This window comes from Mycobacterium sp. DL440, assembly GCF_011745145.1.
In the GTDB taxonomy this organism is placed as follows: domain Bacteria; phylum Actinomycetota; class Actinomycetes; order Mycobacteriales; family Mycobacteriaceae; genus Mycobacterium.
On sequence record NZ_CP050191.1, the window covers coordinates 1,379,061 to 1,492,927 of the forward strand.

General features: G+C 66.1%; 109 protein-coding genes (2 of these 109 cut by a window edge). 77 read left to right on the top strand and 32 right to left on the bottom strand.

The window, feature by feature from the left end:
* Nucleotides 1-412 carry the 3' portion of a uracil-DNA glycosylase gene (locus HBE63_RS06850; protein ID WP_166909468.1) on the top strand. 287 nt of this gene lie to the left of the window's left edge, so only the last 412 of its 699 coding nucleotides appear in the window; the start codon falls outside the window, past its left edge; the stop codon is at nt 410-412.
* A gap of 5 nt (nt 413-417) precedes the next feature.
* Here the strand turns inward: HBE63_RS06850 and HBE63_RS06855 are convergent, their stop codons facing one another.
* Both HBE63_RS06855 and rpmB read right to left on the bottom strand, forming a co-directional pair.
* Nucleotides 418-774, bottom strand: coding sequence for a hypothetical protein (locus HBE63_RS06855; RefSeq protein ID WP_166904083.1), 357 nt, complete (start codon nt 772-774; stop codon nt 418-420).
* Between the two features lie 69 nt (nt 775-843).
* Nucleotides 844-1,038, bottom strand: coding sequence for a 50S ribosomal protein L28 (rpmB, locus tag HBE63_RS06860; RefSeq protein ID WP_135453593.1), 195 nt, complete (start codon nt 1,036-1,038; stop codon nt 844-846).
* Between the two features lie 247 nt (nt 1,039-1,285).
* On the opposite strand from rpmB, the gene HBE63_RS06865 reads away from it, so the two are divergent.
* From HBE63_RS06865 to HBE63_RS06875, 3 genes are read left to right on the top strand one after another with little or no spacing between them, the layout of a single operon-like run.
* Nucleotides 1,286-2,911 carry a DAK2 domain-containing protein gene (locus HBE63_RS06865; protein WP_166904084.1) on the top strand — a complete coding sequence of 542 codons (1,626 nt, stop codon included), beginning with the start codon at nt 1,286-1,288 and terminating at the stop codon, nt 2,909-2,911.
* Nucleotides 2,911-5,133, top strand: a complete 2,223-nt coding sequence (gene recG / locus HBE63_RS06870; RefSeq protein WP_166904085.1) for an ATP-dependent DNA helicase RecG — start codon at nt 2,911-2,913, stop codon at nt 5,131-5,133. The genes HBE63_RS06865 and recG overlap by 1 nt, the downstream gene beginning before the upstream one ends.
* 11 nt (nt 5,134-5,144) lie before the next feature.
* Entirely contained in the window at nt 5,145-5,837 is a 693-nt protein-coding gene (locus tag HBE63_RS06875; RefSeq protein WP_166909470.1) for an HNH endonuclease family protein, read from the top strand.
* A 17-nt stretch (nt 5,838-5,854) separates the two neighbouring features.
* Here the strand turns inward: HBE63_RS06875 and HBE63_RS06880 are convergent, their stop codons facing one another.
* Nucleotides 5,855-6,700 (bottom strand): aldo/keto reductase, encoded by an 846-nt coding sequence (locus HBE63_RS06880; RefSeq protein WP_166904086.1) that lies wholly within the window; start codon nt 6,698-6,700, stop codon nt 5,855-5,857.
* A 5-nt stretch (nt 6,701-6,705) separates the two neighbouring features.
* A complete protein-coding gene (locus tag HBE63_RS06885) occupies nt 6,706-7,533 on the bottom strand; it encodes an aldo/keto reductase (protein WP_166909472.1) in 828 nt (275 codons plus the stop codon).
* Between the two features lie 13 nt (nt 7,534-7,546).
* Here HBE63_RS06885 and HBE63_RS06890 point away from each other — a divergent pair, with 13 nt between their 5' ends.
* The 10 genes from HBE63_RS06890 to mutM all read left to right on the top strand — a co-directional run bounded on the left by HBE63_RS06890 (nt 7,547) and on the right by mutM (nt 17,885).
* Nucleotides 7,547-8,683, top strand: a complete 1,137-nt coding sequence (locus HBE63_RS06890; RefSeq protein WP_166904087.1) for an alpha/beta hydrolase — start codon at nt 7,547-7,549, stop codon at nt 8,681-8,683.
* A 27-nt stretch (nt 8,684-8,710) separates the two neighbouring features.
* Nucleotides 8,711-9,547 carry a DsbA family protein gene (locus HBE63_RS06895; protein ID WP_166904088.1) on the top strand — a complete coding sequence of 279 codons (837 nt, stop codon included), beginning with the start codon at nt 8,711-8,713 and terminating at the stop codon, nt 9,545-9,547.
* Nucleotides 9,544-10,179, top strand: coding sequence for a vitamin K epoxide reductase family protein (locus tag HBE63_RS06900; RefSeq protein WP_166904089.1), 636 nt, complete (start codon nt 9,544-9,546; stop codon nt 10,177-10,179). The genes HBE63_RS06895 and HBE63_RS06900 overlap by 4 nt, the downstream gene beginning before the upstream one ends.
* 34 nt (nt 10,180-10,213) lie before the next feature.
* Nucleotides 10,214-13,636: a pyruvate carboxylase gene (locus HBE63_RS06905; protein WP_166904090.1), complete on the top strand. Its 3,423-nt coding sequence runs from the start codon at nt 10,214-10,216 to the stop codon at nt 13,634-13,636.
* Nucleotides 13,633-14,199, top strand: coding sequence for a 16S rRNA (guanine(966)-N(2))-methyltransferase RsmD (gene rsmD / locus HBE63_RS06910; protein WP_166909474.1), 567 nt, complete (start codon nt 13,633-13,635; stop codon nt 14,197-14,199). Before HBE63_RS06905 ends, rsmD begins: the two co-directional genes overlap by 4 nt.
* A 38-nt stretch (nt 14,200-14,237) precedes the next feature.
* Nucleotides 14,238-14,714, top strand: a complete 477-nt coding sequence (gene coaD, locus HBE63_RS06915) for a pantetheine-phosphate adenylyltransferase (protein ID WP_166904091.1) — start codon at nt 14,238-14,240, stop codon at nt 14,712-14,714.
* A 189-nt stretch (nt 14,715-14,903) separates the two neighbouring features.
* On the top strand, nt 14,904-15,641 hold the full coding sequence (sepIVA, locus tag HBE63_RS06920) for a cell division protein SepIVA (RefSeq protein ID WP_166904092.1): 738 nt from the start codon (nt 14,904-14,906) through the stop codon (nt 15,639-15,641).
* A 64-nt stretch (nt 15,642-15,705) separates the two neighbouring features.
* Complete coding sequence (locus HBE63_RS06925) at nt 15,706-16,323, top strand: DUF177 domain-containing protein (RefSeq protein WP_166904093.1); 618 nt, start codon at nt 15,706-15,708, stop codon at nt 16,321-16,323.
* Nucleotides 16,320-17,012, top strand: a complete 693-nt coding sequence (gene rnc / locus HBE63_RS06930) for a ribonuclease III (protein ID WP_166904094.1) — start codon at nt 16,320-16,322, stop codon at nt 17,010-17,012. The genes HBE63_RS06925 and rnc overlap by 4 nt, the downstream gene beginning before the upstream one ends.
* 6 nt (nt 17,013-17,018) lie before the next feature.
* Nucleotides 17,019-17,885 carry a bifunctional DNA-formamidopyrimidine glycosylase/DNA-(apurinic or apyrimidinic site) lyase gene (gene mutM, locus HBE63_RS06935; protein ID WP_166904095.1) on the top strand — a complete coding sequence of 289 codons (867 nt, stop codon included), beginning with the start codon at nt 17,019-17,021 and terminating at the stop codon, nt 17,883-17,885.
* A 22-nt stretch (nt 17,886-17,907) separates the two neighbouring features.
* On the opposite strand, the gene HBE63_RS06940 is transcribed toward mutM, so the two are convergent.
* On the bottom strand, nt 17,908-18,708 hold the full coding sequence (locus HBE63_RS06940; protein ID WP_166904096.1) for a hypothetical protein: 801 nt from the start codon (nt 18,706-18,708) through the stop codon (nt 17,908-17,910).
* 138 nt (nt 18,709-18,846) lie between these two features.
* Here HBE63_RS06940 and HBE63_RS06945 point away from each other — a divergent pair, with 138 nt between their 5' ends.
* From HBE63_RS06945 to smc, 3 genes are read left to right on the top strand one after another with little or no spacing between them, the layout of a single operon-like run.
* The gene (locus HBE63_RS06945) at nt 18,847-19,254 is read left to right on the top strand and encodes an OsmC family protein (RefSeq protein ID WP_166904097.1); all 408 of its coding nucleotides are present in this window, start codon (nt 18,847-18,849) and stop codon (nt 19,252-19,254) included.
* Nucleotides 19,251-19,559 carry an acylphosphatase gene (locus tag HBE63_RS06950; protein WP_166904098.1) on the top strand — a complete coding sequence of 103 codons (309 nt, stop codon included), beginning with the start codon at nt 19,251-19,253 and terminating at the stop codon, nt 19,557-19,559. The genes HBE63_RS06945 and HBE63_RS06950 overlap by 4 nt, the downstream gene beginning before the upstream one ends.
* A 26-nt stretch (nt 19,560-19,585) precedes the next feature.
* On the top strand, nt 19,586-23,173 hold the full coding sequence (gene smc, locus HBE63_RS06955) for a chromosome segregation protein SMC (protein WP_166904099.1): 3,588 nt from the start codon (nt 19,586-19,588) through the stop codon (nt 23,171-23,173).
* 63 nt (nt 23,174-23,236) lie between these two features.
* Here smc and HBE63_RS06960 read toward each other — a convergent pair whose 3' ends face one another.
* Nucleotides 23,237-24,715, bottom strand: coding sequence for a PE-PPE domain-containing protein (locus HBE63_RS06960; protein WP_166904100.1), 1,479 nt, complete (start codon nt 24,713-24,715; stop codon nt 23,237-23,239).
* Nucleotides 24,716-25,114: 399 nt separating this feature from the next.
* Here HBE63_RS06960 and ftsY point away from each other — a divergent pair, with 399 nt between their 5' ends.
* The 6 genes from ftsY to HBE63_RS06990 all read left to right on the top strand — a co-directional run bounded on the left by ftsY (nt 25,115) and on the right by HBE63_RS06990 (nt 33,656).
* Nucleotides 25,115-26,512: a signal recognition particle-docking protein FtsY gene (ftsY, locus tag HBE63_RS06965; protein ID WP_371814934.1), complete on the top strand. Its 1,398-nt coding sequence runs from the start codon at nt 25,115-25,117 to the stop codon at nt 26,510-26,512.
* A gap of 170 nt (nt 26,513-26,682) precedes the next feature.
* The gene (locus tag HBE63_RS06970; protein ID WP_166904101.1) at nt 26,683-28,038 is read left to right on the top strand and encodes an ammonium transporter; all 1,356 of its coding nucleotides are present in this window, start codon (nt 26,683-26,685) and stop codon (nt 28,036-28,038) included.
* A 6-nt stretch (nt 28,039-28,044) separates the two neighbouring features.
* On the top strand, nt 28,045-28,383 hold the full coding sequence (locus HBE63_RS06975; protein ID WP_003881099.1) for a P-II family nitrogen regulator: 339 nt from the start codon (nt 28,045-28,047) through the stop codon (nt 28,381-28,383).
* An 80-nt stretch (nt 28,384-28,463) separates the two neighbouring features.
* Nucleotides 28,464-30,962: a [protein-PII] uridylyltransferase gene (locus tag HBE63_RS06980; RefSeq protein ID WP_166904102.1), complete on the top strand. Its 2,499-nt coding sequence runs from the start codon at nt 28,464-28,466 to the stop codon at nt 30,960-30,962.
* A gap of 56 nt (nt 30,963-31,018) precedes the next feature.
* Complete coding sequence (gene ffh / locus HBE63_RS06985; protein WP_166904103.1) at nt 31,019-32,584, top strand: signal recognition particle protein; 1,566 nt, start codon at nt 31,019-31,021, stop codon at nt 32,582-32,584.
* Between the two features lie 4 nt (nt 32,585-32,588).
* Complete coding sequence (locus HBE63_RS06990) at nt 32,589-33,656, top strand: amidohydrolase family protein (protein WP_166904104.1); 1,068 nt, start codon at nt 32,589-32,591, stop codon at nt 33,654-33,656.
* A gap of 80 nt (nt 33,657-33,736) precedes the next feature.
* On the opposite strand, the gene HBE63_RS06995 is transcribed toward HBE63_RS06990, so the two are convergent.
* The 3 genes from HBE63_RS06995 to HBE63_RS07005 form a co-directional block, all read right to left on the bottom strand.
* On the bottom strand, nt 33,737-35,239 hold the full coding sequence (locus tag HBE63_RS06995; RefSeq protein WP_243858693.1) for a sulfite reductase flavoprotein subunit alpha: 1,503 nt from the start codon (nt 35,237-35,239) through the stop codon (nt 33,737-33,739).
* A gap of 143 nt (nt 35,240-35,382) precedes the next feature.
* The gene (locus HBE63_RS07000) at nt 35,383-36,198 is read right to left on the bottom strand and encodes a D-alanyl-D-alanine carboxypeptidase (RefSeq protein WP_166904106.1); all 816 of its coding nucleotides are present in this window, start codon (nt 36,196-36,198) and stop codon (nt 35,383-35,385) included.
* A 92-nt stretch (nt 36,199-36,290) separates the two neighbouring features.
* Nucleotides 36,291-37,187 (bottom strand): D-alanyl-D-alanine carboxypeptidase family protein, encoded by an 897-nt coding sequence (locus tag HBE63_RS07005; RefSeq protein WP_166904107.1) that lies wholly within the window; start codon nt 37,185-37,187, stop codon nt 36,291-36,293.
* A 96-nt stretch (nt 37,188-37,283) separates the two neighbouring features.
* Here HBE63_RS07005 and HBE63_RS07010 point away from each other — a divergent pair, with 96 nt between their 5' ends.
* The 6 genes from HBE63_RS07010 (at nt 37,284) to trmD (ending at nt 41,112) form a co-directional block, all read left to right on the top strand.
* Nucleotides 37,284-38,501, top strand: a complete 1,218-nt coding sequence (locus HBE63_RS07010) for an osmoprotectant NAGGN system M42 family peptidase (protein ID WP_371815013.1) — start codon at nt 37,284-37,286, stop codon at nt 38,499-38,501.
* Between the two features lie 45 nt (nt 38,502-38,546).
* Complete coding sequence (locus HBE63_RS07015) at nt 38,547-38,966, top strand: nuclear transport factor 2 family protein (RefSeq protein ID WP_166909478.1); 420 nt, start codon at nt 38,547-38,549, stop codon at nt 38,964-38,966.
* A 195-nt stretch (nt 38,967-39,161) separates the two neighbouring features.
* The gene (gene rpsP / locus HBE63_RS07020) at nt 39,162-39,626 is read left to right on the top strand and encodes a 30S ribosomal protein S16 (protein ID WP_166904109.1); all 465 of its coding nucleotides are present in this window, start codon (nt 39,162-39,164) and stop codon (nt 39,624-39,626) included.
* 8 nt (nt 39,627-39,634) lie between these two features.
* Nucleotides 39,635-39,877, top strand: a complete 243-nt coding sequence (locus tag HBE63_RS07025; protein ID WP_166904110.1) for an RNA-binding protein — start codon at nt 39,635-39,637, stop codon at nt 39,875-39,877.
* A 10-nt stretch (nt 39,878-39,887) separates the two neighbouring features.
* Nucleotides 39,888-40,415 carry a ribosome maturation factor RimM gene (gene rimM, locus HBE63_RS07030; RefSeq protein WP_166904111.1) on the top strand — a complete coding sequence of 176 codons (528 nt, stop codon included), beginning with the start codon at nt 39,888-39,890 and terminating at the stop codon, nt 40,413-40,415.
* Between the two features lie 13 nt (nt 40,416-40,428).
* Nucleotides 40,429-41,112 carry a tRNA (guanosine(37)-N1)-methyltransferase TrmD gene (gene trmD / locus HBE63_RS07035; RefSeq protein ID WP_166904112.1) on the top strand — a complete coding sequence of 228 codons (684 nt, stop codon included), beginning with the start codon at nt 40,429-40,431 and terminating at the stop codon, nt 41,110-41,112.
* Here trmD and HBE63_RS07040 read toward each other — a convergent pair.
* Nucleotides 41,109-42,065: a serine hydrolase gene (locus tag HBE63_RS07040; protein ID WP_166904113.1), complete on the bottom strand. Its 957-nt coding sequence runs from the start codon at nt 42,063-42,065 to the stop codon at nt 41,109-41,111. The genes trmD and HBE63_RS07040 overlap by 4 nt on opposite strands.
* 326 nt (nt 42,066-42,391) lie before the next feature.
* Between HBE63_RS07040 and rplS the strand changes: the two genes are divergently transcribed.
* From rplS to HBE63_RS07065, 5 genes are all read left to right on the top strand, one after another.
* Nucleotides 42,392-42,733, top strand: a complete 342-nt coding sequence (gene rplS, locus HBE63_RS07045; RefSeq protein WP_166904114.1) for a 50S ribosomal protein L19 — start codon at nt 42,392-42,394, stop codon at nt 42,731-42,733.
* Nucleotides 42,734-42,800: 67 nt separating this feature from the next.
* A complete protein-coding gene (gene lepB, locus HBE63_RS07050; RefSeq protein ID WP_208301317.1) occupies nt 42,801-43,676 on the top strand; it encodes a signal peptidase I in 876 nt (291 codons plus the stop codon).
* 22 nt (nt 43,677-43,698) lie between these two features.
* Nucleotides 43,699-44,484, top strand: a complete 786-nt coding sequence (locus HBE63_RS07055; protein ID WP_166909480.1) for a ribonuclease HII — start codon at nt 43,699-43,701, stop codon at nt 44,482-44,484.
* The gene (locus tag HBE63_RS07060; protein WP_003881082.1) at nt 44,481-44,786 is read left to right on the top strand and encodes a DUF2469 domain-containing protein; all 306 of its coding nucleotides are present in this window, start codon (nt 44,481-44,483) and stop codon (nt 44,784-44,786) included. Before HBE63_RS07055 ends, HBE63_RS07060 begins: the two co-directional genes overlap by 4 nt.
* A 68-nt stretch (nt 44,787-44,854) precedes the next feature.
* Nucleotides 44,855-46,057 (top strand): amidohydrolase, encoded by a 1,203-nt coding sequence (locus tag HBE63_RS07065; protein ID WP_166909482.1) that lies wholly within the window; start codon nt 44,855-44,857, stop codon nt 46,055-46,057.
* On the opposite strand, the gene HBE63_RS07070 is transcribed toward HBE63_RS07065, so the two are convergent.
* Genes HBE63_RS07070 through HBE63_RS07085 form a run of 4 tightly spaced genes read right to left on the bottom strand, consistent with a single transcriptional unit; the run spans nt 46,044 to nt 50,289 of the window.
* Entirely contained in the window at nt 46,044-46,748 is a 705-nt protein-coding gene (locus tag HBE63_RS07070) for a dienelactone hydrolase family protein (protein ID WP_166904116.1), read from the bottom strand. The two genes, HBE63_RS07065 and HBE63_RS07070, sit on opposite strands and share 14 nt — an antisense overlap.
* A 28-nt stretch (nt 46,749-46,776) precedes the next feature.
* Nucleotides 46,777-48,252, bottom strand: coding sequence for a YdiU family protein (locus HBE63_RS07075; protein ID WP_166904117.1), 1,476 nt, complete (start codon nt 48,250-48,252; stop codon nt 46,777-46,779).
* A 19-nt stretch (nt 48,253-48,271) separates the two neighbouring features.
* A complete protein-coding gene (locus HBE63_RS07080; RefSeq protein WP_166904118.1) occupies nt 48,272-48,658 on the bottom strand; it encodes a DUF2237 family protein in 387 nt (128 codons plus the stop codon).
* A gap of 26 nt (nt 48,659-48,684) precedes the next feature.
* A complete protein-coding gene (locus HBE63_RS07085; RefSeq protein WP_166904119.1) occupies nt 48,685-50,289 on the bottom strand; it encodes a PucR family transcriptional regulator in 1,605 nt (534 codons plus the stop codon).
* A gap of 113 nt (nt 50,290-50,402) precedes the next feature.
* Here HBE63_RS07085 and HBE63_RS07090 point away from each other — a divergent pair, with 113 nt between their 5' ends.
* Nucleotides 50,403-51,905 (top strand): CoA-acylating methylmalonate-semialdehyde dehydrogenase, encoded by a 1,503-nt coding sequence (locus tag HBE63_RS07090; protein ID WP_166904120.1) that lies wholly within the window; start codon nt 50,403-50,405, stop codon nt 51,903-51,905.
* Nucleotides 51,906-51,918: 13 nt separating this feature from the next.
* Nucleotides 51,919-53,304, top strand: coding sequence for an aspartate aminotransferase family protein (locus HBE63_RS07095; RefSeq protein WP_166904121.1), 1,386 nt, complete (start codon nt 51,919-51,921; stop codon nt 53,302-53,304).
* Nucleotides 53,305-53,359: 55 nt separating this feature from the next.
* On the opposite strand, the gene HBE63_RS07100 is transcribed toward HBE63_RS07095, so the two are convergent.
* Nucleotides 53,360-53,617 carry a hypothetical protein gene (locus HBE63_RS07100; RefSeq protein WP_166904122.1) on the bottom strand — a complete coding sequence of 86 codons (258 nt, stop codon included), beginning with the start codon at nt 53,615-53,617 and terminating at the stop codon, nt 53,360-53,362.
* A 106-nt stretch (nt 53,618-53,723) separates the two neighbouring features.
* Between HBE63_RS07100 and HBE63_RS07105 the strand changes: the two genes are divergently transcribed.
* From HBE63_RS07105 to HBE63_RS07120, 4 genes are read left to right on the top strand one after another with little or no spacing between them, the layout of a single operon-like run.
* A complete protein-coding gene (locus tag HBE63_RS07105) occupies nt 53,724-54,497 on the top strand; it encodes an HAD-IIA family hydrolase (protein WP_166904123.1) in 774 nt (257 codons plus the stop codon).
* Between the two features lies 1 nt (nt 54,498).
* Nucleotides 54,499-56,652, top strand: coding sequence for a thiamine pyrophosphate-dependent enzyme (locus tag HBE63_RS07110; RefSeq protein ID WP_166904124.1), 2,154 nt, complete (start codon nt 54,499-54,501; stop codon nt 56,650-56,652).
* 13 nt (nt 56,653-56,665) lie between these two features.
* On the top strand, nt 56,666-57,895 hold the full coding sequence (locus tag HBE63_RS07115; protein ID WP_166904125.1) for a CoA transferase: 1,230 nt from the start codon (nt 56,666-56,668) through the stop codon (nt 57,893-57,895).
* Nucleotides 57,892-58,698 (top strand): acyl-CoA thioesterase II, encoded by an 807-nt coding sequence (locus HBE63_RS07120; protein ID WP_166904126.1) that lies wholly within the window; start codon nt 57,892-57,894, stop codon nt 58,696-58,698. The genes HBE63_RS07115 and HBE63_RS07120 overlap by 4 nt, the downstream gene beginning before the upstream one ends.
* A gap of 3 nt (nt 58,699-58,701) precedes the next feature.
* On the opposite strand, the gene HBE63_RS07125 is transcribed toward HBE63_RS07120, so the two are convergent.
* Both HBE63_RS07125 and HBE63_RS07130 read right to left on the bottom strand, forming a co-directional pair.
* Entirely contained in the window at nt 58,702-59,568 is an 867-nt protein-coding gene (locus HBE63_RS07125) for a hypothetical protein (protein WP_166904127.1), read from the bottom strand.
* Nucleotides 59,565-60,563: a hypothetical protein gene (locus tag HBE63_RS07130; protein WP_166904128.1), complete on the bottom strand. Its 999-nt coding sequence runs from the start codon at nt 60,561-60,563 to the stop codon at nt 59,565-59,567. The genes HBE63_RS07125 and HBE63_RS07130 overlap by 4 nt, the downstream gene beginning before the upstream one ends.
* A 187-nt stretch (nt 60,564-60,750) precedes the next feature.
* On the opposite strand from HBE63_RS07130, the gene HBE63_RS07135 reads away from it, so the two are divergent.
* The 10 genes from HBE63_RS07135 to HBE63_RS07180 all read left to right on the top strand — a co-directional run bounded on the left by HBE63_RS07135 (nt 60,751) and on the right by HBE63_RS07180 (nt 72,852).
* Nucleotides 60,751-61,527, top strand: a complete 777-nt coding sequence (locus HBE63_RS07135; protein ID WP_243858545.1) for a FadR/GntR family transcriptional regulator — start codon at nt 60,751-60,753, stop codon at nt 61,525-61,527.
* Between the two features lie 141 nt (nt 61,528-61,668).
* Nucleotides 61,669-62,778, top strand: coding sequence for an ABC transporter substrate-binding protein (locus HBE63_RS07140; RefSeq protein WP_243858546.1), 1,110 nt, complete (start codon nt 61,669-61,671; stop codon nt 62,776-62,778).
* Nucleotides 62,779-63,165: 387 nt separating this feature from the next.
* Nucleotides 63,166-64,323 (top strand): MCE family protein, encoded by a 1,158-nt coding sequence (locus tag HBE63_RS07145; protein ID WP_243858695.1) that lies wholly within the window; start codon nt 63,166-63,168, stop codon nt 64,321-64,323.
* Entirely contained in the window at nt 64,320-65,348 is a 1,029-nt protein-coding gene (locus tag HBE63_RS07150) for an MCE family protein (protein ID WP_166904131.1), read from the top strand. The genes HBE63_RS07145 and HBE63_RS07150 overlap by 4 nt, the downstream gene beginning before the upstream one ends.
* On the top strand, nt 65,348-66,445 hold the full coding sequence (locus tag HBE63_RS07155) for an MCE family protein (protein WP_166904132.1): 1,098 nt from the start codon (nt 65,348-65,350) through the stop codon (nt 66,443-66,445). The genes HBE63_RS07150 and HBE63_RS07155 overlap by 1 nt, the downstream gene beginning before the upstream one ends.
* Complete coding sequence (locus HBE63_RS07160) at nt 66,442-67,785, top strand: MCE family protein (protein ID WP_166904133.1); 1,344 nt, start codon at nt 66,442-66,444, stop codon at nt 67,783-67,785. The genes HBE63_RS07155 and HBE63_RS07160 overlap by 4 nt, the downstream gene beginning before the upstream one ends.
* Nucleotides 67,782-69,050, top strand: a complete 1,269-nt coding sequence (locus HBE63_RS07165) for an MCE family protein (protein ID WP_166904134.1) — start codon at nt 67,782-67,784, stop codon at nt 69,048-69,050. Before HBE63_RS07160 ends, HBE63_RS07165 begins: the two co-directional genes overlap by 4 nt.
* Entirely contained in the window at nt 69,051-70,610 is a 1,560-nt protein-coding gene (locus HBE63_RS07170) for an MCE family protein (RefSeq protein WP_166904135.1), read from the top strand.
* The gene (locus HBE63_RS07175; protein WP_166904136.1) at nt 70,607-71,155 is read left to right on the top strand and encodes a hypothetical protein; all 549 of its coding nucleotides are present in this window, start codon (nt 70,607-70,609) and stop codon (nt 71,153-71,155) included. Before HBE63_RS07170 ends, HBE63_RS07175 begins: the two co-directional genes overlap by 4 nt.
* 50 nt (nt 71,156-71,205) lie before the next feature.
* Nucleotides 71,206-72,852 carry a GMC family oxidoreductase gene (locus HBE63_RS07180; protein ID WP_166904137.1) on the top strand — a complete coding sequence of 549 codons (1,647 nt, stop codon included), beginning with the start codon at nt 71,206-71,208 and terminating at the stop codon, nt 72,850-72,852.
* Between the two features lie 89 nt (nt 72,853-72,941).
* On the opposite strand, the gene HBE63_RS07185 is transcribed toward HBE63_RS07180, so the two are convergent.
* Complete coding sequence (locus HBE63_RS07185) at nt 72,942-74,069, bottom strand: spirocyclase AveC family protein (RefSeq protein WP_166904138.1); 1,128 nt, start codon at nt 74,067-74,069, stop codon at nt 72,942-72,944.
* Between the two features lie 140 nt (nt 74,070-74,209).
* Here HBE63_RS07185 and HBE63_RS07190 point away from each other — a divergent pair, with 140 nt between their 5' ends.
* Nucleotides 74,210-74,695: a MarR family winged helix-turn-helix transcriptional regulator gene (locus HBE63_RS07190; RefSeq protein WP_166904139.1), complete on the top strand. Its 486-nt coding sequence runs from the start codon at nt 74,210-74,212 to the stop codon at nt 74,693-74,695.
* Nucleotides 74,696-75,011: 316 nt separating this feature from the next.
* On the opposite strand, the gene HBE63_RS07195 is transcribed toward HBE63_RS07190, so the two are convergent.
* Entirely contained in the window at nt 75,012-75,611 is a 600-nt protein-coding gene (locus HBE63_RS07195) for a TetR/AcrR family transcriptional regulator (RefSeq protein WP_166904140.1), read from the bottom strand.
* A 102-nt stretch (nt 75,612-75,713) separates the two neighbouring features.
* Between HBE63_RS07195 and HBE63_RS07200 the strand changes: the two genes are divergently transcribed.
* Nucleotides 75,714-77,015 carry an NAD(P)/FAD-dependent oxidoreductase gene (locus tag HBE63_RS07200; RefSeq protein WP_166904141.1) on the top strand — a complete coding sequence of 434 codons (1,302 nt, stop codon included), beginning with the start codon at nt 75,714-75,716 and terminating at the stop codon, nt 77,013-77,015.
* Between the two features lie 25 nt (nt 77,016-77,040).
* Here HBE63_RS07200 and HBE63_RS07205 read toward each other — a convergent pair whose 3' ends face one another.
* Genes HBE63_RS07205 through HBE63_RS07220 form a run of 4 tightly spaced genes read right to left on the bottom strand, consistent with a single transcriptional unit; the run spans nt 77,041 to nt 79,885 of the window.
* Nucleotides 77,041-77,595 carry a nuclear transport factor 2 family protein gene (locus tag HBE63_RS07205; protein ID WP_166904142.1) on the bottom strand — a complete coding sequence of 185 codons (555 nt, stop codon included), beginning with the start codon at nt 77,593-77,595 and terminating at the stop codon, nt 77,041-77,043.
* Entirely contained in the window at nt 77,585-78,466 is an 882-nt protein-coding gene (locus HBE63_RS07210; RefSeq protein WP_166904143.1) for an SDR family NAD(P)-dependent oxidoreductase, read from the bottom strand. Before HBE63_RS07210 ends, HBE63_RS07205 begins: the two co-directional genes overlap by 11 nt.
* Nucleotides 78,463-79,029 (bottom strand): nuclear transport factor 2 family protein, encoded by a 567-nt coding sequence (locus HBE63_RS07215; RefSeq protein WP_166904144.1) that lies wholly within the window; start codon nt 79,027-79,029, stop codon nt 78,463-78,465. Before HBE63_RS07215 ends, HBE63_RS07210 begins: the two co-directional genes overlap by 4 nt.
* A 1-nt stretch (nt 79,030) precedes the next feature.
* Nucleotides 79,031-79,885, bottom strand: coding sequence for a TauD/TfdA family dioxygenase (locus HBE63_RS07220; RefSeq protein ID WP_166904145.1), 855 nt, complete (start codon nt 79,883-79,885; stop codon nt 79,031-79,033).
* 172 nt (nt 79,886-80,057) lie between these two features.
* Here HBE63_RS07220 and HBE63_RS07225 point away from each other — a divergent pair, with 172 nt between their 5' ends.
* The 11 genes from HBE63_RS07225 to HBE63_RS07275 all read left to right on the top strand — a co-directional run bounded on the left by HBE63_RS07225 (nt 80,058) and on the right by HBE63_RS07275 (nt 91,623).
* Nucleotides 80,058-80,642, top strand: coding sequence for a TetR/AcrR family transcriptional regulator (locus HBE63_RS07225; RefSeq protein ID WP_166904146.1), 585 nt, complete (start codon nt 80,058-80,060; stop codon nt 80,640-80,642).
* Between the two features lie 155 nt (nt 80,643-80,797).
* A complete protein-coding gene (locus HBE63_RS07230; RefSeq protein WP_166904147.1) occupies nt 80,798-81,166 on the top strand; it encodes a YraN family protein in 369 nt (122 codons plus the stop codon).
* 1 nt (nt 81,167) lies between these two features.
* A complete protein-coding gene (locus HBE63_RS07235) occupies nt 81,168-82,679 on the top strand; it encodes a YifB family Mg chelatase-like AAA ATPase (RefSeq protein WP_166904148.1) in 1,512 nt (503 codons plus the stop codon).
* A complete protein-coding gene (gene dprA / locus HBE63_RS07240) occupies nt 82,679-83,806 on the top strand; it encodes a DNA-processing protein DprA (protein ID WP_166904149.1) in 1,128 nt (375 codons plus the stop codon). The genes HBE63_RS07235 and dprA overlap by 1 nt, the downstream gene beginning before the upstream one ends.
* An 81-nt stretch (nt 83,807-83,887) precedes the next feature.
* The gene (locus HBE63_RS07245) at nt 83,888-84,751 is read left to right on the top strand and encodes a siderophore-interacting protein (protein WP_166904150.1); all 864 of its coding nucleotides are present in this window, start codon (nt 83,888-83,890) and stop codon (nt 84,749-84,751) included.
* 37 nt (nt 84,752-84,788) lie between these two features.
* The gene (locus HBE63_RS07250; protein WP_166904151.1) at nt 84,789-85,949 is read left to right on the top strand and encodes an alpha-hydroxy-acid oxidizing protein; all 1,161 of its coding nucleotides are present in this window, start codon (nt 84,789-84,791) and stop codon (nt 85,947-85,949) included.
* A gap of 170 nt (nt 85,950-86,119) precedes the next feature.
* Nucleotides 86,120-86,743: a TetR/AcrR family transcriptional regulator gene (locus HBE63_RS07255; protein WP_166904152.1), complete on the top strand. Its 624-nt coding sequence runs from the start codon at nt 86,120-86,122 to the stop codon at nt 86,741-86,743.
* Nucleotides 86,744-86,766: 23 nt separating this feature from the next.
* Nucleotides 86,767-87,813, top strand: a complete 1,047-nt coding sequence (locus HBE63_RS07260) for an oxygenase MpaB family protein (RefSeq protein ID WP_166904153.1) — start codon at nt 86,767-86,769, stop codon at nt 87,811-87,813.
* Entirely contained in the window at nt 87,810-89,756 is a 1,947-nt protein-coding gene (locus HBE63_RS07265; RefSeq protein WP_166904154.1) for an acyl-CoA dehydrogenase family protein, read from the top strand. The genes HBE63_RS07260 and HBE63_RS07265 overlap by 4 nt, the downstream gene beginning before the upstream one ends.
* Nucleotides 89,757-89,824: 68 nt before the next feature.
* Nucleotides 89,825-90,721: a tyrosine recombinase XerC gene (locus tag HBE63_RS07270; protein WP_166904155.1), complete on the top strand. Its 897-nt coding sequence runs from the start codon at nt 89,825-89,827 to the stop codon at nt 90,719-90,721.
* Between the two features lie 98 nt (nt 90,722-90,819).
* A complete protein-coding gene (locus tag HBE63_RS07275) occupies nt 90,820-91,623 on the top strand; it encodes an alpha/beta fold hydrolase (RefSeq protein ID WP_243858548.1) in 804 nt (267 codons plus the stop codon).
* Here the strand turns inward: HBE63_RS07275 and HBE63_RS07280 are convergent.
* Nucleotides 91,607-92,086, bottom strand: coding sequence for a M23 family metallopeptidase (locus tag HBE63_RS07280; RefSeq protein WP_166909488.1), 480 nt, complete (start codon nt 92,084-92,086; stop codon nt 91,607-91,609). The genes HBE63_RS07275 and HBE63_RS07280 overlap by 17 nt on opposite strands.
* 315 nt (nt 92,087-92,401) lie before the next feature.
* On the opposite strand from HBE63_RS07280, the gene rpsB reads away from it, so the two are divergent.
* From rpsB to HBE63_RS07315, 7 genes are all read left to right on the top strand, one after another.
* Nucleotides 92,402-93,235 (top strand): 30S ribosomal protein S2, encoded by an 834-nt coding sequence (gene rpsB / locus HBE63_RS07285; protein ID WP_166904156.1) that lies wholly within the window; start codon nt 92,402-92,404, stop codon nt 93,233-93,235.
* A gap of 19 nt (nt 93,236-93,254) precedes the next feature.
* On the top strand, nt 93,255-94,082 hold the full coding sequence (gene tsf / locus HBE63_RS07290) for a translation elongation factor Ts (protein WP_166904157.1): 828 nt from the start codon (nt 93,255-93,257) through the stop codon (nt 94,080-94,082).
* A gap of 213 nt (nt 94,083-94,295) precedes the next feature.
* Nucleotides 94,296-95,150 carry an LLM class F420-dependent oxidoreductase gene (locus HBE63_RS07295; RefSeq protein WP_166904158.1) on the top strand — a complete coding sequence of 285 codons (855 nt, stop codon included), beginning with the start codon at nt 94,296-94,298 and terminating at the stop codon, nt 95,148-95,150.
* Between the two features lie 37 nt (nt 95,151-95,187).
* Complete coding sequence (locus HBE63_RS07300; protein ID WP_166904159.1) at nt 95,188-96,639, top strand: amidase; 1,452 nt, start codon at nt 95,188-95,190, stop codon at nt 96,637-96,639.
* A 135-nt stretch (nt 96,640-96,774) separates the two neighbouring features.
* Complete coding sequence (locus tag HBE63_RS07305) at nt 96,775-97,329, top strand: hypothetical protein (RefSeq protein ID WP_166904160.1); 555 nt, start codon at nt 96,775-96,777, stop codon at nt 97,327-97,329.
* Nucleotides 97,330-98,493, top strand: a complete 1,164-nt coding sequence (locus HBE63_RS07310; RefSeq protein ID WP_166904161.1) for a glutathionylspermidine synthase family protein — start codon at nt 97,330-97,332, stop codon at nt 98,491-98,493.
* 17 nt (nt 98,494-98,510) lie between these two features.
* Nucleotides 98,511-98,966 carry a DUF350 domain-containing protein gene (locus HBE63_RS07315; protein ID WP_166904162.1) on the top strand — a complete coding sequence of 152 codons (456 nt, stop codon included), beginning with the start codon at nt 98,511-98,513 and terminating at the stop codon, nt 98,964-98,966.
* Nucleotides 98,967-98,981: 15 nt separating this feature from the next.
* Here the strand turns inward: HBE63_RS07315 and HBE63_RS07320 are convergent, their stop codons facing one another.
* Both HBE63_RS07320 and HBE63_RS07325 read right to left on the bottom strand, forming a co-directional pair.
* Entirely contained in the window at nt 98,982-100,103 is a 1,122-nt protein-coding gene (locus HBE63_RS07320) for a glycerate kinase (protein ID WP_166904163.1), read from the bottom strand.
* 56 nt (nt 100,104-100,159) lie between these two features.
* Complete coding sequence (locus HBE63_RS07325) at nt 100,160-100,591, bottom strand: MarR family winged helix-turn-helix transcriptional regulator (RefSeq protein WP_166904164.1); 432 nt, start codon at nt 100,589-100,591, stop codon at nt 100,160-100,162.
* Between the two features lie 45 nt (nt 100,592-100,636).
* Here HBE63_RS07325 and HBE63_RS07330 point away from each other — a divergent pair, with 45 nt between their 5' ends.
* From HBE63_RS07330 to HBE63_RS07345, 4 genes are all read left to right on the top strand, one after another.
* Complete coding sequence (locus HBE63_RS07330; protein ID WP_166904165.1) at nt 100,637-101,329, top strand: class I SAM-dependent methyltransferase; 693 nt, start codon at nt 100,637-100,639, stop codon at nt 101,327-101,329.
* Between the two features lie 145 nt (nt 101,330-101,474).
* Nucleotides 101,475-102,227 (top strand): UMP kinase, encoded by a 753-nt coding sequence (gene pyrH / locus HBE63_RS07335; protein WP_166904166.1) that lies wholly within the window; start codon nt 101,475-101,477, stop codon nt 102,225-102,227.
* A gap of 42 nt (nt 102,228-102,269) precedes the next feature.
* A complete protein-coding gene (gene frr, locus HBE63_RS07340) occupies nt 102,270-102,827 on the top strand; it encodes a ribosome recycling factor (protein WP_166904167.1) in 558 nt (185 codons plus the stop codon).
* 23 nt (nt 102,828-102,850) lie between these two features.
* On the top strand, nt 102,851-103,696 hold the full coding sequence (locus HBE63_RS07345; RefSeq protein ID WP_166904168.1) for a phosphatidate cytidylyltransferase: 846 nt from the start codon (nt 102,851-102,853) through the stop codon (nt 103,694-103,696).
* On the opposite strand, the gene HBE63_RS07350 is transcribed toward HBE63_RS07345, so the two are convergent.
* Nucleotides 103,607-104,557 carry a DMT family transporter gene (locus HBE63_RS07350; protein WP_166909490.1) on the bottom strand — a complete coding sequence of 317 codons (951 nt, stop codon included), beginning with the start codon at nt 104,555-104,557 and terminating at the stop codon, nt 103,607-103,609. The two genes, HBE63_RS07345 and HBE63_RS07350, sit on opposite strands and share 90 nt — an antisense overlap.
* A 170-nt stretch (nt 104,558-104,727) precedes the next feature.
* On the opposite strand from HBE63_RS07350, the gene HBE63_RS07355 reads away from it, so the two are divergent.
* The gene (locus tag HBE63_RS07355) at nt 104,728-105,579 is read left to right on the top strand and encodes a LysR family transcriptional regulator (RefSeq protein ID WP_166904169.1); all 852 of its coding nucleotides are present in this window, start codon (nt 104,728-104,730) and stop codon (nt 105,577-105,579) included.
* Nucleotides 105,580-105,592: 13 nt separating this feature from the next.
* A complete protein-coding gene (gene rlmN / locus HBE63_RS07360; RefSeq protein ID WP_166904170.1) occupies nt 105,593-106,684 on the top strand; it encodes a 23S rRNA (adenine(2503)-C(2))-methyltransferase RlmN in 1,092 nt (363 codons plus the stop codon).
* An 85-nt stretch (nt 106,685-106,769) separates the two neighbouring features.
* On the opposite strand, the gene HBE63_RS07365 is transcribed toward rlmN, so the two are convergent.
* From HBE63_RS07365 to HBE63_RS07380, 4 genes are all read right to left on the bottom strand, one after another.
* Nucleotides 106,770-107,180: a nuclear transport factor 2 family protein gene (locus HBE63_RS07365; protein WP_166904171.1), complete on the bottom strand. Its 411-nt coding sequence runs from the start codon at nt 107,178-107,180 to the stop codon at nt 106,770-106,772.
* Nucleotides 107,177-108,661 carry an aldehyde dehydrogenase family protein gene (locus HBE63_RS07370; protein WP_166904172.1) on the bottom strand — a complete coding sequence of 495 codons (1,485 nt, stop codon included), beginning with the start codon at nt 108,659-108,661 and terminating at the stop codon, nt 107,177-107,179. Before HBE63_RS07370 ends, HBE63_RS07365 begins: the two co-directional genes overlap by 4 nt.
* Before the next feature lie 142 nt (nt 108,662-108,803).
* The gene (locus HBE63_RS07375) at nt 108,804-109,361 is read right to left on the bottom strand and encodes a TetR/AcrR family transcriptional regulator (RefSeq protein ID WP_166904173.1); all 558 of its coding nucleotides are present in this window, start codon (nt 109,359-109,361) and stop codon (nt 108,804-108,806) included.
* A 43-nt stretch (nt 109,362-109,404) separates the two neighbouring features.
* Nucleotides 109,405-110,553 (bottom strand): phosphotransferase, encoded by a 1,149-nt coding sequence (locus HBE63_RS07380; RefSeq protein WP_166904174.1) that lies wholly within the window; start codon nt 110,551-110,553, stop codon nt 109,405-109,407.
* Nucleotides 110,554-110,609: 56 nt separating this feature from the next.
* Between HBE63_RS07380 and HBE63_RS07385 the strand changes: the two genes are divergently transcribed.
* Entirely contained in the window at nt 110,610-111,791 is a 1,182-nt protein-coding gene (locus HBE63_RS07385; protein ID WP_166904175.1) for a CaiB/BaiF CoA-transferase family protein, read from the top strand.
* Here the strand turns inward: HBE63_RS07385 and HBE63_RS07390 are convergent.
* Nucleotides 111,779-113,867 carry the 3' portion of a glycoside hydrolase family 3 C-terminal domain-containing protein gene (locus HBE63_RS07390; protein WP_166904176.1) on the bottom strand. It continues 119 nt past the right edge of the window, so 2,089 of the gene's 2,208 nt are visible here — the last part of the coding sequence; the start codon falls outside the window, past its right edge; its stop codon occupies nt 111,779-111,781. The genes HBE63_RS07385 and HBE63_RS07390 overlap by 13 nt on opposite strands.

A 113,867-nucleotide genomic window follows, 5' to 3' on the forward strand; every position in this document is an offset into this window, starting at 1 on the left:
GCGCAGCCTGTCGAACATCTTCAACGAGTACACCGTGGATCTGGGCTACCCGCAGCCGGCCAACGGTGATCTCACCCCGTGGGCACAACAGGGCGTGATGCTGCTCAACCGGGTGCTCACGGTGTCGCCGGGTACGCCGGCCTCACACCGCGGTAAGGGTTGGGAAGCGGTGACGGAGTGCGCGATCCGGGCGCTCGTCGGGCGCGATCAGCCGATGGTGGCAGTGCTGTGGGGCCGTGACGCGTCGACCCTCAAACCGCTACTGGCCGAAGGTGACTGCGCGACGATCGAATCACCGCACCCGTCACCGTTGTCGGCGTCGCGGGGTTTCTTCGGGTCGCGCCCGTTCAGCCGCGCCAACGAACTGCTACAGCAGAAGGGCGCCGACCCGATCGACTGGCGGCTGCCCTGAGGCGATCAGGGCATGGGAATCGCCGGCGGCGCGGGGATCGCGGGCGGTGCGGGGATCGGCGGGGGCGAGGGGATACCCGGTGAGGGAATCTGAATCGTCATGTCCCCGCCGCCGTCGCCGGGAGGAGCGGGCATCTCAGCCGACGGTGACGCAGGTGCGGGCGATACCGGAGTTTCGATGACGGTGGTCTCGGTGTGGGTCACCGGACCTTCCGAGGTCACCGGAGCCTCCGTCGTCGTGGGAGTCTCCGAGGTGGTGTTGCCATCGGAACTGGTGCCGCCGCATGCGGACAGCACAAAACCGGCCGCGACAGCGGCCGCAAATGCATAGATCGGTGTCTGTGGTGCACGACATGAGGTCATGACGACAGGAGATACCCTGCCGTGTCCTCAGGCAAACAGGAGTGCCGCGCACCGATCAGGCGTGCGACACTAGCCGCGCGAAACCTTGCCGGCCTTGATGCAGGAGGTGCAGGCGTTCACGCGCTGCTTGTTGCCACCTGGACGCGCCACGGTACGCACCGACTGGATGTTCGGATCCCAGCGCCGGCTGGTCCGCCGATGCGAGTGCGACACCGACTTGCCGAAGCCCGGCGCCTTTCCGCAGATATCGCACACGGCAGCCATATCAACAACTCCTCGAAATCAGTACTTGGGGGGCCTGGGCCCACTCGCCGCAAACGGCGGGGCTCGACCCGACAACCTGATCAGAATACCGGGAGGCCAGAAGATCGCCAAAACGGCTCGTGAACACGACCTCAGGTTGTCCACAGCCAGTGGTGCTCTGATCGGGTTTGTCGCTGTCACTGGATAGGCTGGCGACACGGCGATGACCGCGCCGCACGGGGGATTCTGATGGGGATTGGGAGGTCCGATGTCGGCTCGGCGGCTGGATGCTCCCGCTCTGCGGGCCTGGGCCCATGCCGCTGTCGACGAACTGATTGTCCACACCGACGAGATCAACCGGCTCAACGTGTTCCCGGTGGCTGATGCCGATACCGGGACAAACATGCTGTTCACGATGCGTTCGGCGTGGGCGCACGTCGACGCCGAGCCGGTCGGCGCCGACATCACGGCGGTGGCGAGCGCGTTGGCGGCCGGAGCGTTGCAGGGCGCCCGCGGCAACTCCGGGGTGATCCTGTCCCAGATTCTGCTCGGCCTGGCCGAGGTCATCACCACCGCAGCCGCCCGGCGTGACGGTGACCTGTCCGCGGTGGACGGCACGCTGTTCGGTACGGCGCTGCGCCACGCCGCCGTCCTGGCCGTCACCTCGATGGGGGAGCCCGTGCCGGGGACGATCGTGTCCGTGCTGCAGGCGGCCGCCGAGGCCGCCGAACAGTGCGCGGCCACCGGCGGTGACGTCGCCGAGGTGGCGGCCGCTGCCGGCGAGGCGGCATCGGCCGCGCTGGACCGCACACCGGAGCAGCTCGACGTGCTGGCCAAGGCCGGGGTGGTCGATTCCGGCGGCCGTGGCCTGCTCGTCCTTCTCGACGCCATGACGGCCACTCTGGTCGGCCACGCGCCCCGCCGTCCGATCTACACCCCGGCCTCACCGCAGGCCGCACTGGCGGCCTCGGCGGCACCGCCGCAGTTCGAGGTCATGTACCTGCTGAGCGGGTGCGGTGCCCCTGCCGTCGAGGGGCTGCGGGCAGCGCTGGAGCAGATGGGTGAGTCGGTGGCGATCGCCGCCTCGGGCAGCGATCACTACTCGGTGCACGTCCATCTCGACGACGCCGGCGCGGCGGTCGAGGCCGGGCTGGCGGTGGGGTCGCTGAACCGCATTCAGATCACCGCACTGACCGTCGCCGCGGGCGTCAGGCCTGCCGGTGGATGGGCTCGCGAGCGGGCCGTGCTGGCTGTGGTCGATGGGGACGGCGGCGTCGAGCTGTTCGCCGGTGAGGGTGCGCAGGTGTTGCGGCCCGAAGCGAGCGAGCCGATCAATGCGCAGCAGTTGTTGCGCGCCCTGGTCGATGTGGGTGCGGCCCAGGTGATGGTGTTGCCCAACGGGTATGTCGCCGCCGAGGAACTCGTGGCGGGCTGCACTGCCGCGATCGGTTGGGGAATCGACGTGGTGCCGGTGCCGGCCGGTTCGATGGTGCAGGGGTTGGCGGCGCTGGCGGTCCACGACGAGGGACGGCAAGCCGTCGACGACGGGTACACCATGGCGCGCGCCGCTGCGGGGGCGCGCCACGGTGCGGTGCGGATCGCCACCGAGGAGGCGTTGACGTGGGCGGGCACCTGCAAGCCGGGTGACGGGCTCGGCATCGCCGGCGACGAGGTCCTGATCGTCGGGTCTGATCTCACCGCCGCGGCCGCAGGGTTGATCGATCTGATGATGGTGGCCGGTGGTGAGCTGATCACGGTGCTGACCGGCGACGGTGTGGACGATGAGGTCGGGAAGGCGCTGCAGGCCCACGTCCACCGCGCGCACCTCGGCGCAGAGTTGGTGACGTACCACACGGGCCACCGCGGTGACGCCCTGCTGATCGGAGTGGAGTAGTGGCGGACCTCGGCGATCGGCTCGACTTCGTCCTCGGCAAGAAGGGCGCCGACAAGCTCTTCGACAATTTCGGCCTGCGCACCGTCAACGACTTGCTGCGCCACTATCCGCGCAAGTACAGCGAAGGCATGTCGGTCCGCGGCGAAGACGATGCGCTGGACCTCGAGGAAGGCGAACACGTCACGTTCGTCGACGAGGTGACCGAGACCAAAGACGGGTTGATGCGCGCTCAGCCCGGCAAACGCGCCCGCAAATGGCTGCGCGTCACTCTGGGAGAACACCGGCCCAAGGTGACCGCGACGTTCTTCAACGCCGGCTGGATGATCGACCAACTGCCCACCGGCACCCGCATCATGTTGTCGGGTGAGGTCGGATTCTTCAAGGGCGCAATGCAATTGACGCATCCGGCTTACCTGGTGCTGGATTCGCCCACCGGAAAGACCCCTGGCAGCAAGGCGATGAAGGCGATCGCCACCAGCTCAGGGGCCACCGGCGATGAGTTACTGGCGGCCTTCGAGCGCGACTTCTTCCCGATCTATCCCGCCAGCGCCAAGATGCAGAGCTGGGACATCTATGCCTGCGTGCGTCAGGTGCTCGCCGTGCTGGACCCCGTCACCGATCCACTTCCGGAATCATTTGTGCGCGAGCGGGATCTGATGAGCGAGGACGAGGCGCTACGGGCGATCCACCTGGCCGAGAACTCGGCCGACCGTGATCGGGCCATCGAGCGGCTGACCTACGACGAGGCCATCGGTCTGCAGTGGGGGCTGGTGGGCCGGCGCTACGGCGAGCTCAGCGAATCCGGGCCCGTTGCGCCGCGCAGGGCCGACGGGCTTGCCGCCGAGATGGCGACCCGCCTGCCGTTCGCGCTCACGCAGGGCCAGGTCGAGGTGCTCGACGTGATCTCGGATGAACTGGCCTCGACCCGGCCGATGAACCGGATGCTGCAGGGTGAGGTCGGGTCGGGCAAGACGATCGTCTCGGTGTTGGCCATGCTGCAGATGGTCGATGCGGGCTACCAGTGTGCCTTGCTGGCGCCGACGGAAGTGCTTGCCGCCCAACATGCCCGGTCGGTTCGCGACGTCCTGGGTCCGCTGGCCATGGCAGGCCAGCTCGGTGGCGCCGAGCACGGTACCCGGGTGGCGCTGCTGACGGGCTCGATGACGCCGCAGCAGAAGCGTGAGGCTCGCGGCGAAGTGGCCTCCGGCGCGGCCGGCGTCGTCATCGGCACCCACGCGCTGCTGCAGGATGTGGTGGAGTTCCACAACCTCGGGATGGTCGTGGTCGACGAGCAGCACCGGTTCGGGGTGGAGCAGCGGGATACCTTGCGCGCCAAGGCACGTGACGGGGTGACCCCCCATCTGCTGGTGATGACCGCGACGCCGATTCCGCGCACGGTGGCACTGACCGTCTACGGTGACCTCGAAACCTCGACGTTGCGTGAGCTTCCGCGCGGGCGCCAGCCCATCACCACCAACACCATCTTCGTCACGCAGAAGCCGACATGGCTGGACCGGGCCTGGGCCCGGATCCGGGAGGAAGTCGGCGCCGGACGTCAGGGCTACGTGGTGGCCTCACGCATCGACGAATCCGACAAGGAGAACGGCGAAGCCGGACCTACACCGGTCACGGTCCTCGAACTGTTCGACCGACTCGGCGCAGGACCTTTGGCGGGGTTGCGTCTCGGCCTCATGCACGGCCGGCTGTCCGGTGACGAGAAGGACGCGGTGATGGGCGCGTTCCGGGCCGGCGAGATCGATGTGCTGGTGTGTACCACGGTGATTGAGGTCGGTGTCGACGTCCCCAATGCCACCGTCATGGTGGTGATGGATTCCGACCGTTTCGGGATCAGTCAGCTCCATCAGCTGCGCGGCCGGATCGGTCGTGGTCAGCATCCCAGCCTGTGCCTGCTCGCCACCCGGCTGCCGGAGACCTCGAAGGCGGGTGAACGGATCAAAGCCGTCGCCGCCACGCTCGACGGGTTCGCCCTGGCCGATCTCGATCTGCAGGAGCGTCGCGAGGGGGATGTGCTGGGGCTCAACCAATCCGGGCGCACCATCAACCTGCGCTTCCTGTCGCTGGCCGACCACCTGGGTGTGATCACCGATGCCCGAGAGTTCTGCGAGTCGGTGTATGAGAAGCGGCCTGATGATCCCGGGATGGCACTGCTGGCAGCGCAATTCGTCGACACCGATCGCGTCGAGTACCTGGACAAGGCGTGACCCGCCGCCGGATGTGGTGGCTGGCCGCAGCCGTGGCACTCGCAGTGGTCGTCGCCGTCCAGGTGACGTGGTCGACGCAACGTCCTGACCGGTTCGCCGCCCAGGCGCAACCGCCCATCGTCGCGCGCGGAGTTGATCTGCTGGCCGGGGTTCCCGAGGTGCCGGTACGGATGCGCGGAAACGACTATCGCCGCGCGGCGTTCGGTGAGTCCTGGGACGACGACAACAGCGCGCCCGGTGGACACAACGGCTGTGACACCCGCAATGACATCCTCAACCGTGACCTCGTCAACAAGACGTTCGTCGCGATCAAGCGGTGTCCGACCGCCGTGGCGACCGGCACCCTGCACGACCCCTATACGAATGCGGTGGTGTCGTTCGTGCGCGGCAATCAGACCGGTGCCTCGGTGCAGATCGACCACATCGTGCCGCTGGCGTTGGCCTGGGACCTGGGCGCGCGGGACTGGCCCGACGATCTGCGGCTACGGTTCGCCAACGACCCGGCCAACCTGCTGGCGGTCGCCGGTAAGCCCAATCAGGACAAGAGCGATCAGGAGCCTGCGAGCTGGATGCCGCCCAACCGGGCGTTCCGGTGCCAGTACGCGGTGCAGTTCGTCGCGGTGCTGCGGGGCTATGCGCTTCCGGTCGACGCGTCCTCGGCACCGGTGCTGCGTGAAGCCGCCGGCACCTGCCCGACGGGTTGAGTCACCCTCGCCGAGGTTCAGGATCCCGTGTAGGTCGCCGGGTCGGGTCGGAACCGGGTGCCATTATCGAGACTGTCGAGAGCCGCGATCTCGTCGGTGGTCAGCTCGAAGCCGAACACGTCGAGATTGGAGGCGATGCGTTCCGGGTTGGTCGACCGGTAGATCACGGTGTTGCCCAACTGGATGCTCCAGCGGATCAAGACCTGCGCCGGGGTCTTGCCGTGGGCCTCGGCGATGGCCGTGACGGCCGCGTTGTCGAGCAGGTTGCCGACGCCGAGCGGGCTGTAGGCCTGCGTGACGACGTTGTACTGGGCGTTGGCGGCGCGCCAGGCACTCTGATTGAGCAAGGGGTGCAGCTCGATCTGGTTGACCGCAGGAGCGACGAACGTCAGGTCGACGATCGTGGACAGGTTCTCGGGGCTGAAGTTGGATACGCCGGTGGAGCGGGCCATGCCCGCCTGCTTGAGCGCCATCAGTCCACCCCAGCTGTCGACGTACTTGCCGATGTCGTTGCCGGGCCAATGAATCAGGTACAGGTCCACATAGTCGAGGCCGAGCCGCTCCAGGCTGGCCCGCCCGGCATCCTGGGATGACGTGAACCCCTGATCAGCGATGTCCAGTTTCGTGGTGACCGAGATTTCCTCGCGCGGGATGCCCGATGCCGCGATGGCACGGCCGACGCCGGCCTCGTTGCCATAGGCGGCCGCAGTGTCGATCAAGCGGTGACCGGCTTCAAGAGCCGCCGATACCACGCGCTCCGCCTCGGAATCCGAGAGTCCGCCGACGCCCAGGCCGACGACCGGAATCGTACGGTCGTCGTTGAGCGTGACGGTGGGAATCGCAGCCCCGTCCGAGGAGGTCATGGCACCTATCCTGTGAAGTTGAAGGTTCGGGGGTCGGGTCCCAGGCGGGTGTCCGTCTCCAACGAGGCGATGGCCGACATATCCGATGCGTCCAGATCGAAATCGAACACGTCGAAATTGCTGACAATCCGCTCGGGGTTCACCGACTTGGGGATGACGATATTACCCAGATGTATATGCCACCTAATCAGTACCTGTGCGGGGGTTTTACCGTGCCGTTCGGCGATGCCGGTGATCACCGGATCGGTGAGCAGCGAGCCCTGGCCCAGCGGGCTCCACGCCTCGGTGGCGATGCCCAATCTGGCGTGTACCTCGCGAAGCTCGTGTTGCGGTAGCAGCGGGTGCAATTCGATCTGATTGACCGCAGGCACGATGCCGGTGACGTCGATCAGCACGGTCAGGTGTTCGGGCGCGAAGTTGCTCACGCCGATGGACCGGACCCGGCCCTGATCCCGCAGATGCGCGAAGGCCTTGAACGTGTCGACGTAGGTGTTGTTGGCCGGCATCGGCCAGTGGATGAGATACAGGTCGAGGTAGTCGACGCCGAGCCGGTCCAGGCTCGCGTCGAACGCGGCCAGCGTCGAGTCGTAACCCTGATCGCTGTTCCACAGCTTGGTCACCAGGAACACGTCTTCGCGGGGGACGCCGGAGTTGACCAGGCCGCGGCCGGTTTCGGCCTCGTTGCGGTACGCGGCGGCGGTGTCGAGGTGCCGATAGCCTGCCTGCAGTGCCGCGGTCACCGCGCGTTCGGTCTCCTCGGCAGGGGTCTGCCAAACCCCCAACCCGACTTGCGGTATCGAATTACCGTCGTTCAGCGTGACACGAGGACTCACAGAGGGAGCAGCCATGACTGAAAGTCTGCCAGGCGGGCAGGTCCGGGGCAGACCTGGTCGCCACAGTCGGGACCCGGTCAAGCAGGCGGTGCTCGAGCGGGCAACCAAGTTCACCCTGTCCGCGATTCCACGGATCTCCGACCGGACCAAGCGTCTGCTGCTGGGCGGGCGTTCGGTGGTCGTCGACGGCAACACCCTGGACACCACGCTGCAATTCACCCTGGCCGCCCAACGCACGGCCGGAGTCGGGGGCCTGGTCGCCGATTACAGCCCGGAGTCCGGCGCCACCGTTTCGCGAGCCGCGCTGCGGGCCACCGCGGCCATGATGAAGGTCCGTATCCGCGCGGACGTGACCGAGATTTCGATTCCCGGTCCGGCCGGTCCCATGCCGGCGCGCCGCTACGTCCCGGACGGCACCGCATCCCCGGCCACCTCGGCGCTGTTGTTGTACTTCCACGGCGGCGGCTTCGTGATCGGTGACCTCGACACCCACGACAGCCTGTGCCGACTGATCTGCCGGGACGGCGGAATTCAGGTGATCTCCGTCGACTACCGGCTCGCGCCCGAGCACAAGGCGCCGGCCGCCATCGACGACGCCTATGCCGCCTACCGCTGGGCGCTCGATCACGCTGCCGGCCTGGGCGCCACACGCATCGTGGTCGGGGGAGACAGCGCTGGCGGCAACCTCGCCGCCGTGGTGGCTCAGCAGGCCCGCGACTCCGAGCTACCGCTGCCCGCCCTGCAGCTGTTGCTGTACCCGGTCACCGACTGGTCGAGCGAGACGCGATCCAAGACGTTGTTCTCCGAGGGCTACTTCCTGAGTAGGCGCGACATGGACTGGTTCGCCGCGCACTATCTCGACGGCGCCGAGGTGTCCGCCGAGGACCCGGCGGTGTCACCGCTACTGAGCGAGGATCTGTCCGGGTTGCCGCCTGCGCTGGTGGTCACCGCAGGGTTCGATCCCTTGCGCGACGAGGGCAACCGGTACGCGCGGGCCATGCGGGACGCCGGGGTGGTCGTGGACCTGCGGGAAGAACGGTCGATGATTCACGCGTTCGCCAACTTCTTCCCGCTGGGAGGCGGCAGTGCCACCGCGACGAGCGCAATGATCTCGGCCCTGCGCGCACATCTCAGCCACGCCGAAAGCTGACCTGGCAGCGCCGGTACGCTTGTCGACGTGGCCAAACCGAAGAAGACCGCGAAGTACGACCTCAAAGCGGCTGACCGCAAGCGCAACCTGTGGGTTCAGATCGGGCTGACAGCCGTGGTGGTGCTGTTCGCCGTCGGCCTGGTGCTCTACATCGTGACGACCGGCCACAAGCGGCCTGCCACCGGGGAGGCCCGGGCCGTCCACGTGGCCGCGCCCAGTGTGATCACCAAAGAGGGCACATCTGAGCCCAAGGTGACGCTGAGCCTCTTCGAGGATTTCCTGTGCCCCGCGTGCGGCCATCTGGAACAGCAGTTCGGCCCGACCATCAACAAGCTGATCGACGCCGGTGCCGTGGCCGCCGACTATCACATGGTGGCGATTCTGGACAAGGCCGGCAACGGTTACTCGTCGCGGGCCGGTGGCGCTGCCTACTGCGTCGCCGATGAGTCCATCGATGCGTTCCGCCGATTCCACTCCGCGCTCTTCACACCCGGAATCCAGCCGGAGGAGGGGAGCGGTGTCTACCCGGACAACGCCCGGATCATCGAACTCGCCCGCCAGGCCGGTGCCGCCGGCGAGGTGCCCGACTGCATCACCAAGGCTCGCTACGTGGAGATGGTGCAGGGCATGGCCGCGGCCACTGAAATCCACTCGACGCCGACCATCAAGTTCAACGGTGAGGACTACAGCCCGACCACGCCCGACGCGCTGATCGCGAAGGTCAAGGAGATCGTCGGCGACGTGCCGGCGTTGAACGGCCCCGCTCCCGGCCCTGCCGCTCCTGCGCCTGCGCCCGGCGCACCGGCGGCACCCGCCCCGGCTGCTCCACCCGCACCCGCTACACCCGCGCCGGCCCACCCATGAGTGACACCGCAGCGTCCGAGCTCGACGAACTCGGCGATTCAGGGACCGAAAAGGCCCCGGGAGTCGCCGTCGGCAAGGTCGGTGCGGTGTGGATACTGATCGCCGGTGTCCTCGGGCTGGCGGCGGCGTTGGCGCTGACGGTCGAGAAGATCGAGCTCCTGATCGATCCGAGTTACGTACCGTCCTGCAGCATCAACCCGGTGATCTCCTGTGGCTCGGTGATGTCCACCTGGCAGGCAGCGGTCTTCGGGTTCCCCAACTCGCTGATCGGGGTGGTCGCGTTCACGGTCACGCTGGTCACCGGTGTGCTGGCCGTGGCCGGCGTTCGATTGCCCCGGTGGTACTGGGCCGGCCTGGCGGCGGGAAGCCTGCTCGGGGCCGTCATGGTGCACTGGCTGATCTTCCAGAGCCTCTACCGCATCGGTGCCCTGTGCCCGTACTGCATGGTGGTGTGGTCGGTCACCATCCCGCTGCTGGTGGTGACGAGCTCCATCGCGTTCCGGCCGCTGCACACCAACGTGGTCGCCAGGACTGTCTACGAGTGGCGGTGGTCGCTCGTGGCGCTCTGGTTCACCTCACTCGTGCTGTTGATCTTGGTGCGTTTCTGGGAATACTGGTCAACGCTCCTGTAACACTTCCGCAATAACTTGTCGGTTAGGTCTACCCGTGATTTCCAAACTGTTAGTCGCCAACCGCGGCGAGATTGCGATCCGTGCGTTTCGTGCTGCTTATGAGATGGGCATCGCGACGGTAGCGGTGTATCCGTATGAGGATCGCAATTCGTTGCATCGGCTGAAGGCTGATGAGTCGTATCAGATCGGTGAGGTCGGTCATCCGGTACGGGCGTATCTGTCGGTGGACGAGATCATCAGGGTCGCCCAGCATTCCGGCGCGGACGCGGTGTATCCGGGCTATGGATTCCTGTCCGAGAATCCCGAATTGGCGTCGGCCTGCGCGGAGGCGGGCATCACCTTCGTGGGTCCCTCGGCGCAGGTTCTGGAATTGACCGGCAACAAGGCGCGGGCGATTGCGGCCGCGAAGGCGGCGGGCCTGCCGGTCCTGGCATCGTCGGCGCCGTCGTCGTCGGTGGACGAATTGGTCGCTGCGGCAGGGGATATGGCGTTCCCGTTGTTCGTGAAGGCGGTGTCCGGCGGCGGTGGGCGCGGAATGCGCCGGGTGACCGACGCCGAGGCGCTACCCGAGGCGGTGGAGGCGGCGTCGCGTGAGGCGGAGTCGGCGTTCGGCGATCCCGAGGTGTACCTGGAGCAGGCCGTCATCAACCCGCGTCACATCGAGGTGCAGATCCTTGCCGATACGCAGGGCAATGTGATGCACCTGTTCGAGCGGGACTGCAGTGTGCAGCGACGGCACCAGAAGGTGATCGAGCTGGCGCCGGCGCCGAACCTGGATCCTGATTTGCGCGAACAGATTTGCGCGGATGCGGTGGCCCTGGCTCGCCAGATCGGTTACAGCTGTGCGGGCACCATCGAGTTCCTCCTCGACGAACGCGGTCATCACGTCTTCATCGAGTGCAATCCGCGGATCCAGGTGGAGCACACGGTGACCGAGGAGATCACCGATGTGGACCTGGTCGGCTCACAGTTGCGGATCGCCGCCGGGGAGAGCCTGGCCGATCTGGGTTTGAGCCAGGACAAGTTGACGGTGCGTGGTGCTGCTTTGCAGTGCCGGATCACCACCGAGGATCCGGCCAACGGATTCCGCCCGGACACCGGGCGGATCACTGCCTACCGGTCACCCGGCGGTGCGGGTGTTCGCCTGGACGGCGGCACCAATGTCGGGGCCGAGGTGTTGGCGCATTTCGACTCCATGCTGGTCAAGCTGACCTGTCGCGGGCGTGACTTCTCAACGGCGGTTTCGCGGGCCCGCCGGGCGCTGGCGGAGTTCCGCATCCGCGGGGTGTCGACGAACATCCCGTTCCTGCAGGCCGTGATCGAAGATCCGGACTTCCGTGCCGGACGGGTCACCACCTCGTTCATCGACGAGCGCCCGCAGCTGCTGACCGCGCACACGCCTGCCGACCGCGGCACCAAGATCTTGAATTACCTGGCCGATGTCACGGTGAACAAGCCCAACGGTGAGCGGCCGACAGGGGTGTACCCGCAGGACAAGTTGCCGGCGTTGGATCTGTCGACGGTGCCGGCGGCCGGTTCCAAGCAGCGGCTGGTCGAGTTGGGGCCCGAGGGGTTCGCGCGGTGGATGCGGGACAGCAAGGCCCTCGGGGTCACCGATACGACGTTCCGCGATGCACATCAGTCGTTGTTGGCCACCCGGCTGCGTTCCACCGGCCTGCTCAAGGTGGCGCCGTATGTGGCCCGGACGATGCCGCAGTTGTTGTCCATCGAGTGCTGGGGTGGGGCGACTTACGATGTGGCGCTTCGGTTTCTGAAGGAAGACCCGTGGGAGCGGCTGGCCGCCCTGCGCGAGGCAGTGCCCAATATCTGTCTGCAGATGTTGCTGCGGGGCCGAAACACGGTGGGATACACGCCGTATCCGGAGTTGGTGACGTCGGCCTTCGTGCAGGAAGCCACGGCAACGGGGATAGATATCTTCCGGATCTTCGATGCGCTCAACAATGTCGAGTCGATGCGTCCGGCGATCGATGCGGTGCGGGAGACCGGTACGGCGATCGCTGAAGTGGCGATGTCCTACACCGGTGACCTGTCTGACCCCGGCGAAAACCTCTATACGCTCGATTACTACCTGAAGCTGGCCGATCAGATTGTCGATGCCGGCGCGCACGTGTTGGCGATCAAGGACATGGCCGGGTTGTTGCGTCCGCATTCTGCACACCTTCTGGTGAGTGCGCTGCGGTCACGCTTTGATCTACCGGTGCATGTGCACACCCATGACACCCCGGGTGGGCAGCTGGCGACATATCTGGCGGCCTGGCAGGCCGGGGCGTCGGCAGTGGATGGTGCGGCCGCGCCGTTGGCGGGCACCACAAGTCAGCCGGCACTGTCCTCCATCGTGGCCGCGGCCGCGCACACGTCGTTCGACACCGGTTTGTCACTCGGTGCGGTGTGTGATCTGGAGCCGTATTGGGAGGCGTTGCGCAAGGTGTACGCCCCGTTCGAGTCGGGGCTTCCGGCGCCGACGGGACGGGTGTACACCCATGAGATCCCCGGCGGGCAGTTGAGCAATCTGCGCCAGCAGGCCATCGCGCTGGGGCTGGGAGATCGGTTCGAGGAGATCGAGACTGCCTACGCTGCGGCCGACAGGGTGCTGGGCCGGTTGGTGAAGGTGACCCCGTCGAGCAAGGTGGTGGGGGATCTGGCGTTGGCGTTGGTGGGTGCCGGGGTCAGTGCGCAGGAGTTTGCCGCCGATCCGGCGCGCTACGACATTCCTGACAGTGTGATCGGGTTCCTGCGTGGCGAACTGGGAGACCCACCGGGCGGGTGGCCGGAGCCGTTGCGTACCAAGGCCCTTGAGGGCCGGGGGCCGGCCAAGCCGATCCAGGAGCTCTCGGTCGAGGATGAGGCGCTGCTGGCTGCGCCCGGCCCCAAACGTCAGGCGGCGTTGAACCGGTTGCTGTTCCCGGCGCCGACCAAGGAATTCGAGGCGCACCGCGAAACCTACGGTGACACCTCCGGCCTCAGCGCCAATCAGTTCTTCTACGGGCTGCGCTACGGCGAGGAGCATCGTGTCGAGCTCGAGCGCGGCGTGCAGTTGCTGATCGGCCTGGAGGCGATCTCCGATGCCGACGAGCGGGGGATGCGCACGGTGATGTGCATCCTCAACGGGCAACTGCGTCCGATCACCGTGCGAGATCGCAGCATCGCCAGCGAGGTCCCGGCCGCGGAGAAGGCCGACCGCAACAACCCGGATCATGTGGCGGCCCCGTTCGCCGGTGTGGTCACCGTCGGTGTTGGGTTGGGAGACAAGGTCGAAGCGGGGGAGACCATCGCCACCATCGAGGCGATGAAGATGGAAGCCGCGATCACGGCCCCCAAAGCCGGCACCGTCGAACGTGTCGCCGTGGCTGCCACGGCACAGGTCGAGGGCGGCGACCTGTTGGTCGTGGTGACCGGTTCGGCGGGCAGGAGCGAAGCGACCGGGGGATCGACCTGACCCGCATCGTCGCTGGGGCACTCGGTGGCCGCCGGCTGCGGGTGCCCCAGCACCGGTCGGGCCTGGGTACCCGCCCCACCTCTGACAGGGTCAGGGAGGCCGTGTTCAACGCCTTGGCGGCACGGCTGGATTTCACCGGATTGTCGGTGCTGGATTTGTATGCCGGTTCGGGAGCGCTTGGCCTGGAAGCGCTTTCGCGTGGTGCCACTTCGGCCACCTTCGTCGAGTCGGATGCGCGTGCGGCCGCCGTCATCGCCGAGAACATCACTGCGCTGGGCGTGCGCAACGCCGCAGTACGCCGGGGCACGGTGGACTCGGTGTTGGCCGGGGGTGCCACGCGGCCGGTCGATCTGGTGTTCGCCGACCCGCCATACGACCTCGGTGACGCCGCGGTCGATGCGATGCTGACGGTGTTGGCCGCTGCCGGCTGGGTGGCCGTGGGCACCCTCGTCCTGGTGGAGCGGCGGTCGTCGAGTCAGCCGGTGAGCTGGCCGGAAGGCTGGGAAGTGTTGAGCGCCCGGCGCTACGGTGACACCCGCGTCGAACTCGCCGAAGTGGGTTAGCGGATAGCCGTCCGGCGCGGCCTGTAGCGTCGTCATCCATGAGTGGCGCGGTATGTCCCGGCTCCTTCGACCCGGTAACCCTTGGCCATATCGACGTTTTCGAGCGTGCGGCGGCGCAGTTCGATGAGGTCGTGGTGGCGATCCTGGTGAATCCCAACAAAAAGGGCATGTTCGATCTTGACGAGCGGATGGCGATGATCGCCGAATCAACCTCGCATCTGCCCAATCTCCGAGTCGAGGCCGGCCAGGGTCTTGTCGTCGACTTCGTCAAGACGCGTGGTCTGACCGCGATCGTCAAGGGCCTGCGCACCGGCACGGACTTCGAGTACGAGCTGCAGATGGCTCAGATGAACAAGCATGTGGCCGGTGTCGACACGTTCTTCGTGGCCACGAGACCGCAGTACTCGTTCGTGTCGTCGTCTTTGGCCAAGGAGGTCGCCTCCCTGGGTGGCGATGTCTCGGCGTTGCTGCCCGAGCCGGTCAACCGCCGGTTGCAGGAGAAGCTCAACAGTTAGCCTGCGTCGAATGTTGGGCTCCATGCGAGTTTGCCCGGCGGGATTTCGCACATATGCCAACGGTGGGCGGTAGGCAACGGCAAACACGGGCGAACAAGCCCGACGGCGACACACCGATTGTGCTCCCGAGTCACAGGCGTAACACCAGGCACACTAGTCACTGACAACGACGACCTGGAGGGTTTTGCCGTGTACCGAGTTTTTGAAGCGCTCGACGAGCTCGGCGCGATTGTCGAAGAAGCGCGTGGCGTGCCCATGACAGCCGGCTGCGTGGTACCCCGCGGTGATGTGCTCGAGCTGATCGACGACATCAAGGACGCGATCCCCGGTGAGCTCGACGACGCACAGGACGTGCTGGATGCGCGTGACTCGCTGTTGCGCGAAGCCAAGGAACACTGCGAGTCGGTGATGGGCAAGTCGAACGCCGATGCCGACGGCATGCTCAATCACGCCAGGGGTGAGGCTGACCGGTTGCTGGCCGACGCGAAGGCGCAGGCCGACCGGATGGTTGCCGAGGCCCGTCAGCACAGCGAGCGCATGGTCGGGGAGTCGCGCGAAGAGGCGGCGCGGCTCGCGGCCGCGGCGAAGCGGGAGTACGACGCGAGCACTGGCCGGGCCAAGGCCGAGGCTGATCGCCTGACCGAGAACGGCAACATCTCGTACGAGAAGGCCGTGCAAGAGGGCATCAAGGAACAGCAACGCCTGGTGTCGCAGACCGAGATCGTCTCGACGGCGACGGCCGAGGCCACGCGGCTCATCGACGCGGCCCACGCCGAAGCCGACCGGTTGCGCGGTGAATGCGACATCTATGTGGACAGCAAACTGGCCGAGTTCGAGGACTTCCTCAACGGCACGCTGCGCTCCGTCGGCCGCGGACGTCACCAGCTACGCACCACCGCGGGAACGCACGACTACGCCACCCGCTGACGACCATGGTGACGGTCGGTGCACTGCGTCGTGGTGTGTTCTGACGCCGCCGTAGGATCGATGCATGGCGACGCATGCGAGATCGGCTGGGCGGGGAGGGCCTGAAAGGCGCAGTGGTCCCCGATCGCCGCTGGCGATCGATGTCACCCGGCTGGGCCGGCGGCCGGGTTCGTTCCTGCCCCACCAGGAGACGGTGCCCAGTCCGGTGCGGATCGGGGCCGAACTGGTGGCCATCGAGAAGGGTGCGCCACTCGAACTCGACTTGCAGCTGCAGTCGGTGTCGGAGGGGGTGCTGGTCAGCGGGACCGTATCGGCTCCCACTGTCGGTGAATGTGCGCGCTGCCTGACTGCACTCACGGGCGACGTCGAGATCGACCTCACCGAGTTGTACGCCTATCCGGACAGCACCACCGACGAGACCACCGAGGCCGACGAGATGGGCCGGGTGGGCGCCTCTGGTCATGCTGACACCGTCGACCTGGAACAACCGATCATCGACGCCGTCGGGTTGGCGTTGCCGTTCTCCCCGTTGTGCCGTCCGGACTGCCCGGGCCTGTGCCCTGACTGCGGTGCCGCGCTGGCCACGGCAGAGCCGGGCCATCACCACGACAAGATCGATCCCCGCTGGGCCAAGCTGGCCGCGATGCTGCCCGACGACGAGCGGCCCGGGGGCGAGGAGTGACCGATTCGCACGCGGCGCTGCTGGAGGCGCTTGGCGTCGACCTTCCCGCCGAACTACTCACTATCGCGTTGACGCATCGCAGCTACTCCTACGAGAACGGTGGCCTGCCCACCAACGAGCGGTTGGAATTCCTCGGTGATGCCGTGTTGGGGTTGACCATCACCGAGGAGCTTTACCGTCGCCACCCCGAACGCTCCGAGGGTGATCTGGCCAAGCTTCGCGCCAGTATCGTCAACACCCAGGCGCTGGCCGACGTCGGCCGTGGGCTCACCGAGGGCGGCCTCGGCAGCCATCTGTTTCTCGGCAAGGGCGAAGAGAACTCCGGTGGCGCCGACAAGTCCAGCATTCTCGCCGACGGCGTCGAATCCCTGCTCGGCGCAATCTATCTGGAACACGGCCTGACCACAGCTCGTGAGGTCATCCTGCGGTTGTTCGGCGAGCTGCTCGACACCGCGCCGACGCTGGGTGCGGGGCTGGACTGGAAGAGCAGCCTGCAGGAGTTGACTGCCTCCCGCGGGCTTGGTGCTCCCAGCTACGTGGTGACCTCCACCGGGCCTGATCACGACAAGGAATTCTCAGCGACCGTGGTGGTGGGCGATGTCGAATACGGCAGCGGCGTGGGGCGTAACAAGAAAGAGGCCGAGCTCAAGGCTGCGGCTGCGGCCTGGACCGCACTCGACAATGCGTGAGCACCGATGCCTGAACTGCCCGAGGTAGAGGTAGTCCGTCGCGGACTACAGGAACATGTTGCGGGCAAATCGATTTCGGCGGTACGCGTGCATCATCCGCGTGCGGTACGCCGTCACGAGGCCGGCCCCGGCGACCTGACCGCTCGCCTGTTGGGGGCCCGCATCACCGGAACTGGACGCCGCGGCAAGTACCTCTGGTTGACCCTGGCAGACGACGGCGGCCAGGACGAGACGGAAGCGTTGGTAGTGCATCTGGGGATGAGCGGCCAGATGCTGCTGGGGCCGATCCGTGACGACCGGCATCTGCGGATCGCCGCCGTGCTCGATGACGGCACGGCCCTGAGCTTCGTCGACCAACGTACGTTCGGAGGCTGGCAGCTGGCCGAATTGGTGACGGTGGACGGTACCGCCGTGCCCCAACCGGTCGCGCACGTGGCACGCGATCCGCTCGACCCTCTCTTCGATCGCGACCACGTGGTTGCGGTGCTGCGGCGCAAGCACTCTGAGATCAAACGTCAGCTGCTCGACCAGACCGTGGTGTCCGGTATCGGCAACATCTACGCCGATGAGGCGCTGTGGCGAACCAAGATCAACGGCGCCAGGACGGCCGCACTGCTGCCGCGCCGCCGATTGGGCGAGGTGCTCGACGCCGCCGCTGCGGTGATGACCGATGCGTTGAGTCAGGGCGGCACGTCGTTCGATTCGCTGTATGTGAACGTCAACGGCGAATCCGGTTACTTCGAACGGTCTTTGGACGCCTACGGCCGCGAAGGTGAACCGTGCCGGCGGTGTGGCGCGGTCATGCGCCGTGACAAGTTCATGAACCGGTCATCGTTCTACTGCCCGCGGTGTCAGCCCCGCCCCCGGGGCTGACACGCGCTTTACCCGACGCAGATCACGGCATGCTGGGCATGCCCGGCATGTCGGACATGCAGATCTTCCAGGATCCACTTTCCTTGCGCAGGTACAACTTGCCCGGGCCCGCGCTGCTCGAGATGTCGACGACGGCCTTGCTGCCGTTCACCGTGATCTTGGTGATCTCAGCCGACCCACTGGAGTCGGTGGTCTTCGGGATGTCGATCGCATCCAGGCCGCCGATCTTGTCGAACAGGTCGCGATCCGCCTGGCAGAAGTAGGGCAGGGCCTCGTTGAGGTCACTGGAACTGGACATCACCTCGTCGAGGAAATCCCGTACCTCCTTCTCGGCATCGCTGGAGCCGGACGACTGGGACGAGCCCGCGCTGCTGCGGCCCCCACTCGAACCCGAATCGCCCTTCAACGTGAAGATCAGGACGCCGCCGACGATGACCACCACCGCCAGCACGACGCCGCCGATCGCCAACCACTTACCGTTGCCGCCACCCGACGGCTGCGGGGTGGGGTATCCGTACGGCGACTGCGGTGCGCCGTAGGGCTGCTGGGCTCCGTAGGGCGAGCCGAATGGCTGCTGGGGTGCTCCGTACGGCGTGCCATATGGCTGCTGGGGCGCCCCGTAAGGCTGTTGCGGCGCTCCATATGGCGAGCCGTACGGCTGTTGCGGCTGCTGAGGTGCCCCGTAGGGGGAGCCGTACGGCTGCTCGGGGTTTCCGGCAGTGTTCGGATATCCCTCGGGCCCGCCTGGCTGCTGGTACGGCTGTTGCCACGGCCCGGGCGCTCCCGACGGCGGGGTGGGCGGATTGCTCGGCGGATAGGTCACGGTGCTCCTCAGCGATGTCGGTGTGCCGAGTCTATCGTCGCTGCCTGGGTCGCCGCCGTGTCCAACGGGGGGCGTTGACCGATCCCGCCGGCGATTACCCCTGGAATAACCGCGTGTCGCGACGTGTAGAAATACCGCATGACCGAACTTTGGGTTGACCGCACCGGTGTCCGCAGGTATGTCGGACGCAGTTCGCGCGGTGCAGAGGTGCTGGTGGGCAGTGAGGACGTCGAGGGCGTGTTCACCCCGGGCGAGCTGATGAAGATCGCGCTCGCGGCGTGCAGCGGAATGTCCAGCGATCAGCCCCTCCGGCGGCGTCTGGGCGACGACTATCCGGCGACGATCCGGGTGTCTGGACCGGCGGACCGGGAGCAGGAGCGCTACCCGCTGCTGGAGGAGAAACTCGAAATCGACGTGGCGGGCCTCTCGGAGGCCGAGGTGGCCCGGGTGTTGACCGTCGTCGAGCGCGCGATCGACCAGGTCTGCACGGTGGGCCGCACCCTCAAATCCGGCACCGAGGTGAAGTTCGAGGTCGCCACTTCGTGACGGACCCGCAGCCACCTGAAGCCTGGGCCGATGCAGAGGTGCGGCTGAGCGCCTGGGTGCATGGTCAGGTGCAGGGCGTGGGGTTCCGATGGTGGACCCGATCGCGCGCGCTGGAGCTTGGTCTGACCGGGTTTGCTTCGAATCGGCCCGACGGCCGGGTACATGTGGTGGCCCAAGGGCCACGCGGGAAATGTCAGCGATTGCTTGAGCTGCTGCAGAGCGGGGAAACCCCGGGGTCCGTGGATCACGTCGTCGCAGATTGGGCGGATGTCGACGCCCCGATGGCGGGGTTCACCGAACGGTAGCCGAGTCGGCGGTAGGGTAAATCGCCGTGCACCTCAAGAGTCTGACGCTGAAGGGCTTCAAGTCCTTCGCCTCGCCGACGACTCTGCGCTTCGAGCCCGGGATCACCTGTGTCGTCGGCCCCAACGGCTCGGGCAAGTCGAACGTGGTCGACGCCCTGACCTGGGTGATGGGCGAGCAGGGCGCCAAGACCCTGCGCGGCGGCAAGATGGAGGACGTCATCTTCGCCGGCACGTCCTCGCGGGCGCCGCTGGGCCGCGCCGAGGTGACACTGACCATCGACAACTCCGACAACGCGTTGCCGATCGAGTACTCCGAGGTGTCGATTACCCGCCGCGTGTTCCGTGACGGCGCCGGCGAATACGAGATCAACGGCAGCAGCTGCCGGTTGATGGACGTGCAGGAACTGCTCAGTGACTCCGGCATCGGCCGCGAGATGCACGTCATCGTCGGGCAGGGCAAGCTCTCCGAGATCCTGGAATCGCGTCCCGAGGATCGCCGCGCCTTCATCGAGGAGGCCGCCGGGGTCCTCAAGCATCGCAAGCGGAAAGAAAAAGCGGTCCGCAAGCTCGACTCGATGGCCGCGAACCTTGCCCGCCTGACCGATCTGACCACCGAGTTGCGCCGCCAGCTCAAGCCGCTGGGACGCCAGGCCGAGATGGCGCGGCGGGCGGCGACGATTCAGGCCGATCTGCGTGACGCGCGGCTGCGCCTGGCCGCCGACGACCTGGTCAGAAGACAGGTCGAGTTCCACAACACCAATCAGGCCGAGACCACGCTGCGCCGCGAGCATGACGAGGCGACCGTCCGGCTGGAATCCTCCACCGTCGAACTGCAGGCACACGAGGCCGCGGTCGCGGAGCTGACCCGCCGCGCCGAGGCCGCCCAGCAGACCTGGTTCCGGGCCTCGGCGCTGGCCGAACGGGTGAGCGCCACCGTGCGGATCGCGACCGACCGGGCACAGCTGTTCGAGTCCGAGACGGAGGTCTCCACCGGGCAGGATCCGGAGGCCCTGGAGGCGGAGGCCAACGAGGTTGCCGAGCTGGAGATGGAGCTGCTCGGCGAGCTCGAGGAGTCGCGCATCGTTCTGGAGAGCGCCCGTGCCGAGCTGGCCGAACGTGAGCAGCTCGCCGCCGAGGCCGAGCGGGCGCACATGGCCGCGGCCCGGGCCGAGGCCGACCGGCGTGAAGGGCTGGCACGGTTGGCCGGGCAGGTCGACACGATGCGTACCCGGGTCGAGTCGATCGACGACGGCGTCATGCGGATGTCGGTCAACATAGAGGAAGCTGCGGCCAAAGCCGAACTGACACAGGCCGAATTCGAGACTGTTCAGAGTCGCGTCAGCGAACTGGATGCCGGTGAAACCGGTCTGGACGAGCAGCACGACCGTTCGGTGGCAGCGCTGAGGCTGGCCGACGAACGCGTGGCCGAACTGCAGTCCGCCGAGCGTGCCGCCGAACGGCAGGTCGCCTCGCTGCGGGCCCGGATCGAGGCTCTATCGGTCAGCCTGGACCGGCGCGACGGCGCCGCCTGGTTGCAGAAGAACCACCGTGGCACAGGGCTTTTCGGCACCATCGGGGAATACTTGAAGGTGCAGCCGGGGCACGAGGTGGCGGTGGCCACGGTCCTGGGCGCGGCGGCCGACGCGTTGGCCGCCGAGGATTTCGGTGTCGCCGCTGCCGCCGTCGCCGCGCTCAAGGAATCCGACGGTGGCCGGGCCGCCCTGCTGTTGGGGGATTGGAATGTCAACGGCTCGGCCCCGGCGGGCGTGCTTCCCGACGGGGCGATCTGGGCCAACGACGTGGTCACGGTCCCGGACCGCCTGCGGGGGGCGATCACGGCGATGCTGGCCGGGGTGGCGGTGGTGACCGATCTGCCCGCTGGGGTGCAACTGGTCTCGGCGCGCCCGGACCTGCGTGCGGTGACCGCGGACGGTGATCTGGTCGGTGCCGGCTGGATCAGCGGTGGCTCCGACCGCAAGCCCTCCACACTCGAGATCAGTTCCGAGATCGACAAGGCTCGCCACGGACTGGAGACCGCTGAGCGGCAGACCGGCGAGTTGGCGGCCGCATTGTCGGGTGCGCTGGCCGAGCAGGCGGACCGTCGGGAGGCGGCCGAAGAGGCGATGGCCGCGCTGAACGAATCCGACGCGGCGATCGCGGCGATCTATGAGCAACTGGGCCGTCTGGGACAGGATGCTCGCGGCGCCGGGGACGAGTGGCAGCGGTTGATCCGCCAACGCGACGAGCTCGAGGCCGGACGCACCAAGACGGTCGAGGAACTCACCGAACTTGAGTCGCGGCTGCACAACGCCGAACAGCTTCCGATGTTCGAGGCCGAGCCGGTGGACCGTCAGACCTCGACGGCCGCCGCCGAGGCGGCGCGTTCGGTCGAGGTGGAGGCCCGTCTATCGGTGCGCACCGCCGAGGAGCGCGCGAATGCCGTTCGCGGACGTGCCGATTCACTGCGCAGGGCCGCGGCCGCCGAGCGCGAGGCCCGGGTGCGCGCGCAACGGGCCCGCGAGGCCCGCGCACATGCCGCACAAGTGGCCGCCGCCGTGTCGGAGTCGGGACGCATTGTGGCCCAACGGTTGAGTGCGGTGGTGTCGGTGGCCTCGCGGATGCGTGACGAGCTGGCCACCGAGCGTCAGCTGCGCGGCACGGCACTGTCCCAGGTGCGCGAGGTGGTCACCGAACTCAACGCGAGGATCACCGCGCTCACGGATTCCCTGCACCGTGACGAGATGGCCAAAGCGCAAGCGTCACTTCGGATCGAGCAACTCGAGGCGCAGGTGCTGGAGCAGTTCGGGATGCCCGCGGCGGACCTGATCGCCGAGTACGGTCCGCAGGTTACGCTGCCGCCGAGCGACTTGGAGATGGCGGAATACGAGCAGGCGCGTGAGCGGGGTGAGCAGGTGATGGCGCCGGCGCCGATGCCGTTCGACAGGCCGACCCAGGAGCGCCGGGCCAAGAAGGCCGAACGTGAGCTGTCGGAGTTGGGCCGGGTGAATCCGCTTGCACTGGAAGAGTTTGCGGCACTGGAAGAACGCTACAACTTCCTGTCGACACAACTTGAGGACGTCAAGGCTGCGCGCACCGACCTGCTGGACGTGATCGCCGATGTCGATACCCGGATTCTGCAGGTGTTCACCGAGGCCTATGTCGATGTGGAGCGCGAATTCGAGCAGGTGTTCTCCACGCTGTTCCCGGGTGGTGAGGGCCGGCTGCTGCTCACCAATCCTGCCGACATGCTCACCACGGGAATTGAAGTCGAGGCCAGGCCGCCGGGCAAGAAGATCAAGCGACTCTCGTTGTTGTCGGGTGGCGAGAAGTCGTTGACCGCGGTGGCCATGCTGGTGGCGATCTTCCGGGCCCGCCCGTCCCCGTTCTACGTGATGGACGAGGTCGAGGCCGCGCTCGATGATGTGAACCTGCGCAGGCTGATCAGCCTGTTCGAGCAGCTGCGCGAGAAGTCCCAGCTGATCGTGATCACCCACCAGAAGGCCACCATGGAGGTCGCCGACGCGCTCTACGGTGTGACCATGCGCGGTGACGGCATCACGACCGTGATCTCGCAGCGGATGCGGGGTCAGGAACTGGCCGCCAGCCCGGGCTGAATCCCGGGCAGGCGTAGTGGACTACTCGAATGTCCCGACGCGGCCGGGAAGGTTGTGCCGCGCCTACGCCGCATCCGAGTGTCCGGAACGGTGGTTGTGGCGCGGTTTCTGTTTGGTGTCGCCGGCTTTCGTGTCCGTGGTGCCGGATTTCGACTGGGCCGAATTGCTTTGGCCGGCGTGACGTTGCGGCGAGCGATGTGGGCGCGGGTTGTCTTGTGACGCGGCGGCATCTGCATCGGTTGCATCGTCGGACAGCGTCTTGGGTGAGAATGCCTGTCGGAGCGGCTGCCGGATGCGTTCTGCTCCCGGCTTTGTCTGCCGTTGTCGTTTCTGCTGAGGTGTTGTGTTGGACCGGGTCTCGGTGTCAGCTTCAGCTTCGGTGCCGGTCAGGTGCGCCCGGGTGCGGTCCGACTGCGGTCCCGCCGTGACCGGGGTATCGAGCTTCACCTTTTCTGGATCCGACTTATCCAGTGCGGCAACGCTTTCTGTGTGGCGATCACTGGTGTGGCCGGTGTCGATGCCCAAGTCGGCGAGTGCATTGCGCACGCCCTCCTTGGCTGCGGCCCGCAGGTCCGATGCCAGTTTGTCGAGATCGATGTGGGGTATCAGCCCGGCGCGGGTGGGAACCCCCATGTTGGCCGGCGTGCGGTCATAGCCGAGTTCGATCAGTACCCGCAGGGTCGGCTCGACCAGGTCGAGCGCCGGCGTCAGGATTCCGATGTTGCGCAATGGCTGAAGCAACGGCAGGTGTTCGGTGTGCACGAGGTAGTAGGTGGTGTTGCCGGAGGTGTAGGACTGGTACGTACTCGGGTCGTTCAGGTCGACCACCGATGACCCGTAGTTCGGATGCAGGTAGATGTAGCCCATCAGGGCGTTGAGATCGGCCAGCACGTTGAGTGGGTATTTGGGAAAGTCGGCGATCAGGTCGTACTGCCGGGCGACGTCGATCGTCTGGTATTCGTCGTCCGGGGTGGCGCCGTCGAAGCTGACTCCGAGGATCGGTATGTAGAGACCTTCAAAGCGGGCGAGGATTCCCCCGTTGGGCCGGTTGGGGTTGGCCACGAACACGAAGGACAGCTCGTCAGCCGAAGGGACCGTGGCGCCTTGCGCGCGAAGCTCGGCGAGATTGCGCTTCTCCCGGGTGGCGATGTTGGCGCTCTGTGAGTAGCCGACGACGACTTTTTCTCCCGAAGTGTTCAGCAGGGCGTTGTTGAGGCTCAGGACCCCGCGGGCGACCGAGGTGTCGAAGGTGATGTCGGTCAGGCTGGTCGCGGGCCAGAACTGCTCTGGTGTCGACACCCATTTCAAGTCGTCTTCATCGAGGTGCCGGTCAGACAGATAGGTGTTGTTGACCTGGTCCACGTAGCTACCCGTACCCCACTGGTGCGGATCTCCCAGCACCTTCATCCCGGTTCCACCCATGATGAGTGCGGTGGCCGCCAGCTGAACCAGCGTGGACATACTCGCCGTCACGACCAGCCCGACGGTGCCGATCAGAGCGACCAGCGTCAGTGCTACCCCCCGAAGCACACGAATGTGCATTCTTGTCCTCCCTTTCGAAAAATCCCATGGGAAGGACCACCTGCTGACCAGACGCTGAAGCCATTCCCGACCCATCTGGATCGTGAACCACCTCGAGCCCTGCTGTCAGCGAATTCAGATAAATTGCTGAAAAAATATAAAGACCCAGTTGAGAACTGAATTAGAGTGGATTTAACCCTCACGACAGCTAAGCCGTAGGCGAATTCTACGGCTCGCGTGGGCAGGTTCTTCAGATGGTGTGGTGAACGGAATATACCGCCTCGGTACGTTTGTGTACCACGATTTTCGGCAATCGCGTACGTCGATGTTCCGGCTCACTCGTATGCGGGCCATGCGGGGGAGCGAAGCGGCGGAACGGGGCCGATCGTTCGCGGGTGGCCGCCCTGCGACAATGGCGGCGTGACAGAAGGTGCGTTGTTGGGTCTGTGGATCGCCATTGCGGTCGTCGCTGTACTGGTCGTCGTCGCCCTCGCGGTGGGGGTGGTGCGTTACCGGCGGCGGCGGATCAGCCTGTCGGAACGAGACGACTCGAAACCGATCGACCGCTCTGGCGGCTATACGGCGTCCTCGGGCATCACGTTCAGCAAGTCGGATACGCCGACGCTCGAGCGCATCGACACCAGCGGACTGCCTGCGGTCGGCGATGACGCCACCATTCCGCGGGACGCGCCCAAACGCACCATCTCCGACGTTCAACTGCCAGAACCGCCGGTCGAGGCAGTCACACCCGATGCGCCGCCGGCGCCCGAGGCACCTGCAGACTCGGCGCCCGCCCCGGTAATCCCCGATGAGCCGGCCGCGCCGGAAGTGGCTGCCGAGCCCACCGAGTTGCCGGCCGAGGCTTCCGACGCCGTGGCCGCTGCCGTGGAGGACATCGCCCCGGCCGAAGGGCGCATGGACCGCTTGCGGGGCCGCCTCGCCAAGTCCCAGAACGCGTTGGGGCGCAGCATGCTCGGGCTGCTCGGCGGAGGTGATCTCGACGAGGACTCGTGGGAGGCCGTCGAGGACACCCTGCTGATCGCCGACCTGGGCCCGGTGGTCACCGAGTCCGTTGTCGCGGCATTGCGTGAGCGGATGGCCAGCAAGGGTGTGCGCAGTGAGGCCGACGCGCGCGCGGTGCTGCGCGAGGTACTGATGTCGGAGCTGCGGCCCGAATTGGACCGTTCGATCAAGGCACTGCCACACGCCGATAAGCCGTCGGTGCTGTTGGTCGTCGGTGTGAACGGCACCGGCAAGACCACCACAGTGGGCAAGCTGGCGCGGGTTCTGGTCGCCGACGGGCGTCGCGTCGTGCTCGGCGCGGCCGACACATTCCGCGCCGCGGCCGCCGATCAGTTACAGACCTGGGGCGCGCGCGTCGGCGCGGAAGTGGTGCGGGGGCCTGAAGGTGCGGATCCGGCATCGGTCGCGTTCGACGCCGTCGACGAGGGCATCAAGGCCGGCGCTGATGTCGTCGTCATCGACACGGCGGGCCGCCTACACACCAAGACCGGTCTGATGGACGAACTCGGCAAGGTCAAGCGGGTGGTGGAGAAGCGCGCCGCCGTCGACGAGGTGCTGTTGGTGCTCGACGCCACCATCGGCCAGAACAGCCTGCCGCAGGCCAAGGTGTTTGCCGAGGTCGTGGACATCACCGGGGTGGTGCTGACCAAGCTTGACGGCACTGCCAAGGGCGGCATCGTGTTCCGGGTTCAGCAGGAACTCGGCGTACCGGTCAAGCTCGTCGGACTCGGTGAAGGGCCCGACGACCTGGCACCGTTTGAGCCCGCGGCGTTCGTCGACGCCCTGCTGGGCTAGAAAAACCAGGGAATCGCACGGTGTAACACCGGCGAAACGTCGCCTGCCCATCCGTTCACACGAGCGAAACGTGGCGGCGTCGTAGCTGAAACATCCACTCAGCATTGTCTTGACCAGGTCAATGGCTGCAAATCCTTGCGGCCGTGGTGTGGTGAAGGAGGAAACTGCGAGTGGAGCAATTCCCGATAATGGGTGCACCGGATACCGGTGACACGGCATGGATGCTGGCCGCGGCCGCACTTGTGCTGTTGATGACGCCGGGTCTGGCCTTCTTCTACGGCGGCATGGTGCGCGCCAAGGGCGTGCTCAACATGATCATGATGAGCGTCAGTGCGATGGGTGTCGTCACGGTCCTGTGGGCGTTGTACGGCTACTCGGTTGCGTTCGGTGACAACACCGCAGGCGTGATCGGCGACCCCGGGCAGTTCTTTGGTCTCAAGGGTCTGATCGGAGCGAACGGCTCACCCGATGCGCCCATCGCGTTGGTCGGCACGATCCCGGCCACCGTGTTCGTGGGTTTCCAGCTGATGTTCGCGATCATCACGGTCGCCCTGATCTCCGGTGCCGTCGCCGACCGCATCAAGTTCGGCGGCTGGCTGCTGTTCGCCGCGCTGTGGGCGACCGTTGTCTACTTCCCCGTCGCGCACTGGGTATTCGATTTCGACGTCAAGGGGTCCGACGGTGAGACCGTGATCCACCACGGCGGCTGGATCGCCAACCAGCTCAAGGCCATTGACTTCGCCGGCGGCACCGCGGTGCACATCAACGCCGGCACCGCGGGCCTGGTCCTGGCCATCATCCTCGGTAAGCGGCTCGGTTGGCCCGGTACGCCGATGCGCCCGCACAACCTACCCTTCGTGATGCTCGGCGCCGGCCTGCTGTGGTTCGGCTGGTACGGCTTCAACGCCGGTTCTGCGGTGTCGGCCAACGGAATTGCCGGTTCGACCTTCGTCACGACCACGGTGGCCACCGCGGCGGCCATGTTGGCCTGGCTGCTCACCGAGCGCATCCGCGACGGGCACGCCACTTCACTGGGAGCCGCATCGGGAATCGTTGCCGGACTGGTGGCCATCACCCCGTCCTGCTCATCGGTGAATGTCGTGGGCGCGCTCGTCATCGGTGTTACCGCGGGCGCCCTGTGCGCCCTGGCGGTCGGCTTGAAGTTCAGGTTCGGTTTCGACGATTCGCTCGACGTGGTGGGCGTCCACCTGGTGGGCGGCATCGTCGGCACGTTGCTGGTCGGCCTGGTGGCGACGAAGGAAGCACCTGCAGGTGTGGCCGGTCTGTTCTACGGTGGCGGGTTCGATCAACTGTGGCGACAGGCGGTCGGGGCCGGTGCTGTTCTGCTCTATTCGGCGGTGGGTACCGCTATCTTGGCGTTGATTGTCAAATACACCGTGGGCCTGCGCCTGGACAAAGAAGAGGAGGCATCCGGTATCGACGAGTCCGAGCACGCTGAGAGCGCTTACGACTTCGTCGCTGTCGGAACCGGTTCTGTTCTTGGTCGTCACGGCGGGGAGGAATAAGGGAATATGAAGCTGATCACTGCGATCGTCAAGCCGTTCACGCTGGAGGATGTCAAGACCGGCCTGGAGCAGACGGGCATCCTGGGGATGACGGTCAGCGAGGTACAGGGCTACGGCCGGCAGAAGGGCCACACCGAGGTCTACCGCGGTGCCGAGTACTCGGTGGACTTCGTGCCCAAGGTCCGGGTGGAGGTGGTCGTCGACGATTCCGCGGTCGACAAGGTCGTGGACGTCATCGTGCAGGCCGCCCGCACCGGCAAGATCGGCGACGGGAAGGTCTGGGTCAGCCCGGTCGACACCGTTGTCCGTGTCCGCACCGGTGAGCGAGGAGCTGACGCCCTGTAGCCGGAGCGTCTGTCGAGACGTCTTCTCCCGGCCGGGAATCGCGTGAGCACTACCCGGGATTGGCCGGGGGAGGAGTCGAAATGACAGAGGACAAACCAGAATCCGCCGGAGCCTCTCCGCAGGAGGCTTCGGCGGGTTTGTCTCGGCCCGCCACCGATCTGGTGGCGGCCACCCAGCAGTTGCTGTCCGGCGGATCTCGTCAGCTGGATGCGGCCGGTCTGCGGGAGGCATTACTCGATCTGCACGAATTCTGGCTCACCACAAAGGCTGCCGAGATCGGGATCACGGCCACCAGTGGGTTCGCCATCGTGGCCACCGGTGGTCTGGGCCGCGGCGAGATGTTGCCGTACTCCGACCTCGACCTCATGTTGCTGCATGACAACATGCCTGTCGAGCTGGTCTCTGAGGTGGCCGAAAAACTCTGGTATCCCTTGTGGGACGCCAATATCCGCATCGATCACAGTGTGCGCACCGTGCCCGAAGCCCTGAAGGTGGCGGGTGAGGACATCGCGGTGGGTCTGGCGATGCTCGACGCCCGTCATATGGCCGGTGACGCCGATCTGTCGGCACTACTGGTCGGCGGGGCGCGCCGGCAGTGGCGGATCGGAATCGCCTCGCGATTCGACGGGCTCGTCGAGCACGCGCAGGCGCGGTGGCAGCGCAGCGGCCAGATCGCGCACCGCGCCGAGCCTGACCTGAAGTCGGGCCGCGGCGGTCTACGGGACGTACAACTGCTCAACGCGCTCGCGATAGCGCAACTGGCCGACGTGTATCCGAGTCGGGCCCTGGCTTCGCCGACCGGAACGCTCGGCGGTGCCCACCTGTCCTTGCTGAATATGCGCACCGAACTGCACCGCGCCTCCGGCCGTGGCCGGGAACTGTTGTTGGCCCAGCATGCCGATGAAATCGGCGCGGCTCTGCGGATCGGAGACCGGTTCGATCTGGCCCGCACTCTGTCGGACGCGGCCCGGACCGTGAGCTACTACGTCGACTCCGGTATCCGCACCGCCGCCAACGCCTTACCCCGGCGCGGTTTCGCCGCGCTTCGCCGCCCGGTGCGCCGCCCGCTCGACGAAGGAGTGATCGAATTCGCCGGTGAGGTGATCCTGGCCCGCGACGCGCGGCCGGAACGCGATCCGGGTCTGATCCTGCGGGTCGCGGCGGCGTCGGCCGGTACCGGGCTGCCGATGGCGGTATCCACGCTGAGCAGGCTGGCCGAGACCGCACCCGAACTGCGTACCCCGTGGCCGCGTCAGGCCCTCAAGGACCTTCTGGTGTTGCTCGCGTCGGGCCCCGCAGCGGTGGCCACCATTGAAGCCCTGGACCGCACCGGTCTGTGGGGCCGGCTGTTCCCGGAGTGGGGTGCGGTGCGGGACCTGCCGCCGCGGGACGTCGTGCACACCTGGACAGTTGACCGGCACCTGGTCGAAACTGTCTCGCGAGCAAGTGCTTTCACCACCCGGGTGTCACGCCCTGATCTGCTGCTGCTGGGTGCACTGTGCCACGACATCGGCAAGGGTCGCGGCGGCGACCACAGCGTGATCGGTGCCGAGTTGGCCACCCAGATCGGCACCCGGCTGGGTCTGTGGCCATCGGACATCGAGGTGCTGTCGAAGATCGTCCGGTACCACCTGCTGCTGCCAGACACCGCGACGCGACGAGATCTGCAGGACCCCAAGACCATTGATGCGGTGACCGATGCGCTCGGTGGGGACATGGTGCTGCTGGAGCTGCTCCATGTCCTGGCCGAGGCCGACTCACTGGCCACCGGTCCCGGGGTATGGGGGGACTGGAAGGCATCGCTGATCGGTGACCTGGTGCGACGCTGCCGGTTGGTGATGGCCGGTGAACCGTTGCCGGAACCCGATCCAATCGACCCGCGGTTCATGGTGTTGGCTGCTGACGCCGGCGTCCACGTCGAGCTCACCCCGGGCGACAGCCCACACATCTACAACGTGACGATGATCGGCGCGGACCGGCGCGGCCTGCTGTCCAAGGCGGCCGGCGTGCTGGCGCTGAACTCCCTGCGGGTCCACTCGGCGTCGGTCAACAGCCACGAGGGTTCGGCGATCAACACCTTCGCGGTGTCTCCGCACTTCGGTGCGCCACCACCTGCCCAACTGCTGCGCCAGCAGTTCATCCTCGCGCTCGACGGCGAACTGGACGTGATCGGTGCGCTGGAACGCCGCGACCACGAGGCCGCCCAGCATCCGACAACCCGCGCCGGCGAGATCCTGGCCTCGGTGCCGGCCAACCACGTGCCCGCCCCGCCACGCATCCTGTGGTCGCCAGGCACGGCTCCCGAAGACCTGATCGTCCAGATCCGTACGATCGACCGGTCGGGTCTGTTGGCACGGCTGACTGCGGTATTCGAGCGCGACGGTGTGGATGTTGCCTGGGCGAAGGTGACCACGCTGGGGTCTTCGGTGGTCGATGTCTTCTGTATCACGGCGTCGGCGCTGGCCGGCGGCGAAGCGCGACGGGCCGCGATTCGCGAGGAGTTGGAGCGCGACATGCTGGCGATCCTGCCTGCGCCGCCTCCGGCCAAGCCGGCGAAGCCGGCCGAGCACGCCAGCTGATCCGCGGCCCGCGGCGCGCGGCCACGTCTCAAATCCCGGGCCGCTAGGCTTACCACGTGTTTGAGAGCCTGTCTGACCGGTTGACCGGAGCCCTGCAAGGCCTACGCGGCAAGGGGCGGTTGACCGACGCCGATATCGACGCCACGGCGCGCGAGATCCGGTTGGCCCTGCTTGAGGCCGACGTCTCGCTGCCCGTGGTGCGTGCCTTCGTCGCGCGCATCAAGGATCGTGCCAAGGGTGCCGAGGTCTCTGCCGCACTGAATCCCGCGCAGCAGGTGGTCAAGATCGTCAACGAGGAGCTGATCGGCATCCTCGGCGGCGAGACCCGTCAGCTGGCCTTTGCGAAAAACCCGCCGACGGTGATCATGCTCGCCGGTCTGCAAGGTGCGGGTAAGACCACGCTTGCCGGCAAGCTGGCGAAATGGCTTAAGGGACTGGGCCACACCCCGTTGCTCGTGGCGTGTGACCTGCAGCGGCCCGGTGCTGTCAACCAGCTGCAGATCGTGGCCGAGCGCGCCGGGGTGGCCTCCTTCGCCCCGCATCCGGGCACCTCACCGGGTGGCCTCGGGATCGGTGGCCACGGCGACCCGGTGGCCGTCGCGTCGGCCGGTATGGCCGAGGCCCGAGCCAAGCACTACGACGTCGTCATCGTCGACACCGCGGGCCGGCTGGGTATCGACGACGAGCTGATGGGCCAGGCCGCGGCCATTCGCGCCGCCGTCAACCCCGACGAAGTCCTGTTCGTGCTCGACGCGATGATCGGTCAGGACGCCGTCGCCACCGCCGAGGCATTCCGCGAGGGCGTCGGCTTTACCGGTGTCGTACTGACCAAGCTCGACGGCGACGCTCGTGGTGGCGCGGCCTTGTCGGTCCGTGAGATCACTGGTGTGCCGATTCTGTTCGCCTCCGCAGGGGAGAAGCTCGAAGACTTCGATGTCTTCCACCCCGACCGGATGGCCAGCCGCATCCTGGGCATGGGCGACGTGCTCACCCTCATCGAGCAGGCCGAGCAGGTCTTCGATCAGCAGAAGGCCGAGGAGGCCGCGGCCAAGATCGGCTCCGGAGAGCTGACGCTGGAGGACTTCCTCGAGCAGATGCTGGCGATCCGCAAGATGGGCCCGATCGGAAACCTGCTGGGCATGCTGCCCGGGGCGGGGCAGATGAAGGACGCGCTTGCCGCGGTCGACGACAAGCAGCTGGACCGGGTGCAGGCCATCATCCGCGGCATGACCCCGGCCGAGCGGGCCGATCCCAAGATCATCAACGCCTCCCGCCGGCTGCGCATCGCCAACGGTTCCGGTGTCGCGGTGTCGGAGGTCAACTCGCTCGTCGACCGGTTCTTCGACGCCCGCAAGATGATGTCCTCGATGGCCGGCCAGATGGGCATGCCGTTCGGCCGCAAGAACGCGCCGCGCAAGGCCGGCAAGGGCAAGAACAAGCAGGCCGGTAAGGGTAAGGGCAAGGGTCGCGGCCCGACACAGCCGAAGAACCCGTTTGGCGCAGCCGGGGCGATGCCTGCTGGTTTCCCGGACTTGTCGAACATGCCCAAGGGCCTGGACGAACTGCCGCCCGGCCTGGCCGATTTCGACCTGTCGAAGCTGAAGTTCCCCGGCCAGAAGTAGTCCGGTGCTCCACGCGCTGCACCTCCGGGGACGCGGCCTACCCGACGGCGAAGAAGTGCAGTGGTGGATCCACCAGGGTGTGCTGTCAGCGGAGCCCGTCGCCAACGCCGAGACCGTCTTCGACGGTGGCTGGATCATTCCTGGCCTGGTCGACGCACACTGCCATGTCGGTCTGGGCCCGGGCGGGGCAGTCGACATCGACGAGGCGGTCACCCAGGCGGAGACCGAACGGGACGCCGGTGCGCTTCTGCTGCGTGATGCCGGATCGCCGGTGGACACCCGCAGCTTCGACGACCGTGAGGACCTGCCGCGGATCATCCGGGCCGGACGGCACCTCGCGCGCCCCAAGCGCTATTCGCCGGGGTTGCCGATCGACATCGAGGACGAGTCGCAACTGCCCGCGGCCGTGGCCGAGCAGGCCCGGTGGGGCGACGGCTGGGTGAAGCTGGTTGGTGACTGGATCGACCGGGGGGTCGGGGACCTGGCACCGCTGTGGTCCGACGAGATCCTCAAAGCCGCGATCGACGCGGCCCACGACGAGGGGGCGCGGGTCACCGCGCACGTATTCGGTGAGGACGCGCTGCCCGGACTCATCAAGGCCGGAATCGACTGCATCGAGCACGGTACCGGGATCACCGATGACGCCATCGAACTGATGCTCGACCACGGCACAGCATTGGTGCCCACCCTGATCAACATCGACAATTTCCCCGGCATCGCCGATGCGGCCGGCAAGTACCCGGCGTACGCCAAGCACATGCGTGACCTGTACGCGTCCTGCCGCACCCGGGTCGGCGCGGCCTACGAGGCCGGGGTGCCGATTTTCGCGGGCACCGACGCCGGCGGCATGATCGCCCACGGCCGTATCGCCGACGAGATCGACGCGCTCAAGGGCATCGGGATGAGCCCAACCGCCGCTCTGGGGGCGGCCAGCTGGGATGCGCGGGCCTGGCTGGGCCGGCCGGGGCTGGAGCACGGGGCATCGGCCGACCTGGTCTGCTACACCGAGGATCCGCGGCACGGTGGTGTCAGCCACCCCGACCTGGTGATCCTGCGCGGTCGGGTGTTCTGATCTTTCGGCGAGCAGACGCTTAGGTACCCGAAATCCAAGCGCGTTCTCGGGTATCTACGCGTCTGCTCGCGGGGTGGGGCTCAGTACACGTCGCGCAGATAGCGGTGGGTTTTGATCAGGTCGTTGACGTAGGCGTGCGCCGCATCGGCATCCATCGAGCCGTTGTCGGCGATGATCTCATGCAGGGCGGCGTCGACGTCCTTGGCCATGCGGTCGGCATCACCGCACACGTAGAGGTATGCGCCGTCCTGGAGCCACGCGAACAACTCGGCTGAGTTCTCCCGCATGCGTTGCTGCACATATACTTTCGTATCCTGATCGCGGGAGAAGGCCGTGTCCAGCCGGGTGAGCGTGCCCGACTCGACGAATTCGGTCAGCTCGTCACCGTAAAGGAAATCGGTGGCGCGGCGCCGGTCCCCGAAGAACAGCCAGGACCGGCCCGGTGCGGCGGCGGCCTGTCGCTCCTGCAGGAACGCCCGGAACGGCGCGATACCGGTACCCGGCCCGATCATGATGATCGGCACATCGTCGGCGGGCAGCCGGAAATGATGGTTGGGGCGCAGGTGAACCCGAACTGTCTGCGTGCGCTCGGCCAGATAGGTCGTGGCCACGCCGCCGTGTTGGCGGTCGGCGGCGGAGTAGCGCACGGTGGCTACGGTCAGATGGATGTGATCGGGATGTACCAGTGGGCTCGAGGCGATCGAGTAATCGCGGAACTGCAACGGGCGCAACGTTTCTACGACCTCATCGACCGTCAGGTCGGCACGCCGGATGAGGTCGAGGACATCCTCGCCATAGGCGGCGGTCCCGGCCAGGTCCTGCAGTGCTCGCGAGGGCGTCCGGATTTCCAGGTGCTCGGTGAGCAGGACACCCAAGGTCTCGTCCGCGTCGGCGATCCGGTGTTCGGGGCCCACCTTGAATTCGGCCAGGATCGCCGCCACCAGGCCGGGATCGTTGTTCGCGTGGACGGCCAGTGAATCGCCGGCCTGGTAAGTGATCCCGGCACCGGTGAGGTCGAGCTCGTAGTGGCGTACCTCCTTGTCGGATTCTGCCGCGGTGAGCAGTCGATTGACTGTCAGGGCGGCCAAGAAGGGGCGGTTGCGTTCCTGCGGGCGAAGTGGGGGATCGGCCGGGGCGGTCTCTACGACGGCGACGGGCGCGGCTGGGCCGGCCTGGGCTGCGGTGAGCTGTTTGACGAGGTCGGTGGTCCAGGCCGCGGCAGGTTCCTCGTAGTACCCGTCGACGTCGATCCGGTCGGCGATCCTGCTGGCGCCCAGCTCCTCGAGTCGCGCATCAAGGAGTTTGCCTGCGTTGCAGAACAATTCGTAGGACGTGTCGCCCAGGGCGAGGATTGCGAAGCTCATGTGTTCCAGCCGCTCGGTGGAGGCACTGATCGCCTCCCAGAACAACGTGGCGGTATCGGGGAACTCGCCGTCGCCGAACGTTGATGTGACCACGATGAAATGCGTTGCGGTACTGAGCTGGCCGAGTTCCACCTGGTTGAGTTCGACGGCTTCGGCAGGAATTCCGGCGGCGGTGGTGGCCTCGGCGAACGACATCGCAGCGTCTTCGGCGTTGCCCATGTCGGTGCCGTACGCGACCACCAACGAGAACTCACGGTCGGACACATCGGCTCCCCTCGTCGCGCGCGGGCACTGCACACGAATTTAGGGTGACCTTAGTTTGATGCGAGTCCCGATGGGGCCCTACCTTTTACCATCGATGGTCAGTGTGAGAAACCGTAGTCGAACAAATCGATCGCCTGACCGTACAGATCGCCGGTGCCGTACATCTGCACGACCACCAGGCGCCGGTTACCGCGTTGGGCAGCACCGATATACGTCTTGCGGGCCAGGTCCGTGTATCCGGTTTTGCCGGCGAGGTCACCGGGATAGCGTGCGAGCAGTTCGTTCTGGTTGGTCAGGGTCTTGCCGGGGAACTGGGCCGAGGGCTGGCGCATGATCTGCGCGATCAGCGGGTAGGTCAGCGCCGCGCGGAGGATCACCGCGAGGTCGTGCGGCGTGGTGACGGTTTCCCAGCCGGGGCCGTCGAGGCCGGACGGTGAGGAGGCCCGGGTGTTTCGGGCGCCGACGCTGGCCGCTTTGCGGGTCATCGCCGCGACCGTGGCGGGCTGACCACCGAGCATGTCCGCGAGCATGTTCGCCGCATCGTTGCCCGACACCATGAGCAGCGCTTCGAGCAGTTGGCGGGTGGTGTAGGGCTGTCCAGGGGTGAGGCCCACGCACGAGCATTCGACCTTGGTGTGGGACTGGTTCGCCCTGGCGAAATTGTCGGGCCGGAGGTGGTCCAGCACCACCATCGCCAGCAGTGGCTTGATGGTGCTCGCCGGGGCGTACGAGCCGTTCGGGTCCTTGGATGCCAGGACTTGGCCGGTGTCCATGTCGGCGACCAGCCAGGCCTTGGCCGGCCCGTCGGGCATCTGGGCGCCGGCGGGCTGAACGCTTGGCTGCGCGTTCGCGGCGGGCGCGACCGAGAGCACCGCGCCGAGGGCGAGCGCGGTCGCCGCGAACAGTCTTCGCACGGAAGGTGACGCTACGGAGCACAGGACTCGCTCAGCGCGCGATCAGGTTTCCGAATGGTTGCGATGGTTGCGACCATGAGTTGCCGACAGGGCTACAGCGTGCTGATGCCGGCCGAGCGGTCTTGGGCGAAACCCCAGTCCAACAGGCTGGTGGCCTGATCCCAGTAGGTCGGTCCGCCTTCCTTGACCAGTCCGTACATCATCGCGATCACCAACCGGCGGCCGTCGCGTTGCGCAGCGCCGACGAACGTCTTGCGCGCCACATCGGTGAAGCCGGTCTTACCGCCGAGCATGCCCGGATAGCGGCCGAGCATCTCGTCCTGGTTGACCAACGTGACCGGGCCAGTGGCACCGGGGAACGACGCCGACGGCGACGAGGTGATCGCGGCGAACACCGGATTGGCCAGTGCGGCGCGGAAGATCACGGCCAGGTCCCGCGGCGTGGTGGCCCCGTCGATGCCGGGCCCGTTCAGGCCCGACGGAGACCCGGCATGGGTGGCGTTCGCGCCGAGCGCGACGGCCTTGGCATTCATCTTGGCGACGGCGGCGACTTTGCCGCCGAGCATGTGCGCCAAGGTGTCGGCGGCGTCGTTGCCGGAGACAAGCAGCAAGGCGTCGAGCAGTTGTTGCATGGTGTAGGTGCGGCCGGCTTTGATCCCGACACAGGTGCACTCCACTTTCCCGTCGGCTTCGTCGGCGACGACGGTGGCGTCCAGCGGAAGTTCGTCGAGGGCTACCAACGCCAGCAGCGTCTTGATGGTGCTGGCAGGTGCGTGCGGAACGTACTGGTCCCTACCGGCCAGGATCTGGCCGGTATCCATGTCGGCGACGATCCAGGCCGGGGCGGGCCCGTCCGGGATGGGCGCCGCGCCGACCTGCTGCACGCCGGCGTCGGCCGAGGCGGTGGGGGAGCCGACCACAGCCCCGACTACAACTGAGGGAAGGAGCGTTGCGAGACAGAACGAGATTGCGCCGACGAGCCTGACCATGTGCACTGACCCTAAAGCGTGCATGTACCTCGCGCATAGGCGCCCGAGGAAGATTCGACGAATTCGAAGGGAGACCCCGTGGCTGAACCCGCCACCATGCCCGAGGCAGAACGCAAGTGGATGGTCGACACCTTGCTGGCGTTGCTACAGACCCCCAGCCCGTCGGGACGCACCGACGCCGTGATGCAGTTGATCGGCGATACTCTCAACGATCTCGGCGTGCCGTTCACCTTGACCCGGCGCGGTGCGTTGACCGCCGAGCTGCCGGGTGAGTCGCCAACCATCGACCGGGCACTGGTGGTGCACTCCGACACCATCGGGTGCATGGTCCGGGATCTGAAGGACAACGGCCGCCTCGAATTGGTTCCGGTCGGCACGTTCTCCGCGCGGTTCGCTGCAGGCGCCCGGGTGCGGATCTTCTCCGACGACCCCGACGAGTTCTTCACGGGCACGATCATGCCGCTCAAGGCCAGCGGGCACGCCTACGGCGACGAGATCGACACCCAGCCCACCGACTGGGATCACGTGGAGGTCCGAGTGGATCGCAACGTGTCGACGCGTGCGGATCTGGAGCGTCTGGGTCTGAACGTGGGCGACTTCGTCGCGCTGATCGCCAGCCCTGAACTCACCGAGGACGGATTCGTGGTGTCCCGGCACCTCGACGGGAAAGCGGGGGTGGCGGTTGCGTTGGCCCTGGCCAAGTCCATCGCCGAGCAGAAGATCGTGCTGCCGCACCGCGCGACGCTCATGGTGACCATCACCGAGGAGGTGGGGCACGGTGCCAGTCACGGGCTTCCACCCGATGTGGCCGAGTTGGTCTCGGTGGACAACGCGGTCTGCGCCCCCGGGCAGCACTCGATCGAGCATGGTGTGACGATCCCGATGGCCGATCTGCACGGCCCGTTCGACTATCACCTGACCCGCAAGCTCTGCCGCCTGGCCGAGGGGCAGGGCATCCCGTTCGCGCGTGATGTGTTCCGTTACTACCGGTCCGACGCGGCAGCTGCCATCGAGGCAGGCGCAGGTACCCGGGCGGCGCTGGTGGGGTTCGGTCTGGACGGCAGCCACGGCTGGGAACGGACTCACCTGGACTCGTTGGAAGCCACCTATTTATTGCTGAACGCCTGGCTGCAGACGCCGTTGACGTTCGAGGCGTGGGATTCCAGCCCGACCGGTGCGCTGCGTGATTTCCCGTCCTCGAAACAGCCGGCGCCCAGCGAGCAGTGGGTGCCGTTGTCCCGCGGTGACTTCACCGAGCCGGGCGACGCGGCGCCGGGAGAGCATTGGCCGCCTTCTGAGGGCCCGCAATCCTGACGCGGACATGAGGAGCAATCGGGACCGGTGGTGTTGAATCGAATGGTGCTGAGCCTGGAAGAGATTTCGGACCGTCTTGAGATCCAGCAATTGTTGATCGACTACTCCACGGCGATAGACCGCCGACTGTTCGATGACCTCGATGTGGTGTTCACCTCCGATGCTTACATCGACTACCGGGCAATGGGCGGTATCGACGGCCAATACCCGGAGGTCAAGGCCTGGCTGGCCGAAGTGCTGCCCAACTTCCCGGCCTACGCTCACATGCTCGGCAACTTCGATGTCCGGATCGAGGGGGACAAGGCCTCCTCCCGCACCATGTGCTTCAACCCCATGGTCCTGCCGGGGCTGGAGCAACAGGTGTTGTTCTGCGGCCTCTGGTACGAGGACGAGTTCGTGCGGACCGCCGACGGTTGGCGGATGAGCCGCCGCGTCGAGACCAAATGCTTCGACAAGGTCGTTTAGAGCCCGCGACGTGTGGCCCGACCGGCCGCCGCAATTTTGGTCAGTACTGCCTGCTCTGGCACAATTGGGCGCTGTCTGCCGCGCGACTCGTTCAATGTGCTGCGCGGCGGTCACACACGTAAGGCAAAACCGGATCGGGCAATTCCGCCCGCATCGCTGAATTGCAGCGTGACACTCAAGGAGAAGTGCTTACACATGGCTGTCAAGATCAAGCTCACCCGGCTTGGCAAGATCCGCAACCCCCAGTACCGCATCGCCGTCGCCGACGCGCGCACCCGCCGCGAAGGCCGCTCCATCGAGGTCATCGGCCGCTACCACCCCAAGGAAGAGCCGAGCCTGATCGAGATCGATTCGGAGCGCGCGCAGTACTGGCTGGGTGTCGGCGCCCAGCCCACCGAGCCGGTGCTGGCCCTGCTGAAGATCACCGGTGACTGGCAGAAGTTCAAGGGCCTGCCGGGTACCGAGGGCACGCTGAAGGTCAAGGAGCCCAAGCCGTCCAAGCTGGACCTCTTCAATGCGGCGCTGGCCGAGGCCGAGAGCGGCACCGGTGCCGCGGCTGTCACGCCCAAGAAGAAGAAGGCTCCCAAGAAGGACGACGCCGCCGAAGCTGAGGCGCCGGCTGCTGAGGCCGCTGCCGACAACGCTGCAAGCGAGAGCTGAGCATCGCAGTGAGTTCTGTCGTGGTCGACGCCGTCGAGCACCTGGTCCGCGGCATCGTGGACAATCCCGACGACGTACGTGTCGACATGGTCACCAGCCGCCGTGGGCGGACCGTCGAGGTGCACGTGCACCCCGATGACCTGGGCAAGGTCATCGGCCGCAGTGGCCGCACCGCCACCGCGCTGCGCACCTTGGTCGCGGGCATCGGTGGGCGCGGTATTCGCGTCGACGTGGTGGACACCGACCAGTAGCGTCGGATCCATGGACCTGGTTGTCGGGCGGGTTGTCAAAGCTCACGGCATTTCCGGTGAGGTTGTGGTCGAGGTCCGGACCGACGACCCCGATGCCCGATTTATCCCTGGCGTGGCCCTTCGGGGCCGCGCCAAGGGGGGTGCCGAGCGCACTTTCTCGGTAGATTCCGTGCGTGATCATGCTGGTCGGCTGCTGATTCGTCTGACTGGTATCGCCGACCGCAATGCGGCCGATGCGTTGCGCGGCACGGTGTTCATCGTCGATACCGCAGACCTGCCCGCGATCGATGATCCCGACGAGTTCTACGACCACGAGCTCGAAGGCCTGCGGGTCGTCACGGTCGACGGCGCCGCGGTGGGGGCGGTCCGTGAGGTACTGCACACCGCGGCCGGAGAACTGCTGTCAATCAAGGCCGATGCCGATGGCCGCGAAATACTCGTCCCGTTCGTCAGCGCGATCGTCACGTCGGTGTCCCGCGACACCGGAACTGTCGTCATCGACCCTCCAGACGGTCTGCTGAATCTGGACCTGGTCTAGAAGGTGCGCAACTGTGCACATTGATGTCCTCACCATCTTCCCGGCCTACCTCGATCCGATCCGGCAGGCGTTGCCGGGCAAGGCGATTGACGCCGGAATACTCTCTGTCGCCGTGCATGACCTGCGGAACTGGACCCGTGATGTGCACCGGTCGGTGGACGACTCGCCGTACGGCGGCGGACCGGGGATGGTCATGAAAGCGCCAGTCTGGGGCGAGGCGCTCGACGAAATTTGTTCTGAGCAAACCCTTCTGGTCGTGCCGACCCCGGCGGGGCGCCCGTTCACCCAGGCCGTTGCCGAGCGCTGGAGTGCGGAGTCGCACCTGGTTTTCGCGTGCGGGCGGTACGAGGGGATCGACCAGCGGGTGGCCGACGATGCCGCCCACCGGATGCGGGTCGAAGAGGTTTCCATCGGTGACTACGTGCTGAACGGGGGCGAGTCGGCGGCGCTGGTCATGATCGAGGCGGTGGTCCGGTTGATGCCCGATGTATTGGGTAATCCCGCATCACACCAACAGGACTCGCATTCCGACGGCCTGCTGGAAGGGCCCAGCTATACCCGTCCGCAGAGCTGGCGCGGGTTGGAGGTGCCCGATGTGCTGCTGTCGGGGGATCACGCCAAGATCGCGGCGTGGCGGCATGAGCAGTCGCTGCAGCGCACGCGCGAGCGCAGGCCGGACTTGCTCGACGAACCCTAGATCCGGCCGCCGGGGAACATCGTCTTGACGGCGGCGGTGATGGTGTCGCGTGCAGTGGCGGCATTGGTGGGCTGAAGTGAGCCGATCACCATGATGAAACGACGGTCAGGACCGACCACACCGGTCGACAGATGCATCCAGTCCGAACCGATACAGCACATCCATCCCTGCTTGACTGCGACCGGTTCGGCGTAAAGGCCTTCGGGGATGCCGAATCGCTGGGGGTAGGTTCCGCCCGGTTGCGTGCCGTCGATGGCGTCCGGCGTGGACTGGGCGAGGTTGGACAGGATGACGTTGGCCTGTTCGGCGGGCAGACCGCCGCTGCCGTTCATCATCATGTCGTAGTAGCGCACCAGGTCGGCCGCGGTGCTGATGGTGTTCCACCACCGCCCGTCGCTCGGTGGCCGCGTCGAGCCCAAGCCGTAGCGGGCAGCCACCCGGTTGACGATCGCGCTGCCGCCGCTGCGGTACCAGAAGACCTCGGCGGCGCTGTCGTCGGACGACCGCAGCATCACGTCGAGGTTCTCGCGGTCCTCGGGGCTGAGGACGGTCTGGCCATTGGCCTCCTGCAGAAGCAGATCGTCGGCGATGAACAACTTCACCACCGACGCAATGGCGATGGTGGTTCCGTTTCCGTTGGACACCAGCTGCCCAGTGTTGCGGTCGAGGACCAGCACGGTGATGTCGGCGCCGGCGTCGGCCGCGTCCTCGGTGGCCTGTTGCGCGCGGTCCTCGATTCCCTTGAAGGATGCGGCGGGTTCGCCGGGCGATGCCTCGGGCAGCGGGGCCATGCCACCCTGGGGAACGACGACGGTCAGCTGCGGTGCACCGGCCGGGACTGGGGGAGTTCCGTACACGCGGGCTTCGCAGCCAGCGGTGACGACGGCCATGGCGACCACTACGGTCACGCTGGTTGCGCTCGCCATCTTCAGTTTCGACGGCCGCCGTCGCATGGTCCTCCTTGAACCGTCAACAAGATCCGATGGGCTCTGCAGGACCGGCGCATCGGTGGATGAAGCCTAACCGTTCATCTTGTGGCCCGCGTCGTTAGCGGCGCTCGCAGTATGGTGCAGTAGTCGGGGCACAAAGATGGACCGACCCGCCGGATTTCACGGTATGGGGACCCATCTGGCACAATTGAGCAGTTGTCTGCGCAGGGCTGGGCCGCGGCTTGTCCGTGTTCAGCTGCGAGATGCAACCCGATACACCCGAAAATAGCTTCGGCTGCGCGAATTGTCCGCGCCTACCCGGAGCAGCGAACAACAAGGAAGTGTCACCGATGAACACGCTGGACTTCGTCGATCAGGCGTCGCTGCGCGACGACATCCCGACCTTCAGCCCCGGCGACACCGTGAACGTTCACGTCAAGGTGATCGAGGGCTCGAAGGAGCGCATCCAGGTTTTCAAGGGCGTCGTGATCCGTCGCCAGGGCGGCGGTATCCGCGAGACCTTCACCGTGCGTAAGGAGAGCTACGGCGTCGGCGTCGAGCGCACGTTCCCGGTGCATTCGCCCAACGTCGATCACCTCGATGTCGTGACCCGTGGTGACGTGCGTCGCGCCAAGCTCTACTACCTGCGCGAACTGCGTGGCAAGAAGGCGAAGATCAAGGAAAAGCGCTGAGCGCGTTGCTCCGCCTGACGATGCTCTCGTCGCGGGACCGGTCACGACGCTCGCTACTGTGGTGCCTGTGACCGGACCCACCGACTCTGCCGACGCGCGTTCGGAGGGCAGCATCGAATCCGATCCGCATCTCGACTCTGGCTCAGAGCAGTCTCCGGACGCGTCCGAGGACGACTCGCAGGACGCATCCGAGGACGAGTCGCCCAAGGGTAAGCACTCCACGGCCCGCGAAATCGCCATTCTGGCGACCATCGCCCTGGTGCTCTATTACGTGACGCTGACGTTCATCGCGCGTCCGTATCTGATTCCGTCGGAATCCATGGAACCCACGCTGCACGGCTGTGCCGGCTGCGTGGGTGACCGGATCATGGTCGACAAGGTCACTTACCGGTTCTCCAAGCCGGAGCCCGGCGATGTGGTGGTCTTCAAGGGCCCGCCGTCGTGGAACATCGGCTATAAGTCGATCCGGTCGGACAACACCGCGATCCGCTGGGTGCAGAACGCCCTCTCGTTCGTCGGCTTCGTGCCGCCGGATGAGAACGACCTGGTCAAGCGCATCATCGCAGTGGGCGGCCAAACGGTGCAGTGCCGTGCCGATTCCGGTCTGACAGTCGACGGTAAACAGCTGAACGAGCCTTATCTGGACCCGGCCACCATGATGGCCGACCCCGGAATCTATCCGTGCCTGGGCCCTGAGTTCGGTCCGGTCAGCATCCCGCCCGACCGGTTGTGGGTGATGGGCGACAATCGGACTCATTCGGCCGATTCACGGTTCCACTGCAGCAATCTGCCCGCCGACGGGCAAAAAGGCCTGTTGTGTACCGGCGATCCGATGGCCGGCACCGTTCCGGTGGAGAATGTGATCGGAAAGGCACGGTTCATCGCCTGGCCACCGTCCCGGTGGGGCGGAATCAATGGCGTGAACCCACAGACCGACTCCTAGGAGCTGCCCTGTGCCGCCAGCGGTGAAGACGTCGTGGCCGCCTCGCACGGTGATCCGGAGGTCATCCGGACTACGCACCCTGGAATCAGCGCTGTATCGCAACGGCCTCGGCCCGGTCGCCGGGGTAGACGAGGTAGGCCGCGGGGCCTGCGCGGGACCGCTGGTGGTGGCGGCGTGTGTGCTCGGTCCCAACCGGATGGACAGCCTGGCCTCTCTCGACGATTCCAAGAAGCTGGTCGAGCGGGAGCGGGAGCGGCTGTTTCCCCTGATTCGCCGGTATGCGCTGGCCTATCACGTGGTGTTCATCCCGTCCGATGAGGTGGACCGCCTCGGTGTTCACGTGGCCAATATCGAGGGCATGCGGCGTGCGGTGGCGGGACTGTCCCTGCGCCCCGGATATGTGTTGTCCGACGGGTTCCGGGTTCCGGGCCTGGCAGTGCCCTCCTTGCCGGTGATCGGGGGAGATGCCGCGGCCGCCTGTATCGCAGCGGCCAGCGTGCTGGCCAAGGTCAGCCGGGACCGGCTGATGGTCGAGATGGAGCAGCACCATCCCGGCTATGGGTTCGCCGAGCACAAGGGGTACAGCACGCCCGCGCACTCCGCGGCGTTGACGGAGTTGGGGCCGTGTTCGGAGCACCGCCACTCGTATGTGAACGTGCGGCGGGCCGCAGAGACGGCAGATGTGCGGCGGGCCGCTGAGATGACAGACGTGCGACGGGATGTGGCACCAATGCGGCATGCTGAAGTGGCGTACGCAAAGATGGTCGACAGGGCATCAGTACAACGAGAAGGACAGCACACCAGATGAGCGCCGAGGATCTCGAGAAGTATGAAACCGAGATGGAGCTCTCGCTTTACCGCGAATACAAGGACATCGTCGGGCAGTTCAGCTATGTCGTCGAGACCGAGCGCCGGTTCTACCTGGCCAACAGTGTGGAGCTGATTCCGCGTAACTCCGAGGGCGAGGTCTATTTCGAGTTGAGGCTCGCCGATGCCTGGGTATGGGACATGTACCGTCCGGCCCGGTTCGTCAAGCAGGTGCGGGTCATCACGTTCAAGGACGTGAACATCGAAGAGGTCGAAAAGCCCGAATTGCGGTTGCCGGAGTAGCGGCGGACAGGGGGCGAGCGGTGGCGAAGGTCATTACCGGGGACGATATTCGCCGTCGCGCCGACGCGGTGCTGACGCGCTTGCCCGAGGTCCGCACGTGGCAGGAGCCGCTGTACCGCAGTCTGCATCAGAATCCCGAACTTTCGCATCAGGAAAAACGTACTGCCGGGGTGGTGGCCGAGCGCCTGCGTCAGTCCGGGCTGACCGTCCACGAAGGTGTCGGTGGAACCGGTGTGGTCGGTGTTCTTGGTAACGGCGACGGCCCCCGGGTGCTGATGCGCGCGGATATGGACGCGCTGCCGGTGACGGAGGCAACGGTGCTGCCGTACGCGAGCACTCGCGACGGGGTCATGCACGCCTGTGGTCATGACGTCCACGTGACGTGTCTGCTGGGTGCGGCGGAATTGTTCGCCCACGCCACGGATCACTGGCGTGGCACCATGATTGCGGTGTTCCAGCCCGCCGAAGAGGTCGGCGATGGAGCCCGCGGCATGGTCGATGACGGTCTGGCCGATGTCGTCGGCCCGGTCGATGTGGCGTTGGCCCAGCACGTTTTTCCGGTGCCGGCCGGGGAACTGCGGACCCGCAGCGGCCCGGTGTTGTCTGCGGCCGACAGCCTGCGTATCACGGTCTACGGCCGTGGCGGGCACGGTTCGATGCCACAGGCCACGGTGGATCCGGTGGTGCTGGCATCGATGATCGTCATCCGCTTGCAGACCATCGTGTCCCGCGAGGTTGATCCGAGCCAGACGGTCGTACTGACCGTCGGCAGCATTCAGTCGGGGACCAAGGGCAACGTCATCGGCGATCACGCAGTACTCGAACTCAACCTGCGTACCTTCGACGAATCGGTGCGCACCGCGGTGCTCGCCGCGATCCGGCGCGTGGTAATCGCCGAGTGCCAGGCTTCTGACTCCCCGCGAGATCCCCAATTCGCGTTGTACGAGAGCTTTCCGCTGACCGTCAACGACGATGCGGTGACGGCTCGTGTCGAGGCCGCGTTCAGTGAGTACTTCGGTGACCGGGCGCAGACCATGCCGGCCGGGTCGGCCAGTGAAGACTTCAGCGACATCCCGGCTGCGCTGGGAGCGCCCTACACCTATTGGGGCTTCGGCGGCATCGACGGGGAGACCTTCCGCGCGGCGGTGGCCGCCGATCGCGCTCGCGTGGACATACCGGTGAACCATTCACCGCGGTTCGCCCCGGTACTCCAGCCGACCCTGGACACCGGTACCGAGGCGCTGGTGGTGGCCGGCCTCAGTTGGCTTTAGCCGCCAGGTGCTCGTCGAAGAAGGCGAACACCCGCGACCAGGCATCGGCGGTGGCGGCCTCGTTGTAGCCGAAGCCGGTGATCCGCAGAAACGACTGCCCGGGCAACTGGTTGGCGAAGCTGTGCCCGGCGTCGGGGTACACCTTGATGTCGGCCGGGATGTTCTTGTCGTCGACGACGCGCTGGAGGCGGGCGGGCGCGCCGATGCCCAACGGATCGCGGTGGCCGAAGCTGGCCACGATCGGGCACGACGCGTCCAAAGTCTGGGCGAGTCCCCGTGGCAGCGGGGTGCCGTAGAACGGTGCGGCGGCGCCGAATCCTTTGGGGCCCAGCACAAGCGCGAACTGGCCGCCCATGCAGAAACCCGCGATGCCGACGGTCCCGGTGCACTGCGGGTGCGCACGCAGATGATCGCGAGCGGCCAGGATGTCGTCGAGCGCCCGGCCGCGCTGGGTCATCAATTCCCGCATCACCCGGGTGATGCACCGGGCCCGACCGCCGCGCGCGTAGAGATTCGGTGTGAGCGCGAGATAGCCGGCGGCCGCGACGCGTTCGGAGACCGCCTCGTTGTCGGGGGCGTAGCCGATCGCGTCGTGGATGATCACCACCCCGGGCCACGGTCCTTCGCCGCTGGGGAGGCTGAGCAGAGCGTCGATGGGGCCGGCTGGGGTATCCATCGTGATCGTCGTCACCCGACCGAGGGTAGCCGTCCCGGGCGCGTCAGGTTCCGCAGAACGTCCGGTAGGTGCCGAAGTCGGCGGGCGCCGGTGCGGCATATCGCTCGAGCCCTGGGCGCTCGTCGTAGGGCGCCGCGAGCGCACCCATGAGGTCTTGGAGGGGTTGCAGATGATCAGCGGTCGCCGCGGTCAACGCCTCCTCGACCAGGTGATTGCGGGGAATGTAGATGGGGTTGACCCGGTCCATCGCTTCGGCGTCGGGGTTCACCTGCAACCAGCGTCGCAGCCACTCGTCGAAACCGGGTTGATCGAACAACGCCCCGTCCTGGTCGGCCTTGTGGCCGTGCGCGGCCCGGGCCAGCGCGCGCCAGGACGAGGTGTAGTCGGCCTGGCTTTGTTGCAGCAGCGTCAGGAGTTCCTCGACGAGGGCCTGGGCGCTGGCGTCCCGGACATCGGTGGGCAGCCCGAGTTTGGCGCGCATCCCGGCCGACCACGCCGCGTCGAACTGCGGCCCGAAGCCGTGCAGCGCTCGGGTGGCCAATTCGACGGCCTGGTCTCCGTCGTCGGCGAGCAGGGGCAGCAGGGTTTCGGCGAAGCGGGCCAGGTTCCACGCGGCCACGGTCGGCTGGTTGCCGTAGGCGTAGCGGCCGCCATGGTCGATCGAGCTGAATACCGTTGCCGGGTCGAAGGTCTCCATGAAGGCGCACGGCCCGTAGTCGATGGTCTCACCGGAGATGGTCATGTTGTCGGTGTTCATTACGCCGTGGACGAACCCGACGAGCATCCACTGGGCCAGCAGCGTGGCCTGCGCCGCGACCACTCCCTCGTACAGAGCCAGGTACGGGTTCTCGGCGCTGGCCGCGTCCGGGTGGTGGCGTGCGATGGCGTGGTCGGCAAGTCGGCGCAGCAGCGCGATGTCTCCGACGGCCTGGGCATGGGCGCTCGCGTACTGGAAGCTGCCGACCCGCAGGTGACTGGCGGCGATCCGGGCGAGCACCGCTCCGGGCATCAAGGTTTCGCGCCGGATGTCCCGCCCGGTGGCCACCACGGCCAGGGCGCGGGTGGTGGGGATGCCCATGGCGTGCATCGCCTCGCTCACGATGTACTCACGCAGCATGGGCCCGACGACGGCCAGGCCGTCACCACCGCGGGCGAACGGGGTGCGTCCCGATCCTTTGAGATGCAGGTCGCGGGGACGGGCGTCGGCGCCGACGAACTCACCCAGCAGCAGCGCGCGGCCGTCACCCAGGCGGGGGACGTACCCGCCGAACTGGTGCCCGGCATAGGCCTGGGCGACCGGGGTGGCGCCGTCGGGAACGACGGTGCCCGACAACAGGCCAAGGCCGTCCGGGCTGCGCAGCCAGGAGGCATCGACGCCCAGTTCGTCCGCCAACTCCTCGTTGAGCACCAGCAACCGCAGTGCGGGGGCCGGCTCGGCCTGCCATGCGACGGCCATCTCGGGCAGGGCACGGGCGAAGCGGTTGTCCAGTACGACTGCCGTATCAGGTGCGACGCTCACGCCTCGAGCGTACGGAGCGTCAGAGGCTGCCCAGGTCGTCGGGCACGTCGACGGCGTACTGCTGAAGCACGTCGAGCGGCACCACGTCCAGGGTGCGTTCATGGGTAGCGGCCAACACCACCGGGGCTGCCTTGCCGTCGTCATGTGCGCGCAGCCAGTTGAGCGCGGTGACACACCAGCGGTCCCCGGGCATGAGGCCGGGGAACCGGTATTGCGGCGCCGGGGTCGACAGGTCGTTGCCGATCGACCGCTGGTGGTCGAGGAATTCGGTGGTCACGACGGCGCAGATGGTGTGCCTGCCCTCGTCGGCATCGCCCGTCGAGCAGCACCCGTCGCGGTAGAAGCCGGTCAGCGGGTCGGTGCCGCATTCCTCCAGCGGGCCACCCAACACATTGCGATCAGCCATCGGATCAGTATGGGTCCCCGGATGGCTCAGCGTGGTGGCGGCGGGGCCGCGCTGCGTTGCGCGTCGAGCACGAGCAGTGCCACGTGCAGTGACGTCATCGATTCGCCGTCGTCGAGATTGACGCCGAGCCGGCGTTCGATCGAGGCCAGCCGGCCATAGAGCGCGGGGCGGCTCATGTGCAGGCGTTTGGCCAGTGCGGACTTGTTGCCCGTGAGTTCCAGGTAACCGCGGAGCACGGCCAGATCATCGGTGCCCTGATCGGCGTCGTGGATCAGAACGGCCTTGAGTTCGGTTTCGGCGAACGTCTGGACGTGCGGATCGTCGAGCAGCAGCGTGATCAATCCGCGCAAGCGGACATCCGAGGCGCGTACGAACGGGCGGGCCAGATCCGGCATCGACGCCGCAACCTCGGCCACGTGCGCCGCTTCCCGCAACCCATGGACGGCATCGGCGAACGCGACAGCACCACTGCCGATCGCGACCACGACCTTGTCGGTGTCGCCGCCACGGTCGATGGCCTCTCGCCAGCCCCCGGCCAGGCGGCTGAGCGTGGCATCGGCGCTGAACCCGCGTCGAGGATTCAGTGCCAGCACCAGGCCGATCTCACCGTCCCGCCGGATCGAGCAGATTGCGCTGTGCCCTTGGGCTTTCACGTTGTGAACGACCGCATCGAGGATCCGGATGTTGCGACGTTGCGTGCCGACCGGATCGAGCCGGTCGGGTGGCGCACCCACCCGGACAGTGGCCGGCAGATATGGCCCGGTGGCCCGCAGGCCGAGAGCCAGGGCGCGGGCGTCGGCGTCTCGGTCGTCGGCGATCCGCCCACCCAGGACGTCGTCGATCAACCCGCTCTGGGCCTGATGCTCGAGACCGGACCGGCCGCGCTCGGCCATCCGGTGCAGCGCCAGCGCTTGCGAGGCCCGTTCCAGGACCATCTTGGTCTTGGCCGGCGCAGCCGGGGAGCGCGGGACGATCAGCCGGCCCCACTCCTCGGCGCGAGGGCCGACGGCGGTGGTGGCCCACGGTTCGGTCATCGCCCTGGACCGCCGTTGCCAGTCGGCCAGGACCGTGGTGGCCGGCTCGTTGCGGGGCGAGATCGCCAGCACCTGGCGCGACAGATCCTCAAGCACCACCGATTCGTCGATCATCTCCGCCGCTGCGCGCACGATGTCCGCGATCGACGGGCGCTTCATGCTCAACTCGGTGAAAGTCTTGTGGGTGCGGTGGGCGAACTCGAGTTCCTCGTACTGGTCGGCCACGATGAGCCGGTGCACCGCCTCGGTGACCTCGACGAACTTGGTCTCCCGATGCAGCACCACGAGCGCAACACCGAGGGTTTGGGCCATCTCGCCGACGGCGTCGGGAAGCGACTCGATGCGGGTGCCCAATTCGACCACCACGCCGACGACGCCGGCACGTTGCATCCGCCGTAGGTAGTCGCGGGGTGCATCGCGTAGGGCGGCGCCGGTGGTGAGCACCAACTCGCCGCCCTGCAGCAGGCCGGCGAGATCCGGCATGTCGCTGACGTGGACCCAGCGCACCGTCCGATCCAGTTGTTGCGCGCTGAGTACCTCAGGTTCGCCGGCCTGCACCACCGGGAGCGCGATGACGTCACGCACGGTCGGGATCATTTACAAAGTGTAATGAACAAGTTGACCATACTTACAAGATGACAGCGCCTGGGTTGCTGTTGGTGGCTCACAGTTATATCCGTACCCCAATGCCACAGGAAGGTTCGCACCCCATGAGCAATGTCATCCAGCACTGGCGCGACGGCAAGGACTTTGCCGGGACGTCGACCGCCACTGCCCCGGTAACCAATCCGGCCACCGGAGCGGTGACTGGTGAGGTCGCACTGGCCAGCGTGGATGACGCGCGTGCGGTGATCGACGCCGCCGCGGCGGCCTTCCCGGCCTGGCGTGACACGTCGCTCGCCAAGCGCACTTCGGTGCTGTTCGCCTACCGGGAGTTGCTCAACGCCCGCAAGGAGGAGCTGGCCGCGCTCATCACCGCCGAGCACGGCAAGGTGCTCTCCGATGCCCTCGGCGAGGTGAGCCGGGGCCTCGAGGTCGTCGAGTTCGCTTGCGGCATCCCAAGTCTGCTCAAGGGCGGATTCACCGAGAACGCCTCGACAAACGTGGATGTGCACTCCGTGCTGCAGCCGCTGGGCCCGGTCGGTGTCATCTCGCCGTTCAACTTCCCGGCCATGGTGCCGATGTGGTTCTTCCCGATCGCCATCGCCGCGGGTAACACCGTGGTGCTCAAGCCCTCGGAGAAGGATCCCAGCGCCTCGCTGTGGATGGCCCGGTTGTGGGCGGAGGCCGGTCTGCCCGAAGGCGTGTTCAACGTGCTGCAGGGTGACAAGACCGCGGTCGACGAGCTGCTGACCAACCCCAAGATCAAGGCGATCTCCTTCGTCGGCTCCACCCCGATCGCCCAGTACGTCTACGCCACCGCCACCGCGGCAGGCAAGCGCGTGCAGGCCCTGGGCGGGGCCAAGAACCACGCGGTGATCCTGCCCGACGCCGACCTGGATCTGGCCGCCGACGCCATGGTCAATGCCGGCTTCGGCTCCGCCGGTGAGCGCTGCATGGCGATCTCGGCCGCGGTGGCCGTCGGCCCGATCGCCGACGATCTGGTGGCCAAGATCGCCGAGCGCGCCGCCACGATCAAAACCGGTGACGGAACCAAGGATTCGGACATGGGTCCGCTGGTCACCAAGGTCCACCGCGACAAGGTGGCCTCCTACATCGATGCCGGCGAGGCCGACGGTGCGAAGGTTGTGGTCGACGGCCGCACCGTCCTGGACGGGACGGGCCAACGGGATTCGGGTGGCTTCTGGCTGGGCCCGACCCTGCTCGACAACGTCACCCCGGAGATGAGCGTCTACACCGATGAGATCTTCGGCCCGGTGTTGTCGGTGCTGCGGGTTGAGACCTACGACGAGGCTCTTGCGTTGATCAACAACAACCCCTACGGCAATGGCACGGCGATCTTCACCAACGACGGCGGTGCCGCGCGGCGCTTCCAGAACGAGGTCGAGGTCGGCATGGTCGGCATCAATGTGCCGATCCCGGTTCCGATGTCCTACTTCAGCTTTGGCGGTTGGAAGGCATCGCTGTTCGGTGACAGCCATGCGCACGGTGCAGAGGGCGTTCACTTCTTCACCCGGACCAAGGCCATCACCACCCGCTGGCTGGACCCCAGCCATGGGGGCATCAACCTCGGGTTCCCCGAGAACAAGTGAGAGAATTCCACTCATGACTGCAATTCAAGAGTCCGCCGCGCTGCCCAACGGGTTGACCGTCGACGCGGCGAAGGCCGAGGCCGCGCGGGCCTATGAACTCGACCGCGCACACGTGTTCCACTCCTGGTCGGCGCAGGAGGAGATCTCGCCGATGACGATCACCGCCGCCCGGGGCTCGTACGTCTGGGACGGTGATGGCAACCGCCTGCTGGACTTCTCCTCCCAGCTGGTCAACACCAACATCGGTCACCAGCACCCGAAAGTTGTTGCCGCCATTGCCGAGCAGGCCGCCAAGCTGTGCACGGTAGCCCCGCAGTACGCCAACGCGGCCCGCTCGGAGGCGGCCCGGCTGATCGCCGAGCGCACCCCCGGTGAGCTGAACAAGGTGTTCTTCACCAACGGCGGCGCCGACGCGGTCGAGCATGCGGTCCGCATGGCCCGCCTGCACACCGGCCGCTACAAGGTGCTGTCGCGGTACCGCTCCTACCACGGTGGCACCGACACCGCGATCAACCTCACCGGTGACCCGCGGCGCTGGTCCAATGACCACGGCAACGCCGGGGTGGTGCACTTCAACGGGCCGTTCCTGTACCGCTCGTCGTTCCACGCCGAAACCGAGGAACAGGAATCCCAGCGCGCTCTGGAGTACCTCGAGAAGCTGATCCAGATGGAGGGTCCGACCACCATCGCCGCGATCATCCTGGAGTCGATCCCGGGCACCGCGGGCATCATGGTCCCCCCGCCCGGATATATGGCCGGGGTGCGGGAGATCTGCGATCGCTACGGCATCGTGTTCATCGCCGACGAGGTGATGGCCGGCTTCGGTCGTAGCGGAAAGTGGTTCTCCATCGACCATTTCGATGTGGTGCCCGATCTGCTCACCTTCGCCAAGGGCGTGAACTCCGGTTACGTTCCGCTCGGTGGGGTGGCGATCAGCCCGGCCATCTACGAGACGTTCGCGCACCGGGCCTACCCCGGCGGGCTCACCTACTCCGGTCACCCGCTGGCCACCGCAGCCGCGGTCGCCACCATCAACGCGATGGCCGACGAGGGCATGGTCGAGAACGCCGCCACGATCGGTGCCGAGGTGCTGGCACCCGGCCTGGCCGAGTTGGCCGCCAAGCATCGCAGCATCGGCGAGGTCCGCGGCGCGGGGGTGTTCTGGGCCGTCGAGCTGGTAGCCGATCAGCAGACCCGGGAGCCGTTGGCGCCCTACGGTGGCTCCAGCCCGGCGATGGCCGCCGTGATCGGTGCATGTAAGGCCAACGGCTTGCTGCCGTTCGCCAACTACAACCGGATCCACGTGGTGCCGCCGTGCAACGTCACCGCGCAGGAGGCGCGCGAGGGCCTGGCGATCCTGGACAAGGCGTTCGACGTCGCCGATCAGCACACCCACTGACGTTTCACCCCGAACGGCCCGGCCGTGCGGAATCCGCACGGCCGGGCCGTCGGCGTCAGTGCTTGCCGATGATGAGGTCTTTGATTTCGGCCAGGTGCTCGTCAACCGAACGCAGCCGTGCGCCGGTTTCCTGACGGAATTCGGCGAGTTCACGTTCAACTGAGGTCAGTCGTCCCTCGACCGAGGTCAGCCGCGTCCCATGCTCGCGTTGATTGGCACCCAGGGCGTTGACCGCCGCGAGCACCGCGCGGTAGTCGAAGCGATCAGCCTCCAGCGCGGCTACGCGCGCTTCGAGGTCCTCCGGAGTTGCCATCCGCCCCATCGTAAAGGCGTGACAAGGCGAGGGCCATGCCATCGCTCGGCCCTGTGGATAACTCCGTTGGCCCCTGAGCCGCAGCGCAAATTGAGACACTGGACGAGTGCGTTCACCTGCCCAGTGCTGGCTCACCGACATGGACGGCGTCTTGGTGCGCGAGGAACATGCGCTGCCGGGCGCCGCCGACTTCCTGCAGACCCTGGCCGACAAGAAACGGCCATTCCTGGTACTGACCAATAACTCGATCTTCACGCCGCGTGACCTGGCCGCCCGCCTGGCGCGTTCGGGGCTGATCGTGCCGGAAGCGTCGATCTGGACGTCGGCGCTGGCGACGGCGGCATTCCTCAGCGATCAGCTGCCGGGTGGTTCGGCCTATGTGATCGGTGAGGCCGGGCTGACCACCGCACTGCACGAGGCTGGCTACACCCTGACCGACATCGCGCCGGACTACGTGGTGCTGGGAGAGACCCGCACCTATTCGTTCGAGGCGATCACCAAAGCCGTCCGGCTGATCCTCGGCGGTGCCCGGTTCATCGCCACCAACCCTGACGTCAGCGGCCCGTCAGCGGAGGGGCCGCTGCCCGCGACCGGGTCAGTGGCAGCGATGATCACCAAGGCTACCGGGCGTGACCCCTATTTCGTCGGGAAGCCCAACCCGATGATGTTCCGCAGCGCGCTCAACCGGATCGAGGCGCACTCGGAGAACACCGTCATGGTGGGGGACCGGATGGACACCGATGTGGTGGCCGGGATCGAGGCGGGCTTGGACACCATCCTGGTGCTCACCGGGTCGACGTCGGTCGAGGACATCGAGCGTTACCCGTTCCGGCCCAGCCGGGTGCTGCCTTCCATCGCAGAAGCCATCGAATTGATCTGAGATGGCCGGAGTTTCGGGGACCGAGCCCATCGACGAGTACTTCACTGCGACGGTATCGGCCCTGGCGGGGCCGAGTGTGGGGACCGCGCTTGGTATCCCGAACCCCTTGGCGCTCTTCGATGCCCAGCTGGGCAGCAGACATCTGGACCTGGCCGCCCGGTGGTTGCGCTCAGAGGGCAGGGGCTACTACACCATCGGATCGTCGGGCCATGAGGGCAACGCCGCCGTGGCGGCGACGCTGCGTCCTACCGACCCTGCGCTGTTGCACTACCGTTCGGGCGGCTTCTACCTGGCTCGCGCTGCTCAGGTCGACGGCGCCGATCCGCTGCGCGACGTGCTGCTCGGGTTGGTGGCGGCCACCGCCGAACCGATCTCCGGCGGGCGGCACAAGGTGTTCGGCCGTCACGACCTGAACGTCATTCCGCAGACCTCCACCATTGCCTCACATCTGCCACGGTCGGTCGGCGTGGCCTTCTCGATCGCCCGCACCCGCAAGCTCGGTGTGGCCTGCCCATGGCCGGAGGATGCGGTCACGGTGTGCAGTTTCGGTGACGCCTCGGCCAACCACTCGACGACCGTTGGTGCTGTCAACGCGGCCCTGCATGCCTCCTACCAGGGGCTGCCGATGCCGCTGCTGTTCGTCTGTGAAGACAATGGCATCGGCATCAGCACGCCTACGCCGCGCGGCTGGATCGCCCGCGCCTATCGGGGCCGTGAGGGGCTGAGGTACTTCGCGGCCGACGGCTGCGACCTCGTCGACGCGTTCGAAACCGCACGCGCCGCGGCCGATTGGGTTCGTCGCGAACGCAAGCCTGCGTTCCTGCATCTGCGTATGGTGCGGTTGATGGGGCATGCCGGCACCGATTACGAGCAGTCCTACCGGCGGCCCGCCGACATCGTTGCCGACTATGACCGTGACCCGGTGCTCAACGCTGCGAGAACACTTGTGGCCCATGGCATCCTGACTCCTGAGCAGGTGCTGGACCGATACGAGTGCAAACGTGACGAGGTGATGAGCTTGGCCCGCGCGGTCCGCGATTGTCCGCAGTTGGACAGCGCGACAGCTGTCATGCGGCCACTGCGCGGCACGCTCGACGAGGCCAGGGCGATCCGCGTCGCCGCCCCGAGCGAACCTGGCGGCGAACCGTTGACCCTGGCGCTGGCCATCAACGCGGCCCTGCAGCAAGTCCTGCAGGGCCATCGGGAGACGATCGTGTTCGGCGAGGACGTCGCGCGCAAGGGCGGAGTCTACGGCGTGACGCGCGGGCTGCAGGCCGCTGCCGGCCCAGCTCGGGTGTTCGACACACTGCTTGACGAGCAGACCATCCTCGGCCTGGCTCTGGGCGCGGGTGTCTCGGGTCTGCTGCCCATTCCCGAGATCCAATACCTGGCCTATCTACACAATGCCGCCGATCAGATCCGCGGCGAGGGAGCCACGCTGCAGTTCTTCTCCGACCGGCAGTACCGCAACCCGATGGTGGTGCGTATCGCCGGTCTCGGATATCAGAAGGGGTTCGGCGGGCACTTCCACAACGACAACTCGATCGCAGCGATCCGCGACATCCCCGGTGTGGTGATCGCCGCGCCGGCCCGTCCCGACGATGCCGCGGCGATGCTGCATACCTGTGTCGACGCCGCGAAAACTGCTGGGGCGGTGTGTATTTACCTTGAACCCATCGCCTTGTACCACACCAAGGACCTCTACGCCGACGGCGACCAGCAGTGGCTGGCGCCCTACCCGCAGCGGCCGGTGCGCATCGGGCAGGCCCGCACCTACGGCGACGGGGCCGACCTGACCATCCTGACGTTCGGCAACGGCTTGTGGATGAGCCTTCGGGTGGCTCGCCGCTTGGAGCAGGCTGGGATTGCCGTCCGGGTAGTCGACCTGCGTTGGCTGTCGCCACTGCCGGTCGAGGACATGCTGCGCGAAGCGGATGCGACCGGGCGGGTGCTCATCGTCGACGAGACCCGCCGCACCGGGGGTGTGGGAGAAGGCGTGCTGGTCGAACTCGCTGACCACGGCTTCGCCGGCCGGGTGCAGCGGGTGTCCAGTGCCGACAGCTTCATCCCGCTGGGCGATGCCGCGCTGGAGGTGCTGTTGTCCGAGGACACCATCGAGGCTGCCGCGGTGAAACTGGTCGGCCAACGGGCTTGATAGCTTGACTCCCATGGCTGAAGCTGTAACGCCCGACCCGACCCGTCCGCTGGCCGGGGTGCGCATCGTCGAGATCTCCAGCTTCGTCGCCGTGCCGCTGGCCGGCATGACTCTGGCTCAGTTGGGTGCCGAGGTGGTTCGGGTGGACCCCATCGGCGGCGCTGCCGACTATCAGCGCTGGCCGCTGACCGACGGCGGCGACAGCATCTACTGGGCCGGGCTGAACAAGGGCAAGCGCTCGCTGGCCGCCGATATGCGTTCGCCCGAGGGGCAGCAGCTGGTACAGCGGCTGGTCGCGGAGTCCGGAGTTCTCATCACGAATGTGGCGGGACGCCAATGGCATTCGTACGATGTGTTGTCCGGGTTGCGTGCCGACCTGATCCACGTCGAGGTATCCGGGCGGGCCGACGGCGGCACCGGAGTGGATTACACCGTCAACGCCGGGTTGGGCTTCCCCCTGGTCACCGGGCCCGCGCAGTTGGCCACCCCGGTCAACCATGTGCTGCCGGCCTGGGATGTCAGCTGCGGGTTGTACGTGGCGCTGGCCGTCAGTGCCGCACTGCGCCATCGCGATGCCACCGGTGAGGGTGCGCGGATCAGCATTCCGCTGGAGAACGTCGCACTCGCCACCGCAGGCAATCTCGGATTCCTGACCGAGGTGATGATCAACGGCACCGGGCGCGAACGCCTCGGCAACACGCTGTACGGCACCTACGGGCAGAACTTCACCAGCGGCGACGGCGTCGGGTTCATGCTCGTCGCTCTCACCGGCCGACACTTCCGTGACCTCACCGAGGTCACCGGGACCACCAAAGCCGTTGCCGCCCTTGCCGAGGCATTCGGTGCCGATTTCAGCGACGAAGGTCAGCGCTACATCCACCGGGATGCCCTGACCGGACTGTTCACTTTGTGGTTCAGCGAACACACGGCCGAGGAGATCAGCGCGGCGCTCTCGGGTACCTCGGTGCTCTGGGAGCGGTACCGGAGCTTCGCCGAGGTTGCCGTCGACGAGCGGGTGGTCGCCAACCCGCTGTTTACCCCGCTGGAGCAACCCCGCATCGGCACCTACCTGGCGCCAGGCTTGCCCGTCTCGATCGGGGGGATGTATCCGCCGGCTGTCGCCGCGCCCGCACTCGGTGATGACACCACTTCCGTTCTGGCCGAACACCTCGGGATGGGCGCCGACGAGATCGCGGGCCTGACCCGATCAGGTACCGTCGCAACAGGTACTGACAAGCGGTGAGTACCCTTTTGGCGCTGTTGGACGTGTGCGCGCACGCGGACGGCGACGTGTTCACCGGGCAGGCCAGTGGTCCGGCCGGCAAGCGCGCCTACGGCGGTCTGCTGGCAGCGCAGAGCCTGGCAGCCGCCTGCCGGACCGTGGGAGATGACCGGTCTCCGACCAACATGCACCTTCAATTCCTGCGCGGCGGGGACGCCGGGGAACCCGTCGAGCACCGCGTGCACCGGGTGTACGACGGGCGCACGGCGTCGGCCCGACGGGTCGAATCGTATGAGCACGGGCGCATGCTGACGACGGCCACGGTGTCGTTCGCGACAGCGCTCGCCGGGCCTGACCACGGCCTGGGCGCGATGCCGCACGATCCCGAGGTGCTGCCGTGCACCGGCCCGCCCGGACCGGCGCCCTCCCTTCCGCTCGACGAATTCGACATCCGCATCGCCGACGACGGCTCAGGTGAGGAGTTCGTGCGCCGGATGTGGTGGCGGGTCACCACTGAACTTCCGGACGATCCGTTGGTGCACACGCTGATTGCGGTGTACATCACCGATCTGTATGGGATCGATCCGGCGTTGGCCGTACACGGCCACAGCATGCGGTCGCGCAGCCACCGCAGTGGCACCACCGATTCGTCGATCTGGTTTCACCGTCCGGTACAGGCCGGGGACTGGAATCTGCTGGAGTCGCGCTCACCGGCCGCCGCGCGGGGTCGCGGGCTGATCACGTCGAGTCTGCTGCGCGCCGACGGCGCGGTCGCCGCCACCCTCGTGCAGGAGGGGTTGGTCGCCGAGCGCTTGGTCGACTGATCGCTACGGCTTCGGTCCCAGGCAGTTGTCAGGACTCCAGTCGTTGAGATGGCGCACACCGTGGAGGACTTCGACGAAGTGCGGTGCGATGAAAGTCTTCGTGATCGCCATCAGCACCATCAGGACGCCGATGGTGGCGAACCCGGATATGGCGATGGCGCTCAGCGGGGTGCGCTCGCCCGGTAGACGATCCCAGCGGGTATAGAACAGTAGCGCCGCGAAATGCCATGAACCATAGACCAATACGTTCAGGCCCCACATGCCGGTGTCGTTGTCGAAGCAATAGTTGGAGCCGGAGTATGCGAACGTTTCGCCAAGAGGCATGATGCCGGCCAGGAGCAGACACAGTACAGCGTGACGGGCCATTGAGTCGCGGGCCAGCACGCCGCCAGTGCGGTCGAGCAGCTGGCTGACCATCCGGTAGAGCGTCCCCAAGATGACCGTGTAGAAGCTGAACACGCTGACGGTCATGGGCAACATGAACAGCGGTACACCATTGGGATTCCAGGCGGTGTTGAAGGCGAAATGGCCGTGTAGGACCTCGTACCACGGGTCGGTGCCGATGAATCCGCCCAGCACGGCCCAGATGGTCAGGAAGACGCCCATCCTGAAGCCGTACAACTCGGACAGCGGGCGTCCGCGGTCTTCGGGTGCCCGCAACACCAGCGGCCAGATGAGTGTGCCGAGCGCCATCACGATCGCCTGGCCGATAAGTGCGGGGTCGTTGGGACGGTCATAGCTGAGGTTCATCACCACCAGCCCTTGCAACGGAACCGTGATGAGAAACCACACCACATAGATGATCTCGGTGCGACGCTTGCCGGGATTTGCCGCCAGGAGATGGAACTTGGGCGGTTCGACCTGGGTCACCGTCCGCGCGCGAGGTTGAAGGACGTCATCACCATATCGAGGATTTCTGGGGTGAGCAGCGCACCCGCGTACTCGACCCAGCACCAGCTGCGTGTGGGAACCTCACCCGACGAACTGGCGGTGAGACGGCCGAAGTAGTGGATGTAGCTGCCGGACGTGTCGAACGTGAATGTGTATGTGTCTGAACCGATATTGGCGTCCAACCTGGTGAGCTTGTTCGCATCGTCGAATACCGGTGTCGCCGTGATGTCGTCGTGTGCGGTGGTGACACCGTTGGTGACGTGGTACCCGGGACCGAAGGTGACTCCCTCGCGCCCCTGCCAGAAACAGCCGCCGCCCCACTGTCCGTCCGGGTACTCGTGCATCCATGACACCCACATTCCCTGCAGGTGCCGAACGATGGGTAGCTCTGGGTACACCCGTCCCGGCGGCCCATAGGCATAGTCCTGATGCAGGTATCCCGAGACGGGGGCACCGTCGATCATTCCGGTGGCGGCCATCAACTCGTGACGGTAATACACCTGCTCGGAGACACCGTCCTGCACCGGAACGTGAACGGTGAATACGTCGGTGACATTGGTGCCGTGCATCTCCCAGCGTCCGCTCGCGTCGTACCAGTGGAACCCGTCGGCGTCGCGCGCGATGCTTCCGCTGGGATAGCTCAGCGTGACCGACTCACCGGCGTCGGCATAGGCCATCGGCTCGAACCAGTCGATGGTCGAGTACTCCGGGAACAGATGCGGCTGCTCGGGTTCGAAGGTGGGCCGGAGCTTCTTGAACCCCGTGATCGGTGACACCACATGGGTCATTCCGGTGAGGAAGTCATCGGCTCCGCGTAGTCCCCAATATGTCTGTCCCGCATCGTCGTCGACCACCGCGCCGATCCACATGCCGGAGAGCGCGACGCCAGGACCCGGTGTCCAGTCCCGGCGGTAGTGGTCCAGCGTCGGCGGCTGCGTGGCCACGGCGAACTCGATGCCGGCGCGTGCGTTCATCACGCGATACCGCGTGTGTTGGGTTGGTAGATTGACATCAGGTCGGCGGGCATGCCCACATCTAAATCTCTAAAGGTATCCTTGTAAAGGGTCGTTGCACGCCTGGAAGCCGTGGGCCGCGGCCGATCGGCTCGTTTGATCATTGCTTCACGTGGTTGCCCACATCGATTGGGCGGTAGGGAGAAAAGTGGCCAAGCCGATGGCAGGTAAGAGTAAATCGGTCGGCGGTCCAGCGCCCGGCAAGCCCAAACAGATCGCCGACGAGTTGCGCGGCTTGATCATCTCCGGCGGGCTCGACGAGGGCGACCTGCTCGGCACCGAGGCAGATCTGTTGGAACGCTTCGACGTGTCTCGGCCGTCGCTTCGTGAGTCGTTGCGGATCCTGGAGGCCGAAGGCCTGATCTCGGTGGTGCGGGGCGCGCTCGGCGGGGTAGTCGTACACCGCCCTGATCAACGGATGACCGCCCGAGCGGCCGCGCTGGTGCTGCAGACTCGCAGCGTGTCGCTGACCGATGTGTTCGAGGCCGCCGCCGTTATCGAACCCGCACTGGCGCGAATGGTGGCCATGTCACGTGGCCGTGAGCGTGCCGCTCAGCGATTGCGCGAGCTTGTGTACGAAATGAAGCGCACCGTGCAGGACCCCGTGGCATGTACCACCGCCATGGTCGGATTCCACAGTGACATGGTGGAGTTGGCCGGCAATCAAACGCTCATCGTGATCTGCGAGATGATCAACGAGGTGATCACCCGCGCAGCGGTGGCAGATGTGCTTACGCGAAGTCAACAGGAGCCGATCGCGTCGCGGCGCCGCACGATTCGCGAGTTCGAACAGCTTGTCGACTTGATCACTGCGGGCGACGGCGATGCCGCGCAGGCGCACTGTGCTGCGCACATGGCCCGCCTGCGGCGGACCCTGCTAGGGGAACGTGGCAGTTCGACGATCGAGGTGAACCACCATCTCTGATACCAGGCACTACGTCGGCCCGAAAAACATATAAAGGTTTCTCTGGACTCCGCCTTGATGGTGGGTTAGCTTTGATCGACCCGAATTGTCAGATGTTTCGCCGGAGCTCTGCCGGCGCTCGACATGCTGGAGAGACGCTCTATGGCCGACGTGACCCCGGCGCGCATCGGATTGCTCATCGACTATCTGGATGAGGACGGCAAGTACGACGAGAACATCCTTCCAGCACTGCAACTCGTCGCTGACGAATTCCTGGAGCACGGAATATCCGAGCGGCCGGTCGAATTCGTCGTACGTGCGGTTCAGGGGTTGCCGAACGGGACTTTTCGTGCGGTGCGCGACGCTTTCTATGAGCTGGTGGAAGCGGATGCTTTGGTGATCTTCGGGCCGTGGGTGTCGGAGAACGGTGTCGCGCTGCGCAGGTATGTCGAACACCTTGCGGAGGTACCGATCATCACGATGGCGGCGTCGGAAAGCATGTTGGGGGAGTGGGTTTTCGGGCTTCCGGCAGGATCCATGGAGGAAGAGCCGATCATCATGGCCGCCGTCGCGGCACTCGATGGGTGCCGCTCCGTGGGACTTGCCTTCGAGGACAGTCTCATTGGCCGCGAATACCTGAGAACGACTCGAGAGGCATGTCGGCACGCGGGGTTGACGATCACGGGCGATGTGGCGATTCCGCAGGTTGAATTCGACAAGCGAGCCGCGATGTCCGCGCTGGCGGAAGGCAAGCCCGACGCAATCATGCATGTCGGTTTCGGCCTGGGACTCATCGGCATGAACGCTGCGCTGGAGGGCATCGGTTGGATGCCGCCGCGTTACACGACGACCGCGTTCGAATTCGCCGCCACTGGGCCGTGGTGGCGTGAGCAACTCGCCGGTTGGGTCGGGCTTGATCAGTACGACGAACGAAATATGACCGGGCAAGCGTTCCTGGATCGTTTCGAGCGAGCCTACGGGCGGCGTCCCGCGTATTTCTTTCCCCTGTACTGCTACGACGTTGGCCGGCTCATGATGACCGCGCTTGCCGGTGCTCGGCCGTTGACGGGCCCGGCTGTCAAAGCGGCGTTGGAGCGCATCAAGATGCTGCCTGCGGCGACTGGTGCCCCCGGGACACGACTGAGGTTCGGAAAGTTCATCCGGCACGGCTGGGTCGGCAGTGAATTTCTGGTCGCGCGAAGAGTGCTCGATGATGGCAGCGCTTCAGTACTGCACGCAACGATCGAGGGCCCCGTAACCGTCCGGCCATAGCGAAAAGTTCCGAATACATCTATATATATCCATTCGTTCGGCCATCGAGATGAGGTGGTGGTTCGGTGGACTTGTCGCGCGTCCGGGTCTGGTGTGCCAGTCGTTCGCGGGCATTGTGGACTGCCCATCAGGGCTTTGAACTGTGTATTTATCGCGGATTAGACGTGGCTGACACTGTGTGGTTGTCGCCGAGCGTTGCACGCAAAGGGGTAGACAACCGGATGCGCGCTGCGTTATACCTATAGAGGTATGAGGCGTTCAGATCGCCGAACACGGGACGGACGCGAATCTGCACGGGGTGATCAGGGGTGGAGGGCTGTGGAGCGCCGCAACGTGAGCCGACACGGGAATGGCACCGTACGTGCATGGCCGCGCCTGGTAGCCGGAATGCTGACGGTGCTGATCATCGGGCTGGCGATCACCTTGGTAGCGCTACTGTTTCGTGGTGATCTGAGCTCGGCGGCCCCGGTGACGGTGATCTCGTCACGTGCTGGACTGGTGATGAACCCCGACGCCAAGGTCAAACTGCGGGGCGTCCAAGTCGGAGCGGTCAAGTCGCTGGAGACGTTGCCCGACGGGCGCGCGATATTGCATCTGGCGATGGATCCCGCACAGCTGCGCAACATTCCGGCCAACGTCGGGGTCGACATCGCATCGACCACGGTGTTCGGCGCGAAGTACGTTCAGCTCATCGACCCTGCAGATCCGTCATCGCAGACGATGTCTGCTGGTCAAGTGCTCGACGCCGCACGGGTGACCGTTGAAGTCAACACCGTTTTCGAACAACTCACCGCGGTGCTGTCGACGATCGATCCGGCCAAGCTCAACCAGACACTGGGCGCGATCGCCTCCGCCATCGATGGGCGCGGGCAGACGATCGGCCAGATGCTGGTGGACCTGGACACTTACCTCGCTACGCTGGAACCCGGACTGCCGGCGCTGAGCCACGACTTGGCCACTGCGCCAACAGTCTTCAATGCGTATGCCGATGCGGCACCCGACCTGCTCACCGCTGCCGGCAACGCAAGCAGAATCAGTCAGAGCATTGTTGACGAGCAACACAACCTCGATGCCTTTCTGGTCAGCGTGATCGGGCTGGCCGGTATCGGCAATGACGTGTTGACGGCCAACCGCGCCCCGCTGACCGACGCTGTGCGTCTGCTAGTACCGACTACCGATTTGACCGGCCAGTACAACCAAGCCTTGTACTGCCTGATGGGAGGGTTGATCCAAGCCGCCTACATCAAGCAACCGCAGGTGCCCGGAGCCATGGTCAACGCAGGGTTCGTCCTGGGCAAGGAACGCTACCGGTACCCGATTGATCTGCCGAAGGTCGCCGCGACCGGTGGTCCACAATGCGTCGCTGGGTTACCGAACGTGCGCTATCTGTCCCGGCCGCCGTTCGTCGTCGCCGACGTCGGCACCAATCCGGCTCGATACGGCAACGAAGGCATCCTGCTGAACACTGATGCGCTCAAGCAACGGCTGTTTGGACCGATAGACGGGCCACCCCGCAACTCCGCCCAAATCGGGCAACCCGGATGAAGCGCTCGACGACGGTCACGGCGCTCAAGTTCGGTGTCTTCGGCGTTGTGATGGCGGTGCTGACCACCTGCCTGTTCTTTGTTTTCGGCCAGTACCGGACCGGATCGTCGCAGGAATACTCGGCCGTCTTCGCCGACGCTTCCCGATTGAAGACGGGGGACTCGGTGCGGGTGGCCGGCATCCGGGTCGGCACGGTCGACAGCGTCACACTCCGGTCGGACACCACGGTGCTGGTCACCTTCGATGCCGATCGCACTGCGGTGCTCACCACCGGGACGAGGGCGGTGGTGCGCTATCTCAACCTGACAGGAGATCGCTACCTCGAACTCGCCGCTGCACCGGGGCCGACCACGATCTTGTCCGTTGGCGCTCAGATTCCTGTCGAACGTACCGCGCCGGCACTCGATCTCGATCTACTCCTGGGCGGCCTGCGTCCGGTGACCCAGGGTTTGAATCCCGACGACATCAATGCGCTCACCCAGTCGTTGCTGCAGGTCCTGCAAGGGCAGGGCGGCGCGCTGCACTCGCTGCTGTCGGAAACATCGTCGTTCACCACTGACCTGGCCAACAACGATCAACTCGTTGCGCAACTCATCGACAACCTCAACGCGGCCGTGGGCACGCTGGCCAAGGACGGCGAAAAGTTCGCCGGCACGATCGGTCGCCTACAACAGCTCGCCAGTGAGCTTGCCGCAGATCGTGATCCGGTCGGGAAGGCGATCACTGCCCTCGACAAGGGCACCGCGTCGCTGGCCGATCTGCTCACCCACGCACGTCCGCCGCTGGCCGGCACCGTCGATGAACTCAACCGCCTCGCCTCAAACCTGGACACGCAGAAAGATCATCTCGACGCCGGACTGCAGCGGATGCCGCACAACTATCGCAAGCTTGCGCGGCTGGGCGCCTACGGCAGCTTCTTCAACTACTACCTGTGTGGCGTGGCAGTCCGAGTCACCGATCTGGAAGGACGTACGGCGGTCTTCCCCTGGATGAAGCAAGAAACGGGAAGGTGCTCGGACAACTGATGCTGAAATACCGTGGACCCCAGTTGGTTCGACGCGGCATCATCGGCCTCGTTATCACCATTCTGGTCATCGCCGTCGGGTTGCGGACCCCGCAGTTGGTGTCCTACGCCACCGAGATCCGATATCAGGCCCTGTTTGATCAAGCGGGCGGATTAACCACCGGCAACGACATCACGATGTCGGGAACGAAGGTCGGCACGGTATCGGATGTCGAGCTTCACGATGGGCAGGCCCTGGTCACCTTCTCCCTCAGCAGTGGAATTCCGCTGGGATCGCAAACCACCGCCCACATCCGCACCGGTTCGCTGCTGGGACAGCGGGTGCTGACCCTGAGCACCCGCGGACCCGGCAGGATGCGACCCCTGGAGCTCATCCCAGCGGCCCGCACCTCCTCGCCGTACTCACTCACAGAAGCCGTAGGTGACCTCACCACCGACATCGCCGGCACAGACACCGGCACGCTCAACCAGTCCCTCGACGCCCTCTCGGCCACCATCGACGCAGTCTCTCCGGATCTAGGATCGACCTTCGACGGGCTCACCCGATTGTCGCGGGCACTGAATGCACGTAACCAAACTCTGGGTGAGCTGTTCAAACACGTCGGCGATGTCAGTGCGGTTCTCTCCGAGCGCAGCCAACAGGTCAACACCCTCATCCTCGACGGCAACGCATTGCTCGACGTCCTCGTTGAAGTGCGCCAGGCCATCGTTGAACTGCTCGCCAACACCTCGGTAGTGGCCAACCAGCTCACCGGCCTGGTGCACGACAACGAGGCCGAACTGGCGCCCACGCTCGACAAGCTCAACGCCGTCACCGCTGTCCTGGAGAAGAACCGCGACAACATTGCCAAGGCGCTGCCCGGATTGGCGCAGTACGAACTCAGCACCGGTGAGCTGGTATCCAGCGGCCCGTACTACCAAGCCCAGATCGCCAACCTGAGCATGCCGCAACTGTTACAGCCGTTCTTGGACTATGCCTTCGGATTCCGCCGAGGAGAAAATGCGGGGCAGCCGCCCGATAATGCGGGTCCCCGAGCGGAGTTCCCGTTCCCGCGCAACGGTATTCCGCAACCTCAAGAACGGTGGGGTCCGCCATGATCGCTCGCCGACGCACCTCGCTGGCAGGTGTACTCATCGCGTTGACCCTCGCTGCGGGCGCAGTGTTGGTGCACGCCTCGTTCTTTGGCGGGAAAACGTTGACTGCCTACTTCACCTCTGCGACGGCCATTTATCCGGGCGACGACGTCCGGGTGGCTGGAATCAAGGTCGGCACCATCACTGCCATCGCACCCGAGGGTAGCTGGGTGAGGATGTCGTTGGACATCGACCGTGGCGTGCCCATCCCAGCGGACGCCAAAGCCGTCATCGTCGCCGCCAATCTGCTCGCTGCCCGCTACGTCGAACTCACCCCGGCCTACCGGTCGAGCGACCCCCACGCCAACGGCCCCACCATGGTCGACCACGCAGTGATCCCGATCGATCGCACCGCCGTCCCGGTCGAATGGGACGAAGTGAAATCCCAACTGATGCGTCTGGCAACCGAATTAGGCCCGGACAGCCACGTTTCGACTCCGGCGATCGCCCGGTTCATCGACAGCACTGCCAACGCACTCAACGGCAACGGTGACAAACTCCGCGAAACGCTGGGCCAACTCTCCGGCGTTGGGCGGATCCTGGCCGACGGCAGCGGAAACATCGCCGACACCGTCAAGAACCTACAGACGCTCGTCACTGTACTGCGCGACACCAACCCCCAAATCGTGGAATTCCAAGGCCGATTCGCAACGCTGACCAGCGTCCTCGACGACAACCGCACCGACCTCGACGCCGCCCTGGACAATTTGTCATCGGCGCTCGGCGAAGTCCAACGATTCATCGCCGGCACCCGCGACAAAACCAGCGAACAACTCCAACGCCTGGCCAATGTCACCACCAACCTCGTCGAGCATCGCAACGATCTCGAGCAGCTCCTTCACGTGACACCGACTGCGCTCGCCAACGGCTACGCCGACTACAACCCCGACACCGGCACCATTCTCGGCTCGATTTCGTTCACGAACTTCGCCAACCCGGTGCAGTTCATCTGTGCCGCCATCGGCGCAGTCAAGAACACCACCGCGTCAGAAACCGCGAAACTGTGCGCCCAGTACCTCGGTCCGGCGTTGGACCAGCTCAACTTCAACAACCTGCCTGTCCCGATCAACCCCGCGCTCGCTCCGTCGCCGCGCAACGTTGTCTACACCGACCCTGCCCTGGCACCCGGCGGGGTCGGAGGAGCCCCCGTAGCCGCCGAACAGCCGCCTTCGGTTTCGGCTCATACGCCACCCACTGTGCCGCGCGTGGAGAACCTGTTGCTGCCCACCCCTGCGATGCAACCACCACCCCCGACCGAAGAACTCGGGCCCGCGCCCCCCACCGAAGGGACACCCCCATCATGATCGGCTGGCACCCAGTACGAACGGGCGTGGCCGTCAGCACCGCCGCGGTCCTCGCCCTGTCCGGATGTGCCTTCAACGGGGTGAACTCCCTGCCCCTTCCTGGCGCTGTCGGAAATGGGGCCGGGGCCACCGTTTACCACGTTGAAATCGCTAATGTCGGTACGCTCGAATCGAATTCGCCGGTCATGATGAACGATGTCGTCGTGGGGAGTGTCGGCACGATGACGCTGCGCGGCCAGCACGCCGACGTCGAAGTCAGGCTTGAACATGGGGTGAGCGTCCCGGCCAACGTGGTGGCGACCGTCGGGCAGACCAGCTTGCTGGGATCACAGCACCTGGCGCTGGATCCACCGCCCGGGCAGCCGCCGCTGGGGCAGATCGCATCGGGATCCACCGTTGCCTTGAACCGATCGTCGACCTATCCGTCGACCGAGCAGACCTTGTCGTCACTGTCTGCGGTGGTCAATGGTGGCGGCCTGGGACAGGTCGGCGACATCGTTCACAACTTCAATGCGACATTGTCCGGACGCCAGGACGCCATTCGCGACCTGATCAATCGTCTCGACCGGTTCGTCGGCGTGCTGGACCGCCAACGCGGCGATCTCATCGCCTCGATCGATGCTCTCAACCGGTTGACCGGCACGTTCGCCGGACAGCGCGAGGTGATCACCGAGACGCTGCGCAGGCTACCCCCGGCACTCGATGTGCTCCTGGCGGTGAAGCCGCGCATCCTCACCGCGCTGGACAAGTTGCGGGCCTTCAGCAGCACCGCCACCGCCCTCGTCAACGACACGCAGGCCGACCTGGTGCGGAACCTGCAAAACCTACAGCCCACGATTCGCGCATTGGCCGACGCGGGCCCGGGCGTCATCGACGGCCTGATGTATGCCACCGTATTTCCGTACGGCCAGAACGTGATTGACCGCGGCCTCAAGGGTGACTATCTGAATCTGTTCGCCGTCGCCGACCTGACGGTTCCCCGAATGAAACGCGGGATGTTCCTGGGGACCCGCTGGGGTGTCGATGGAGCACAGCTGGTGCCGGCTCCCGGTGATCCCGGCTATGACTGGTACTACACCAACAATCCGCTGGGCGCGCCGTTGGCGGTACCACCGGATGGCACCGAGTTACCCCCGCCCTCACCGCCGGTCGGTCCGCCGGTGGTCCTCCCCGGTGGGCCCGTTACACCCGCGGCCGCGTCTCCGTCGAGAGCACCGCTGGATTCGCCGCCGACTCTTCCTCCGGCGGAACAGGGCGGTAACTAGATGTTGACCCGGTTGGTCCGGATTCAGTTGGTGCTCTTCACGATCGCCTCAATCGTTGGGCTCGTCACGATGGTTGTTGTCTACCTGCAGGCACCGACCTTGCTGGGGGTGGGGCGGATGACCGTGACGGTGGAACTGCCGGGAACAGGTGGGCTGTACCGCTTTTCCAACGTGACCTACCGGGGCGTACAGGTCGGTAAGGTGACTGAGATTTCACTCATTCCGCGGGGCGCCAAAGCGACTCTGTCGCTGGACAGTTCACCGAAAATACCCGCGAACCTGAAGGCCGAAGTCCGCAGCGTGTCAGCGATCGGCGAGCAATACCTCGATCTGAAACCAACCTCTGACGCACCGCCGTACCTGCGCGACGGTTCGACCATCGCTGTGGCCGACACCACCGTTCCCCAGCAAGTCGGGCCGCTCTTGGACCAGACCAGCGCGCTGATCAAGAGCATCCCCAAAGACAAACTTGGATTGCTGCTCGACGAGAGCTTCAAAGCGTTCAACGGCGTCGGCTACGACCTTGGATCCCTGATCGATTCATCAGCGAAAATCTCGGGCGGACTGGACGATGTGCGTGACCCCACCCGAACCCTCATCCAGGACTCGGTGCCGTTACTCGATTCGCAGGCAGCCACCACCGATAATCTACGGACCTGGGCCCGTGGCCTCGCGAACGTCACCACCACCCTGGCCGACAACGATCAACAGATCCGGACGGTGCTCCAAGATGGGCCCACAACCGCCAATGAGGCCGCTCGGCTCCTGGAACAGGTCAAGCCCACACTGCCGGTGCTGCTGGCCAACCTGACTTCGATCGGACAGATTCTCGTCACCTACCGGCCGGGTCTCGAACAGATCTTGGTGTTGCTGCCACCCTTCGTCGCCAACATCGTGTCGGCGGCACCGGACCACAATCCGACCGGGCTGGGGCAAGGCGATTTCACCATGTCCTTTGGAGATCCGCCGTCGTGCACGGTCGGCTTCCTGCCACCCAGCCAATGGCGGTCTCCCGAGGACACCTCCGAAGTGGATACCCCGAGCGGTCTGTACTGCAAACTGCCCCAGGACTCGCCGCTCGCGGTGCGCGGTGCGCGGAACTACCCCTGCATGACCAAGCCGGGCAAGCGGGCGCCCACAGTCGAGATCTGTAACAGCGACAAACCGTATGTGCCCCTGGCGATGCGCGAGCACTTGACAGGCCCATACCCACTGGATCCCAACCTGATCGCCCAGGGCGTACCGCCCGACGCTCGAGTCGGCAACGACGAACACATTCACGGTCCGATCGGAGGTACGCCGATGCCGCCCCCTGCGCCCGCAGCACCCGACCTCGCGCCCCCACCGCCGTCGCCGGACTCAGGCGGTGCGGTCCCGGCCGCGCCAAGCGCGTTCGGCGGCAACGCCATCCAACGACAGCCGACAGTCGCGTTCGCGCACTATGACCCCAATTCCGGGCGCTACGTCGCACCCGACGGCCAGACCTATCAACAGGCCAACCTCGTTGTCTCCAAACAGGCAGCGACCTGGAAAGACCTCGTGATGGAGGAGCAGCCGTGACGTCGGCACAAGCCCTGACGCAGAAACCGGTGACTACCGCCCTACCGACCGTTGTACTGTTCGCCGCGGCAGCTATAGCTGCCCTGATGACCGCCCCGAACGCGGCTGCGGCGTTCTGCGATCCCGCACTCAACGGCGCTTATCACGCTGTGTCGGACGGAACTTGGGCGAAAAGCAACGAAATCTTTCACGACGAAGCCACCGTGACGAGCACCTGGACGATCAGCACGACGTGCAGTGCCGAGACCTATGACTGTGCGGGCCAGGTGATCAGCAGCGAAGGGTGGAATGCACCGATCCAATGTGACTCAGCCGGGTTGTGGTCAGTGCGGCGACATCTCGACCGGTGGGAGCCCTGCCAAGATGGCACCGCCGCAGAGGCCGAGCAGTTGTTGTACTTCTCGCCCGATCTGTCCGGATCGCCGAGCTTCGAAGAAGTGAGATCGTTTTCCGGCTGGGACCGCACCGTCGGGACGAGCGGGGGCTGTGGAATCAACCGGCCGCTGGTCGTCGAGATGCCATTTCAACTCACCCGAATTCCGTGACCGCCCGCCACCGCGGCGGCGTACGTGATGTGTCAACGAAAGGTCTTGAGATGAAGCGAGCACGGGTGACCAAGGCGTCCGCCGGGTTGGAGGCGGCGGACTATGTCGTCGTGGGGTCGGGGAGTGCCGGGGCGATCGTCGCCCGGCGCCTGGCCGACACCGGCGCGGCGGTCACCTTGATCGAGTCGGGACGCCGGCGGCGTGGTCCGCTGGTCACGGTGCCGGGCATGTGTGGGGCCATCCACGCAGCTTCGGCCCTGCAGCGGTTGGTGACCTGGCCCGCATACAGCGTGCCGCAACCACACATGAAGGGCCGCAAGCTTCCGCAGTCCCACGGCCGGATACTCGGCGGGGGCAGCGTGATCAATGGGATGGCCTTTGTCCGCGGCAATCGGCAGAACTATGACGACTGGGCTGCCGATGGGGCGCAGGGCTGGGGATTCTCCGAGGTGCTGCCGTCCTTCCGGCGGCTGGAGAGCTTTGAGGACGGTCCCAGCGATCTGCGTGGTGGTGATGGTCCAATCGCGGTCGAACGGGCGGCGGGCCTGGCCAGCGTCACCGAAAGCTACATGGTCGCGCTGGCGGCGACCGCCGGAGTTGGCATGAACGACGACTACAACGGAGCCCAGCAAACCGGGGTGGCGCCACTACAGCAGAGCGCTGGCGCCGGTCGTCGAGTGGGCACCGATCGCGGTTATCTATCGGACGCGCCCCCGAATTTGCGGGTGCTTACCGGCGCTACCGCGACCCGGGTGATGGTGGAGGGCGGTCGCGCCGTGGGCGTGGAGTTGGTCGCGGGCCGTGGCCGGCGACCGATCGAGCCTGCGCGCGCCACCCGCGAGGTGATCATCAGCGCCGGGGCGCTCGGTTCGCCGCGGCTTCTGATGCTCTCCGGTATCGGCCATGCAGCTCACTTGCGGGAGCATGGGATTGAGGTGATCACCGATCTGCCGGTCGGTGACAACCTGCACGATCATCTGTTTGTGCCGATGTCCTATCGGGCCCGCGGTGGGCGCAGTGCGTCGCCGTTCAGTTTCGCCGGCGCAGCGGTCCGTGAATGTCTGCGTCCTCGGTCGACGTATCTGGCGCACACTCTGTTCGAGGCCGTGGCTTTCGTCGACAGCGGCGTGCGGACGGGCACTGGTGTTCCGGACCTGCAGATGTTCATCCTTCCGATGAGCTATCCCGAGAATCAGGACGATCCGGGCCTACACCTGGCCGCTGAGTCGTCATCGTCGTTGACGCTCATGCCGACGATGATCTATCCGGAGAGCCGCGGAACCGTACGACTGGCCTCGACGGATCCGTTCACCGCTCCGCTGATAGATCCCAATTACTTGGCCGAGCCTCGCGATCTGGCGACCCTGGTGGCCGGCATGGAGCTTGTCCGGGAGACGTTGGCGCACCAGGCGATCGCGGGCGAGGTGGGCCGCGAGGTGCTGCCCGGTTCGGATCAGACCGGCGGGGACCTCGCGGAGTTCGTGCGGCGAAACGCCTCGGGCGTGTATCACCCGGTCGGGACGTGCCGCATGGGTACCGACGAACGTGCAGTTGTCGATCCCGCGCTGCGGGTGCGGGGCGTGATGGGACTCCGCGTGGCTGATGCATCGATCATGCCGAGCATCGTCGGTGGCAATACGAACGCCGCTGCGATGATGATCGGGGAGCGAGCTGCCGAACTGATCATCGGAGTGTGATGCCCGTCAGCCGTGGGGCCGCCTCGGCAGCCTCACGGCATCCGGTGCGGGTGCGACGGGACATCGTGGCGTGTCCCGGCCCCGTCGTGTCACTGCGGATTGCAGCGGTCGGACTCCACGGTGATATTCGTCGGCCGACCCTCGGGTTGTGCGATCTGCCACGAGCTGGCCTTTCCCGCGGTGAATGGTCCTGGGGCCCCTTGCGATTCGTAATAGCCGCGGGGATCCCAGGTCTTGGCCTGGGGGTATGGCCACGGACAGGCCACACTGGATGCCGCACCAGTCGTGCGTGCCAGCCAGAACGCTGAGCTGAAGCTCATCATCGCGACATTCACCACGACCGCCATCACCAGGAAGGTAGCCAACTTCGGGTGACCCGCAAACAGGCGCAGCCGCTGGGCAATCTTGTCTGCCTGGGATTTTCCGGTGTCATCGCGATAGAGCAAGATCGACGCCGGGATCATGATGACCGTGATGAGCACGCTGGCCATCAATAGTGGGAACTGACTGTTCTTGCCCACATCGATCGAGCCGAACTCGACGACATGGCTATAGGTGAGGAACTGCGTACGGGTGAGCAGGATCTCCTGCGCAGCATCCCAGATGGCGCCGATGACGAACGTCAGCGCGCCGATCGAGATCAACGGGTGACGCCAGACGAAGGCTTCCGGGCCGCGGCGTCGTTGAATGGCCCGCAGGACCGGCATGGCCAGGAAATAGGGAAGCAGGACGTAGGGCGCGTAGATGACTGAGGTCAACGGTTCGATAACCGGAGAGATGTTGAGCCACGGCCAATTCCGAGGGAAGTGCCAGAGATTCGGGTTGTACACCAGACCGATTGCCCAGTTGTTGATCGGGTCCCACCAGAACAGCGTGCTGGAGGCCAGGATCATGAGAATGACCGGATGCCCGGGATGGCGGCGCCAGACCAGAATCGAGGCGGCGATGGTGATGAGCAGGAGCGCCGCACCCAAGACCTGGCCCCAGAACACAAAGTCGATGCCGGACCACAGCGGCACCACCGGCGGCGGCTTGCCCACGCCGTCTGGGTTCTGATTCTCCGGTGATGCCGCTCCATGCTTCTGTGCAGTCACCAGGACGAAGACGGCCAGCGCGGCGACGATCGCCCAACAGAGCGGAGCCTTCCAGCGGGAATCGGTCGGTGGCGACGTCGTGCGGTTGGTGACGGGCTCCTTGGCAGAAATGGACGGCTTCATGGCACTCCCGTAATCCCAGCGATTGTGGTGACGCGTGAGGCGAACCTCGCCCCTTGGGGAGCGTAGCGCATATATTTCAGATAATGAACTATCATTCGGTGGGTCCTGCCTGATGGCGAGGCGAGGTATGGTGTGGCGTCGTGGCCGACACCATTGGAGCTGCAGACGACGGCGACATCGTCGACTTCCTCGGCGCTGCAACGGACATCCGACGCATGATTTCAACCCTCACCACGCCGGTCGCACGCGAGTACGGGATCTCGGAACGCGCCCTGGGCATCATTTTTCTGGTCCATGCCGGCCTCGACCGTCCCGGATTGCTGATCGACTATCTCAACGTGTTGCCGAGCACTATCACTTCGGACATCGACAAACTGGTCGCCGCGGACCTGCTACGCCGGTCGCCATCGAATGACGACCGGCGCGTCACCCGAATCGAGGTGACGCCGCGAGGCGCAGCCGCCCAGCGGGAGTCATTGCGCCAACTGCACGACTTTTTCCGCGCCAAGGCGGCGGGCGTGGCCCTCGAAGAACTCCACTCTTGCATCTCCACGCTGCGCAAGCTCAGCGGCGTTCCGCAGTCGTCGGTTCCCAACCCGATGCGCAAGGCTGACGACGTTCGCTGACGGTCGGGTCCCGCGGGGGGCGCTGCCTCGAATCTGGGGGTCAACGAATCGCGCCTTGATGGTCCACCGGTCCCTGCGTGGTGAAAGCTGCGGACTATGGTGCGGGCTGGACCAATCGTGCAGCCGTCTCGGCTGAAATCATCTGGCTAGGAGTGGATCTGGTTCGCGGCCCATACGCCGGCCGCGCAGCTTTGCGATCGTCGTGCCCGTCAGTCGCGTGCGCGTCGCGTTGGCCACGTACACCGAGAGGGTGGGGTATAGCCGTGGAGGGCGGGAATCGCGGAGCCATGGAAACGGGTAGCTGTCCAGCGGTCCGTCACTCGCCGGTCTTCAAAAGGGAGGCCAGCAGCTCCACTCCGCGGAGGATGTCGCCAGGCGGCCGGTCGGCGAGGTTGTCGGTCGCCTGCAGGGTGGCCAGGCCGTGAGACATCGACCAGCCGGCGATGACGAGGCTCGCGACATCGGCGTCGGTGATGGTGTCGGGCTCGTGCGTGCTGATGAGGCTTCGCCGGGCGCTGCCGTAAAGAATGTCGAAGGCTGCCGTTCGCGCCTGTAGGAGGTCAGGGTCGTTCTGGTGGCAGAGGTACGGACGGAACGCCACCTCGTAGAATCCGCGGTTCTCGAGGGCGAACCGCACGTACTCAGCCCCTCCGGCCAGAAACCCCAATTCTCCGGACGCGACCGGGCCGATTGCCGCCGCCATTCGCCTGAACCCCTCTGCGGCAACGGCAGTGAACAGTCCGGTCTTGTCGGTGAAGTGGTGGGCAAGCGCCGCGTGCGACACGCCCGCCCGCCGGGCGATCCTGCGCATGGAGGCCGCCGAGACGCCGACTTCCTCGACCTCGGAGATCGCTGCGGCCACGGCTGCAGTGCGCAGATCGCCATGGTGGTACGACCTGTGATCGGCTTCGGTCATCGCCCAAGAGTACGCCTGGGGCCAATCTGTCCATTGATAAGTTTCCAGCTCAACGCTAGTCTTACCAATGGTAAGTTCGTGTGACGAGCCAGGAGGGTGCCGATGGAATCCTTCGACGTCGTGGTGGTCGGCGGGCGCTGCGCCGGTTCGGCGCTCGCCACCTATCTGGCGCGGGCGGGTATGCGGGTCTGCCTCGTCGACAAGGCGAACTTTCCGAGCGAGACGCCGTCGACTCACGTGATCCAGCCCCGTGGGGTCGCGATCCTCGACGAACTGGGCGTGTTGGGTCCGGTGCTGACGCACGGTGCGGTGCAGTTGGACCGCTTCAGCCTGGTGAATGACGATGTGCGCATCGACGGGGTCCTCGATGATGGATTCGCCTGCCCCGGCCTCAACGCGCGCCGGACGATCCTCGATCAGGAATTGCAACAAGGGGCCATTCGCTCAGGTGTCGAGGTGAGGAACGGATGCCGCGTGACCGGTATCCGCATGTCTGGCGAGAGAGTGATCGGTGTCGAGACTGCGGACGGGTCGCTGGGCGCCGACCTCGTGGTGGGTGCCGACGGCTGCAGGTCGGTGGTCGCCGAGGCTGTGGGCGCGCACAAGTATCTGGTCAAACCACCCGGGCGGGTCCCGGTCTGGGGCTACTTCACTGCCGGGCCTCAGGAACCTCGGCTGCGGATCGCGCGTAAGGGCAATCTGGCATTCTTAGCCAGCCCAACGGATTCGAGCCTGTACATGGCCGGGCTCGCCGTCGACCATGCCGACGCCCATGACTTCAATCGGAACCGAGAAGCCAATTTTCGCGACGCCCTTCGCGCCTGGCCCGAGCTTGACGAGATCGTCCGCGGCGCCGAGCGCGTCGGGCCGTTGCGGGTGATGATGAACTGGCACAGTTATTTTCGGGAATCGGCGGGACCGGGGTGGGTGCTCGTCGGTGACGCGGGGCATTTCAAGGATTTCACTCCGGCGCAGGGCATCGCCGACGCGCTGTGCCAGGCGAAGTCACTGTCGACCGTCATCCAGGCGACGATGGGCAGGGCCGTCGCGCAGGACGAGGCCCTGTACCGCTGGTGGCGTCACCGCGACCGCAGATCCTATGACATGTACTGGCTCGCAATGCAGATGGGCCGGCCCGGCCCTTCGTCACCGTTGATCACCGAGGTGCTTCGGCGAATCTCCTGCGACCCGAACGGTGCTACCACCCTCCTGAAGGTCCTCAACCGGGACGTTCTCTCTGACAAGCTGTTCACCGTCGGGCGACTGCTCGCAGCGACGTACACCACCCTCTGGAATCATCCGGGCCGGAGACGAGCTACGTTCGCCGAGATCGGTGCTCTACTCGCGGCGGAGGTCGACAAACGCCGCGCTCCACTGCGGTCATCGACGACCCGTTGCGGTTGAGCCACGCCAAGGCAAGTGCGCTGCTTCAGTTCGCGTGCGGGATGTGATGTTCCCGAAGGTTGCGTAGCGGTCGCTGATAGGACGGGTCGGTCCGGTCGCGGGCAGGCTGACCGTTCACCGCGATGTCAGGGACGTCGGCAAAGGGCATGGGCATGGTCGGTAGCATGCCCGACCATTCGATAACGTTCGTACGAAGCATGATTCGCCATCCCGGGTCGCTCCGTACCAGCCGGTCGAAGTATCTGCCGCCGGCCATCCAGTTCGAATCGTCGCGGTTGCGGGCAACGAACAAGTAGTAGGTCTCGCAATGCGCAGTGTCACTGTCGATTTCGCAGGTGTGGTTGAGGAGATGGTGCTGGGTGGCGATCTGTCCCTGTTCGTGCATGGCTCGGGCCCACTCGTAGAGATCGGCCGGCCCACCGACGAAATCGCCTGCGGCGATTACGGCAGCGTCGTGGAATGCCGTGAGAAACAGGCCCCGGTCGAACCGGTCGAGACCGCGGCTGAACCGGGTAAGGCAATCAATGATGTCTTGCCGGTCAAGGAGCGCTTCGAGCCGTGACTGTCGGTCAACGTCCATGTTCGTCCTCCGTGATGGGCTCCCAGATCGGGGATCCCCGTTCAGCCCGTAGTGACGGCACTGTCTTTCCGTCGATGTCGGTGATGCCGTAGCGCTGTGCGAGCTCGGCAGTGATGAACGTTCCGCCGGACAGATCCATCAGGCTTGGGTCGGTCGCCAGCGCACGGATGACCCTTCCGGGGAACTCCGGCGAAGAACTCATGGCCGGATTCGTGACGATCGATTCGGTCATTTCCGGAGTAACGGCCAGATTGCGCCGAGCTCGTTCGGTCATAGTCAGGCCCTGCCACAACGACACCGATGCCACGCGGTGTGGCTGCAGTTCGATGGCCATGTCCCGTGCCATCCGGTCGACGGCCGCCTTGCACAGGCCGAAGACCACGCCGTAGGTATAGGTGACGCCGACGTAGCCGGAGGTAGCCACGATCAGCCCGGATCTCTGCGGGACCATGATCCGCGCAGCATGGTGCGCTGCAACGAAATTCGATCGCACTCCGACGTCGATCATCTGCCAGTTGGATAGTGGCTTCTCCCAGAATCCTCGGGGTTGGGTGAGATCCTCGGGGAGAGCGAAGGCGTTGTTGACGAGGATATCCAGGCGGCCTTGCTCAGACCGGATCTGGTCGAACAGCGCCGCGACCTGGTTGTCGTTGCCATGGTCGACCTGCACAGCGATTCCCGTGCCGCCTCGCCGTGTTATCTCGTCGGATGTCTCATCGACCGTTCCCGGCAGTTCGTGCTGCGCGCCGGATGTCGAGCGGCCAGTTACGTACACCGTTGCGCCGGCTTCGCCCAATGCCAGGGCGATGCCTTTGCCGATGCCGCGGCTCGCGCCGGTGACCACCACGACTTTGCCTGTCAGCGCGGTCATTCCGCAACATCACTGGTGTGGTGGTAGGGCCATCGGTCGCCGAGGAAGCCCTCACTTGGATCTTTGGTGGCCCGGCCGGCGTAGCTGTCGATGTCGAACGGCATACCCATCAGGCCGGCTGACCAATCCGCCGACGTGCCCAGATCCTGACACCAGTCATAGAGCATGGTGCGCTTGGCGATGCGCCAGTCGCCGCTGACGCTGTCCATCCAGTCCAGATACCGGCCTCCGATGACCAAGTCTCGTTCTGTGCCGCGCGTAATCGTCCGGTGATAGGCCAGCACGGGAGTCTCCACCAGGGCGGTTTCATCATGCAGATCGATCAGGATCTGCCCCAGAACATGTTGTGTGACAGGGATGTCCGGTGATCCCGGTACGACCCAATCGAGATACTTCTCGAGCGTCCCGGAGAAGATGCCGAGGTCGACGATCGCGCCGGGCCAGTACGCTCTGGAGATGAGTTCGGCATTGCGGCGGTCTTCACCGCGGGCCAGCCGGGCCAGGCAGTCCCGGATCTTTTCCCGATCCAGCAGTTGTGAGAGTTCATGCGTGAGGCTGTTCATGTCAGGTGAACGCCTCCTCACCCACGAGTTTGGTCCGGGTGAGCAACCGACCGGAGTCCGGGTTGTAGGGCATCGCACGGTGCATGGTGCCGGTGTTGTCCCAGATCACCAGGTCGCCGACGGACCATTGGTGGCGGTAGACGAGTTCGGGTTGAGTTGCCCAGTCGCGCAACCGCACCAGAAGCTCGGCACTCCTGCGGTAATCCATGTCGACGACATGCCGGGCGGTACAGCCCAGGACCAGCGATTTGCGGCCTGACCGGTGGGTCCACACCAGCGGCAATTCCTTGTCGCCGATGCGCATCATGGCTTGCAAATGCTTGAGGGTGGGTTCGGGTTCGAAGTAGAACAATGAGTTCCACGCCGAATGCATCACCGTCAGCTGATCAAGCGCCGCCTGATCGTCGTCGGACAGGCCATCGTAGGCCGCATAGGTGTTGCAGAACTCGGTGTCACCGCCGCCGTCACTGGGCAATACCCGACTGGAGAGCAGCGACGCTCGGATCGGAACATCGTTCATGGTTCCGTCGATATGCCAGTACAGCGAGCCCCTGAGATAGTCGGCAGAACTATTCACGTTGGTGTCCAGGGTGACGTTGTACACCGATTCTCCGGTGCGTTCGGGCGCGAACACGCCAAGTGTCTCGGTGAACGCGACCTGTTCATCGTCGGTGAAACTGATTTGCGGGAACACCAGCACGCCACGTTGTTCGAGAAGTTCTCGGAGTTCGGCGGCAAAGGCACCGCTGAGCAGCGCCGCTTTGTCTGCGAGGATCTCGGTTCCGATGCGTGGCTTGATATCGCGAGTGTTCAGCTGCGTCAAGGGCCCCTCGGACGGCTTGGGAAAGTGCGGCATAGCGGGTCTCCAACGTCTCACCTTGGATGCGCACCCGAGCGGCGCGACTAGCTGATCGTAAAGTAAGCCCTAGCCGTTCAGAAAGTAAGGAATATTGCAAACAAGTTTATGATGATCTTTACGATCAGCTAGTACATTGCTGGACAACAGTGCATCGGTTGAGGAGTTCGCGATGGGCACAGAGGTTGAGGACGCCGTCGGACCGGCGACGACTCGGCGCCGGATGTTGGACGCGGCCATGCAACTGTTCCTCACGTACAGCTTCGCCGGGACTTCCCTGCAGATGATCGCCGACGAACTCGGCCTGACAAAGGCTGCGATCTACTACCACTTCCGCACCCGCGAACAACTGCTGATCGCACTGATGGAGCCCATTTTCAGCCAGATCGCCACGGTGGTCGAAATCGCAGAACGCAAGCGAACCGTGCGAGCCCGCGCTGAATCGATGCTCGTCGGTTATGCCGACATCGTCGCCAGAAACCGGAACTTGGTTCCCGTCACCACCTTCGACCCGAGCGTGCGCGCCGTATTGCGGAATCATCCCGAATGGGCGGCGCTGATCGACCGCCAGATCGCACTGCTGGCGGCGACTGACACGCCTGATCGGGGAACAGTTAATGCCGCCGTCGTTCTCACCGGCCTTGCCGGGGGTGCTGCCACCGCGGACCGGCGTATCGACGATGAGGCCCTGCGATCCCAACTGATCGACTCAGGCCGGCGCGCAATGGGATTCGTCGATATGCCCGCCAGCCATTGACGCCGACCAGAATATCGGTTGCAGCGACATGGAAATCGTTCATATGCCCACGCGTGCAGCCAACCCGTTGCTGCAGCCTGTGGATGAACTCCGCGCTGGGGATAACTCGGCCTGATTGAGCCGGTTCTGTCGGACGGTGTCCGCACGGTGTGGGCATGAGTTATTTGACACGGGCCGAGATCGGCGCACTGGGTGAACAGCTGGCCGTCGAGCATTTGGCGGCGCAGGGGTTGCGCACGTTGACGCGCAATTGGCGCTGCCGCTACGGCGAGCTCGACGTGATCGTCGAAGAGGTCGCCACCAACACGGTGGTGTTCGTCGAGGTGAAGACCCGTACCGGGGACGGTTTCGGTGGGCTGGCCGAGGCGGTGACGCCGCAGAAGGTGCGCCGCATCCGACGACTGGCGGCACTGTGGCTGGCCGAGCAGGGGGTCCGCTTCGCCGCACTGCGTATCGATGTGATCGGGGTACGCGTCGGTCGCCGCCGAGAACCGGAACTGACCCACCTGAAGGGGGTGGGCTGAAATGGGTTTGGGCAGAGCCTATTCGGTGGCCGTGCGTGGGGTGGCGGGTGTGATCGTGGAGATCGAGGCCGATATCACCTCAGGGCTGCCCAGCGTGAACCTGGTGGGACTTCCCGACACCGCTTTGCAGGAATCGCGGGATCGGGTACGGGCCGCCATCACCAACTGCGGAAACACGTGGCCGATGTCGCGTCTGACCTTGGCGTTGTCCCCGGCCACGTTGCGCAAGGTCGGTTCGGTCTACGACGTGGCCTTGGCCGCGGCGGTGCTGTCAGCGCACACCAAGACTGCTTGGGCGCGGCTGGAGAAGACGGTGCTGCTCGGTGAACTCGCTCTCGACGGCCGGGTCCGTCCGGTGCACGGCGTGTTGCCGGCTGTACTGGCCGCCAAGAACGAGGGTTGGCCGACGGTGGTGGTGCCGGTCGACAACTTGGCCGAGGCCAGCCTTGTCGACGGCATCGAGGTGTGCGGTGTAACAACCTTGCGGCAACTGCAGGCCTGGCTCGACGGCAAGGGTGACCTACCGGCACGGGTCTCGGCGCCGGGGCGTGCCCCGGAGGCGGCGGCGGATCTCGCCGACGTCGTCGGGCAGGCCCAGGCCCGCTACGCCGTTGAGGTGGCGGCCGCGGGCTCCCATCATTTGATGCTCACCGGTCCGCCCGGGATTGGTAAAACGATGTTGGCGCAACGCCTTCCGGGTCTGTTGCCGCCGTTGTCGTCTGCGGAATCGCTTGAGGTGACAGGGATTCATTCGGTGGCGGGGTTGTTGGCGGGGGATACCCCATTGATCACGCGGCCGCCGTTTGTGGCTCCGCACCACACCTCCAGCGTGGCCGCTCTCGTCGGAGGTGGAAGTGGCTACGCCCGTCCCGGAGCCGTCAGTCGCGCCCACCGGGGTGTGTTGTTTCTCGACGAATTCGCCGAAATGGGCTCGAGTGCTCTGGAAGCACTGCGAACCCCATTGGAAGACGGCGAGATCCGGCTGGCTCGCCGGGATGGGGTGGCGTGTTATCCGGCCCGCTTCCAACTGGTTCTGGCGGCGAACTTGTGCCCGTGCGCACCACCCAAATCGGTCGACTGCGTCTGTTCGGCTCAGGCCAGGCTGCGGTATAGGGGCAAGCTGTCGGGGCCATTGGTAGACCGTGTCGACTTGCGGGTGGAGTTGTACCCGGTCAGCGCCGGAGCGTTCACGCCCCCGCAGGCCGGTGAGTCCAGCGCCGTGGTGCGTGAACGCGTTGCAGCCGCGCGCCTCGCCGCTCAGGAACGGTGGAAACCGTATGGGATCGGTACCAATGCCGAGGTCGGCGGTCCGTTGCTGCGGCGCGAATTCCGATTGCCCAAAGCCGCCATGGAGCCGCTGCGGTCCGCACTCGACCGCGGGGTGATCAGCATGCGCGGCGCCGACAGGAGTTTGAGGGTTGCCTGGACTTTGGCCGATCTGGCCGGGCGGTCCATGCCGGCTCGCGAGGACGTCGCCACGGCGTTGAGCTTCCGCCAGGCCGGGGTCGTGTGATGACCGACGAGGTCCGGCGTGCGTGGGCCTATCTGTCACGGGTCGCCGAGCCGCCGTGCCGGGAATTGACCGCCTTGGTCGCTCAGGTGGGTCCCGTCGAGGCGGCCGGCCGGGTCAAATCCGGTGACGTCGAGTCGGAGTTGTCGAGTCGGGTCGAAGCCCGCCGGGAATTAGATTGTGCGGTCAAGGATCTGGCTGTCCTCGACAGAATGGACGGGCGGTTGATCACCCCCGATGACGATGAGTGGCCGTTGCTGCGATTCCGCGCATTGGGCGTGGACAAGGATCGCAAGCGTTCCAACGATCATCCGCCGTTGGTGTTGTGGGCGAGCGGGCCGGCGCGGCTTGACGAGGTGAGCGAGCGCGCCGCGGCGATCGTCGGTACCCGTGCGGCCACCGCGTACGGCGAGCATGTTGCCGCTGACCTGGCCGCCGGTCTGGTTGACCGCGACGTCACGGTGGTGTCCGGCGGTGCCTACGGCATCGACGGGGCAGCGCATCGCGCCACGCTCGCGTGTGAGGGCGTGACCGTCGCGATCGTGGCCGGCGGCATCGACAATCCGTACCCGGCCGGGCACAGCGCACTGTTCCATCGGATCCGCCAGGAATGCCTGTTGGTCAGTGAGTATCCACCGGGGGTCGCGCCGGGCCGGCTGCGGTTTCTCACCCGCAACCGGTTGGTCGCGGCCCTCTCGGGCGCGACGGTGGTGGTGGAGGCCGGGTTACGCAGCGGCGCGGCCAATACCGCGGCGTGGGCCAAACTGCTGGGCCGGTCGGTGTGCGCCGTGCCGGGCCCGGTGACCTCGGCCGCATCGGCGGGGTGTCATGCGCTGCTCCGAGGCGATGCCCACCTGGTCGGCCGTGCCGAGGAAATCGTCGAACTCGTCGGCCGCGTAGGCGAACTCGCCCCGGATGAGCCCCATCCCGTTGGGCCGCTCGACGGGCTTTCGCCGACCGAGAAACAGGTCTACGACGCGCTGCAGTCGCGAGGCGCCCACACCGTGGACGAGATCGCGGTGCTCGCCGCACTTCCACCACATCAGATCTTGGGGCCGTTGACGACGTTGGAGCTCGCGGGGATGGTCGTCGGCGAGGACGGGTGCTGGCGGTTGCGCCGGCGCCGGTAGACCCCATGCACGGGCCCCACCTCCGTATAGTCGATGAGGTCGGCTAACAAAGAGATCGGCCGAGCGAGTTTTGGAGGCGGTATGGCAGCACGACCCGTGCATACCTTTCAGGTGGTGCGTCGCGAGCAACTGACCGACCACACGGTCAGACTGGTGCTGGGCGGCAACGGCGATAACGGCTTCGGCACGTTCTCGCCCAGCGAGTTCAGCGATGCCTACGTCAAGTTTGTCATCGTTCCCGACGGTGTCGACGTATCGGTGCTGCCGAAACCCTTGACACTGGACAGCTTTCAGGAGTTGCCTGCCGAACAACGACCCACGGTGCGCACCTACACTGTGCGCGAGGTCGACACCGAGCGTGGCGAGATCACCGTTGACTTCGTCGTGCACGGTGAGCAGGGCGTGGCCGCACCCTGGGCCGCCGCAGCCCAACCAGGTCAGCCCGCCTACCTGATGGGACCCAGCGGGGCCTATGCCCCGGACCCGGCCGCTGATTGGCATCTGCTGGCCGGTGACGAAGCCGCCCTCCCCGCCATCAGCACGGCGCTGGAATCCTTGCCGGACAACGCGATCGGCAAGGTCTTCATCGAGGTGGCCGGCCCAGGAGACGAAGTTGAGCTCACCGCTCCCGATGGCGTCGAGGTCACGTGGATCCACCGGGGCGGGCGCGCCGACCTGGTCGGCGACGAACATGCCGGAGACAACGCACCGCTGATCGCCGCGGTCAAGGAGGCGGCCTGGCTGCCGGGTCAGGTTCAGGTGTTCATCCACGGCGAGGCCCAGGCCGTGATGCACAACCTGCGCCCCTACATCCGCAAAGAGCGCGGCGTCGCGGCGAAATGGGCCGCGTCGATCTCGGGGTACTGGCGTCGTGGGCGCACCGAGGAGACTTTCCGGCAGTGGAAGGCCGAGCTGGCCAAAGCGGAGGCCGACACCGCAGGTTGATGGCAGGCCGGCGGTCCGGGATGGAAAGGTAGCCGTCATGGCCTACGGCGACTATCAACTCGAGATCTACCTGCAGGGGCTGTCCGGCGTACTGCCGACCATGCCGATGGACTATGCGAGCCTGGAGGCCAAGGCCCAGGCAGCCATGCCGGCATCCATCTGGTCGTATGTGGCCGGCGGGGCCGGCGACGAGCGCACCCAGCAGGTCAACCGCGCCGCCTTCGACCGGTGGGGATTGATGCCGCGGATGTTCAACGCGCATCGTGAACGGGATCTGTCTGTCGACGTGTTCGGCCTCACGCTGCCCTCGCCGCTGTTCATGGCACCGATCGGGGTGCTCGGCATCTGTGGTCAGGACGGGCACGGCGACCTGGCCGGCGCCCGGGCCGCCGCACGTACCGGGGTGCCGCTGATGGTGTCCACCCTGACCGAAGATCCGCTGGAAGACGTCGCCGCCGAATTCGGCGACACCCCAGGCTTCTTCCAGCTGTACACCCCGACCGACAAGGACCTGGCGGCCAGCCTCGTGCAGCGCGCCGAGGCGGCCGGGTACAAGGGCATCGTCGTCACGCTGGACACCTGGGTTCCGGGGTGGCGCCCGCGGGACCTGACCACCTCGAACTTCCCGCAGCTACGCGGTAAATGTCTGGCCAACTACACCAGTGATCCGGTGTTCCGAGCCGGCCTGCAGCAGCCGCCCGAGGAGAACCCGCAGGCGACAGTTCTGCGCTGGGTGAGCCTGTTCGGAAATCCGCTGACCTGGGACGACCTGCCGTGGCTGCGGTCGCTGACGAAACTGCCGCTGATCCTGAAGGGCATCTGCCACCCCGACGACGTCCGGCGCGCCAAGGACGGTGGCATCGACGGCATCTACTGTTCCAATCACGGTGGGCGCCAGGCCAATGGCGGCCTGCCCGCGATCGACTGCCTGCCCGGTGTGGTCGAGGCGGCAGACGGGCTGCCGGTGTTGTTCGACTCGGGAATCCGCAACGGCGCCGACATCGTCAAGGCCCTCGCGCTGGGCGCCACCGCGGTCGGGGTGGGCCGCCCATACGCGTACGGGCTGGCTTTGGGTGGCGTTGACGGCATCGTGCATGTGCTGCGGTCGCTGCTCGCCGAGGCCGACCTGATCATGGGGGTCGACGGATACCCGACGTTGGCCGATCTCACGCCCGAGGCACTGCGACGGGTCGACTGACCGCCGAACCGTGCACGACGTCGCGTTCTGCGGGGTCGATTCCGTGCATTCTTTTGTCACGCTGGAGTGGCGTTCGAGCTGCGTAGCCACTCCAGCGTGACGAACCGCTGGTAACAAGGCTGCTCACGACCCCTGGCCAATGATTATTCAGCCATGTAGCATTTTCCTTCATGAGTGTAGAAACCGTTCGCGAGAGGGCTGCCCACCTGGGGCCCGAGCGGCGGCGCCCGCAGGTGCTGGATGCGGCCCTGGCGATTGCGGTGACTGAGGGGGTCGCCGCGGTCACGATCGGCGCGGTGGCGCAGCGACTCAAGGTCACCCGCCCGGTGGTGTACTCGTGTTTTCCCGACCGGGTTGAATTGTTGAGGGCACTGCTCGAGCGGGAATTGGCACTGCTGGTTCAGGGGGCGATCGATGCGCTGCCCTACGGCCGCGCGGATGCCGACGAAACCGTCTTCGTCGAGGGTTTCCAGTCGTTGCTTGAGACGGTCGCCAGCCGGCCCGATTCCTGGCGGCTCGTGATGAGTGCCGACCCGGACCCGGCCGTGGCCAAACACTTCCGCAACGGTCGCGCACTGATGGTCGGCAAGGTCTCCCGACGGCTGGCGCCCACCCTGGCACGTTGGGGCACCACCGATGCCGACAAAAAGCTGCCGGTGCTGGTCGAGCATTTCGTGTCCACCTGTGAAGGCGCGGTGCGAACGTTACTGAACGAAGACGGAAAATACTGGACCCCAACCACATTGGGTGAATTCATCGGATCGGCCACTTATCGGGCGTTTCGCACCGCCTGACCCACTGCAGAGGAGTACTCACTATGTCCGATCTTCAGCCGATGGCTGACTACGGGTTCTTCGGACCGGATTCGGTGACCTGGAAGGTCTGGGGGCATGCGACGACGCCGATCATCGGACTGCAACGCGCCGTGGTGGTCGAGGAACTCGACCCTGCCCTGATCGCCGCGGTCGACACCACCGGCGCCAATTACGATCGGCCCCGCACCCGATACGACCGGACTGTGCGTTACTTCGCGATGGTCGCTTTCGCCGACACCGAATCGGTGCTCAAGACCGCGGATGTTCTGGTGAAAGTCCATTCGAAAGCCATTGGCACCGAACCCCTGAGCGGCAACAAGTACGACGCCAACGACCCCAAGTCGCAGCTGTGGATCCTGCTCACCGGCTGGCACTCGGTGCTCAAGGCTTACGAACTGTACGGCGGCGGAAAGCTGACGGCCGAGGAGGAGGCCCGCTACTGGCAGGACTGCGCACGGGCCGCCGAGTTCCAGACCTGCGATCCGGTCGACGTCCCGCGGACCCGTGACGGCATCAACGAGTACTTCGAGCAGATGCGGCCGCACCTCGCCGTCAGCGAGGCCGCCCGCGCGATGATGGACCATCTGCTCAACGCCAAGGTGGTGTTGCCGCCCGCGCCTCGGATCGCGAACCCGGCCGTCGAAATCCTCAACTGGTTCCTGCGCGCCGGGACCATCGCCACCATGCCGCGCTGGATGCGCCGGCTCAGTGGATTTGATCAGCCCCGCCTGGTGGATGTGGCCGTGCGACCGGTGCTCAGACTCGGCTTCGGCGTGGTTGACCGGGTTCCCCGGCTGAAGCTGTTGGTTTCCAAGATCATTGCCCCGTCGGTGGTGCCTATCGCAGGCCCCTACATCATGGGCATACCGCCGCGGTCGACCGAAGTGCTCAGTCCCGAAGAAGGCCGCAGGCGCTATGGCTACGTCAAGCCCGCCGATGCGCACAAGGAGTTGCGGGCGCGACAACACGAGCGGGTGTTCGGCCAGGGTCAGCGACCCAGCGACGAGGGCCTCATCGAATCTCAGTCCTACCTAGGGAGTTTGGCGTGACCGCACGATCCGATGTCCTGTTCGATCCGAACCGGACCGCCTTCGACCAGTTCGATACGAGAACCCGGGAGATCTTCCGGGCCACCATCGACTTCTTCGAGTCCCACGGCAAGCGGTGGCTCAAGCAGCAGGACCGGGATCGGGTCTGGTACAGCGACTTTCTCGACCTGGTCAAGCGGGAGGGCATCTTCGCAACGTTCCTGACCCCGGCGTCAGAGGCCGGCGGCGATGCCGACAAGCGTTGGGACACCGCCCGCAACGCGATGTACAGCCAGATCCTCGGGTTCTACGGCATGCAGTACTGGTACGTCTGGCAGGTCACGATCCTCGGGCTCGGCCCGATCTGGCAGTCGGAGAACATCGTGGCGCGCAAAAAGGCTGCCGTCCTGCTGGATTCGGGGGAGATCTTCGCGTTCGGGCTGTCCGAGCAGGCGCATGGCGCCGACGTCTATTCGACTGACATGGTGCTGACGCCCGGCCCCGACAACGCAGCAGACGGGTCGTACACCGCGACCGGCGGCAAGTACTACATCGGCAACGGCAACCTGGCCGGCATGGTCTCGGTGTTCGGCCGTCGCTCCGACAAACCCATCATCGACAGCTCCGATCTCGACCGGCGCCGTCCCGAGCAGGACTTCGAGGGATACCTGTTCTTCGCCGCCGACAGCCAGCATTCGAACTACCACCTCCGCAAGAACGTCGTCGACGGCCAGATGTACGTCGCGGCGTTCGACCTGGAGGACTACCCGGTCGGTCCCGACGACATCCTGCATGAGGGCAAAGCAGCCTTCAACGCCGCCATCAACACCGTGAACATCGGCAAATTCAACCTCGGATTCGGTGCGGTCGGGGCCTGTGAGCATGCCATGTACGAGGCCGTCACCCACGCGGAGAACCGCGTGCTGTTCGGCCAACGAGTCACCGAGTTCCCGCAGATCCGCCGCATGCTGGCCGACGGCTACGCCCGGCTGGTCGGCATGAAGCTCTACAGCGAGCGCGCGATCGACTACATGCGGAGTGCGAGCCTGGACGACCGGCGTTACCTGCTGTTCAACGCGATCGAGAAGATGAACGTCACCCGCGAGGGCGAGAAAATTGTCACGCTGCTGTCCGACACCATCGCCGCCCGCGCTTTCGAATCCGACATGTACTTCACCATGGCACTGCTCGGCGTCACCGGGTTACCACGGCTGGAAGGCACGGTGCACGTCAACATGGCGCTGTCACTGAAGTTCATGCAGAACTACATGTTCGGCGCATCGGATGCAGCGCTCGCCGCGCTGAACGTGCTGCCGGTCGGCCGGGCCCCGGCACCGTTGGTGAGCGCACTCGCCGGAGGCTTGCGCACCGTCGGTGGCGCCCTTGCGGAATCGCCCTTGGCGCAGCGTATTCCACAACTCAAACCGCTGCTGTCCGAGGTGCCCGAGGTGCCGACCCGGCGAGACGGTGTCAATGACGACTTCCTGTTCCGACAGGGTCCCAGCAGTGGGTTGGCGAAAATCAGGTTCGGGGACTGGCAGGCTGTGCTGCGCCGATTTGCGACGACGCCGAATGTCGCTGTGTTCCTGGCCCAGGCACAGGCCTTGCAGACGCTGCTGGCGGTGGCGGCACCGAACGCCGAACAACAGCGCAACGTCGACTTCCTGCTCGCCATCGGCGAGATGTTCACTCTCATCCCGTATGCCCAGCTGATCCTGGAGCAAGCCGAGATCGAAAACGATGGAACCGACAGCCTTACCGATCTGATTGGCCAGCTGTTCGAGGTGCTCGTCACCGACATGTCCACCCACGCGACCAAGCTGCACTGCCATGCGGATGCCACCGCCGTGCAACAGCAGCGTGCCCTCGACATCGTCAAGCAGCCCGTGGCAGATTCCGCCCGCCGCGATCGCGTGGTGACCGCTGTACGCGGACTGGCCGACCGCTACGAGATGAATCCGTGATGGTCACGCGACGGTAGAGGCCCGGCGCGTCGGGTGCAGGCCGGGCCCGGTTCTGCCAGGGTGGCACGATGGCCGCAGTCGGAGACGTACTCGCCGAGTTCGACGAGTATCTCGCGCTGCAATGCGGCAGGTCTGAGCACACCCGCCGGGCGTACCGGGGTGATCTGAGGGCGTTGTTCGACCACACCGGCGGTGGTCTGGACACCGTGACCCTGCCGGCGCTGCGGTCATGGTTGGCCACACAGGCGGCGGCCGGAGCGGCACGGACCACGCTGGCGCGGCGCACCTCGACGGTCAAGACCTTCTGCACCTGGGCGGCCCGGCGGGGGCTTCTCCCAGATGACTCCGCGGCCCGGTTGCAGGTCCCCAGGGCCCACCGCACCCTACCTTCGGTGCTGCGTCGCGATCAGGCGATCGACGCCATGGAGGTGATGAATTCCGCTGTGCAGGAAGGTGATCCGCTGGCATTGCGGGACCGGTTGATTGTGGAGATGCTGTACGCCACCGGGATCCGGGTCAGCGAGTTGTGCGGGCTGGACATCGACGATATCGACACCGCACGTCGGGTGCTGCAGGTGCTGGGCAAGGGCAACAAGCAGCGCACGGTTCCGTTCGGCGAGCCCGCACGCCACGCGCTCACAGCGTGGCTCACCGAGGGCCGGCCGGCCCTGGCCACCGCCGATTCCGGGCCCGCACTATTGCTCGGGGCTCGCGGGAAACGGCTCGATCCGCGGCAGGCCCGCACCGTGGTGCACCAGACGGTCTCCGCCGTCGACGGTGCCCCCGACATCGGCCCGCACGGACTGCGCCACAGCGCGGCCACGCACCTGCTCGAAGGTGGTGCGGATCTGCGCATCGTGCAGGAGTTGTTGGGCCACACCTCATTGGCCACCACGCAGCTCTACACCCATGTCACCGTGGAGCGACTGCGTGCCGTGCACGACAAGGCCCACCCACGGGCCTGATCAGAGGAGACGTCATCGCCGCGATCCGAGCCCGCATCGACCTGCCGTCGGGCCCCGTCTCCTATCTCACCTGGGAACCCTCCGAACCTGGATCCACAGTGCTGTTGCTGCACGGCGGCGGGGTGGACAGTGCATCGTTGTCGTGGGGCGGCATCGGCCCCCGGCTGGCCCAGGCCGGTTACCGCGTCGTCGCACCGGACCATCCCGGCTACGGCCACAGTGCGCCGGCCCGGCTGCTGGTGACACAGGAACGGTTGGTCGGCTACGTGGGGGAGTTCGTCGACGCGCTCGATCTGCAGCGCTATGCGGTCGGCGGACTCTCGCTCGGCGGCGGCATGACCATCGGCCATGTACTGGACCGACCGGACCGCGTCACCGGCGCGATGCTCCTGGGCAGTTACGGCTTGATGCCCCGGCTGTCGGACGGACCGCTGTCCGGAGTGCGGCAACTCGTCACCTGGGCAACGTTGCGTACCGGCCTGTTGGGCGCGGTGACCCGCTGGGTGGGTACCAATCGCAGGGCGATGGTGCGCAGCATGCAGGCACTGATCACCGACCCCGCGCAGGTCACCGACGCGTTGATGGACGAGATCATGGCCCAGGCGGGCCGACCCGAGGGGTTCCGCGCGTTCGAACAGTGGCAGCGTGACCAGGTTCGGTGGAATCGGCTGCGCACGGACTACACACCACGGCTGGTCGAGGTGAGGTGCCCCGTGCTCGTGATCCACGGCGATCGTGACCCAGGCGTACCCGTCGCGCGGGCCCGCGCCGCTGCCGAGCTGACCCCGAACGGACACCTGAAAATCGTTGCCGGTGCCGGACATTGGGTTCAGCGTGACCAGCCGGATGTCGTGCTCGATGCGATCATCGGATTCCTGCGCGGCCTCAGCCCAGCGGCTTGAGCCGGATCGGCGTCTCGGCGAGCAGCCCCAACGGGTCGACATAGTCCGCCCGGGCGGCCGCGCCCCACATCGCTCCCCAGTGCAGGCAGGCCGTCGCCGGACAACCGGGGTGGCCGGCCAGCAGCCGGCCGAGCATTTGCCCGGCCGTGACGGTCTGTCCGGGCCGTACCGCGGCCTGCACCGGTTCGTAGCTGGTGCGCAGCCCACCCGGGTGGGCGAGTGAGACCACCGGACGGCCGGCCAGCACGCCGGCGAACACCACGGTGCCCGGCCCTGCGGCATAGATCGGTTGGTCCGGCGCGGCGGCCAGGTCGACGCCACGGTGGCCGCGGTTCCAATTGGGGGAGGGGGCATCGAAACCCCTGGTCACTGCCGGTCGCGGAGATACCGGCCAGTGCAGACGGGAGCCCTCGGCGTGGGCGCCGGTCGGCCACATCCACGTCATACTCACCAGCAGCGCCATCACGGCAAACCTCACCACCCCAGTTCAGCGTCAACCCGGGCGGATCGGAAGTCCCGAAACCCGGGGCTGTGGATGAACGGGTCCGCGTTTGCCGCGTGGTAAAAGCAGGCCGGTGCAGCGTGTAAACTTCTACCCGCAGCTCGCTAGCGGGCTGACTTCGCGTGTCTGCGCATATCGATTGCCTCAACGGGGTCGTACACGGATGCCGACGGTCCTGACCTGGGATTTCCCGGAGCGGGTTCGGCAGCCGGCAGGCACCAGGGCCTGGCATCACCCCGACGCTGGGCGACAACCGACAACATAAAGGATGAGTTCATGGCTGTTGTGACCATGAAGCAGCTGCTGGATAGCGGCGCTCACTTCGGGCATCAGACCCGTCGCTGGAACCCCAAGATGAAGCGGTTCATCTTCACCGACCGCAATGGCATCTACATCATCGATCTGCAGCAGACGCTGACCTACATCGACAAGGCTTACGAGTTCGTCAAGGAGACGGTGGCCCATGGCGGCACCGTGCTGTTCGTCGGCACCAAGAAGCAGGCGCAGGAGTCCATCGCCGAAGAGGCCACCCGCGTCGGCATGCCCTACGTGAACCAGCGCTGGCTGGGCGGCATGCTCACCAACTTCTCCACCGTGCACAAGCGCCTTCAGCGGATGAAGGAGCTCGAGGCCATGGAGCAGACCGGTGGCTTCGAGGGTCGCACCAAGAAGGAAATCCTCATGCTCACGCGTGAGAAGAACAAGTTGGAGCGGTCCCTCGGTGGAATCAGGGACATGGCCAAGGTGCCGTCGGCGATCTGGGTCGTCGACACCAACAAGGAGCACCTCGCCGTCAACGAGGCCATCAAGCTGGGCATCCCGGTCATCGCGATCCTGGACACCAACTGCGACCCCGATCAGGTCAACTACCCGATCCCGGGCAACGACGACGCCATTCGCTCCGCAGCACTGCTGACCAAGGTGGTGGCCTCCGCGGTCGCCGAGGGTCTGAAGGCCCGGGCCGGCGCAGGTGCCGGTGAGAAGCAGGCCACCGAGGGTGTCGAGCCGCTCGCCGAGTGGGAGCAGGAGCTGCTCGCCGGTGCGACCGCCGGCACCGCCGAGGGCGAGGCCGCGGCGGCTGCACCCGAAACATCCACTGACGCTTCGTAATTCCAGGAGAAGTCTTTACATGGCTAACTACACCGCTGCCGACGTCAAGCGACTGCGGGATCTGACCGGCGCCGGCATGCTCGCTTCGAAGAACGCTCTGGTCGATGCCGGCGGCGACTTCGACAAGGCGGTCGAGCTGCTCCGTATCAAGGGCGCCAAGGACGTCGGCAAGCGCGCTGAGCGCGCCACTGCCGAAGGTCTGGTCGCGGCCAAGGACGGCGCGCTTATCGAGCTGAACTCCGAGACCGACTTCGTCGCCAAGAACGCCGAGTTCCAGGAGCTCGCCGACCAGGTCGTCGCGGCTGCTGCCGCTGCGAAGGCCGGCGATGTGGATGCCCTCAAGGCCGCCAAGGCCGGGGACACCACCGTCGAGCAATCGATCGCGGACTTGTCCGCCAAGATCGGCGAGAAGCTCGAGCTGCGTCGGGCCGCCTACTTCGACGGCACGGTCGAGACCTACCTGCACAAGCGTGCCGCGGACCTGCCGCCGGCCGTCGGCGTGCTGGTCGAGTACGAGGCCGGCGACGCGGAGAAGGGCAAGGAGGCCGCTCACTCGGTCGCCCTGCAGATCGCCGCGCTCAAGGCCAAGTACCTCACCCGTGAGGACGTGCCCGAGGACATCGTCGCCAACGAGCGCCGGATCGCCGAGGAGACCGCGAAGTCAGAGGGCAAGCCTGAGCAGGCGCTGCCCAAGATCGTCGAAGGTCGCGTCACGGGCTACTACAAGGACGTCGTGCTGCTGGACCAGCCGTCGGTGTCCGACAACAAGAAGACCGTGAAGGCCCTGCTGGACGAGGCCGGGGTCACCGTGACCCGCTTCGTGCGGTTCGAGGTCGGCCAGGCCTAGCAGTACACCGAGACCCGGGCGGCACACCACACCCGGTTTGACGGCTCAGCCGTCGCCGCCCGCCGCAAAACCCCGCGCTCATTCCGGCGATCCCGGAAAGCGCGGGGTTTTGTTCATTCGTGACTTGGTCGGTGCCGGGTAGTTGCTCACGCCGGCGCGAGGAGCTTTGCCGGTATGGGAGTGTGGCAGGTACCAATGGTGTTGGAGGTGAGCATGCGTGTAGGGGTTGTTTTTCCGCAGACAGAACTCGGCGGGGATCCAGGAGCCGTGCGAACCTACGGCCAGCGTGTCGAAGAGTTGGGCTTCACCCACATCCTGGCTTACGACCATGTCGTCGGCGCAGATCCGGCTGTCCATCGGGACTGGGCAGGCCCTTATGACCTTTACACCACTTTTCACGAGCCGATGGTGATGTTCGGCTATCTGGCCGCGGTCACCTCACTGGAATTGGTGACCGGGGTGATCATCCTGCCGCAGCGCCAGGCGGTTCTGGTGGCCAAGCAGGCTGCCGAGATCGACCTGCTCAGCGGCGGGCGCCTGCGTCTGGGTGTCGGGCTGGGCTGGAATGCGGTCGAGTATGAGGCGCTCGGCGAGGAATTCGGGAACCGCGGCAGGCGCTCCGAGGAGCAAGTCGAGCTGATGCGCCGGTTGTGGACCGAATCGTCGGTGACCTTCGAGGGCCGCCACCACCGGGTGACCGGTGCAGGTCTGGCGCCGCTGCCGGTGCAGCGTCCGATTCCGGTGTGGTTCGGAGCGGCCTCTGCGCGGGCCCTGGAGCGGGCCGGGCGACTCGGCGACGGCTGGTTCCCGATGGTCGGGCCCGGGCTGGAACTCGATGACGCACGAGCGCGGGTCGAGCGTGCCGCGGTCTCCGCCGGGCGAGATCCCGCCAGCATCGGCATGGAGGGTCGGGTGGGCTGGACCGGTGATCCGGACAAGGCCGCGGCCGACATCGCCGCGTGGGCCGACGCCGGAGCCACACACGTCACGGTGAACACCATGGGAGCGGGTCTGCGGACCGTCGACGAGCATCTGGCCGTGCTGCAGAGCGTGGCCCGGACGCAGTGACGACTGCCCGAGCGGTACTACTTGGTACCGTCTGAGCATGAGTCGAATCTTCGCCTTCGGCGACGATGCCCTGGGTGAGCACGACGCCGTCGGCCTGGTGGAGGAACTGCGAGCCGGCCGGGTCTCGGCGGCCGACCTGATCGAGGCCGCGGTGGCGCGAGTCGAGGCGGTCAATCCCACCCTCAACGGGCTGGCGTTCGAAGCGTTCGACCGGGCCCACGCCCGCGGCGCGGGGCCCAGCCGCTATGGCGGGTTCTTCGACGGTGTCCCGACCTTCGTCAAGGACAACGCCGCGGTCGAGGGCATGCCGACGATGCGCGGCACCGACGCGTGGGAACCCCGTCCCGAAACCGCCCATGGAGACTTTGCCCGCGCGTACCTCGCCACCGGCCTGGTGCCGCTGGGCAAGACCCGGCTCTCGGAGTTCGGCTTCAGTGCCTCCTGCGAGCATCCGCGCCTGGGGCCGGTTCGCAACCCGTGGAACCCCGCCTACACCGCGGGCGCCTCCTCGTCGGGTTCGGGTGCTTTCGTCGCGGCGGGTGCGGTGCCCATCGCCCACGCCAACGACGGGGGCGGCTCGATCCGGATCCCCGCCGCCTGCAACGGTCTGGTCGGCCTCAAGCCGACCCGGGGCCGGCTGCCGCAGGACAAGGACCTGCGGATGATGCCGCTGCGGATCGTGTCCGACGGAGTGCTCACCCGATCGGTGCGTGACACCGCGGCGCTCTACCGGGAGATGGAACGCGTCTACCGCAACCCCAAGCTGCCGCCGATCGGCGATGTCAGCCGCCCGGGCAAGCAGCGCCTGCGCATCGCGGTGTGCACACAATCGGTCGTCCATGACGCCGGTCCGGAGATGACCGAGTTGACCCACAGGACGGCTGCGCTGCTGGAGGAACTGGGCCACCAGATCACCGTGATCGGCAACCCGGTCCCGGCCCGGTTCAAGGATGATTTCCTGCTGTACTGGGCGTTTCTGGCGTACGCGCTCGTGCGGGGCGGGAAGCGGACCTTCGGCCCGAGTTTCGACCGCGACAAGCTCGACCAGCTCACCCTCGGACTGGAACGACTCGCGTCGCGCAACCTGTATCGGGTCCCCACGGCGATCGCCCGGCTGGCCCGGTCCCGGCGGATCACCGAGCGGCTGTCCAACAGCTATGACGCGGTGCTCATGCCGACCCTGGCCGAGCCCACCCTGGAGATCGGCCGCCTCGATCCGACCGCGGACTACGAGCAGATCATCGACCGATTGCTGGGCTGGGTGGCTTTCACGCCGCTGCAGAACGCGACCGGAGACCCGGCCATCTCGCTGCCGCTGGCCCAGACGGAGTCCGGCCTCCCGGTAGGAATGATGCTGTCGGCGACCCGTGGCCGCGAAGCCCTGCTGCTGGAGCTGGCCTACGAGCTGGAGGAGGCCAGACCCTGGCCCCGCATTCAAGAACCGGCCCCGCCAGCCCCGCGGAAACGGGCGCGAAAAGCGGTGAGATAGACGTTCTTTGGCATCCACTGTGGTGGAAGCGAATGCCGGCCCGCCTGTCCGTCCGGATTTTGGCCAGGTGCTGGGCGCGCAGGTGACCGCGTCCTCCTATGATGACCGGCAGGTGTCACTGTTGCGGGGGTGTGAATGACGTCTGGACCAGACGACCAGTCGGGCGACGACGGTCGGGGATCGATCCGTTGGCAGGATCCGAGTACCGCCACGCCGCGGCCCCCGACCGTGGCCGAGGCGCGGCAGCGCGACAAGGCACAGAAGGCCCGTGAGGCGGCCGAGGAGTGGGCCAGGCTGCAGGAGGAGAGGCGCGAGCAGCGGGCCGCCACCGGCAAGAAGGTCCTGATGGGCTCGGTGGCGGTGGTCGGTGTGGTCGGGGTGGTCGCGCTGGGTTACCAATTGCTGCACAAAGAGGAAATCGCAGCCAGTTGCGTCAAGGACGGGTCCAACGAGGTAGTGCCCGACTCGTACTGCTCCAGTGGCCACAGCAGCTCCGGCGGTACTTTCATCTATCTCGGCTCGCCATACCGCTATTACTACGGCGGCAACAATGGCGGGGTGGGCACCGTGGCCCGGGGCGGAACGCTGGAGGTTCCCAAGGGCACCACGCCCAAGACCAAATCGGGGACGTCGATCAAAAGGGGCGGATTCGGCTCGTCATCAAGCTACGGCGGAAGCTCGGGAAGCTGAATGCGCCGTCAACGTAGTTCCCCGCGAGCCGGCTGGGAACAGATCATCGCCGACCAGGGCATGTGTTACGGAACTCCGGCGCGCGACGCGACGGGCGCCGACCGCCCGTACTGGGATGAATCGGTGCACTACGTCTTCGACATGGACGAGGTGCTGTCGATCGAGGCTTCCGTCGAGGTGCTCCACTCGATGTGCCTGGAGGCCGTCGAGAACGTCGTGCTGACCGGCCGCTATCGCGACTTCGGGCTTCCCGAATGGAGCTGGGAGCACATCGAGAAGTCTTGGCGGCGCAGCGATCCACACCTGTACGGCCGCTTCGACCTGCGCTACGACGGTCGTCGGCCGCCGGTGCTGCTGGAGTACAACGCCGACACCCCGACCACACTGCTCGAGGCGGCGATCCTGCAGTGGCACTGGAAGACCGATGTCTACCCGGCCGATGATCAGTGGAACTCCCTGCACGAGAGGCTAGTCACCCGCTGGACCGAAATCCGTGACCGCCTCCCGGGCACCGAGACCTACTTCACCTGGTCAGGAGCCGAGACCAGCGGTGAGGATCACGTGACCGTGGCCTATCTCCAGGAGTGCGCGGCCGAGGCCGGTCTGCGCACCGTGGGCCTGGCGATCGAGGACATCGGATTTGACCAGGACCTCGACCGGTTCGTCGACCTGGAGGAAGCTCCCATGTCGTCGGTCTTCAAGCTCTATCCGTGGGAGTGGATGCTCGACGACGATTTCGGCCGCCGGGCGATCGAGCAGCTGCCTGCCACCATGTGGGTGGAGCCGTTGTGGAAGACACTGTTGAGCAACAAGGCGATCCTGGCGGTGCTGTGGGAGATGTATCCCGGGCACCCGAACCTGTTGCCGGCCTACGTCGATGACCCGCATGAGCTGACCGAGTACGTTCGCAAACCCAAACTCGGCCGTGAGGGCGCCAACATCACCATCGTCGGCGCCGGGTACGAAACCGAGACCGGCGGTGTGTACGGCGAGGAGGGCTACGTGTACCAGTTGCTCGATCCGCTACCGCAATTCGACGACATGCGCCCCGCCTTGGGCGCATGGATCGTCGGCGACGAATCCGCCGGACTCGGGATCCGCGAGACCTCCGGTCTCGTCACCGACAACGGCGCTGCCTTTGTGCCACACCGCATCCCGCAGTGACCCGGAAGGACTAACCTATGACAACCACCCTGGTTGCCCTCAGCTCCGATTACTGGTCGGTCCTCGGCCATGGGGTATCGGCCATCCTGCTGTACTCGATTGTCGGTGTGGCGCTGATGGTCCTGGGTTTCTACGTGATCGACTGGACCACCCCGGGACCGCTGCGGACCCTGGTCCAGGCCGGCCGGCCCAACGCCGCCGCGGTGGCTGCCTCCGGCGTGGTCTCGATGGCGCTGATCATCGTGCTGGCCATCTACAGCTCGTCGGGTGATCTGGTCCAGGGCCTGATCACCACGTTGGTGTTCGGGCTGTTGGGCATTGCGGCCCAGGTCTTATCGGTCCGGCTGGTCGGCGCGATCAAAGGGATCGACATCGGCGGGGTGCTGGCCGCCGAACGATTTACCCCACAGGTCCTGGTTGTGACGGCCTCCTACCTGGCATTCGGGCTGATCGTGGCGGCCGCGATCCTCTAGCTCCCACCGCTCGCGCTAGAGGGTCCGGCAGATCTCGGCGGCTGCGCGCGCCAACGCGGCCGGACCCCCACGCAACGCTTCATCCAGCGGGGTGCCGGGTGCGGTGATCGCCACCAACGTGTCGACGCCGTTGGCCAGCAGGACGTCAGCGTCGGGGGCCACCCGGCCGCCGAAGATCACCACCCGGGCACCGGTGCGTGCAGCCACCTGCGCGACGCCGAATGGCGTCTTGCCCAGCATGGTCTGAGCGTCGACACTGCCTTCGCCGGTGAACACCCAGTCCGCTCCGGTCAACGCCCGTTCCAGTCCCACCGTCTGGGCGATCACCTCGACGCCCGGGTCGCATTCGGCGGCAAGGAATTCCATCAGTCCGAAGCCCAGACCGCCGGCGGCCCCGGCGCCCGCTCGATCCGGTCGGGCGTGGCCGAGCGAGGCCTCGGTCACCTCGACCAGGCGGGTCAACGCGGATTCGAGGGTCGCGACATCAGCCGGGGTGGCCCCTTTCTGCGGGCCGAAAACTGCACTGGCGCCACCGGTTCCGAGCAGCGGCGCCGTCACGTCGGAGGCGATCCGGACGTGAACACCGGCCAGTCTGGGGTCCAGGCCGGAGACGTCGATGTGCTGCAACCGTGCCAGCGCCCCGCCGCCGGGCGGCAAGGCGGCACCGTCGGCATCGGTGAAGGCGACGCCCAGGGCGGCAAGCATGCCGGCCCCGCCGTCATTGGTCGCCGAACCGCCGATGCCGATCAGCAACTCGGTCACGCCGTGGTCCAGGGCCGAGGTGATCAACTGCCCGACGCCGAATGTGCCGGCGCGCAGGATATCCCGGTCAGATGGGGTCACCAGCTCCAGACCGGAGGCGCTGGCCATCTCGATCACGGCCAGGCGGCGCCCGGCGACGTAGCCATAGGTGGCGCGCGTAGGCCGACCCAGTGGGTCGCTGACCTCGACCGCGACGCGGTCGCCGCCGAGCGCGTCGACGACGGCATCCACAGTGCCTTCACCGCCGTCGGCCATCGGCACCCCGATGCACTCGGCGTCGGGCAGTACCGACCGGACGCCCTCGCGCAGCGCCGCCACCGCTTGCGACGCGGTCATCGACTCCTTGAAGGAGTCCGGGGCCAGCACGATCTTCATCGGCTGCGGACATTACCGACTGTGGCGCTGCTCGGCGCGGCGGAAGTCGGGACGGCTCAGCTGACCGCGTGCGCCAGGAGCCGCTTGAGCTCGCGTCGCTGCTCGGTGTCGAGGCGGTCGAGCACCTCGTCCTCGGCGGCGAGCACCGCCGCTTCGGCACGTTTGAGTAGTTCGACGCCCTCGGCGGTCAACTCGGCGGGCAGTGCCCGTCCGGAGTCGACGGTGGCCGGCCTGCGCACCGCGCCGCGGTCCTGAAGGCCGCGCACCACGTTGTTCATCGCCTGTGGCGACACATTCGTGTGGCGGGCCAGTTCAGCGTTGGACTGGCCTGGGGCCATCGACAGGACGCGGAGGCAGACGAACTCGGGCAGTTTGAGGCCCAGCGGTTGCAGCTGCGCGGAGACCCGTGGCTGCAACACCGCGACCACGCGATACATCAAATATCCAAGTGGCTGTTCCTCCAGGATGCCGCCCATGTCGGAGTTCATATCAAGCATATTGACACATATCAATCAGGTTGATATACCGGACGCATGACCACACCAAGCGAAATGTCAGACGCAATGTTCGAATCCGCTTACCGCGGTGAGGCTCCGGAGTTTGCCGGGGTGCGCCCGCCGTGGAGCATCGGCGAACCGCAGCCCGAGATCGCGGCACTGATCGCCGAGGGCAAGTTCCACGGCGAGGTGCTCGACGCCGGCTGCGGTGAGGCGGCCACCGCGCTCGATCTGGCCGAGCGCGGATTCAGCACGGTCGGACTGGACCAGTCGGCCACCGCCATCGAGTTGGCCCGGGCCGAAGCCGCCAAACGCGGGCTGACCAACGCAAGCTTCGAGGTGGCCGACATCAGCGCGTTCACCGGCTACGACGGTCGCTTCGGGACGATTGTGGATTCCACGCTGTTCCATTCCATGCCCGTCGAACTTCGCGACGGCTACCAGCAGTCGATCGTGCGGGCCGCCGCTCCCGGCGCCTCCTACTTCGTGTTGGTGTTCGACAAGGGGACGATGGGCGATTCCGGACCGGCCAACCCGGTCGGCGAGGAGGAATTGCGCGAGGTCGTCGGCAAGTACTGGGTGATCGACGACGTGCGACCGGCCCGCATCCACGCCCACGTGCCAGCGGAATTCGCCAACTTCGCCGATTTCGCCCGAATGGACCTCCGCGACGAAGGTGCCGATCGCAAGTCCATGGCGGCCTGGTTGCTACAGGCGCATCTGGGATAGTCGCCGGCCGATCTGCGCCGCCGGCGACACTCGGTCCTCGGGAGTTCACCCAAACTAGGTGTGCCGCCCGCCATAGGGCAGGATGGAGAGGCCGTCCAGGGGTAACCCGGGTGGCTCTCTACATCGAGGAGTGCCGAGGAAACCGATGGCGGATCCGAATGTCGCCGGCGAGGGCGCAGCATCCATTCGTCCCTTCTATACAAGGGTTCTGCTGAAGCTCGGCGGAGAGATGTTCGGCGGTGGCCAGGTCGGCCTTGACCCCGACGTCGTGCATCAGGTGGCCCGCCAGATCGCCGCCGTGGTGCGAAGCGGAGTCCAGGTCGCGGTCGTGATCGGCGGCGGTAACTTCTTCCGCGGAGCCCAACTGCAACAGCGCGGCATGGAACGCACCCGCAGCGACTACATGGGCATGCTCGGCACCGTGATGAACAGCCTTGCGCTGCAGGACTTCCTGCAGAAGGAAGGCATCGATACCCGTGTGCAGACCGCCATCACCATGGGTCAGGTCGCCGAGCCGTACATCCCCTTGCGTGCCGTGCGGCACCTGGAAAAGGGTCGCGTCGTCATCTTCGGTGCCGGCATGGGCCTTCCGTACTTCTCCACCGACACCACGGCTGCGCAGCGCGCCCTGGAAATCGGGGCCGACGTGGTGCTGATGGCCAAGGCTGTCGACGGCGTCTACACCGCCGACCCACGGGAAGACCCGAACGCCGAACTGCTCACCGAAGTCAGCCATCGCGAGGTCATCGACCGCGGCCTGCGGGTCGCCGATGCCACCGCCTTCAGTTTGTGTATGGACAACCGGATGCCGATGCTGGTGTTCAACCTCCTCACCGAAGGCAATATCGCCCGTGCAGTGGCGGGTGAGAAGATCGGAACACTGGTCACCACCACCTGACCCGCCGCGCACGCGAGGAGCAAGATCGATGGAGAACCCGAAGTGATCGACGAAACTCTCTTCGACGCCGAAGAGAAGATGGAAAAGGCCGTGAGTGTGGCCCGTGACGACCTGTCCACAATTCGGACCGGCCGCGCTAATCCGGGCATGTTCTCCCGGATCAACATCGAGTACTACGGGTCCATGACGCCGATCACGCAGATGGCGAGCATCAACGTTCCCGAAGCGCGCCTCGTGGTCATCAAGCCCTACGAGGCATCGCAGCTGAGGCCGATCGAAGACGCGATCCGCAACTCCGACCTCGGGGTCAACCCGACGAACGACGGCAACATCATCCGGATCTCCATCCCGCAGCTCACCGAGGAGCGCCGCCGCGACCTGGTCAAGCAGGCGAAATCCAAAGGCGAGGACGCCAAGGTGTCCGTGCGCAACATCCGTCGCAAGGCGATGGAAGAACTCAGCCGGATCAAGAAGGACGGCGAGGCCGGCGAGGATGAAGTCGGGCGCGCGGAAAAGGACCTCGACAAATCCACCCACACCTACACCGGCCAGATCGACGAGTTGGTCAAGCACAAGGAAGGCGAGTTGCTGGAGGTCTAGGCGACCTTCAGCACCCAAGTCCCGTGGCACAGACTGAGCCACCGCAGAAGACCTCGCGCGCCGGCCGCGACCTGCCGGCCGCTATCACCGTCGGCGTGGTCCTTGGCGCCCTTGCGATAGGCACCCTGCTCTTCGCACCCATCTGGTGGCTGCCGCTGCTGGCAGTCGCCATCGCCATCGCCACCCACGAGGTGATCCGGCGGATGCGCGAACACGGCTATGCGCTGCCCACCGTGCCGCTGCTGCTCGGCGGGCAGGCGATGATCTGGCTGACCTGGCCGTTCGGGGCGGCGGGTCTGCTTGGCGCCTACGGCGGCACCATCGTTGTCTGCATGGTGTGGCGGCTGATCGGCCAAGGGCTGGACCAGCAACCCGTCAACTACCTGCGCGATATTGCCGCCACGGTCCTGCTTGCCAGTTGGGTGCCGTTGTTCGCGGCCTTCACCGCGCTTCTCATCTTCGCCGACCACGGCGGCGCCCGGGTTTTCACCATCATCGTTACGGTCGTCTTCGCCGACATCGGCGGTTATGTCGCGGGTGTCCTGTTCGGCAAGCATCTGATGGCACCGGCGATCAGCCCCAAGAAGTCCTGGGAGGGTCTCGGCGGTTCGCTGCTGTTCGGTATCGCCGCCGCTGTGGTCTCCGTGGCGTTCCTGTTGGACAAGCCGGCCTGGGTCGGTGTGCCGCTCGGCCTGTTGCTGGTGATCACCGGTGTGCTCGGCGACCTGGTCGAATCGCAGATCAAGCGCGACCTCGGGATCAAGGACATGGGCACGCTGCTACCCGGTCACGGCGGGATCATGGACCGGATCGACGCGATGCTGCCGTCCGCCGTCGTCGGCTGGATCGTGCTGACGGTGCTGGCGTAGGCCGCGTTCGCTGCGCGCGCCAGATGCGTTCAGCCAGCACGCGAGGGCACCGAGGACCAGTCCTGCGGCGATGCCGATGTTCACCCGCTCGCCAAGCATGAGCCAGGACAACACCCCTGCGACTGCGGGGATCACACAGAACAGCATCGCGACCGCCGAGGCGCCGTGTAGGTTGATGGCCCGCACGTACAGCGACACCCCGAGTATGGCGTTGAGGAACACCACGCCGGTCACCGCCAGCACGGCTTGGGTGGCGTCATGCACCTCGATCGGTGTGCTGAGGGCAAGCGCCAAAGCGGGGATGAACGCGACGGCGTTCTGTATTGAGGTTGAGGCCCGGAAGTCGATATCAGAGCAGAACCGCTGTTGATAAACCCCTCCGGCAGCCAGACCGAGCAACGCCACCAGCAGCAATCCGACCGCCGGGTCGATTCCACCTGAGGTGACCAGTCGCGTCGCGCATGCGGCCAGGACTGCGGCGATGCCGAGCACCAACGCGGCCACCCGGCGCGGCGTCAGCCGGTCACCCAGGAACATCGCGGCGAGCAGTGCGGTCGCCACCGGGTTCATCGCGATGACCACTGCGCACAGCACTGCCGGCGCGCCATGCTGAATCGCGATGTAGAGCGCGCAGAACTGCACAGCCTGCATGAGCAGACCCGCCACTGCGACGTGGAACAGCTTGCGGCCGGTGGGGAAGCCGACCCGGGCCAGCCCGGCCCAGGTGCCGAGGATCAGCCCTGCCAGTCCGAAACGAACGGCCAGCACCGCCATCGGGGACAGGGCGTGCACGGCCAGGTTCCCGATCGGATAACCCAGGGCGTAGAAGAACGTCACGGTCGTCGCCGTGTGCGTCGGCATCGGTTTGGGCGGCATGATCCCCATCGTGAGCCAGCCTCGTGCGCGCGGTCCAACGATTATCGGCAATCACGATCGATCGATGATGCTAATCAATAAGGCGGAATAACTCCTTGAATAGAAAGAAATACCTGCTCTTTGATCGTAAGTGCTGATCGGAGTACCTTGATCGCATGGGACAGGTGCTGGACATTGCACCGTTGCGCAGCCTGGCGGCGGTGGCGGACTGTGGCGGGTTTCACCGCGCAGCCGCGGTGTTGCACATGACGCAGTCCGCCGTCAGCCAGCATGTGCGGCGTATCGAAGCCGTCGTGGGCGGCCCGGTCGTCGAACGATCCGGCCGCGGTGTCGCCTTCACTGAACTGGGACATCGCGTCCTCGGTCACGCCCGGGGCATCCTCGCCGCGCACGATGCGGCGCTGACCGATCTCGGTGCGGCCGAGGAACAAGTGCTGCTGATCGGTGCCACCGAGCACGGCGCCGATGTGATGCTGCCCGCGCTCACGGCGGCGCTGGGCGAGCGGTTGCCCAACTGGCGGTTGCGGTTTCGTCTCGACCGCAACGTCACGCTCGCCGACGCCCTCGAACACGGTCTGGTCGATCTTGCCGTGATGCTCGACGGTTCCGGACTGGATCCCGCCCATGCCTCCGGAACCCTTGCGCTGAAGTGGGTTTCGGGCCGCAGCTTCGCTGCCGCGGCGAACCAGCCGTTGCCGGTGGTGATGTTCTCCGAACCCTGCACGTTGCGCGAACCCACCTTCGCCGCGCTCGACCGGTGCGGGACCGACTACCGCATCGCCGCCGAATCGGCGAATCTGTCCGGCCTGTTCGCTGCGGTGCGCTCTGGCCTGGGTGTGGCACTGTTGCCGATGATCGGCCGGTTACCGGACGGGTTGTGTCTGGCCGAGGGGCTGCCCCCGGCCAGCCGCGCCTCGGTGTTTGTCCGTGGCCGCGCCGGGGTGGACACCGAGCTCCTCGACACCGTTGAGCGGACCGTTCACGACGTTCTCGCCGGACAAGCCTGATACTGGAAAAGACATGAAGCAGGAATTGGTCTTCGAAGCCCCGCGACGCGGTATGCCGCCGCCGCACCTTGCCGATCTCGACGAGGACGGCCGAGCCGCTGCGGTCACCGCGCTGGGTCTGCCGAAATTTCGGGCCAAACAGCTGGCCAACCAGTACTACGGCCGTCTGATCGCCGACCCGCAGCAGATGACCGACCTGCCTGCTGCCGTGCGCGACCAGGTGGCCGAGGCCCTGTTCCCGACGTTGATCGATCCGGTGAAGCAGATCCAGTGCGACGCGGGGGAGACCCGCAAGACGCTGTGGCGCGCGGGCGACGGCACGACGTTCGAGTCGGTGCTGATGCGCTATCCGCAGCGCAACACGGTGTGCATCTCCTCGCAGGCCGGCTGCGGCATGGCCTGCCCGTTCTGCGCGACAGGCCAGGGCGGTCTGAAGCGCAACCTGTCCACCGCCGAGATCCTCGAGCAAGTCCGGGCGGCGTCGTCGGCCATGCGACTCGAGCATGATGGGCGGCTGTCCAACATCGTCTTCATGGGCATGGGTGAGCCGCTGGCCAACTACAACCGGGTGCTGGCAGCCGTGAAACGGATCATCGCGCCACCGCCGAACGGCTTCGGGATCAGCGCCCGCTCGGTGACGGTGTCGACGGTCGGTCTGGCCCCTGCCATCCGGAAACTCGCCGACGAGCGCCTCGGTGTCACCCTGGCCGTGTCTCTGCACACCCCTGACGACGAGCTGCGCGACACCCTGGTGCCGGTGAACAACCGGTGGAGCGTCGACGAGGTCCTCGAGGCTGCGCGGTACTACGCCGATGTCACCGGCAGGCGGGTGTCCATCGAGTACGCGTTGATCCGCGATATCAATGACCAGCCTTGGCGCGCAGACCTTCTCGGTAAAAGGCTGCACAGCAAGCTGGGTCAGTTTGTGCATGTCAACCTCATCCCGCTCAATCCCACACCGGGCAGCAAATGGGACGCCAGTCCCAAACCGGTCGAGCGGGAGTTCGTCAAACGCGTTCAGGCCAAGGGAGTCTCGTGCACCGTGCGCGATACCCGGGGGCGAGAGATCGCCGCGGCCTGCGGCCAGTTGGCCGCCGAGGGCTGAGCCGCGGCGTTGACTTTGAACTGAGGTCGCAAAAGATCGAGTAGACGTCTGCGTAGATTCAATGTCAACGTGGTCGGCGTGAGTGCTAGTGCGGCGGGTTGGTGAACCAGAGGTTCTCCTCACGCAGGCTGCGGCTGCGCCAGCCGTCGGGGGTACGCACCAACTCGTGGTGGTAGTACCCGCCGCACGCACTTGTCTCCGACATCCCCGGTAACTGCATGGGGTTGTAGAACATCGCCCGCACGGTCGCCGTATCCCCGTCGATCTCGGCGTCGATGTTCGTGATGTAGTGCATGGTCCACGGCATCACCCCGAAGTTCGCGGCGAACCAGTCCACCACCTCATCACGCGTGCCCACCACCGCGCCCGCCGACGAGTAATCGATGTGGGCGTCCTCGGTGAACACCGACCGGTACAGCTCCCAGTCCTTCGAGTCGACACCGCGCGCGTAGCGGGTCAGCAGCGCCTGGATCTCGAGCTCGTCGGCCACACTCATTCCGGCATGCCGATGGTCTTGGACTCGAAGTACTCCTTGAAGCCTTCTTCGCCGTTGCGCCGACCCAGACCGCTCTGCTTGGAGCCGCCGAACGGGCTGTTGATGCCGAAGTGGCTGCGGCTGTTGATGGTGACGTTACCGGTCCTGATGCGTCGGGCGATGGCGAAGGCCCGGTCGACGTCGCCGGACGAAACCTCACCGGACAGGCCGTAGATGGAGTTGTTGGCGATGGCCACCGCTTCGTCGTCGGAGTCATAGGGGGTGACCGTCAACACCGGCCCGAAGATCTCCTCCTGGGCCACCTGCGAGTCGGGATTGACGTCGGCGAGCAGGGTGGGCTGCGTGTAGTAACCCGTGGGCAGGTTCTCCGGAACACCGCCGCCGGTGACCAGCCGGGCGCCGGAATCGATGCCCGATTTGACGAGCCCGAGCACCTTCTCGCGCTGAGTGGCGCTGATCTGCGGGCCCTGCATGATGCCCGGGGTCCACGGGTCGCCGACCGGGAAGTTCTCCATCGCCCCCTTGAGCAGCTCCACGCCCTCGTCGTAGCGGCTGCGGGGCAGTAGGATTCGGCTCGGCAGGATGCAGGACTGCCCGCTCATGACACAGGCCATCATCGCCGCGATGGGCAGTGCCGAGTTGAAGTCGGCGTCATCGAGCACGATGTGCGCGGACTTGCCGCCCAGTTCGAGCATCGTCCTCTTGACCGTCGAGGCTCCGGCCGCCAAGATGGCGCGCCCGGTGGCGGTCGACCCGGTGAAGGTGATCATGTCGACCCGCGGGTCCGCCGACAGCGCGGCCCCCACCTCGTTGGCGTTGGATACCACGACATTGAAGACGCCGGCCGGGATGTCGGTGTGTTCGGCGACGATGCGGCCCAGCTCGGTGCCCGACCAGGGGGTCAGCTGCGCGGGCTTGAGCACGACGGTGTTGCCGGCCATCAGCGCCGGAACAGTTTCAGCGATGTTGAGGTAGAACGGCACATTCCACGGGGTGATCGCGCCGACCACGCCGACCGGCTCGTAGGCGATCTTGCGTCGCGCCGGCCCCAGCTGGGTTTGGTGCACGCCGTTGTCGACGACGTATTCGAAGCTTTTGCCGTGCTCGGCCCAGTGTTTGACCTCGCCGATCGGATCCTCGATCTGCGAGCCGGTGACCGTGACGGGACAGCCGACCTCGGTGACCAGGATCCGGCGCAGCCGCTCCTTCTCGGCGTCCAGCGCGTCGTGCAGCTGCATCAGGCAGTGGTGGCGGAACTCGACATCGCGGCTCCAGTCGGTTTCGTCGAACGCGCGTCGCGCAGCGCCTACGGCCCGCTCGATGTCGGCCACCGTGCCGTCGGTCGCCTGGCCGGCCACTTGTTCGCTGGCCGGGTGGATGACGTCGAATTTCGCACCGCTGCCGGTGTATTGGAGTTCCCCGGCGATGAGCATCCGCTCGTCGCCGGCGAGGACGCCCGTGTCGCTCTGCACCTGAGTCATGCCGATAGCTTTACAAAAATTGCGAGTCGTGTCACCCCTTGAAGCAAGGATTGACCGATTGGCAAGTCTCTGCGATCGTAGAGACTCGAATGTCACACCAGAGTGACGGAGCGGGGGTGTGTAGGGCCGGGGTCGAAGCAGGTCAGTTCGAGTCGGGCTGTTTGATGCCGACGGCATGGCGCAGCTGCGCCAGGAACTGGTCGCCGTCATCGCTTCGCACGATGTAGTGCGATACCGCCACCCGGATCGCGGTGGCGGCCTTGACCGGGGCGTTGGCGCCCGACAGCAGCTTGAGCAACCGTGCCCGCATCAGGGGGATGACGTTGGCCAACTGTGCGATGACGACTTCGGGCTCGATGTCGACGAGCCTGACCCCGGAATACGACTGCTGGTACTGCACGATGAAACGCAATGCGGCGTCGAGCTTCTCGTTGCCTCGCAAGCCCACGGTGGCTCGGCTGATGCCGTGGTCGAACATCTCGCGCTCATAGGTGCCGAAGCCGTCGAGGAGCTCCTGTTTGTCGGCGAACCAGCGGTACAGCGTGGGCCGCGACACGCCTGCCTGCAGCGCCACCTCGGAGAGACTCAGCTTGGTCTGACCGCTGCGGGCCAGCACCTCCGCCGTCGCGACCAGGATTCGGTGGCGCGTCGAGGTGTCTTCGACAGATGTGTCCCGCTGCGCGGGTACGGGTTCGTTCACGTCCAGCCTTTGGTTGTTCGTGGTTCACCAAATGGTAGGACCATCAGAGCAACTTCTTGAGTATTGCCACAGTCTCGAGGTCCGCCAAGGCTGCCACGCCCCGCCTGGCGCCTTCCAGCGCGATGCCTTCATCCTGCATGCCGCCAAGCCCGGCGGTGATGACAGGTGCCGCGTAGGCATAGACCGCGCCCAGGCGGTAACGCTCCCACAACTCGTCGTGATCCAGCGTCGGGCCGCCGGCCGCGGCCAGTGCGCGTCGGTATGCGTCGAGCAGGTCCCGTTCGGCGGCTTGCCGGTCGGCCGTGGACATGCAGGTGACCAGGGTGTACGCCAGCTCCCGGCCGGGATGACCTCGGCGGGCGGCCTGCCAGTCGAGCAGGCCCGCCTCGCCGTTGCGGAAGAACAGGTTGCCCGGATGGGCGTCACCGTGCATCACGGTGTGCGGTGGCCGGTCGAGTAGCTGAGCGGCCGCTCGGTAGTTCTCGTCGATGAACCGGCCGTCGGCCACCGGAATGTCGGTGGTTTCGGCCAGTCGTTTGGTCGACAGCTTGAGCAGTGAACCGGTCATCAGTGAGGTGTGGTCGCCCGACGCCGAGTACAGCCAGCCCAGCGGCCCGCTGCCGCTGCGTGCCGGTAGCCGTCCCCAGAACGCGGCGTGGACCTGGGCGAGCAGCTCGACTGTCGCGGCGGCCCGGTCCCTGTCCAGTGGGTGCAGGGTGTCGGTGAACTCGCACGGGCTGAGCGTCAGGTCTTCCAGCACCAGCACATATCGCCCGGTCAGTGGATCGAAGGCCGCGCCGTAGGCGCGGGGAACCCCGGGCAGACCGTCGGCCAGCTGTTGGTAGAAGCGCACCTCGGTATGGCCCAACCGGCCCAACTCGCCCATCATCCGGGTGGCCGCGGTTTCGGCCGGCATCTTGACGAACACCGATCCGGGGATGGCGTCGCTCGGGTCGCCTGACAGCGCGAGCCGGGCGCGCGACGACGTGCCCGCGTCGCCGCCGATCACCGACACCGATTCGATCTTGCGCCCGGTGAGCCGGGAAAGGTAGGCCGCGTCGAGGCCGCCGATGCGCCGGGGCAGTGAGCGGATGCGCCCGATGGCCGCGTCGGTTGCGATACGTTGCACGCCGTGGCCGATATGTGCGGCCAGGCCGGCGGCAGGGACGAGGCGGCGGGCCGGTGTAAACATTGGCCAAGTTTACAAATGCTCGGCAGATTGTAAAGCGGTTTCGAGAAGGAGCGGGAATGGCGGGTCCGTTGGAGGGATTTCGGGTCGTCGAGTTGGGCGTCTGGGTTGCCGCGCCGGCAGCGGGTGCGCTACTTGCCGACTGGGGCGCTGACGTCATCAAGATCGAACCGCCGTCGGGTGACCCAGCGCGAACCTTCGGTCGGATGCTCGGCCTGGATCAGGATCTGGGCGTGGCGGCCAACCCGCCCTTCGAGATGGACAACCGATCCAAACGCAGCATCGTGCTCGACCTGGGCACCGCCGAGGGGCGGGACACGGCCATGGAATTGCTATCCACCGCAGATGTTTTCCTGACGAATGTGCGTCCCGCGGCGCTACGTCGGCTGGAACTCGACTTCGAGACCGTCGCGGCCAGGAATCCCCGCTTGGTGTACGGGTTGATCACGGGCTACGGCCTGACCGGACCGGAGGCGGAACGAGCGGCCTACGACGTTGCCGCGTTCTGGGCCCGTGCCGGACTGGCCGACCTGCTCACCCGTCCAGGGGATACGCCGCCGTTTCAGCGCGGCGGAATGGGGGATCACTCCGCGGGAATGACACTGGCGGCCGCGGTGTGCGCCGCACTGCTGGCCCGAAACCGCACGGGGACGGGTCAATTGGTCAGCACCTCGCTGTACCGGCAGGGTGCCTACACCGTCAGCTTCGATCTCAACACCGTCCTGATGAGCGGTGAGCAGATCGCCATCGGCCAGCGTGAGGCGATGGCCAACCCATGTATGAACAACTACACCGCCGGTGACGGCAAACGCTTCTGGATCGTCGGCCTGCAGGGGGACCGGCACTGGCCCGCACTCTGCCGGGTGGTGGCCCACGAGGACTGGCTGACCGACACGCGGTTCGCCACGGCCCGTGACCGATACGTCAATGCGCGCGAGCTGATCGCCGAGTTGGACACCATCTTTGTCGGCCATCCGATGGACCACTGGGCCCCGTTGTTCGACGGCGAGCCCGATTTCTTCTGGTCACCGATCAACAGCCTCGACGACGTCATCGCCGATGAGCAGTTTCACGCCGCCGGAGGAATTATCGAAGTGCCTGACGGGATTTCAACCGTGCCGATGGTGGCCAGCCCCGCTGACTTCTCGGCCACCCCATGGCAGCCGCGCATGGTCGCCCCAGTGCTCGGTGCGCACACCGACGAGATCCTGGCCGAGCTGCGTGGCGATCAGGACCGCTGAGCGTTGATGCCCGCGAGCAGTTCATCGAGCTGCTCACGGGTGACTCTGCCTGCCGAGAATGCAGCCATCCGCCCGATCGGCACCGACCCCAGCATCCGTAACAGGTCGCTGCCGAGTGCGGAATCCGCTGTGCCGAACGGGGAAGCGTTACTCAGCACATTCGCAATCGTCTGGGCTGCTACCGGGTCGGCAAGGAGCTCGCCCAACGTCGAATCGCGGGTGAACGGCTGCCGCAGCTCATCACCGGCCAGCGTCACCGTCGCCGACAACCGCAGGTCCCGGCTCGACGCGCCGACCGACACCGCATACTCGCCGCCTTCGACCACCCAGCGACCGGCATCGGTGCTCCAGTACGCGAGATCGGCTCGGTCGATGGGGATTTCGACGGTCTGTCCGTGGCCTGGTTCCAGGGTGAGCCCAGCGAATCCGGCCAACCATCGCGTCGGTCGCCCGACGCGGGAGTCTGGCAACCCGGCGTAGGCCTGCACCACCTCCCGGCCCGGTCGGCCGCCGGTGTTGGTGACCGTCACGCGCACGCACAGTCCCTCACCGGCGGGGTTCACCTCAAGGTCCGAGTAGTCGAACCGGGTGTAGGACAGGCCGTGGCCGAACGGGAACGTCACCGACATATCGCGGGAGTCATACCAGCGGTAGCCGACGAACATCCGCTCGCCGTAGACGGTATGGCCGGAGTCGGACGGAAAGTTGAGATAGGCCGGGGAATCCTGCAGCCGCAGCGGCACCGTCTCGGCCAGCCGGCCCGAGGGGTTCACCACGCCGAACAGCACATCGGCCAGCGCGCTGCCCCCGGCCTGCCCGAGCAGCGCCCCGTCCACGATCGCCGGGGCCAGACCGGCGACGGCGTCCAGCCGCACCACGCCGCCGTGGGCCAGCACCACCACGGTGCGCGGCTGGACTTCGACCACGGCACGCAGCAGGTCGAGCTGTGCGGCAGGCAGGTCGATGTGTTCGCGGTCGTAACCCTCGGACTCCTCTTCGGCGGTGAGGCCGAGGAATACGATTGCGGTTTCGGAAGATTCAGCGGCGGAGACCGCGGCGGCGATGTCGCTTCCCGAGCAATGGCTCACCGGATGATCGCCCGCGAGCCTGCGGATCTCTTCCAGCGGAATGTCGACGCGGGTCGGGTTGACATGTGAACTGCCACCGCCCTGGTATCTGGGGTCTTGGGCGAACTCGCCGATGACCGTCAGCGGTGACGGCGCCAACGGCAGCAGATCCTGGTCGTTTTTCAACAACACGATGGCTCGCTGGGCCGCCTCGCGGGCCAGCTCGTGATGGCCATCGATCTCGAAGGATGCGGAGGTGTCTGTTTGGGTGACCCGCTCGGCCAGAACGGCCACCCGGGCGGCGGCCCGCGCGACAGCAGCCGCGTCCAGCGTGCCGGCACCCACCGCGCGCACCACATCGGCGTCGGAGATCCCGCCGGTCGCCGGCATCTCCAGATCCAGGCCCGCCGCTACGGCCGCCGGTCGGTCGGCTACCGCACCCCAGTCGCTGACCACCAGGCCGTCGAAACCCCATTCGTCACGCAGCACCGTCAGCAGCCAGGCGTTCTCGGCCGCGTAGACCCCATTGATCCGGTTGTAGGAACACATCACCGTCCACGGGCGGCCCTGGCGCACCACGATTTCGAAACTACGCAGATAGATCTCACGCAACGTGCGGGGGTCGACGTCGGAACTGGCCCGCATCCGATCGTGCTCGGCATTGTTGACCGCGAAATGTTTGACCGACGCGCCGACGCCGCGGCTCTGTACCCCGCGCACCCACGCCGCGCCGAGCGTGCCCGAGAGCAGCGGATCCTCCGAGTAGTACTCGAAGTTCCGCCCGCAGCGGGGGTCGCGCTTGATGTTGACTCCAGGGCCGAGCAGGACATGTACGCCCAGCGCGCGGCTTTCGTCGCCCAGCGCCTGACCGACCCGTTCCACCAACTCGGGATCCCAGGTCTGGCTGAGCCCGACCGCCGGAGGAAAGCAGGTTGCCGGTTCACTGCCGGAGACGCCCAGATGATCTGTCGCACTGCCAGATTGACGACGAACGCCGTGCGGCCCGTCG

What these genes read in the sequence shown, in the direction of transcription:
- mutM (WP_166904095.1), top strand. Translation starts at nt 17,019, where the DNA reads ATGCCTGAACTGCCCGAGGTAGAGGTAGTCCGTCGCGGACTACAGGAA.
- rlmN (WP_166904170.1), top strand. Translation starts at nt 105,593, where the DNA reads ATGAAGCAGGAATTGGTCTTCGAAGCCCCGCGACGCGGTATGCCGCCG.
- HBE63_RS07370 (WP_166904172.1), bottom strand. Translation starts at nt 108,661, where the DNA reads ATGACTCAGGTGCAGAGCGACACGGGCGTCCTCGCCGGCGACGAGCGG.
- HBE63_RS07100 (WP_166904122.1), bottom strand. Translation starts at nt 53,617, where the DNA reads ATGGCAACTCCGGAGGACCTCGAAGCGCGCGTAGCCGCGCTGGAGGCT.
- HBE63_RS06945 (WP_166904097.1), top strand. Translation starts at nt 18,847, where the DNA reads ATGACCGAACTTTGGGTTGACCGCACCGGTGTCCGCAGGTATGTCGGA.
- rpsB (WP_166904156.1), top strand. Translation starts at nt 92,402, where the DNA reads ATGGCTGTTGTGACCATGAAGCAGCTGCTGGATAGCGGCGCTCACTTC.
- HBE63_RS07270 (WP_166904155.1), top strand. Translation starts at nt 89,825, where the DNA reads ATGGCCGCAGTCGGAGACGTACTCGCCGAGTTCGACGAGTATCTCGCG.
- HBE63_RS07145 (WP_243858695.1), top strand. Translation starts at nt 63,166, where the DNA reads ATGCTGACGGTGCTGATCATCGGGCTGGCGATCACCTTGGTAGCGCTA.
- HBE63_RS07300 (WP_166904159.1), top strand. Translation starts at nt 95,188, where the DNA reads ATGAGTCGAATCTTCGCCTTCGGCGACGATGCCCTGGGTGAGCACGAC.
- HBE63_RS07350 (WP_166909490.1), bottom strand. Translation starts at nt 104,557, where the DNA reads ATGCCGACGCACACGGCGACGACCGTGACGTTCTTCTACGCCCTGGGT.
- HBE63_RS07295 (WP_166904158.1), top strand. Translation starts at nt 94,296, where the DNA reads ATGCGTGTAGGGGTTGTTTTTCCGCAGACAGAACTCGGCGGGGATCCA.
- HBE63_RS07280 (WP_166909488.1), bottom strand. Translation starts at nt 92,086, where the DNA reads ATGGCGCTGCTGGTGAGTATGACGTGGATGTGGCCGACCGGCGCCCAC.
- HBE63_RS07245 (WP_166904150.1), top strand. Translation starts at nt 83,888, where the DNA reads ATGGCAGCACGACCCGTGCATACCTTTCAGGTGGTGCGTCGCGAGCAA.
- HBE63_RS07235 (WP_166904148.1), top strand. Translation starts at nt 81,168, where the DNA reads ATGGGTTTGGGCAGAGCCTATTCGGTGGCCGTGCGTGGGGTGGCGGGT.
- HBE63_RS07005 (WP_166904107.1), bottom strand. Translation starts at nt 37,187, where the DNA reads ATGGTCAGGCTCGTCGGCGCAATCTCGTTCTGTCTCGCAACGCTCCTT.
- rplS (WP_166904114.1), top strand. Translation starts at nt 42,392, where the DNA reads ATGAACACGCTGGACTTCGTCGATCAGGCGTCGCTGCGCGACGACATC.
- HBE63_RS07060 (WP_003881082.1), top strand. Translation starts at nt 44,481, where the DNA reads ATGAGCGCCGAGGATCTCGAGAAGTATGAAACCGAGATGGAGCTCTCG.
- HBE63_RS07380 (WP_166904174.1), bottom strand. Translation starts at nt 110,553, where the DNA reads ATGTTTACACCGGCCCGCCGCCTCGTCCCTGCCGCCGGCCTGGCCGCA.
- HBE63_RS07255 (WP_166904152.1), top strand. Translation starts at nt 86,120, where the DNA reads ATGAGTGTAGAAACCGTTCGCGAGAGGGCTGCCCACCTGGGGCCCGAG.
- HBE63_RS07150 (WP_166904131.1), top strand. Translation starts at nt 64,320, where the DNA reads ATGAAGCGCTCGACGACGGTCACGGCGCTCAAGTTCGGTGTCTTCGGC.
- HBE63_RS07080 (WP_166904118.1), bottom strand. Translation starts at nt 48,658, where the DNA reads ATGGCTGATCGCAATGTGTTGGGTGGCCCGCTGGAGGAATGCGGCACC.
- HBE63_RS07365 (WP_166904171.1), bottom strand. Translation starts at nt 107,180, where the DNA reads ATGAGTGTGGCCGACGAGCTCGAGATCCAGGCGCTGCTGACCCGCTAC.
- HBE63_RS07180 (WP_166904137.1), top strand. Translation starts at nt 71,206, where the DNA reads ATGAAGCGAGCACGGGTGACCAAGGCGTCCGCCGGGTTGGAGGCGGCG.
- HBE63_RS07165 (WP_166904134.1), top strand. Translation starts at nt 67,782, where the DNA reads ATGATCGGCTGGCACCCAGTACGAACGGGCGTGGCCGTCAGCACCGCC.
- HBE63_RS07200 (WP_166904141.1), top strand. Translation starts at nt 75,714, where the DNA reads ATGGAATCCTTCGACGTCGTGGTGGTCGGCGGGCGCTGCGCCGGTTCG.
- HBE63_RS06875 (WP_166909470.1), top strand. Translation starts at nt 5,145, where the DNA reads ATGTGGTGGCTGGCCGCAGCCGTGGCACTCGCAGTGGTCGTCGCCGTC.
- HBE63_RS07090 (WP_166904120.1), top strand. Translation starts at nt 50,403, where the DNA reads ATGAGCAATGTCATCCAGCACTGGCGCGACGGCAAGGACTTTGCCGGG.
- HBE63_RS07315 (WP_166904162.1), top strand. Translation starts at nt 98,511, where the DNA reads ATGACAACCACCCTGGTTGCCCTCAGCTCCGATTACTGGTCGGTCCTC.
- HBE63_RS07210 (WP_166904143.1), bottom strand. Translation starts at nt 78,466, where the DNA reads ATGACCGCGCTGACAGGCAAAGTCGTGGTGGTCACCGGCGCGAGCCGC.
- HBE63_RS06855 (WP_166904083.1), bottom strand. Translation starts at nt 774, where the DNA reads ATGACCTCATGTCGTGCACCACAGACACCGATCTATGCATTTGCGGCC.
- HBE63_RS07140 (WP_243858546.1), top strand. Translation starts at nt 61,669, where the DNA reads ATGGCCGACGTGACCCCGGCGCGCATCGGATTGCTCATCGACTATCTG.
- HBE63_RS06865 (WP_166904084.1), top strand. Translation starts at nt 1,286, where the DNA reads ATGTCGGCTCGGCGGCTGGATGCTCCCGCTCTGCGGGCCTGGGCCCAT.
- HBE63_RS07305 (WP_166904160.1), top strand. Translation starts at nt 96,775, where the DNA reads ATGACGTCTGGACCAGACGACCAGTCGGGCGACGACGGTCGGGGATCG.
- HBE63_RS06900 (WP_166904089.1), top strand. Translation starts at nt 9,544, where the DNA reads ATGAGTGACACCGCAGCGTCCGAGCTCGACGAACTCGGCGATTCAGGG.
- HBE63_RS06880 (WP_166904086.1), bottom strand. Translation starts at nt 6,700, where the DNA reads ATGACCTCCTCGGACGGGGCTGCGATTCCCACCGTCACGCTCAACGAC.
- HBE63_RS06980 (WP_166904102.1), top strand. Translation starts at nt 28,464, where the DNA reads ATGACAGAGGACAAACCAGAATCCGCCGGAGCCTCTCCGCAGGAGGCT.
- HBE63_RS07260 (WP_166904153.1), top strand. Translation starts at nt 86,767, where the DNA reads ATGTCCGATCTTCAGCCGATGGCTGACTACGGGTTCTTCGGACCGGAT.
- HBE63_RS07385 (WP_166904175.1), top strand. Translation starts at nt 110,610, where the DNA reads ATGGCGGGTCCGTTGGAGGGATTTCGGGTCGTCGAGTTGGGCGTCTGG.
- HBE63_RS07205 (WP_166904142.1), bottom strand. Translation starts at nt 77,595, where the DNA reads ATGGACGTTGACCGACAGTCACGGCTCGAAGCGCTCCTTGACCGGCAA.
- HBE63_RS06975 (WP_003881099.1), top strand. Translation starts at nt 28,045, where the DNA reads ATGAAGCTGATCACTGCGATCGTCAAGCCGTTCACGCTGGAGGATGTC.
- dprA (WP_166904149.1), top strand. Translation starts at nt 82,679, where the DNA reads ATGACCGACGAGGTCCGGCGTGCGTGGGCCTATCTGTCACGGGTCGCC.
- HBE63_RS07170 (WP_166904135.1), top strand. Translation starts at nt 69,051, where the DNA reads ATGTTGACCCGGTTGGTCCGGATTCAGTTGGTGCTCTTCACGATCGCC.
- HBE63_RS07155 (WP_166904132.1), top strand. Translation starts at nt 65,348, where the DNA reads ATGCTGAAATACCGTGGACCCCAGTTGGTTCGACGCGGCATCATCGGC.
- HBE63_RS07320 (WP_166904163.1), bottom strand. Translation starts at nt 100,103, where the DNA reads ATGAAGATCGTGCTGGCCCCGGACTCCTTCAAGGAGTCGATGACCGCG.
- HBE63_RS06890 (WP_166904087.1), top strand. Translation starts at nt 7,547, where the DNA reads ATGACTGAAAGTCTGCCAGGCGGGCAGGTCCGGGGCAGACCTGGTCGC.
- HBE63_RS07110 (WP_166904124.1), top strand. Translation starts at nt 54,499, where the DNA reads ATGGCCGGAGTTTCGGGGACCGAGCCCATCGACGAGTACTTCACTGCG.
- pyrH (WP_166904166.1), top strand. Translation starts at nt 101,475, where the DNA reads ATGGCGGATCCGAATGTCGCCGGCGAGGGCGCAGCATCCATTCGTCCC.
- HBE63_RS07130 (WP_166904128.1), bottom strand. Translation starts at nt 60,563, where the DNA reads ATGAACGCACGCGCCGGCATCGAGTTCGCCGTGGCCACGCAGCCGCCG.
- coaD (WP_166904091.1), top strand. Translation starts at nt 14,238, where the DNA reads ATGAGTGGCGCGGTATGTCCCGGCTCCTTCGACCCGGTAACCCTTGGC.
- HBE63_RS07325 (WP_166904164.1), bottom strand. Translation starts at nt 100,591, where the DNA reads ATGAACTCCGACATGGGCGGCATCCTGGAGGAACAGCCACTTGGATAT.
- HBE63_RS07195 (WP_166904140.1), bottom strand. Translation starts at nt 75,611, where the DNA reads ATGACCGAAGCCGATCACAGGTCGTACCACCATGGCGATCTGCGCACT.
- HBE63_RS06925 (WP_166904093.1), top strand. Translation starts at nt 15,706, where the DNA reads ATGGCGACGCATGCGAGATCGGCTGGGCGGGGAGGGCCTGAAAGGCGC.
- HBE63_RS07010 (WP_371815013.1), top strand. Translation starts at nt 37,284, where the DNA reads ATGCCCGAGGCAGAACGCAAGTGGATGGTCGACACCTTGCTGGCGTTG.
- HBE63_RS07310 (WP_166904161.1), top strand. Translation starts at nt 97,330, where the DNA reads ATGCGCCGTCAACGTAGTTCCCCGCGAGCCGGCTGGGAACAGATCATC.
- tsf (WP_166904157.1), top strand. Translation starts at nt 93,255, where the DNA reads ATGGCTAACTACACCGCTGCCGACGTCAAGCGACTGCGGGATCTGACC.
- HBE63_RS07225 (WP_166904146.1), top strand. Translation starts at nt 80,058, where the DNA reads ATGGGCACAGAGGTTGAGGACGCCGTCGGACCGGCGACGACTCGGCGC.
- rimM (WP_166904111.1), top strand. Translation starts at nt 39,888, where the DNA reads ATGGACCTGGTTGTCGGGCGGGTTGTCAAAGCTCACGGCATTTCCGGT.
- HBE63_RS07215 (WP_166904144.1), bottom strand. Translation starts at nt 79,029, where the DNA reads ATGAACAGCCTCACGCATGAACTCTCACAACTGCTGGATCGGGAAAAG.
- HBE63_RS07095 (WP_166904121.1), top strand. Translation starts at nt 51,919, where the DNA reads ATGACTGCAATTCAAGAGTCCGCCGCGCTGCCCAACGGGTTGACCGTC.
- rpsP (WP_166904109.1), top strand. Translation starts at nt 39,162, where the DNA reads ATGGCTGTCAAGATCAAGCTCACCCGGCTTGGCAAGATCCGCAACCCC.
- HBE63_RS07330 (WP_166904165.1), top strand. Translation starts at nt 100,637, where the DNA reads ATGACCACACCAAGCGAAATGTCAGACGCAATGTTCGAATCCGCTTAC.
- HBE63_RS07160 (WP_166904133.1), top strand. Translation starts at nt 66,442, where the DNA reads ATGATCGCTCGCCGACGCACCTCGCTGGCAGGTGTACTCATCGCGTTG.
- HBE63_RS07220 (WP_166904145.1), bottom strand. Translation starts at nt 79,885, where the DNA reads ATGCCGCACTTTCCCAAGCCGTCCGAGGGGCCCTTGACGCAGCTGAAC.
- HBE63_RS07250 (WP_166904151.1), top strand. Translation starts at nt 84,789, where the DNA reads ATGGCCTACGGCGACTATCAACTCGAGATCTACCTGCAGGGGCTGTCC.
- rpmB (WP_135453593.1), bottom strand. Translation starts at nt 1,038, where the DNA reads ATGGCTGCCGTGTGCGATATCTGCGGAAAGGCGCCGGGCTTCGGCAAG.
- HBE63_RS06995 (WP_243858693.1), bottom strand. Translation starts at nt 35,239, where the DNA reads ATGGGCAACGCCGAAGACGCTGCGATGTCGTTCGCCGAGGCCACCACC.
- HBE63_RS06960 (WP_166904100.1), bottom strand. Translation starts at nt 24,715, where the DNA reads ATGCACATTCGTGTGCTTCGGGGGGTAGCACTGACGCTGGTCGCTCTG.
- HBE63_RS07085 (WP_166904119.1), bottom strand. Translation starts at nt 50,289, where the DNA reads ATGATCCCGACCGTGCGTGACGTCATCGCGCTCCCGGTGGTGCAGGCC.
- HBE63_RS07040 (WP_166904113.1), bottom strand. Translation starts at nt 42,065, where the DNA reads ATGCGACGGCGGCCGTCGAAACTGAAGATGGCGAGCGCAACCAGCGTG.
- HBE63_RS07185 (WP_166904138.1), bottom strand. Translation starts at nt 74,069, where the DNA reads ATGAAGCCGTCCATTTCTGCCAAGGAGCCCGTCACCAACCGCACGACG.
- HBE63_RS07230 (WP_166904147.1), top strand. Translation starts at nt 80,798, where the DNA reads ATGAGTTATTTGACACGGGCCGAGATCGGCGCACTGGGTGAACAGCTG.
- HBE63_RS07355 (WP_166904169.1), top strand. Translation starts at nt 104,728, where the DNA reads ATGGGACAGGTGCTGGACATTGCACCGTTGCGCAGCCTGGCGGCGGTG.
- HBE63_RS07115 (WP_166904125.1), top strand. Translation starts at nt 56,666, where the DNA reads ATGGCTGAAGCTGTAACGCCCGACCCGACCCGTCCGCTGGCCGGGGTG.